The 115,343-nt window shown below is 64.5% G+C and carries 82 protein-coding genes, 1 tRNA gene and 1 pseudogene (1 of these 84 running past the window's edge); 43 read left to right on the plus strand and 41 right to left on the minus strand.

The features are described 5' to 3' along the window. The 3 genes from IWX75_RS17675 to IWX75_RS08455 all read left to right on the plus strand — a co-directional run. Nucleotides 1–1,613 (plus strand): hypothetical protein (locus tag IWX75_RS17675; RefSeq protein ID WP_334684205.1); only part of this gene is annotated, 1,613 nt, incomplete at its 5' end. A gap of 131 nt (nt 1,614–1,744) precedes the next feature. Then, on the plus strand, nt 1,745–3,583 hold the full coding sequence (locus IWX75_RS08450; RefSeq protein ID WP_334684206.1) for a dynamin family protein: 1,839 nt from the start codon (nt 1,745–1,747) through the stop codon (nt 3,581–3,583). Beyond that, nucleotides 3,580–5,148 (plus strand): dynamin family protein, encoded by a 1,569-nt coding sequence (locus IWX75_RS08455; protein WP_196821829.1) that lies wholly within the window; start codon nt 3,580–3,582, stop codon nt 5,146–5,148. Before IWX75_RS08450 ends, IWX75_RS08455 begins: the two co-directional genes overlap by 4 nt. On the opposite strand, the gene IWX75_RS08460 is transcribed toward IWX75_RS08455, so the two are convergent. After that, nucleotides 5,056–5,601 carry a hypothetical protein gene (locus IWX75_RS08460; RefSeq protein WP_196821830.1) on the minus strand — a complete coding sequence of 182 codons (546 nt, stop codon included), beginning with the start codon at nt 5,599–5,601 and terminating at the stop codon, nt 5,056–5,058. The two genes, IWX75_RS08455 and IWX75_RS08460, sit on opposite strands and share 93 nt — an antisense overlap. A 17-nt stretch (nt 5,602–5,618) precedes the next feature. On the opposite strand from IWX75_RS08460, the gene IWX75_RS08465 reads away from it, so the two are divergent. The 6 genes from IWX75_RS08465 (at nt 5,619) to IWX75_RS08490 (ending at nt 14,777) form a co-directional block, all read left to right on the plus strand. Further along, entirely contained in the window at nt 5,619–6,383 is a 765-nt protein-coding gene (locus IWX75_RS08465; RefSeq protein WP_196821831.1) for an SGNH/GDSL hydrolase family protein, read from the plus strand. Between the two features lie 97 nt (nt 6,384–6,480). Next, nucleotides 6,481–6,552, plus strand: a tRNA-Gln gene (locus IWX75_RS08470). Between the two features lie 71 nt (nt 6,553–6,623). Further along, nucleotides 6,624–8,153, plus strand: coding sequence for a bifunctional UDP-N-acetylglucosamine diphosphorylase/glucosamine-1-phosphate N-acetyltransferase GlmU (gene glmU / locus IWX75_RS08475; protein ID WP_334684207.1), 1,530 nt, complete (start codon nt 6,624–6,626; stop codon nt 8,151–8,153). After that, nucleotides 8,150–9,130, plus strand: coding sequence for a ribose-phosphate diphosphokinase (locus tag IWX75_RS08480; protein ID WP_196821832.1), 981 nt, complete (start codon nt 8,150–8,152; stop codon nt 9,128–9,130). Before glmU ends, IWX75_RS08480 begins: the two co-directional genes overlap by 4 nt. Before the next feature lie 308 nt (nt 9,131–9,438). Continuing rightward, on the plus strand, nt 9,439–12,087 hold the full coding sequence (locus IWX75_RS08485) for a helix-turn-helix transcriptional regulator (protein WP_196821833.1): 2,649 nt from the start codon (nt 9,439–9,441) through the stop codon (nt 12,085–12,087). Nucleotides 12,088–12,116: 29 nt separating this feature from the next. Then, on the plus strand, nt 12,117–14,777 hold the full coding sequence (locus IWX75_RS08490; protein ID WP_334684208.1) for a helix-turn-helix transcriptional regulator: 2,661 nt from the start codon (nt 12,117–12,119) through the stop codon (nt 14,775–14,777). Between the two features lie 580 nt (nt 14,778–15,357). Here the strand turns inward: IWX75_RS08490 and IWX75_RS08495 are convergent. Together IWX75_RS08495 and pssD are read right to left on the minus strand one after the other, a co-directional pair. After that, on the minus strand, nt 15,358–15,891 hold the full coding sequence (locus tag IWX75_RS08495) for a hypothetical protein (RefSeq protein ID WP_196821835.1): 534 nt from the start codon (nt 15,889–15,891) through the stop codon (nt 15,358–15,360). Nucleotides 15,892–15,926: 35 nt separating this feature from the next. Then, a complete protein-coding gene (pssD, locus tag IWX75_RS08500; protein ID WP_196821836.1) occupies nt 15,927–16,376 on the minus strand; it encodes a PssD/Cps14F family polysaccharide biosynthesis glycosyltransferase in 450 nt (149 codons plus the stop codon). Nucleotides 16,377–16,887: 511 nt separating this feature from the next. On the opposite strand from pssD, the pseudogene IWX75_RS17865 reads away from it, so the two are divergent. The 8 genes and pseudogenes from IWX75_RS17865 to cysN all read left to right on the plus strand — a co-directional run. Continuing rightward, nucleotides 16,888–17,184: pseudogene (locus IWX75_RS17865) on the plus strand (AAA family ATPase); the annotation flags it as partial. A 264-nt stretch (nt 17,185–17,448) separates the two neighbouring features. Continuing rightward, nucleotides 17,449–19,464: a helix-turn-helix domain-containing protein gene (locus IWX75_RS08510; RefSeq protein WP_196821838.1), complete on the plus strand. Its 2,016-nt coding sequence runs from the start codon at nt 17,449–17,451 to the stop codon at nt 19,462–19,464. Nucleotides 19,465–19,467: 3 nt separating this feature from the next. Continuing rightward, nucleotides 19,468–22,158: a helix-turn-helix transcriptional regulator gene (locus tag IWX75_RS08515; protein ID WP_196821839.1), complete on the plus strand. Its 2,691-nt coding sequence runs from the start codon at nt 19,468–19,470 to the stop codon at nt 22,156–22,158. A gap of 354 nt (nt 22,159–22,512) precedes the next feature. After that, on the plus strand, nt 22,513–23,262 hold the full coding sequence (locus tag IWX75_RS08520; RefSeq protein WP_196821840.1) for a NeuD/PglB/VioB family sugar acetyltransferase: 750 nt from the start codon (nt 22,513–22,515) through the stop codon (nt 23,260–23,262). Nucleotides 23,263–23,818: 556 nt separating this feature from the next. After that, complete coding sequence (locus tag IWX75_RS08525; RefSeq protein WP_334684209.1) at nt 23,819–25,222, plus strand: sugar transferase; 1,404 nt, start codon at nt 23,819–23,821, stop codon at nt 25,220–25,222. Nucleotides 25,223–25,283: 61 nt separating this feature from the next. Beyond that, nucleotides 25,284–26,081 (plus strand): 3'(2'),5'-bisphosphate nucleotidase CysQ, encoded by a 798-nt coding sequence (locus tag IWX75_RS08530; protein WP_196821842.1) that lies wholly within the window; start codon nt 25,284–25,286, stop codon nt 26,079–26,081. Next, on the plus strand, nt 26,078–26,998 hold the full coding sequence (cysD, locus tag IWX75_RS08535; RefSeq protein WP_196821843.1) for a sulfate adenylyltransferase subunit CysD: 921 nt from the start codon (nt 26,078–26,080) through the stop codon (nt 26,996–26,998). The genes IWX75_RS08530 and cysD overlap by 4 nt, the downstream gene beginning before the upstream one ends. Then, nucleotides 26,998–28,248, plus strand: coding sequence for a sulfate adenylyltransferase subunit CysN (gene cysN, locus IWX75_RS08540; protein ID WP_196821844.1), 1,251 nt, complete (start codon nt 26,998–27,000; stop codon nt 28,246–28,248). The genes cysD and cysN overlap by 1 nt, the downstream gene beginning before the upstream one ends. Nucleotides 28,249–28,274: 26 nt before the next feature. Here cysN and cysC read toward each other — a convergent pair whose 3' ends face one another. The 3 genes from cysC to IWX75_RS08555 form a co-directional block, all read right to left on the minus strand. After that, the gene (gene cysC / locus IWX75_RS08545) at nt 28,275–29,570 is read right to left on the minus strand and encodes an adenylyl-sulfate kinase (protein WP_196821845.1); all 1,296 of its coding nucleotides are present in this window, start codon (nt 29,568–29,570) and stop codon (nt 28,275–28,277) included. Between the two features lies 1 nt (nt 29,571). Beyond that, the gene (locus IWX75_RS08550) at nt 29,572–30,561 is read right to left on the minus strand and encodes a sulfite exporter TauE/SafE family protein (RefSeq protein WP_334684210.1); all 990 of its coding nucleotides are present in this window, start codon (nt 30,559–30,561) and stop codon (nt 29,572–29,574) included. Nucleotides 30,562–30,657: 96 nt separating this feature from the next. Then, on the minus strand, nt 30,658–31,518 hold the full coding sequence (locus IWX75_RS08555; RefSeq protein WP_196821847.1) for a sulfotransferase: 861 nt from the start codon (nt 31,516–31,518) through the stop codon (nt 30,658–30,660). A 201-nt stretch (nt 31,519–31,719) separates the two neighbouring features. Here IWX75_RS08555 and IWX75_RS08560 point away from each other — a divergent pair, with 201 nt between their 5' ends. Then, nucleotides 31,720–32,574 (plus strand): sulfotransferase family protein, encoded by an 855-nt coding sequence (locus IWX75_RS08560; protein ID WP_196821848.1) that lies wholly within the window; start codon nt 31,720–31,722, stop codon nt 32,572–32,574. Between the two features lie 5 nt (nt 32,575–32,579). Here IWX75_RS08560 and IWX75_RS08565 read toward each other — a convergent pair whose 3' ends face one another. From IWX75_RS08565 to IWX75_RS08580, 4 genes are all read right to left on the minus strand, one after another. Continuing rightward, the gene (locus IWX75_RS08565; protein WP_196821849.1) at nt 32,580–33,338 is read right to left on the minus strand and encodes a hypothetical protein; all 759 of its coding nucleotides are present in this window, start codon (nt 33,336–33,338) and stop codon (nt 32,580–32,582) included. 125 nt (nt 33,339–33,463) lie between these two features. Beyond that, nucleotides 33,464–35,032, minus strand: a complete 1,569-nt coding sequence (locus tag IWX75_RS08570; RefSeq protein ID WP_196821850.1) for a CBM96 family carbohydrate-binding protein — start codon at nt 35,030–35,032, stop codon at nt 33,464–33,466. 196 nt (nt 35,033–35,228) lie between these two features. Further along, nucleotides 35,229–36,821: a lipopolysaccharide biosynthesis protein gene (locus tag IWX75_RS08575; RefSeq protein ID WP_196821851.1), complete on the minus strand. Its 1,593-nt coding sequence runs from the start codon at nt 36,819–36,821 to the stop codon at nt 35,229–35,231. A 6-nt stretch (nt 36,822–36,827) separates the two neighbouring features. Next, the gene (locus tag IWX75_RS08580) at nt 36,828–38,438 is read right to left on the minus strand and encodes a hypothetical protein (RefSeq protein WP_196821852.1); all 1,611 of its coding nucleotides are present in this window, start codon (nt 38,436–38,438) and stop codon (nt 36,828–36,830) included. A 311-nt stretch (nt 38,439–38,749) separates the two neighbouring features. Here IWX75_RS08580 and IWX75_RS08585 point away from each other — a divergent pair, with 311 nt between their 5' ends. Then, on the plus strand, nt 38,750–39,685 hold the full coding sequence (locus tag IWX75_RS08585; protein WP_334684235.1) for a sulfotransferase: 936 nt from the start codon (nt 38,750–38,752) through the stop codon (nt 39,683–39,685). Here the strand turns inward: IWX75_RS08585 and IWX75_RS08590 are convergent. From IWX75_RS08590 to IWX75_RS08605, 4 genes are read right to left on the minus strand one after another with little or no spacing between them, the layout of a single operon-like run. Continuing rightward, nucleotides 39,659–40,594 carry a glycosyltransferase family 2 protein gene (locus IWX75_RS08590; protein WP_196821854.1) on the minus strand — a complete coding sequence of 312 codons (936 nt, stop codon included), beginning with the start codon at nt 40,592–40,594 and terminating at the stop codon, nt 39,659–39,661. The two genes, IWX75_RS08585 and IWX75_RS08590, sit on opposite strands and share 27 nt — an antisense overlap. A 1-nt stretch (nt 40,595) precedes the next feature. Further along, nucleotides 40,596–41,498: a Wzz/FepE/Etk N-terminal domain-containing protein gene (locus tag IWX75_RS08595; RefSeq protein WP_196821855.1), complete on the minus strand. Its 903-nt coding sequence runs from the start codon at nt 41,496–41,498 to the stop codon at nt 40,596–40,598. Further along, complete coding sequence (locus IWX75_RS08600) at nt 41,495–42,739, minus strand: hypothetical protein (RefSeq protein ID WP_196821856.1); 1,245 nt, start codon at nt 42,737–42,739, stop codon at nt 41,495–41,497. Before IWX75_RS08600 ends, IWX75_RS08595 begins: the two co-directional genes overlap by 4 nt. Then, a complete protein-coding gene (locus IWX75_RS08605) occupies nt 42,736–44,076 on the minus strand; it encodes a hypothetical protein (protein WP_196821857.1) in 1,341 nt (446 codons plus the stop codon). Before IWX75_RS08605 ends, IWX75_RS08600 begins: the two co-directional genes overlap by 4 nt. Nucleotides 44,077–44,558: 482 nt before the next feature. Here IWX75_RS08605 and IWX75_RS08610 point away from each other — a divergent pair, with 482 nt between their 5' ends. The 3 genes from IWX75_RS08610 to pth all read left to right on the plus strand — a co-directional run bounded on the left by IWX75_RS08610 (nt 44,559) and on the right by pth (nt 49,743). After that, the gene (locus IWX75_RS08610; RefSeq protein WP_196821858.1) at nt 44,559–48,218 is read left to right on the plus strand and encodes a PKD domain-containing protein; all 3,660 of its coding nucleotides are present in this window, start codon (nt 44,559–44,561) and stop codon (nt 48,216–48,218) included. A gap of 275 nt (nt 48,219–48,493) precedes the next feature. Continuing rightward, nucleotides 48,494–49,141: a 50S ribosomal protein L25/general stress protein Ctc gene (locus IWX75_RS08615; protein WP_196821859.1), complete on the plus strand. Its 648-nt coding sequence runs from the start codon at nt 48,494–48,496 to the stop codon at nt 49,139–49,141. A gap of 14 nt (nt 49,142–49,155) precedes the next feature. Next, the gene (gene pth / locus IWX75_RS08620) at nt 49,156–49,743 is read left to right on the plus strand and encodes an aminoacyl-tRNA hydrolase (protein ID WP_196821860.1); all 588 of its coding nucleotides are present in this window, start codon (nt 49,156–49,158) and stop codon (nt 49,741–49,743) included. 54 nt (nt 49,744–49,797) lie between these two features. On the opposite strand, the gene IWX75_RS08625 is transcribed toward pth, so the two are convergent. The 4 genes from IWX75_RS08625 to IWX75_RS08640 are packed head-to-tail and all read right to left on the minus strand — an operon-like array spanning nt 49,798 to nt 52,874. Continuing rightward, the gene (locus IWX75_RS08625) at nt 49,798–50,880 is read right to left on the minus strand and encodes a sulfate/molybdate ABC transporter ATP-binding protein (protein WP_196821861.1); all 1,083 of its coding nucleotides are present in this window, start codon (nt 50,878–50,880) and stop codon (nt 49,798–49,800) included. Next, nucleotides 50,877–51,698: an ABC transporter permease gene (locus IWX75_RS08630; RefSeq protein WP_196821862.1), complete on the minus strand. Its 822-nt coding sequence runs from the start codon at nt 51,696–51,698 to the stop codon at nt 50,877–50,879. The genes IWX75_RS08625 and IWX75_RS08630 overlap by 4 nt, the downstream gene beginning before the upstream one ends. Before the next feature lie 4 nt (nt 51,699–51,702). Next, complete coding sequence (modA, locus tag IWX75_RS08635) at nt 51,703–52,455, minus strand: molybdate ABC transporter substrate-binding protein (RefSeq protein WP_196821863.1); 753 nt, start codon at nt 52,453–52,455, stop codon at nt 51,703–51,705. Next, complete coding sequence (locus tag IWX75_RS08640) at nt 52,452–52,874, minus strand: TOBE domain-containing protein (RefSeq protein WP_196821864.1); 423 nt, start codon at nt 52,872–52,874, stop codon at nt 52,452–52,454. The genes modA and IWX75_RS08640 overlap by 4 nt, the downstream gene beginning before the upstream one ends. A 170-nt stretch (nt 52,875–53,044) precedes the next feature. On the opposite strand from IWX75_RS08640, the gene IWX75_RS08645 reads away from it, so the two are divergent. From IWX75_RS08645 to sufU, 4 genes are all read left to right on the plus strand, one after another. Further along, entirely contained in the window at nt 53,045–59,068 is a 6,024-nt protein-coding gene (locus IWX75_RS08645) for an Ig-like domain-containing protein (protein ID WP_196821865.1), read from the plus strand. A 367-nt stretch (nt 59,069–59,435) separates the two neighbouring features. After that, nucleotides 59,436–60,371 (plus strand): AfsR/SARP family transcriptional regulator, encoded by a 936-nt coding sequence (locus IWX75_RS08650; RefSeq protein WP_196821866.1) that lies wholly within the window; start codon nt 59,436–59,438, stop codon nt 60,369–60,371. Between the two features lie 180 nt (nt 60,372–60,551). Continuing rightward, entirely contained in the window at nt 60,552–61,871 is a 1,320-nt protein-coding gene (locus tag IWX75_RS08655; protein ID WP_196821867.1) for an aminotransferase class V-fold PLP-dependent enzyme, read from the plus strand. After that, nucleotides 61,868–62,320 (plus strand): Fe-S cluster assembly sulfur transfer protein SufU, encoded by a 453-nt coding sequence (gene sufU, locus IWX75_RS08660; protein WP_196821868.1) that lies wholly within the window; start codon nt 61,868–61,870, stop codon nt 62,318–62,320. Before IWX75_RS08655 ends, sufU begins: the two co-directional genes overlap by 4 nt. A gap of 40 nt (nt 62,321–62,360) precedes the next feature. Here sufU and IWX75_RS08665 read toward each other — a convergent pair whose 3' ends face one another. The 5 genes from IWX75_RS08665 to IWX75_RS08685 form a co-directional block, all read right to left on the minus strand. Beyond that, nucleotides 62,361–64,064: a sensor histidine kinase gene (locus tag IWX75_RS08665; protein WP_196821869.1), complete on the minus strand. Its 1,704-nt coding sequence runs from the start codon at nt 64,062–64,064 to the stop codon at nt 62,361–62,363. A gap of 8 nt (nt 64,065–64,072) precedes the next feature. Further along, nucleotides 64,073–65,449, minus strand: a complete 1,377-nt coding sequence (gene nhaA, locus IWX75_RS08670) for a Na+/H+ antiporter NhaA (RefSeq protein ID WP_196821870.1) — start codon at nt 65,447–65,449, stop codon at nt 64,073–64,075. A gap of 47 nt (nt 65,450–65,496) precedes the next feature. After that, complete coding sequence (locus tag IWX75_RS08675; RefSeq protein ID WP_196821871.1) at nt 65,497–65,718, minus strand: SCO4848 family membrane protein; 222 nt, start codon at nt 65,716–65,718, stop codon at nt 65,497–65,499. A gap of 43 nt (nt 65,719–65,761) precedes the next feature. After that, nucleotides 65,762–66,259 (minus strand): DUF2505 domain-containing protein, encoded by a 498-nt coding sequence (locus IWX75_RS08680; protein ID WP_196821872.1) that lies wholly within the window; start codon nt 66,257–66,259, stop codon nt 65,762–65,764. 103 nt (nt 66,260–66,362) lie between these two features. After that, entirely contained in the window at nt 66,363–68,243 is a 1,881-nt protein-coding gene (locus IWX75_RS08685) for a hypothetical protein (protein WP_196821873.1), read from the minus strand. A 426-nt stretch (nt 68,244–68,669) separates the two neighbouring features. Here IWX75_RS08685 and mfd point away from each other — a divergent pair, with 426 nt between their 5' ends. After that, nucleotides 68,670–72,269 (plus strand): transcription-repair coupling factor, encoded by a 3,600-nt coding sequence (mfd, locus tag IWX75_RS08690; RefSeq protein WP_196821874.1) that lies wholly within the window; start codon nt 68,670–68,672, stop codon nt 72,267–72,269. Nucleotides 72,270–72,346: 77 nt separating this feature from the next. Here the strand turns inward: mfd and IWX75_RS08695 are convergent, their stop codons facing one another. The 4 genes from IWX75_RS08695 to IWX75_RS08710 form a co-directional block, all read right to left on the minus strand. Continuing rightward, on the minus strand, nt 72,347–72,631 hold the full coding sequence (locus IWX75_RS08695; protein ID WP_196821875.1) for a hypothetical protein: 285 nt from the start codon (nt 72,629–72,631) through the stop codon (nt 72,347–72,349). Between the two features lie 38 nt (nt 72,632–72,669). Continuing rightward, complete coding sequence (deoC, locus tag IWX75_RS08700; RefSeq protein WP_196821876.1) at nt 72,670–73,350, minus strand: deoxyribose-phosphate aldolase; 681 nt, start codon at nt 73,348–73,350, stop codon at nt 72,670–72,672. Between the two features lie 48 nt (nt 73,351–73,398). After that, the gene (locus tag IWX75_RS08705) at nt 73,399–75,135 is read right to left on the minus strand and encodes a phospho-sugar mutase (RefSeq protein ID WP_196821877.1); all 1,737 of its coding nucleotides are present in this window, start codon (nt 75,133–75,135) and stop codon (nt 73,399–73,401) included. A gap of 64 nt (nt 75,136–75,199) precedes the next feature. Continuing rightward, nucleotides 75,200–76,000 carry a purine-nucleoside phosphorylase gene (locus IWX75_RS08710; RefSeq protein ID WP_196821878.1) on the minus strand — a complete coding sequence of 267 codons (801 nt, stop codon included), beginning with the start codon at nt 75,998–76,000 and terminating at the stop codon, nt 75,200–75,202. Between the two features lie 64 nt (nt 76,001–76,064). On the opposite strand from IWX75_RS08710, the gene IWX75_RS08715 reads away from it, so the two are divergent. Then, nucleotides 76,065–77,471: an NAD(P)H-quinone dehydrogenase gene (locus tag IWX75_RS08715; RefSeq protein WP_196821879.1), complete on the plus strand. Its 1,407-nt coding sequence runs from the start codon at nt 76,065–76,067 to the stop codon at nt 77,469–77,471. 29 nt (nt 77,472–77,500) lie between these two features. On the opposite strand, the gene IWX75_RS08720 is transcribed toward IWX75_RS08715, so the two are convergent. Genes IWX75_RS08720 through IWX75_RS08730 form a run of 3 tightly spaced genes read right to left on the minus strand, consistent with a single transcriptional unit; the run spans nt 77,501 to nt 82,796 of the window. Next, a complete protein-coding gene (locus IWX75_RS08720) occupies nt 77,501–79,060 on the minus strand; it encodes an FAD-dependent oxidoreductase (RefSeq protein ID WP_196821880.1) in 1,560 nt (519 codons plus the stop codon). Further along, complete coding sequence (locus tag IWX75_RS08725) at nt 79,057–81,351, minus strand: molybdopterin oxidoreductase family protein (protein WP_196821881.1); 2,295 nt, start codon at nt 81,349–81,351, stop codon at nt 79,057–79,059. The genes IWX75_RS08720 and IWX75_RS08725 overlap by 4 nt, the downstream gene beginning before the upstream one ends. 2 nt (nt 81,352–81,353) lie before the next feature. Next, nucleotides 81,354–82,796, minus strand: coding sequence for an MFS transporter (locus IWX75_RS08730; RefSeq protein WP_196821882.1), 1,443 nt, complete (start codon nt 82,794–82,796; stop codon nt 81,354–81,356). A gap of 284 nt (nt 82,797–83,080) precedes the next feature. Here IWX75_RS08730 and IWX75_RS08735 point away from each other — a divergent pair, with 284 nt between their 5' ends. From IWX75_RS08735 to IWX75_RS08745, 3 genes are all read left to right on the plus strand, one after another. Continuing rightward, nucleotides 83,081–84,493: an MFS transporter gene (locus IWX75_RS08735; RefSeq protein WP_196821883.1), complete on the plus strand. Its 1,413-nt coding sequence runs from the start codon at nt 83,081–83,083 to the stop codon at nt 84,491–84,493. A gap of 217 nt (nt 84,494–84,710) precedes the next feature. Next, on the plus strand, nt 84,711–85,967 hold the full coding sequence (locus tag IWX75_RS08740) for a serine/threonine-protein kinase (RefSeq protein WP_196821884.1): 1,257 nt from the start codon (nt 84,711–84,713) through the stop codon (nt 85,965–85,967). Further along, nucleotides 85,964–86,818 carry a hypothetical protein gene (locus tag IWX75_RS08745; RefSeq protein ID WP_196821885.1) on the plus strand — a complete coding sequence of 285 codons (855 nt, stop codon included), beginning with the start codon at nt 85,964–85,966 and terminating at the stop codon, nt 86,816–86,818. The genes IWX75_RS08740 and IWX75_RS08745 overlap by 4 nt, the downstream gene beginning before the upstream one ends. 94 nt (nt 86,819–86,912) lie before the next feature. Here the strand turns inward: IWX75_RS08745 and IWX75_RS08750 are convergent, their stop codons facing one another. The 3 genes from IWX75_RS08750 to IWX75_RS08760 form a co-directional block, all read right to left on the minus strand. Beyond that, a complete protein-coding gene (locus IWX75_RS08750; RefSeq protein ID WP_196821886.1) occupies nt 86,913–88,748 on the minus strand; it encodes an acetyl/propionyl/methylcrotonyl-CoA carboxylase subunit alpha in 1,836 nt (611 codons plus the stop codon). A 108-nt stretch (nt 88,749–88,856) separates the two neighbouring features. After that, nucleotides 88,857–89,489: a Maf family protein gene (locus tag IWX75_RS08755; protein ID WP_196821887.1), complete on the minus strand. Its 633-nt coding sequence runs from the start codon at nt 89,487–89,489 to the stop codon at nt 88,857–88,859. Nucleotides 89,490–89,498: 9 nt separating this feature from the next. Then, on the minus strand, nt 89,499–91,226 hold the full coding sequence (locus IWX75_RS08760; RefSeq protein WP_442858963.1) for a DUF885 domain-containing protein: 1,728 nt from the start codon (nt 91,224–91,226) through the stop codon (nt 89,499–89,501). Between the two features lie 141 nt (nt 91,227–91,367). Between IWX75_RS08760 and IWX75_RS08765 the strand changes: the two genes are divergently transcribed. Continuing rightward, nucleotides 91,368–92,639, plus strand: coding sequence for a serpin family protein (locus IWX75_RS08765; protein WP_196821888.1), 1,272 nt, complete (start codon nt 91,368–91,370; stop codon nt 92,637–92,639). A 36-nt stretch (nt 92,640–92,675) separates the two neighbouring features. On the opposite strand, the gene IWX75_RS08770 is transcribed toward IWX75_RS08765, so the two are convergent. Together IWX75_RS08770 and IWX75_RS08775 are read right to left on the minus strand one after the other, a co-directional pair. Continuing rightward, a complete protein-coding gene (locus tag IWX75_RS08770) occupies nt 92,676–92,933 on the minus strand; it encodes an acyl-CoA carboxylase subunit epsilon (RefSeq protein ID WP_334684212.1) in 258 nt (85 codons plus the stop codon). After that, nucleotides 92,930–94,543: an acyl-CoA carboxylase subunit beta gene (locus IWX75_RS08775; RefSeq protein ID WP_196821889.1), complete on the minus strand. Its 1,614-nt coding sequence runs from the start codon at nt 94,541–94,543 to the stop codon at nt 92,930–92,932. The genes IWX75_RS08770 and IWX75_RS08775 overlap by 4 nt, the downstream gene beginning before the upstream one ends. Before the next feature lie 142 nt (nt 94,544–94,685). Between IWX75_RS08775 and IWX75_RS08780 the strand changes: the two genes are divergently transcribed. The 6 genes from IWX75_RS08780 to IWX75_RS08805 all read left to right on the plus strand — a co-directional run bounded on the left by IWX75_RS08780 (nt 94,686) and on the right by IWX75_RS08805 (nt 99,863). After that, nucleotides 94,686–95,579 carry an SDR family oxidoreductase gene (locus IWX75_RS08780; protein WP_196821890.1) on the plus strand — a complete coding sequence of 298 codons (894 nt, stop codon included), beginning with the start codon at nt 94,686–94,688 and terminating at the stop codon, nt 95,577–95,579. Nucleotides 95,580–95,616: 37 nt separating this feature from the next. Continuing rightward, nucleotides 95,617–96,498, plus strand: a complete 882-nt coding sequence (locus IWX75_RS08785) for a biotin--[acetyl-CoA-carboxylase] ligase (RefSeq protein ID WP_196821891.1) — start codon at nt 95,617–95,619, stop codon at nt 96,496–96,498. A 6-nt stretch (nt 96,499–96,504) separates the two neighbouring features. Next, a complete protein-coding gene (locus IWX75_RS08790) occupies nt 96,505–97,101 on the plus strand; it encodes a PH domain-containing protein (protein ID WP_196821892.1) in 597 nt (198 codons plus the stop codon). Then, on the plus strand, nt 97,098–98,360 hold the full coding sequence (locus IWX75_RS08795; protein ID WP_334684213.1) for an adenylate/guanylate cyclase domain-containing protein: 1,263 nt from the start codon (nt 97,098–97,100) through the stop codon (nt 98,358–98,360). Before IWX75_RS08790 ends, IWX75_RS08795 begins: the two co-directional genes overlap by 4 nt. 95 nt (nt 98,361–98,455) lie before the next feature. Further along, nucleotides 98,456–99,340, plus strand: coding sequence for a PP2C family protein-serine/threonine phosphatase (locus IWX75_RS08800; protein ID WP_196821893.1), 885 nt, complete (start codon nt 98,456–98,458; stop codon nt 99,338–99,340). A 64-nt stretch (nt 99,341–99,404) separates the two neighbouring features. Then, the gene (locus IWX75_RS08805; protein ID WP_196821894.1) at nt 99,405–99,863 is read left to right on the plus strand and encodes a hypothetical protein; all 459 of its coding nucleotides are present in this window, start codon (nt 99,405–99,407) and stop codon (nt 99,861–99,863) included. Between the two features lie 157 nt (nt 99,864–100,020). Here IWX75_RS08805 and IWX75_RS08810 read toward each other — a convergent pair whose 3' ends face one another. Then, nucleotides 100,021–100,323 (minus strand): hypothetical protein, encoded by a 303-nt coding sequence (locus tag IWX75_RS08810; protein ID WP_196821895.1) that lies wholly within the window; start codon nt 100,321–100,323, stop codon nt 100,021–100,023. Nucleotides 100,324–101,001: 678 nt separating this feature from the next. Here IWX75_RS08810 and IWX75_RS08815 point away from each other — a divergent pair. Further along, the gene (locus IWX75_RS08815; protein ID WP_196821896.1) at nt 101,002–102,075 is read left to right on the plus strand and encodes a glycosyl hydrolase family 28-related protein; all 1,074 of its coding nucleotides are present in this window, start codon (nt 101,002–101,004) and stop codon (nt 102,073–102,075) included. Nucleotides 102,076–102,102: 27 nt separating this feature from the next. On the opposite strand, the gene IWX75_RS08820 is transcribed toward IWX75_RS08815, so the two are convergent. Continuing rightward, nucleotides 102,103–105,186, minus strand: coding sequence for a hypothetical protein (locus tag IWX75_RS08820; RefSeq protein WP_196821897.1), 3,084 nt, complete (start codon nt 105,184–105,186; stop codon nt 102,103–102,105). 240 nt (nt 105,187–105,426) lie between these two features. Between IWX75_RS08820 and IWX75_RS08825 the strand changes: the two genes are divergently transcribed. Both IWX75_RS08825 and IWX75_RS08830 read left to right on the plus strand, forming a co-directional pair. After that, nucleotides 105,427–106,425, plus strand: a complete 999-nt coding sequence (locus tag IWX75_RS08825) for a GNAT family N-acetyltransferase (protein ID WP_196821898.1) — start codon at nt 105,427–105,429, stop codon at nt 106,423–106,425. Nucleotides 106,426–106,506: 81 nt separating this feature from the next. Then, a complete protein-coding gene (locus IWX75_RS08830; RefSeq protein ID WP_196821899.1) occupies nt 106,507–107,667 on the plus strand; it encodes a heparan-alpha-glucosaminide N-acetyltransferase domain-containing protein in 1,161 nt (386 codons plus the stop codon). Nucleotides 107,668–107,752: 85 nt separating this feature from the next. Here IWX75_RS08830 and IWX75_RS08835 read toward each other — a convergent pair whose 3' ends face one another. The 4 genes from IWX75_RS08835 to IWX75_RS08850 are packed head-to-tail and all read right to left on the minus strand — an operon-like array spanning nt 107,753 to nt 111,967. After that, complete coding sequence (locus tag IWX75_RS08835; RefSeq protein WP_196821900.1) at nt 107,753–108,541, minus strand: PIG-L deacetylase family protein; 789 nt, start codon at nt 108,539–108,541, stop codon at nt 107,753–107,755. Continuing rightward, complete coding sequence (locus IWX75_RS08840; RefSeq protein WP_334684214.1) at nt 108,538–109,734, minus strand: glycosyltransferase family 4 protein; 1,197 nt, start codon at nt 109,732–109,734, stop codon at nt 108,538–108,540. Before IWX75_RS08840 ends, IWX75_RS08835 begins: the two co-directional genes overlap by 4 nt. Next, a complete protein-coding gene (locus IWX75_RS08845; protein WP_196821901.1) occupies nt 109,734–111,173 on the minus strand; it encodes a glycosyltransferase family 4 protein in 1,440 nt (479 codons plus the stop codon). Before IWX75_RS08845 ends, IWX75_RS08840 begins: the two co-directional genes overlap by 1 nt. Further along, the gene (locus tag IWX75_RS08850; protein WP_334684215.1) at nt 111,170–111,967 is read right to left on the minus strand and encodes a glycosyltransferase; all 798 of its coding nucleotides are present in this window, start codon (nt 111,965–111,967) and stop codon (nt 111,170–111,172) included. The genes IWX75_RS08845 and IWX75_RS08850 overlap by 4 nt, the downstream gene beginning before the upstream one ends. Nucleotides 111,968–112,831: 864 nt before the next feature. Between IWX75_RS08850 and ligA the strand changes: the two genes are divergently transcribed. Both ligA and IWX75_RS08860 read left to right on the plus strand, forming a co-directional pair. Continuing rightward, entirely contained in the window at nt 112,832–115,036 is a 2,205-nt protein-coding gene (ligA, locus tag IWX75_RS08855; RefSeq protein ID WP_334684236.1) for an NAD-dependent DNA ligase LigA, read from the plus strand. 102 nt (nt 115,037–115,138) lie between these two features. Continuing rightward, nucleotides 115,139–115,343, plus strand: partial view of a hypothetical protein gene (locus IWX75_RS08860; protein ID WP_196821903.1) — the beginning only. 218 nt of this gene lie beyond the right edge of the window; only the first 205 of its 423 coding nucleotides appear in the window; its start codon is at nt 115,139–115,141; its stop codon lies off the right edge, out of view.

Raw genomic sequence — 115,343 nt, forward strand, 5'->3', positions numbered from 1 at the left:
ACAAGGACGAGCACGACAAGGATTACGGCAAGGACAAGGACGACAAGGACGACAAGGACGAGCACGACAAGGATTACGGCAAGGACAAGGACGACAAGGACGACAAGGACGAGCACGACAAGGATTACGGCAAGGACAAGGACGACGACGGCCATTGCAAGGACGACGAGGACGATAAGGGCCACGGCGGGGGCTATGGCAAGGACGAGGACGATAAGGGCCACGGCCACGACCACGGCAAGGATTACGGCAAGGACGACAAGGACGAGGACAAGGATTACGGCAAGGACGAGCACGGCCACGGACACGACAAGGATTACGGCAAGGACGAGGACGAGAAGGACGAGCACGACAAGGATTACGGCAAGGATAAGGACGACAAGGACGACAAGGACGAGCACGACAAGGATTACGGCAAGGACAAGGACGACAAGGACGACAAGGACGAGCACGACAAGGATTACGGCAAGGACAAGGACGACAAGGACGAGCACGACAAGGATTACGGCAAGGACAAGGACGACAAGGATTACGGCAAGGATGACGATGACGAGGACTACGGCCACGGCCATGACCACGGCTCTGACGACCATGGCCACGCCGTGCAGCAGATCATGCACGTCGTCAACAACTACTCCTACACGGTCACGGTGGACGACCGCGATACCAGTGTTGACCAGTCGGTGAACCAGAACATCTGGGCTGAAGGCGACGTAACGCAGATGTTCGACAACGACGCATACATCGCCTCCGGTGACGAGGCAGTCGTCGTGAACTCCAGCACCTCCGGAGACACCACCCTGGACAATTCCGAAGACAACTCCGTGGACAACTCGGAAGACAACTCCACCACGATCACCGCTGAGGGCTCCGCAACCGTGGCGGTCGGAAACACGACCGTCGTGGATTCGTTCAACGACAACTCCGACAACTCTGATCACTCGGTCGAGGATTCGTACAACGACAACTCGGACAACTCCATCGAAGCCGATGTCGACATCGAGGATTCGTTCAACGACAACTCGGACAACTCGGACAATTCCGATAACTCCGATCACTCCATCGATGCCGATGTGGACATCACGGATTCGTTCAACGACAACTCGACCACCACCGACAACTCGATCGACGCCGAGGTGGAGATCGAGGACTCCTTCAACACCGACAACTCGATCGATGCCGAGGTGGAGATCGAGGACTCCTTCAACACCGACAACTCGGACAACTCGGTCAACACCGAAGTCGAACTGAATGACTCGCTCAACGACAACTCGGTCGACAACTCGATCGATGCCGATGGATCCTTCAACACGGACCAGTCGGTCGAGGTCGAGGATTCGTTCAACGACAATTCGGAGACCACGAAGGTGGAGGATTCCTTCAACGACAACTCGACCAACACCGAGGTCGACGTCAAGGTCGAGGACTCCTTCAACGACAACTCGGAGACGACGGAGGTCAAGGTGGAGGACTCCTTCAACGAGGAGACCACGGAAATCGATGTCGAGCTGGAGGACTCCTTCAACGACAACTCGATCGATGATTCCACCATCATCAAGGACAACGAGGTTGAACTCGAAGCAGTCGTCCTGGTCGATGAGGTCGCACTGTAGAAGGTACGCCGCACCGTAGTAGACAAGCAGCAAGCCCGGTCTCACGGAACCGGCCCAACGGGATGCACGACATCCCGTTGGGCCGGTTTTCGGGGTCTGGCCATAATCGTCCTGCACAAAGGAGTGTCACTGTGGTTGAGCTGGTCAAGCTGGTGGAGAGCGGCATCGAGTTGGTGAGCGCAGGGGAGCGCCCGGACCTGCGGCAACGCCTTGAGCAGACACAACGCCGATTGGCTGACCCGGATGTTCGGGTCATCGTGGTGGGGGAGTTCAAACAGGGTAAGAGCCAGCTCATCAACGCCCTCGTCAATGCACCGGTTTGTCCCGTCGATGACGACATCGCCACCTCGGTTCCTACCGTGGTCCGCTACGGCACTCCGGCCACAGCGGTGGTCATAGCGCCGAGCGAGAGCACTGAGCAGAGCGACGGTGAGCCGGCAATGGAGAGACGCCCGGTGTCCCTCGACGCCATCGCGGACTTCGTCTCGGAGCGGGGCAACCCCGCCAACAAGCAGCGGCTTGCTGCCGCGGAGGTCTGCCTGCCCCGCAAGATCCTCGCGAACGGGCTTTCCCTGATCGATTCTCCGGGCGTGGGTGGTTTGGACTCCGCGCACTCACTCGCCACCCTGACTGCCCTGCCCACCGCGGACGCCATGATCCTGGTGTCCGATGCATCCCAGGAATACACAGAGCCCGAACTCCGCTTCCTGCGCCAGGCCATGCGGATCGTGCCGAACGTCGGCTGTGTCCTGTCAAAGACCGATTTCTATCCCCAGTGGCGCCGGGTGGCCGAACTGGACCGCGCACACCTGGCGCGTCTGGGCCCGGAGTATTCGGAGGTGCCGCTCATGCCGGTGTCCTCGGACCTCAGGCTGCACGCCGCGCGCCTCAATGATGCCGAGCTCAACGAGGAATCCGGATTCCCGGCTTTGGTCAGCTACCTGCGGAAGGAGATCGTCGGGAAGGCGGAGCGGCTCCAGCGGCGCTCGGTGGCCCAGGATCTGCTTTCCACTGCCGAACACCTCCGGCTCTCGCTTCAGGCGGAGCTCAATGCCCTCGAGAATCCGGAGGGCGTTCCGCTCATGCTTGCAGAGTTGGAGGAGTCGAAGGCAAAGGCAGACCGCCAGCGTAAACGGTCAGCGCGCTGGCAGACGACCCTGAACGACGGCGTGACCGACCTCATCGCCGATATGGAACACGATCTTCGTGACCGTCTGCGCAAGATCCAGCGGGAGGCCGAAACAGCGATCGACGCGGGGGATCCAGGACCGTCGTGGGACCAGTTCGCCGACTGGCTTGAACAGCGCATCGCCTCAGCGGTATCGGATACCTTCGTCTGGACCAACGAGCGGGCACAGTGGCTCGCGCAGCAGGTGGCAGAGCTGTTCGCACAGGATGAGGTGGCCCTGCCACTCCTGCAGGTTTCCAGCACCGAGCACGTTCTGGACCCCGTGGAAGAGGTGCCGACGCTCGACCCGGGGGTTCTCGGCGCCGGACAGAAAGTCCTGATCGGCATGAGGGGCTCGTATGGCGGCGTGCTGATGTTCGGCCTCCTCACCGGAATCGTCGGCATGGCCCTCATCAACCCGATATCGGTGGGTGCCGGGCTCCTCCTTGGGCGTAAGGCGTACACGGAGGACAAGGAAGCCCGATTGAAGCGCCGCCAGGGCGAGGCCAAGGCGCTTGTCCGCCGCCAGATCGACGACGTCGTCTTCCAGGTCGGCAAGCAACTCAAGGACCGCCTCCGGCTGGTCCAGCGTTCAACGCGTGACCACTTCACGGACCTTGCCGAGGAGCACCACCGGTCGCTGGCGGACTCGGTTTCAGCAGCCCAGCGGACTGCCTCGACGCTGACCCAGGAGACCGGTCAGCGCGTTCGTACCCTCAAGGTCGAACTTGGCCGGGTTGAAGCCCTGCGACGCCAGGCGCGGGCGCTTGAGCCGCAGTTGGCCGTCGCGGCGGCGACATGAACGGCACCGGCGCGGCCGTCGTCGGGCTTGTCTCCGCGGCGATCGACGTCTACGGCGATGACCCGCAGCTGCGGGACGAGCTCGAAGGCTACGCCCGGCGGCTCGACGAACCACTGCGCGTCGCAGTCGCGGGCATGGTGAAGGCAGGGAAGTCCACGCTGCTCAACGCCATCATCGGGGAAGAGGTAGCTCCCACCGATACCGGTGAATGCACACGTGTCGTCACGTGGTACCGCTACGCGGATACCCCCCGCATCACGCTCTATCCCTTCGACGGAAAACCGCGGGCGCTTGCCGTGCGGCGCGTCCAGGGCCGGCTCCAGTTCGAACTCGGACAGACCCGCGCGGCGGACATCGAACGACTCGTGGTCGACTGGCCGGCTGAAAGCCTCCGCCACCTCACCCTGATCGACACCCCCGGGATCGCATCCCTGTCGTCCGACGTCTCGGCACGGACCACTGACTTCCTGACGCCCGAGGACACGCCGTCCGAGGCGGACGCCGTCATCTACCTCATGCGCCACCTGCATGCCTCGGATCTCAAGTTCCTCGAGGCTTTCCGTGATACCAGTGCCGGCCGTTCGGGGACGGTCAACGCATTGGCCGTCCTGTCGCGGGCCGACGAGGTCGGAGCCGGCCGCATCGACTCACTGTTGTCGGCAGGGAAGATCACCGAGCGCTACCGTAACGACCCTGCACTGCGCGCGCTTGCGCTCGGGGTCGTTCCCATAGCCGGCCTGCTCGCACAAAGCGCCCGTACGTTGCGCCAGAGTGAATTCAACGCCCTCCTCAAACTCGCCCGGCTCGAGAAAGCGGAGCGTGAACGCATGCTCATCTCGGCGGACCGCTTCTGCCGTTCGAATCCGGGCCTGGACATCAGCGCCGAGGAGCGCGCATCGCTGCTCGATCGGTATGGCCTTTTCGGCATTCGGCTGGCCTCGGTCCTGCTGCGGAATGACATCACCGAGCCGACGGCACTGGCGCGCGAACTGGCGAAACGCAGCGGGCTCAACGATCTGCTGTTGCTTGTCACACGGCAGTTCGAAGCCCGTGCCGCCCAGCTCCGGGCACGCACTGCACTCAGTGCAGTGCAGACGATATTGAAGGAGCATCCCCGGGAGGAAGCAGCACATCTGGCCGCGATGGTGGAGCGCATCCAGTCAGGAGCCCATGAGTTCGCTGAGCTGCGCCTGCTGGCCAGGCTGCGGGGCAAGGAGGTGCCCCTCGCCCCGCAGCAGGCGGCCGACGCCGAGCGGCTCATCGGCGGTTCCGGGATCGCCGCTGCTGCCCGCCTGGGGCTCGCCGACACCGCAACGCCACAGGAGCTTCGTTCACAGGCGCTGGGGAGCCTGCACCGGTGGCGCCTGGTGTCCGAGAACCCCATGACGGACCGCACGGCACTTGAGGCCTGCCAGGTGGTGGTGCGCAGCTGTGAGGCGCTACTCGCGGAGCAGCACCAGCAGCAGCGGAACTCAGGCGGGCCGGCGCTGGCTGGTCAGCCGGCCGGACCGGAACCACCGGGTGGCTCCGGGGAGCAGGCAGGCGACAAGCGCCGCGCAGGCTAGCACTGCCGAGGCGATCGCGAGGAGGGGGACCGGCTGAAAACCCGTGCCGGATCCCGCGAGGAAGGCGGTCGCCAGGAGCGCGGCACCGATCTGAAGCACGAGCGCGCCGAGCAAGGCCCAGCGCGCCCAGCCGCCGCCCCTCAGCAGCGGCCGCACGAGGATCATTTCGACGAGAATGACGAAGAGGAGCGCACCGAGTGTTCCCCAGAACGCCAGGCCGATGACAATGTCGATCTCGTCGGGCTCCAGTCCGGTGCCGAGGCCGCCTGCAGTCTCCCTCAGGAAGTCCAGGTGGGTCGTGCGGTCCAGGAAGGCGACGACCAGTGCAAGAGCGCCGACGAGGAAGCTCGCCGTCCAGAGCCTGCCCGAAACCCGCACCTCGGTGTTCGGTTCGCGGGGAGCCAGTGCCGGGGGAGGTTTGGGATCGGACATCTCGGGGCGTGGTGGGCGCATGGTCGTAATGTAGCCCCATGAGGCCGATCCATCAATTGCCCGGCACCCGTTCCGACCCCATGGTCGTGGGCGGCCACGCCCGGGGGCTTCCGGCTCGCGGGCTCCGGATGCCGGCCGCTTTCCTCGCAGCCGGCGCCGTGCTGGTTTCGTGTTCCCCGGGTGGGTCCGGACCGTCGGAGACGCAGCTCCCGAGCGGATCCCCTGCCGGTCGGCCACCTGAGGCCGTCCTGCTGTCGGGGGATTCCATCACGGAGGGCTGGCATGCCACCACCGAGGAGTTGAGCTTCCGGGGACTCGTGGAGGAGTGGCTGACCGAGGGTGGAACCGGATCCGTCACCGGGACCTTTCATGCGGGCTTCACGGTGCAGGAGGTGGCCGACGGGTTCGAGGTTCCGCGCGGCGTGGACCTCGCCGTAGTGGAGCTGGGAACCAACGACATCGGGCGGAACAACCCCGTCGGGAACTTCGGCATCCAGTACGCGACGTATCTGGATGACCTCGAAGAAGCTTCTCCCGGCGTACAGCTCGTGTGCCTCGGAGTCTGGTATCCGGCGTCGGACCAAACTACCGGGTTCGACGACGCCATCGAGCGCGAGTGCACCAGCCGCGGTGGCGTGTTTCAACCGCTGTCGGGCCTTTTCGGGGAAACCGGCCTACGCGGTCCGGAGGGAAACCCGACCTGGCTGGGGATCTCGGACGCCTTCCACCCGAACGACGCCGGTCACGAACGGATTGCGGAGCTCGTGAAGGAGCGCATATCAGCGCTGGAAAGTGCGTCCTAGGGCAGCCCGTCGTCCCGGCTCGCGGTCGGGCGCCGGGACGTGGCAAACTAGATAACCGTGCGCAGGTGCCCCGCCGTCCCGGCAGGGCACGGCGCGGTCCGCCCTGGTGTAATGGCAGCACCCCAGCCTTTGGAGCTGTGGAGTATAGGTTCGAATCCTATGGGCGGAACGGCCGAATGTGCCGCGTAGAATTGCGCCGGGTCCGTCCGGCCGATCAGAACCAGGTAGGAGCGCTTCTTCGTGAGCCCCCAGAACGCAGACACTGCCAAGCCGTCCCTTCCGGGCTTCTCCCCTCCGGCCGCAGTGATCGTTCTCGCTGCCGGTGCCGGCACCCGGATGAAGTCGCGTATCCCCAAGATCCTGCACCAGCTCGGCGGCCTTTCGATGGTGGGCCATGCACTCGAGGCTGCGCGCGGGCTCGAACCGGAGGCGCTCGCCGTCGTCGTCCGGCATGAGCGTGACCGCGTGGCCCGGCACATCGCCGAGCTCGACGACGGGGTTCACCTGATCGACCAGGATGACGTCCCGGGCACCGGCCGCGCCGTGCAGGTCGCACTTTACGCGCTGGACGTGGACGCCGGCCGGCCCCTCAGCGGCACCGTTGTGGTGACCTACGGCGATGTGCCGCTGCTCACCTCCGAAACGCTGGTGGCACTGGTGAAGGCACATAACGACGGCGGAAACGCCGTCACGGTCCTGACCGCAGTCCTTGATGACGCAACCGGTTACGGCCGTATCGAGCGTGCTGCCGACGGCACCGTCACGGCGATCGTGGAGCACAAGGACGCTACGGCAGCGCAGTTGGACATCCGTGAAGTGAATTCCGGCATCTATGCCTTCGACGCCGGAATCCTGCGCAGTTCACTGCTACAGGTGGACGCTGACAACTCGCAGGGCGAGATGTATCTGACGGATGTGCTCGGCATTGCCCGGGCCGGCGGCGGGCGCGTGGCTGCGATCGTGGCCACCGACCGCTGGCAGGTGGAAGGCGCGAATGACCGGGTCCAGCTGGCACATCTCGGCGCGGAATTGAACCGCCGCGTCCTTGAGCGGTGGATGCGTGCGGGTGTCAGCATCGTGGACCCGGCGACCACCTGGATCGACGCGACGGTGCTGCTGGCGGAGGACGTGACCATCCTGCCCGGCACCCAGTTGCACGGAACCACGAAGGTGGCGCGCGACGCCGTCGTCGGACCTGACACCACACTCACCGACGTGCAGGTGGGGGAGGGCGCCTCGGTGATCCGCACGCACGGCACAGGCGCCCGCATCGGCGCCGGTGCCTCGGTGGGGCCCTTCACCTACCTCCGCCCCGGCACGGTCCTTGGCGAGGACGGGAAGATCGGGGCTTTCTACGAGACCAAGAACGTGACGGTGGGCCGCGGCTCCAAGCTGTCCCACCTCGGCTACGCCGGCGATGCCGAGATCGGCGAGTACACGAACATCGGCTGCGGCAATATCACAGCCAACTACGACGGCGTCAGCAAACACCGCACGGTGATCGGCTCCCATGTCCGCACCAGCTCCAACACCGTTTTCGTTGCACCGGTGACCGTCGGGAACGGCGCGTACACCGGAGCCGGGGCAGTGATCCGCAAGGACGTACCGCCGGGAGCGCTCGCCGTGAGCTTCGCGCCGCAGCAGACCACCGAGGGCTGGGTGTCCGAAAAACGCCCAGGAACAGCCGCTGCGGAGGCCGCGGAAGCGTCCCGTCCCCTGGCTTCCACCGACACCCCCAGCACCCCCATAGAAGAAGGCGGTCACGCATGAGCGAGATTACGGCACGCGGCGAGAAGAAACTGGTGCTCGCCTCAGGGCGCGCACATCCCGAACTGGCCGAGGAGATCGCGTCCTGGCTCGGGACCGAGCTGCTGCCGGTTTCTGCCTATGATTTCGCGAACGGCGAGATCTACGTACGCTCGGGCGAAAGCGTCCGCGGTACCGACGTGTTCGTCATCCAGGCGCACCCTGCACCGCTGAACAATTGGCTCATGGAACAACTGATCATGATCGATTCACTCAAGCGGGCTTCGGCCAAGCGCATCACGGTCGTCTCGCCGTTCTACCCCTACGCCCGGCAGGACAAGAAGGGCCGTGGCCGCGAACCCATTTCGGCGCGGCTCATCGCCGACCTGTACAAGACGGCGGGCGCCAACCGGCTCATGTCCGTGGACCTGCACACCTCGCAGATCCAGGGTTTTTTCGATGGGCCGGTGGACCATCTCATGGCCATCCCCCTGCTCGCCGACTACATTCGGTCACGAGTCGACGCCGACAACGTCACTGTCGTTTCGCCCGACACCGGACGGGTCCGCGTAGCGGAGCAGTGGGCGGAACGCCTCGGGGGAGCGCCGCTGGCCTTCGTCCACAAGAGCAGGGACCTGACCGTACCGAACCAGGCGGTTTCCAAGCAGGTGGTGGGTCAGGTGAAGGGTCGAACGTGCGTCCTCATCGACGACATGATCGACACCGGTGGAACCATCTCGGGAGCCGTGCAGGTTCTCAAGAATGCAGGCGCAAAGGACGTCATCATCGCCGCAACGCATGCAGTCTTCTCCGATCCCGCGGCACGCCGTCTCGCTGAATCCGGAGCCCGTGAAGTGGTGGTCACCAATACCCTGCCCATTCCCTCCGAGAAGAGATTCCCACAGCTCACAGTGCTCTCCATCGCGCCGCTGATCGCACGGGCTATCCGCGAAGTGTTCGACGACGGCTCGGTGACAAGCCTGTTCGACGGAAACGCGTAGGCCTCTTGCCACTCGGTCATCGCCAGGCACGTGATCCGGCCTTCGGATAGGTAGTACCGGGTGGACGTGGCGCGGGTGGGCGAGTAGAAAGCGGGAACCGATTGTCGAGGCCATTCTCGCGAGTAAGTGGGAAACCGAGTAAGTATCCGGATTCTTCCCGCATGCACCACTCGTGAAATCACAGGTTCCTCTTCCTAGGCTGGGAAAAGCATTTCCACAGACTGGGGAAGGGGAAGCCGTCTCATGGGATCTCATCGATTCTTGTTCTCGCGCATCGGATCTCAGGGAACACTGCCGGGAAACCCGGCATGAATGCCACTCCGCAGTCCTTCATCGGACGTTCGCGGACGCTCGATGAGTTGGGTGCGCTACTCACGGGCGGCCCTGCTGCAGGCGCAGTCCTGGTCGGGCCGGCAGGTGTCGGCAAGACAGCACTGCTCCAACGGGCACTTCAGCTCGCTGCCCCCACCAGTCATGTCGTGCGCGTTCGGGGTTCGGAGCAATCCGCGCTCTCGTCGTACCGGGCTATCGACTTCCTTCTGTCGAATCTGGAGCCGGATCACCTGGGGCACCCAGTCATGGTTCTTCAGGGCCTCAGGGCACTGTTCGATGCCCAGGCAGAAGGCCGGCCCGTAGTGGTCTCGGTGGACAATGCCGAGCACCTGGACGCCGCTTCGTCCATGATCCTCAGCCAGCTGGTGCTCGGCGGAACCGTGCAGGTGATCCTGGCGACGCGCGACTTCTCAAGGGTGGACCCCGCTTTCCTGGCGTTGTGGAGTGAAGGCTCGCTGCATCGGTTCGACCTCGAAGAATTCACCTTCGAGGAAGTAGCGCTCTTCGCCGAAGCCGAGCTCGGGTCGCCTATCTCAGGCGAGGCCGTTCGTGTGGCACGGCAGCGAAGTGCCGGTAACCCCAGGTTCCTCAGGGGAGCCCTCCGCGAACTCCGGTCGCAGGGACAACTCGTGCTGAGCGGGGGTTCCTGGGCAGTGGTCCCCGGGCGGCTCAGCGTCTGCAGTGAGGCGTCAGTGGGTGCGGCAGATCTCCTCAAGGACTGCACACCGACGCAACGCTCCCTCATGGACCTCATTGCCCTGGCCGGGCGCCTCCCGTTGACGAGGCTTCTGGCTGACGGTCACGGTACGGCGATCGATGGGCTCCAGGCGTTGGGGCTCATCCAGGTGGACCACTGCACTCCGGTGCTCGTGCGCTGCGCAACGCCCTTCCTTTCGGATGCCCTCGCGGCGCCCATCCAGCACGGAAAGGCACTTGTCCTCTACAACCAGTTGGTCGGTGGTGCTGACGGTCAGGAGATACTGGGCCTCGACGTCGAAGCGCATGTCGCGTGGCGTCGGAGATGTGCGCTACCCGTGGATCCGGACACCGCGGTCCTGGCGGCCCGGAGCGCAAACCACCGCGGGCGGTACGCCGAGGCCCTCGACCTCAGTACCCTGCATCCCGACGGCGGCCCGCGCGGTGCCGGTGCGGTCGAAATGCTGCGAGCGCTCATCGGCCTCGGGGATTATGAGGGGGCCCAAGCGGCACTGTCCCAGTTTTCGCCCGGCAATGGTAACCCTGACCTCGAGAGCCGTATCCGGCAACAGATAGCCAGGGCGGACATCCTTCGGCATCTGGGAGAGGCTGGCGCGGAACGGCCGCTTGATGAGGCGGAGGAAATCCTCAAGGCGGAGGAAAGCCTCCTCGACGAACAGGGACGGGCGCACCTTTGGGACGAACTGCTGCTGTCCCGCGCCGAACTCAATTCGCACCTGGGCCGTTTCCGGGAGAATGAGGCCCTCCTGCAGCGCATGTGGGTGGAAACCAGTCCTCGCGTTTCGAATATGCTGATCCGTCTCCAGACTCTGCTGTGCGAGGCATGGATCCTGACGAACAAGCAGCTGGAGGCGTTGGAACTCGCAGACGCGGTGGCGGTCGCCCTGTCGGATGATTCACTGAGCTGGTATACGAAAGAACTCGCCTGGGCCCAGGTCCAGGATGCCCACCGCATGGTCGGTGACCGGTCATCCACCGTCCAGGTGCTCAATCAGGCGGCCCTCGAAGTTCCCGGAATCGACATGTCGGGCCAGTCGTGCGGAGTCATGGCGCGGGGGCTTGCCCTGGTGTCGGTCGGACGGCCGGAAGCGGCGTTGTCGTCTCTGATCCCGGTATTCAACCAGCTTCAGATTCGGGATCCGCAGGGTCTTCTTCCAGCTGCAGCCGCGGGCATCGCCTACTGCTACGCGATTGAAGGCGACATCAAGCAGGCCATCCATTACCTCCCGTTCAGTGAGGCCTCATCCAGCAGCCCGTGGAAAATCCAACGGACCGCCCGCTACTTCCAGATCCTGGCATCCGCCCATATGGAATCGAAGGCAGCTGCGGCGAGAGATCTCCATAGCCTTGCTCGGAACGATGCCAACCGTGGAACCAAGGCTTTTCAGCTTTTCGCACTCTGCAGTGCCGTCCGGCTGGGTGATCGCAGTGCCATCGAACCCCTTGCCTCGACGTCGGCTGGTGCCCAGGGAGCGTACGCGCGCCTATGTGAAACCTACGCCAAGGGGCTCGGCAACAGCGATAGTGAACTGCTGGTACAGGCCATGGAAATGGCGGCGGGCATGGGGGACCACAAGTTCGCCCGGGAGGCCGCCCAGACAGCCGTGCAGTTCGCCCAGAATTCCTCGGACAAGCGTGCGATACGCAATATCCAGCAGCGCGTACGCTTCGTGGTTCCTGATGTCGATGCCTTGAACACCACTGGGCAGAAACTGGAGGGCCTGACCAAAAGAGAAAGGGAAGTGGCGTTCGCCGCGGCGGCAGGTGCGTCGAACCGGGACATTGCCCAGCAGATGTGCGTCTCGGTGAGGACTGTCGAGGGCCACCTCTATCAGCTCTACTCAAAACTGAGTGTGAGTTCGCGCGCTGAGCTTGCCGAGCTTTTCCCGGGCACCAGCACACAGTAATGGCAAGCGCACCTCGGGAGCCTGTGCCTGTGGGACGGAACGACCTCGTCGATGAGTTGCTGGGCAGTGTGAAGGAGCGGACGTCCAGCGGAGCCATCGTCTACGGATCCATCGGAATGGGTAAGAGCGCGCTGGCGCGCCATCTGACAGGAACCGTGCAGGATTTTGCAGTACCTTTCCTGCTGCACGCGGGAGCGGGTATGGCCAATGTTCCCTATGGTGCCCTGACGCCTTGGCTGACTGCGGCGTCCGCGGCGGACATGGAAAGTTCCGTTTCAGTGCTCCGCGCGCTCGTTCTGTACTTCCGCACGCGTTCCGCCGGCAGGCCGGTGGTCATCATCGTCGACGACGCCCACGCCCTCGATCCGGACAGCAGCCATCTTCTGGCACAACTCGTCACTGCTGGAACCGTCAAACTCCTGGCGTTCGCGAGGAAGGTTCCTGGCCGTTCCGAGGAGCTTTCCTCACTCAGCGAGGACGGGCTCCTCTCCCGGTTCGAGCTGCAGAGCCTTCTCTTCGAGGACGTGCGGAAAGTGTGCGAGATCGGGTTGGGAGGAAGGATCTCCCAGGGAGCCTGCGCCTATTTCATGGGAGAATCCGAGGGGAATCCGCTGTTCCTCCGCTCGCTACTCGAACATGCCGTTCGAACCGAGGCCCTGGCACTCAGCGACGGGACGTGGGTCCTCATTGCCAAACCTGACGGCCTTGATCCGGGTCTGTCCGACCTGGTCGCGAGCGTGGTGCGTCAGCTCCCGGATGCACAGAGCGACATGCTGGGAGCGGTAGCCCTTGCCGGGAAGCTTCCCATTACGGATCTTTCCGCACTGGGTGGGGACGACGACGTTCGGGCGCTACTCGCGGCAGGGCTTCTCCTGCCGCTTCCCGCCGAGAATTCACTTGTTGCCTGTCATCCGCCCCTTTACGGTCGGATCGTTCGGACGCTCGTTCCAGCCGCGCGGAGCGCCTCCCTGAGGGAGCGCGTCACTCATGTGGGCCGAGGGCTCCCGCCTTTCGGCAAGGGCCGGATCCGGCACCTTCACTGGGCGCTCGACTGCGGCGTGACGGTCGATGATCCAATTCTTCTCGACGCCGCGCATGTGGCAACGAGCCGTTCCGACCCCGAGTCCGGCATGCGTTTCGCCGGCGCTGTCCAGGGAGGCGGGAGTATGCCGGCGGCTGCGGTCGAAATGGCCAGGGCGCAGTTTCTCCTCGGTCAACCGGTTCTGATGGAAGCCTCCGTCTTCTCACTCATGGAGACGGCGAAGGACCCGGAAACGCTGTCCGCAGCCGCGGTTCTCGCAGCGCGGGTGGCCTTCGCGGTGCATGGAACGGCAGAGGACGTACAGGCGGCTGTGCGCCGCTTGAACCAACTGCTCACGACGAGGTTCGATGATCCAGCGGACGCGATGGAATCCGTGGAATATGCGCGGTCCGAAGCGCAACTCCTGGGCTCCTTCGCCCTGAATCTCGAGGGACGGTACGTCGAGGCAGAAGAGATGCTGCGGCGGCTTCTTGAATCCGCCACCCCCGATGCGAAGCTCACGGTGCTGGCCTGCGCATTTCTCGGTGAAGCTCTCGGTGCGACCGGCCGCGGGACAGAGGGACGGAAATTGACAGCCCGCGCGCTCGGGATGATCGGGAGGGCACCGCACGCACTGGCCGAATTCCAGAGCCTCACACTCACTCGCCACCTCAGTCTGCTGATCCATACCGGCGAATTCGCCGAGGCGGAAGCCGTCTTGCGGGGGCATCAGGATGATGAAGGCGACAGCCTCTTCTATTCAGCAGGGACGCTCTCGGCATTCGAGGCGATCCTCGAGGTCCGGAGAGGCCGATTTCATGGCGCGTCCCCGCTGTTGTCAACAGCCATCGCCACCCTGCGGTTGTCGGACCGGGACGTGGTTCTCCCCTATGTTCTCGCGGTTGCGTCCTGGGCTGCCGCAGCAGTGGGTCAGGAGGCACGGTCCCGGAGCCTTGCGGAGGAGTTCGCTGGTCTCTCCCACACCGGTGCGCTGGCGTTCTCTCTCATCGGTAAGGCACATGTTGCCGCTGCCCTCGTGCTGCTTGAACCGACTGTCGAACATCTTGCCCACCTGGCCGACCTCGCCGGCTCCGCCCGAGAAAGAGGCATGTGGGCTTGCGAGAAGGACATCCTCGAGATGTCACTCCTCTGCGGTGACGAACGCCGTGTCGAGCGCCTCGCGCAGCTCACCTCCTCATTCGAGGGCATCGAGGCAAGGATCCTTTCCGAGTATGCGCAGGCGGTCCTGACCAAGAATCCGGCCAGGATGGAGCATGCGGGGGATCTCGCCGAAAACAGCCAGAAGCAGTCACTCTCCGTGGATGCCGCAGCCCGGGCGCTTCGTCTCTATGCAGCAAGTGGTGACCATTCAGCTCAGCGCGGAGTACTGAGAGCGCTCCGCCGTCGCACAGGACTGATGGAGCGGGCCAACGGACTCATCGGGGGGAGTGCTGACCAGGTCCGTGACCTCACGGCACGCGAACGGGAAATTGCGTTGCTTGCGGTCAACGGCGAGTCGAACCGTGCGATCGCTGATCGGCTGACCGTCTCGGCAAGGACGGTGGAAGGTCACCTGTACCGCATCTACAGCAAGCTCGGAATCAGCCGGCGGGAAGAGCTGGCGACCGTCTTCGAAGCCCCTTCCGGCACCCGCTCGAACTCGCAGTAGGCGGATATCCGGCATCCCGCCGCTGATCGGGTAGGAGCGGTCGCGGAGGCACGTAATCAGAACTGCAATGATTAGGTAGTTGGTGCGTCAACTCAGGTTCCTCCTACTCGTGAGAGTTGAAGACTGCTCGATTATCGTTGGACATGCTGGGCCGGTCCGAGGGATCTGGTCCAGCTACCGGTATGACGTGCTCCGATTAATGAAGAGCCCGTAGTGCCAGCCCCACGCGGGCCCCTAAGTCGGGGTCGGCGGCGTAGAAGTCTTCCTGAGACCAAGGCTTCATCCCCAGCCGCCGCCGACCCCTCTTCCCGATCCTCCGGTACCCCACCTTGGCGGCCGCCCGGTGCTGGTCCAGCCCGGTTCCGGGCAAGTTCCCCTTCCAGCGCTGAGTCGACGCCGGGGTAATCAGTAGGACGCCTCCGGCGACGAATCGGCGGCTTCTTTCGTGCAGGAGTCGGCGGCAGCCCGGTAAGCGTCGGGGTGCCGTGCGTCGCCCGCTCCCGGCTGCCCAGGCGTGCTCCTTGGGCGGAGCGCAACGCGAGAAGCACGCCTCCTGGGCGGCCGGCTATGGACGGGTGGGCTACCGGTTGAGCAGGAGTTGACGGATACGCCGCACTGCGATGGGTCCGGTGGGGTCTTTGTCCAGCCGGTCCACAGCCAGGCCGAGCTTGTACGCCGCGGCAGTAGCACCCGAGTTCCTGGGCGGTGTGCGAACTGAACCGGGATTCCTCAGCGCGGCTTCGGTCCTCTCGATGAAGGTTTCGAAGTCCTCCGCCAGGATGGCGTTGCCGTGGGCTGCCATGGTGCGCGAGAAAGCCACCTGATGTCCGTCAACCACTTCGTTGAGCTCAGGCAGGCGCGGGACGGCTATCGGCAGGTGCCCCACCTCGCGGGCGTCAAGAATAGAGCCCGGACCGCCCTGAACGATCACCACCGTGGCCTGCGCGTAGAGGTCCAGTAGCTCCCTCCGCGGCATACGGGTTATGCCACGGGCATGATCAGGCGGGCGGCTGGCTCCATGCTGCACGACGCAGGCAGGTTTTTCATCCTGGGAAGCGAGCCACTCGTCGACCCACCCCACCAGGCGGTCGAACTTGTGATGGTCAGTGCCCAAGGACACAACTACCTGGGGAGACTGGTTACACGCGCTCACAGCACAGGGCCGATGTTGATGGCATCCGGGTAGAAGCGAAGCTGCTCTTCCCATTGGACACAGAATATCTCGGACATCGGGTAACAGAGCCGGCCGCTCAGCGTGGGCATGGTGATGCGGTCGAAGCACTCGATATACACGGTGTGGATCTTGAGCAGTCGCGCCATGAGGAAGAAGGGAACGCTCACCCCGGCCCCGATGGACACCACGACATCAGGCCTGTCCCGACGCAGGGTCGGCCATGCGAGGGCAAGATTCCTGATCGCGTTCGGGACATTCCGGGTGGTCGGGTAGAAGCACCAGGTGACGTCCTCTTCCGAGAGGGCCGACTCCACCTCTGGCCGCCGAAAAGTGACCCAGGACCTTGCGTGATGGCGCCACCAGGATTCCAGTGGAAGTAGTTGCGCGAGATGCCCGCCGGCCGACGTCACAAACATGATTTTCATTCAGGTGCCTTCTATCCCCAGATTTTCGAGCCGTCCCCTGAGCGTAGGTCCGAGGGTTGGCGCCGGCACGAGTATGGACTGCGGGAACAGGCCGCCTCGGCAATCACATGTACTCGCCTGGCTGTTGTGCACGAGCCCTCCCGCCGGCACCCGCAGGCGGACTGTCCGCCGGGGATCGACCGGTACTGGGTTATACGGCCGGGAGGTACTTGAATCGGTCGATCTTCTTGACACGGCGGGCTGTATCGGATAGATCGGGACCTGAGGCAGCCGATTGAGCCACCATGCACTAGATTCTGATACACAGGTTCAGTCGTCGGTTTTCATAGACGGTATTGAGGAAGCGCTCTAGACTAAGACGATCATCCTGAGATAGTCGTCCGCTCCTTGGGAGGAAAGCGAAAATGGTCTCTTTATTTATCGGCAGTTTTTTCTGCGTCTTTTTTCGAATGGCTGATTCGAGGTGACCATTCCTGCGCCAAGGGGGAAAGTAGTTGGGCGCGAGGATCTGGTGAGCAAGACCGCTGCGCAGTTGCTGCCCAGTTGCGGAGGGGCGATCCTGACCGGCGAATCCGGGATCGGTAAGACAACAATTGCCAAGCTTGCTCTCGAGAAAGTATCCGGCAAGTTCCATGTCGAATATATCCGTGGAACTGCCGGCTCCGCCAAGAGGCCATACGGTGCTTTGGAGTTTTTGCTGAATGGTCTGGATGAGGATACTCTCCGCCATCCTGCCCTTTTGCTCGAAGGGCTCGCCCAGGTCCTTCTGGACAAGGCGAGCGGACGCCGAATCCTCATATCGGTCGAGAATGCGGACTGGATCGATCCGCTCGCCGCGTTCACACTCGCCCAACTTGTGCGTGCGAGGCTGGTCACGCTGCTGATAACCTGCCGCGAAGTGGACGCGGGCGGTGGTGAATTCGCCAAGCTTTGCCTCGAGAATCATCTTCGGCGCATTGAGATCGAACCACTCGATTTTCGCAGCAGCGCAGATCTCATCGAGCAGGTCGCGGGCGGGGGAGTATCTTCCCTTGCCATCCAGAGTCTCTGGTCCACGGCCAGGGGAGTACCGATGCATCTTCACATTCTCACGAAGGAGCAACTTCGAGAGGGCTCCTTGCGACTGCACAATGGTGTGTGGGTGCTCGCCAAGCCATTGGTGCTTTCAGGAGAGGTCGCATCAGGGGCCCTTGCCAAACTGGACGCCTTCCCGGACCAGGAGCGATTCGTCGTCGAAATCCTTGCTCTCGCCGGCGAGCTGCCCCTGCGCGTTCTGGAAGGGCTGGTGGACCCTTCCGTCGTCGACAGGCTCGAGGAGCAACTGGTCCTCGAAACGAAGCTGATTCGATCACCCGTAGTGCAGCTCAAGGACCGGTTGTTCGCTGATGCCATCCAGGCCAATCTTCCGCCGGGGCGCTGCCGGAGCTTGTGGGAGGACATGATGCCGGCGGTGCGCCCGTCGGATATGACGAAGCTGAGCCTCCCGCACTATGTGTTGTGGGGACTGGACAGCGGCGCCAGGCCGGACGAAGAACTGCTGCTTGCAGCAGCGTCGACGGCGAACGAGCTACGCGATCCGGCGGCGGCACTTCGGATCGTGCAGGTCATCGAAAACCGCAGGTGCAATCCCAGGGCTGTGGTGGAGGAGGCCAGGGCACTCGCCGCGCTTGGCCGCTGGGACGAAGCCGACTCGACGCTGGCCGGAATGGAGCCGCTCGCTGAAGCCGAGGCGCCTGAGGTGGTGGCTGCGGTGATGATCGAGAACCTGCGGGTATCCCGGTCGGTTTCGCGGGCCTCGGTCGGTCTGGACGAATCCCTTCGGTCCGCTATCAATGCGGCACTGCACCAGCTTCCAAAGGCCGATCAGGCATCGCTTGCGAACCATTTGGTGCTCGCCGAAGCAGAACAGTTCTGTTTCGAGGGCAGATACAGCGAAATCCCCGAAACCGTCCTCGGGATGTACGGGAATCATGACCTGCCCTTCAGCCAGCGGGTGAGGGCCGGCGGCATGACCGCTGAGGCCTTCGCCATGACGGGCAGGCAGCATGAGAGCGTGGAACTCGCCCGAAGCGTCCTCGATGAGCTCTGGCAGGACGACCTTCCGGGAAGCGTCCGCGGTGAGGTGCACTTTCAGGTTTTCACCTCACTGATGGTGTCCGGCATGTTCGCCGAATGTCTGGACATGCTGGAGCGGGGTTCGGAGTTGAAAGCTGCGAGGCTTGGTGAACTGGTTGGCGGCGAGCTCGCACGGGGTTTGGTTCATGCCTACAGCGGTCGGCCCGACCTCGCGCTCCAGTCGCTCCTTCCTGCACTCAGCCAACTGCAGGTGCAGCGACCCAGCGCCCTGCTGCAGTTGGCCCATGCGGCCACTGCCTATGTTCTGAGCCTTCAACAGAAGGTAGTTCAGGCGCAGGAGCACGCCGCACTTGCACGTGCGTCTGGTTCCCGGGGCTCGTGGATTGTTGGACGGGCAACCTCCTACTTTCTTCTTCTCAGTGGGACGAACCATTCGAAGGAAGCGGCGGCGGCAGAGCTTCTCCGGCATGCGGAAGAGGAATTCCTGCTGGGCAACAGCGGCCACGGCCTTTCCTTTCTATCAGCCGCTGTCCGATTATCGGGGGGAGAATCCGGTGCGCGGCTTGCGGAGGCAGCGCAGAAGACGGACGGCCTGCTGGGTGAGATGTCGGAGTACCTGGGCAACGGGCTGTTTCTCGATGATGCTCAATTGCTTCTGAAAGCAGCGAGATTCGCCAGGGATGCAGGGAATACGCTTCTCTACTTCGAAAGTGCCACCGCTGCTCATGCTGCGGCAGTTCGATCCGGGAACAAATCCGACATCAAAGTGGCGCGGACACTCGAGAACGCCAGCTACCGGCAATTGCATTATTCCAACAGTCCGGACAGGGTACTTGCCCTCCTCACCCCGTTCGAGTTGGAGCTTGCGCGCCGCGCCGCTGAAGGCACGACGAGCGCAGAACTCGGAAGGGAGCTCAACCTATCAACCCGTACCGTCGACTGGCACCTTGGAAGGCTGTTCGACAAGCTTCATATCTCCGGGCGGGTCGAGCTTTCCGAAATCGTGGGCTAGCCGTTGAGCGAGCGCGCGCTCCAGAGCTCAGGATCCCATCGCCTCATCGGGCGGAGCAGTGATCTGGCCGCGGTGCTGGATGGCATCCGGGATTACCGGGGAGTTCTGGTGGAAGGTGAATCCGGGTCGGGCAAGAGCGCATTGGCGAACGCGGTCGTCCGGGAAATCGCCCGGAACCAGGAGGTCTTCTACATCACCGCCAGCGCCGCTGTGTCGACCGTGCCGTATGGTGCCCTGGCTCCATTGCTCACACAACTCTCAGCCGGCGAGTCCACTTCACCGCTCGCCGTGATGCGTACCGTCCTCGCCAGGCTGCAAAGCCCGGAGCAAGGCACCGAGCCACCCGGACGGGCTCCGGTAGAGCCGGCCCTGATGGTCCTCGACGACGCGCACGAGTTGGACGACTCGACTGCGGAGTTGGTCGTCCAGTTGGTTTCGTCGATGCAGGTCAAGGTATTGGTGCTTGCCAGGCCCGGGCGGAACAGTGTCTCCGCCATGTTGGCGGCGGCGCTCGATGGTCTTCTGATACGCCACTCGTTACTCCCCCTGACCCAGGAGCAGGTCCACGAGCTGTGTGAGGAGGTACTCGGCGGAAGGTTGTCGGCCGTTTCCTCCTCGCTCATCGCCAGCGTCACCGGGGGAAACCCGCTGCTTGTCCGAGCCCTCATCTCCGGGCCCACACTCCAGGCGCATTTCACCTCCAGTGAGGGTGTGTGGATTCTTAAAAGCCAGTTCAGTTCGAATACGAAACTGGAGGAGCTTCTCAGGCGCCACCTTTCAGGCTTATCCGCGGGTGAGCGCGAGACGATGGAGATCATTGCGTTTGCGGAGCCGATCGCACTGGCGCACCTGTTCAAGGTAGGCCACCATGCCGACGTAGATGTGCTTGCTGAGGCCCGCCTCATCGACATCTCGAAAGCTCCCGGCCGGCTGGTTCGTCCTCGCTACCGACTGTACGGGGAGGTCCTGCGGCACATGGTTCCGGCGGGGCGAAGCCTCAGGCTGCGACGTCGGCTCGCTGAGATGCCACCGGATGAGCCGCTCACCGTTGAAGCGCAGTTGCGGTACCTTCTGTGGTCGCTTGACTGTGGAGAAGCAATCGACCAGGAGCGGTTGCTCTGGGGCGCGGTAGTGGCGAACAACCTTACGCAGGCATCATCGGCGCTGAGATTAGCGGGGGAGATCATCTCGCCCGAGTTGCTGGCCGCCGGGCGGGGCCAGCTGGCACGCGCCTACGCCCGGCTCGGGGAGTACAAGCGCGCCTGCAGTATTCTCGGTGATCTTGCAGACAGTGCCGCCGACTTCCCGACCATCAAGCTCTGTGCGTTCCTCAGCTCGCAACTCGAGCATCGCTCGCACCAAACCTCTGACGGAACCGCAACCCGTCCCGGTATCTGGCTGGCGAAACTCGATACCCTCGCAAAGTCCGGCACTGCAGCAGACGGATCCGCAAGCGGAACCGCCGCAATCGAGCTTTACCGTGAACTGCTGACGATTCAGCGCGACCTTCGATCGACGACACAACGGGGGGTCGCTGAACGGCTTTCCGAAATCCTCAGAATCGCCGAAGTGGCGCTCGACGAGGACGCGATACTGCTGGCCCTGACACTCCTGGGCGAGGCTCTGGCATCCACTGGCAGGCCGGAGACAGCGGTGGAGTTCACCACCAGGGCGGTGCGGAGACTCGAGAAGGTGGACAACCACCACCCTTTGTCCTACGAGCACGTACTGGTCCGGCATCTATACTTCCTCATCCGCGCAGGGCATCAACATGAGGCGGAGGAGGAGCTGGCGTCCTACCGTCGTAAGCTCATGGGGGGCCTGCCCGACGTCGCCGGTGCGCACGATGTGTCGCTGGCCGTCCTTTATCTGGCCAAGGCCCAGAATGCCAATGCGCTCGACGTCCTCGTTTGTGCAATCGAGGAGCTGAAGGTTTTCGACCTCCTGTCCCTGCGCCCTTTCGCACTGGCACTAGGCGCTTTCATCGCAGCCGAGGCGGGTGATGCCGCGCTCGCCGGAACTTTCGTCAGCGAATACAAAAGCCTGGTGCACACCGGTGTCCCGGCGTTCGGACTGATCAGCAGGGGTTATGTCGCCGGAGCACAGGTTGTGCTCACCCAGGATGGGGAGGCAACCGCGCAGTTACAGGCGCTGAAGCAGGAAGCCAAAGCCAAAGGATGGCGGGCCTCCGAACTGGAAGTCACGCTCCTGACTACTCGGCTGGGTATCGCGGAGTCGATTCCCGAGCTACGGTCGCTCGCCGAGGCAACCGAAGGGGCTGAGGCAGCTGCGCTGTTGTCCTTCGCCGATGCAGCGCTGAACCGGACCCCGGAAGGACTCATCCAGGTTGCGGAGCAGGCGACAACCGGCGGATTCGAGGAAATTGGAATCCTTGCCCTGCGGGAGGGGTTGCGCCTCGCCAAGAGCCAGGGGAACCGCCCGGCACAGGCGAGCATTTCCCGTTCGTTGGCGCGATGGAATGAAACCGTTGCAGTTGCACAACCGTCAGCCGGCGTATCGAAACTCACCAGGCGCGAACGGGATATTGCCAGGTTGGTCATCGACGGCAAGAAGAATGCGGAGATAGCCGATCTCCTCACCCTGTCGGTGCGTACCGTCGAAGGGCACGTGTACAGGATCTTCGAGAAACTCGCCATCAATCGGCGCGAGGATCTGACCCAGGAATACCTATAGCAGGGTAGTTCTACTTGCGAGCCGGTCAACCGGTACCTCCATCGAAAGAGTGAGTAGGCGCTCTCGGCCGACCCAGCAGGTCCTTCGAGTACGGAGCGCAGATACTGCTTTTTATCAGCGAATTCTGATTCCTCTCCGCGTAGCTCCGGATTCGAGTCGAGTACCTCCTACGCGTGTGCACCGGGCCTGCTTTTTCTACTGTTAGCAGATCGATTGGTACGGCTGGGTGAACGAATAGATCGAGTGGTCTCAAGCAAAAAATAAACGGGTGAAGTTCCGGCGACGATTAGCGTCGCTGCAATGACCTCACCTGAGCCACATCTCTTTCGCCCTCGACTGAAAAGAAGGCAAACTGTGGCTCCGCTTCTCCTCATCTCAGCCTGTGGCCTGGCCCGGGAAATCATCGCAATTATGCGTGAAACCAATTACCCGAATGAAGTGATCGGGATTCTCGACGACAACCCCGATTTCCAGGGCCGCGAATTGGACGGCGTACCCGTCGTCGGGAAGCTCGAGGCCGCCTCCCGTTACCCCAAGGCGAAGTTCCTTGTCTGCACAGGGGGGAGCGCTGGCCGCGAGAACGCTGTTCGGCGCCTGACCCGGGCAGGGATCACCGGCGACAGATATGTCAGTTTCATCGATCCGAGTGTCACTGTTCCTGCCGGATCCCACATCGGTGACGGAAGCATCGTCCTTGCCAATGTGGTGATGACGACTGCGGTTACGGTCGGCGATCACGCCGTGGTGATGCCCCGTGTGGCGCTGGCATATGACAACGTGATCGGTGATTTCGCTATCCTGGCGGCCGGAGCGGCACTCGGCGGGCAGGTGACAGTGGGCTCCGGGGCATATCTGGGAATGAATTCGAGTATCCGTCGGGGAGTTTCGGTCGGGTCCCGTTCAAGTATCGGGTTGGGAGCTGCGGTACTGGAAGACGTCCCAGCAGGTGAGAAGTGGGGCGGCGTGCCGGCCGCCCCGCTGTCCGTTCGCCCCGTCCGGACGGCGGCGGGGGACTCGAGCCCTGGACACACGGCCAGCGCGCGCACCCCAAGATCGGCATTCGAACGGTTGACGTTGTCCGCCAGCCTCCTGGCTCTGCAGTGAAGACCTACCTCTGGGAGGCGGGGAGCCAGCGCCCGCCCCTCCTGCGTTCGGATACGTCGACGTGTTCCGGGGAACCAGCTGGTCAATGCATCAACCAACAAATACTCTCGGGTGTTTTCCGCACGGATAGCTCGTGTGCGGAGAATGCACCGTTCCTTCGGCCCGTAGGACGCTTTTCCACCGGGGGGGCCAGGGAATTCGGCTTTCCAGTGGTCGATTCTTCTCCACCCGTGATTCACCCGCACATGCCGCGGAAACAATGCTGGAAAGCCATTGCGCAGAGTTGCGGCAGAAGCCGCGGGACGCGGCTGCCGGCGTGGGAAAAGATGCCGGCCGAAGGACCGAATGGAAGGGGACCCGGGCGATGTACTCGATAGGACAACCCGTCCAGCTGAAAGGTTTTCGCCGGTTACTCAATTCGGTGGGTGCCCGTCCAACGGTCGAGCAACGGCGCTACCGGACGAGTTTCGCGCCGACCGTCCGACCAGCGTCGACCACCAGTCCGGCGTCGGATGCCGCTCAGGTCATCACTGCAGCGCCTGGTGCAGGCTCTGCAGTGGAATGGGCGCACGGCTACAGGGTGAAGCTGAGGCTGACCGACACGATCGTCGTGGTCGGCACGGTGGGCATCACCTCCGCCCTGGTCTCCACTGCCATCCAGCTGCCGACGGGCAGGCTAGGGCTGGTCAGTGCGGGAATTGCGGCAGTATGGCTGCTCGCCCTCTGCCTCGGAAAAACGAGGGACCCACGTCTGATGGGTGTGGGTGCCGGCGAGTACAAAAAGGTGGTCAACGCCAGTGCCGGCGCCTTCGGATGGCTCGCGGTGATATTCCTCATCAACCAGGCACAGGGTTTTGCCGTGCTGTTCCTGCTGACCATGCCTGCCGGAACGGTCGCCTTGCTCTCCGGACGATGGGCCTGGAGGTTCTGGTTGACACGTCAGCGGGAACAGGGTCACTACCTCTCAAGAGTGCTCGTCATCGGGCGGTATGAGGACGTCGACTACGTTGTCGACCAGATCGAGAAGAAATCAGGGGCGGTATACGAGGTTGTCGGGGCGGCCCTTGAAGATCCGGAAGTCGCGATCGACCAGTCGATCGGCCGCAGCAGGATTCCCCTTGTCTCCAGCCTCGATGACGTGCCTGAGGCAGTGAAGAATTACGGTGCGGATGCCGTGGTCGTCGCGGGCCAGCTGTCCAGGGGAAGCCAGTACTTGCGGGAACTGGGGTGGCAATTGGAGGAGAGTTCCGTCGAACTGGTCGTCGCACTGGCCCTCACCAACGTTGCCGGTCCCCGTGTCCAGATGCGCCCCGTCGAAGGGCTTCCGCTGATGCATGTCGATCTGCCGCAGTTCGAGGGCTACCGCCATGTACTGAAGCGCGTCGTCGATATCGCTGTCTCCGGCTGCGCGCTGCTGGTCCTGCTCCCGGTCTTCGCTGTCCTCGCTGCAGTCATCCGGCGGGACTCCCCGGGGCCCGCTTTCTTCTGTCAGGAGCGCATCTGCCGGGACGGCCGGACGTTCCGGATGTTCAAACTGCGCTCCATGGTGGAAACCGCAGAGGAAGAGCTGGAGCAACTGCTGACGCTGAATGAGGGCAGCGGCCCGCTGTTCAAAATGCACAACGACCCAAGGATCACCAACGCCGGGGTGTGGCTCCGCAGATACTCCCTTGACGAGTTGCCGCAGTTCATCAATGTCTTCAAGGGGCAGATGTCCCTCGTCGGTCCGCGGCCCCCACTTCCCTCCGAGGTAGCGGGATACGAAGGTGCCACGCGCCGCCGGCTCTACATCAAGCCGGGTCTCACAGGGCTCTGGCAGATCAACGGACGCTCGAACCTCACGTGGGAGGAGAGTGTCCGCCTCGACCTCTACTACGTCGAGAACTGGTCGCTGACCGGCGACGTCATGATCATGTGGCGCACCCTCAAGGTGATGGTGAGACCCTCCGGTGCCTACTGAATCGGGCAGTCACACCGAAAACGTTCGAGCCTTGCCGATCAATTCGAACCTGGAGGATCAGATGAAAATAGGCCAGCAGCGGCTCGGGGATTTCACCGACGACTTGACGGTCGCCGTCCGCACCGCGTCCGAAGCCGGGCGGATGCTGTTGAAGCTCCAATCCCTGTGGCTGAGCCGCGGGCTGCCGGCTGACGTCGTCAAGCAGGAAGGAGACGGGCAGTCCCAGGACCTTATCTCCAGGACCCTCAGCCAGCGCAGGCCCCTGGACTGCGTGCTGTCCGAGGAGGCAACGGACAGCACCGCGCGGCTAGGCGCCGACAGGGTCTGGATTGTCGACCCCCTCGACGGGACCCGGGAATTCTCGGAAGGGCGCACCGATTGGGCAGTCCATGTTGCTTTATGGGAGAGGTCGGAGCTCGTTGCTGCGGCAGTTGCCCTGCCGGGGCTCGGAATGGTTCTCCACAGCGGAGAGGATCCGACGATCCGGACCGGCCCCATCCGGACCATCCGGATTGCTGTCTCGCGGAGCAGGGCGCCTCACCTCGTGACGGAGGTGGCCGAGCACCTGCAGGCAGACCTGCGGCCCATGGGCTCCGCTGGTTACAAGGTAGCGGCAGTGATCAGGGGTGAAGCCGACGCATATATCCACGCCGGAGGCCAGTACGAGTGGGACTCCGCCGCACCGGTCGCCGTCGCGCTCAGCCGGGGCCTGCATGCCAGCCGGATTGACGGCTCCGAGCTGGTGTACAACCAGAAAGACCCGTATCTGCCGGACCTGCTGGTCTGCCGACCAGAACTGGCGGAACAACTACTTACCACCATCGATACCGTGCAGCAGGGAAGGATGTGTCACCAATGAGCCAGAGCAATGGGGGACCGCACTACAACCTCAGTCAGACGAAAATTCTCGAATCCGAGGCGATTTACGTCATCCGAGAGGTCGTTGCCGAGCTGGAACACCCCGCACTGATGTTTTCCGGGGGCAAGGACTCCATCGTCATGCTCCACCTGGCGGTGAAGGCTTTCGCGCCCGCACCGGTTCCCTTTCCCGTGGTTCACATCGACACCGGTCATAACTTCGACGAGGTTCTCGCCTTCCGCGACGTGACCGTGCGGCAGCTCGGCGTGAACCTTGTCGTCGGGTCGGTCCAGGATGCAATCAACCGAGGGACGGTGCAGGAGGAGCCGAACGGATCCCGCAACAGGATCCAGACCCCGGTTCTGTTGGAGACTGCGGAGAAGTACGGATTCAACGCCCTGATGGGCGGTGCCCGCCGGGACGAGGAGAAGGCCCGCGCAAAAGAGCGGGTGTTCTCCTTCCGGGACGAGTTCGGACAGTGGGACCCGAAGAACCAGCGCCCCGAGTTGTGGGGCCTCTACAACACGAAGGTCCACCTGGGGGAAAGTATCCGGGTGTTCCCGATCTCCAACTGGACCGAACTCGACATCTGGAGCTATATCGCCAACGAGGGTATCGAGGTGCCGTCGATCTATTATGCCCACGAGCGTGAGGTCTTCGAGCGGAACGGAATGGTCTTCGGTGTGCACCGTTTCTGCCAGCCCCGCGCCGACGAGCCCACTTCGATCGAAACCGTGCGTTACCGGACGGTGGGAGACGCGAGCCTCACAGCAGCAGTCCGATCCACCGCAGCGACCGCGGAGGACATCATTGCCGAAGTCGGGGCAACCCGCATCACGGAGCGCGGCGCCACAAGGGGCGACGACCAGGTCAGCGAAGCAGCCATGGAAGACCGCAAGAAGGAAGGATACTTTTAATGGATCTCTTACGTTTCGCCACAGCGGGGTCGGTCGACGACGGCAAAAGCACCCTGATCGGTCGTCTCCTCTACGATTCCAAGTCGATATTCTCGGATCAGCTCGAAGCGATCGAGCGCACCAGCAGGGAGCGCGGTGACGAATACACCGACCTGGCTCTCCTGACGGACGGGTTGCGGGCGGAGCGGGAACAGGGCATCACGATCGATGTCGCGTACCGGTATTTCGCCACTCCGAAGCGCAAATTCATCATCGCGGATACGCCCGGGCACATCCAGTACACGCGGAACATGGTGACCGGTGCGTCAACCGCTGACGTGGCAATCGTCCTGGTTGACGCACGCAAGGGACTTGTCGAGCAGAGTAGGCGCCACGCATTCCTGGTGTCGCTCCTACAGGTTCCCCACTTGGTCCTCGCCGTCAACAAAATGGATCTGGTCGACTGGTCCCAGGAGATCTATGAGGAGATCAGGACCGAATTCGTGGAATTCGCGGCCAAGCTCGACATCGCCGACCTCACCATCATTCCTGTGTCGGCGCTGAATGGGGACAATGTCGTTACGAGGTCCGAGAACATGCCCTGGTACGAGGGCCCGTCCCTGATGCACCACCTCGAGAACGTGCACATCGCAAGCGACCGAAACCTGGTGGACGTGCGATTCCCCGTTCAATACGTCATTCGTCCCCATCAGAACCAGCACCATGACTACCGGGGCTACGCCGGCCAGGTGGCCGGGGGAGTGATGCGCCCGGGCGACGACGTCGTCGTGCTTCCCAGCGGGCTGCCGTCCAGGATCCTCTCCATAGACACAGCGGACGGGCCAGTGGACGAAGCGTTCGCGCCGATGTCCGTGACAATCCGACTGGAGGACGAGCTCGATGTGTCGAGGGGCGACATGATCTGTCGTCCCCATAACCAGCCGGCCACCTCACAGGACATCGACGCGATGATCTGCTGGATGAGCGAAAAGCCCCTCGCCGCCGGCCAGAAACTGGCCATCAAACACACGACCCGGAACGCGAAGGCGCTGGTGAAGGAGTTGCAGTACGAGCTCAACATCAACAGCCTTCACAGGAACTCCGAGGCATCGAGTCTCAAGCTCAATGAGATCGGGCGGGTGAGGCTCCGAACCACATCTCCGCTCCTCGTCGACGAATACCGCCGTAACCGACAGACCGGCGGGTTCATTCTCATCGACGAACGGACCAACAGTACCGTTGGTGCGGGCATGATCGTCGGAGCGGATTAGCACGCCGCCGGCGAACCGCCGGCGCATCACACCTGCTGCTCGGGAATCCTCCCGAGCAGCAGGTCGAGAACCTGCTCGACGCCTTCCTCGATTCCGGTATCGGCCGTGTCGATAGTGCAGTCGGCATCCAACGGGATCTCATAGGGCGAATCAATACCGGTGAAATCAGGAATAAGGCCGGCGCGGGCTTTTGCATACAGCCCTTTCCGGTCCCGTGATTCACAAACGCCCAATGGGGTGGAAACATGCACCAGAGTGAATCCCCCGACCCTTGTCGCCATTTCGCGGACCTGCTGCCGCGTTTCCTCGAAAGGGGCAATCGGGGCACACACAGCAATTCCCCCTGTCTTTGATATCAGCGCGGCTATCCAACCGATCCGACGCACATTCATTTCGCGGTCGGCACGCGAGAAGCCCAACCCCGCGGAGATCATCTGACGTACCGCATCGCCGTCGAGCAGCGTGGTTTCGCGCTCATCGAGCATCCGGAGGCGTTGGACGAGTTCGCGTGCGATGGTCGACTTCCCCGATCCGGACAACCCGGTGAAGAACACGACACGTCCCGCTCCTGGCCGGGGCGCACCTGGCGCGTCGCCCAGTCGACCGGCGGAATCTGCACCGAAATCGAGAATGGTCTCGGACCCCAACCTTCGCAGGACGTGCGCGCGCAGCACCGCCGCAGCATTTGCTGTGCCGTCATCAGGCGGAGCGAGCACGAGGACGCGGACGGATGCACCTTTCACTCGCGCAGCGCAGCGCTCCAGGCTGCCCAGCAGGTCCCGGAAGGATGCCGTTTCCGTCTCCGCTCCCGTTACTGCAGCAAGGAGGACAAGCCCGGCGGCCGCAGTTGACGCAGCAGTGACGGCCTCCGCGATGTCCTCCGGCCGGGGGAGCGCATCGAACACGGCAACGACTGTGCTGGTCCCACCCGTCGGTAGGCCCAGACCCGTACGAAGGGCAAATGCCGATGTCAGGCGCAGGTGCCGGGCGGGCGGGTGCTCGGCGGGCTGCATGGCCGTCAGCGAGCCCGCCACCCAGCGTCGTGCGCCGATAGCGGGCCCCAGGTCATCGAGCGCCAGGGCTGCCAGGGGTGTCCCGTCGGAATCGGCGAGGAGGAGCGAGCCCTGATGCGCTGCACGGTCCGCTATACCCTCGGGTACCGAGAGGGAGAACGCGTGGGGCCAGCCCGCTGGTGGCGTCCCGGGAAGGCAGTAGCCGGTGGCCGGTGCATAGAGGCCGCCCAGAAGAAGCTCGAGTTCGTCAAGAGCTCGCGGTGCCAGCTGGAATACCGGAGTATGCAGTGAATCCTGCCAGGTACTCACCTCAGCGGTTTCCGTGCAAGTCGGGGGTGGCACCGGCATCAACGGCGGCCAGCGCGCGCTCCTGCTCCGCGACGCGTTGTTTCTTCTCCGTCCATACCAGGGCAGCAAAGCCGTGACGGCGCCGGATATACATCCACAGCACCGGGGCGGTGAAGAGGGCTGAGGCAAGGACGACGCCGGTCGTCAGGTTGTCAGCGCCCAGCATCTTGAGGGCGGAGGCAAGCAGGACGAACGCGAGCGCACGCCTGACGAAGCCGCCGCTCAGCCGTGAGGACATCTGTGCCCCGAGGTAGACACCAGGGATGCTACCCACGATCAGTGGCAGGGTGATCCCGAGGTCCAGGGATCCGAAAAGCATGTGGCCTATTGCCGCGGCGACGACAAGCGGCACTGCCTGGACGAGGTCGGTGCCCACAAGCTGGCTCGCTTTCAGGCCCGGGTAGATCATCATGAGACCGATGATGATGATGGAGCCGGAACCAACGGAGGTGATTCCCACGATCAGGCCTCCTACAATGCCGAGGAGGAGGGTCGGAAGAATTCTCGTCGTGACGGCGGGGCGGTCCTGGGGCAGTTTTGCTCCTGCACCGCTGCGCGTCCGCGCCCGTTCCACGAGCCGCACGTAAGCCCTGGCCACGAGGAGGACCGCTGTGATCATCAGCGCGACACCCAGCGCGAATTTGATCGTCGACTGCACGTTTGCATCATCACCCAGGCTCTTGAGGATTAAAACTCCGCAGAAGGCAGACGGTACTGAGCCGATTGCAAGCCACTTGACGAGGTGCAGGTTGACCGTCCGGCGTTTCAGGTGGACGGCGGATCCAACCGGTTTCATCACAGCGCTCGCCACAAGGTCGCTCGATACGGCAGTGAGCGGCGGGACATTGAAGAACAACACCAGAATGGGGGTCATGAGCGCCCCTCCGCCCATGCCGGTAAGGCCGACTACAATTCCCACTCCGAATGCCGCTACCGCCATTGTCCAGTCCATAAGGGCAGATTATTCCATAGCAATCCCCAATTGGACAGGATCGGGAATCGAATTATGCTCGGCCCCGGTCGGCATTGAGAAACTTCCCGAACGGCTTCAGCTCATTTCGATTTTTCCGGCTGCTAGTTTCCTGATTGTCGGACCCGCAATTGAATCGATGGCATTGAGGTCGGATGCCGAAATTCGGGTTCGCCACCCTTTCGCGACTTCAGCCGGTTGCCGGTCGAAATCGTGGAGGTCGGTCCGTGCCGGCCGTTCTTCGATCGGGGTCATTGCAGTTTCTGTTTCCGGGACCCGCCGTGTCCGTTTCAGGCCGCACATACCGGCAAGCTTCTGAAGGGCCTGGGGACCGCCGACACTGAGCTCCTCATGGGACACGATCAAGGCACCGGGATGGTCCGCCAGGTCGGCGAGTGCCCGTTCGTAGAGGAACGACCAGAAAACGGCCATTGCCTCGGCGCCGCCCGGGTCAACCGGCGGCGGGCGGAGCGAGGGTGAAATGTTCCTCACCTCTGCGAGGTCGGGGGTCCAGCCCATCCGCCTGTAACTCGTCAGGACGGCTCCCGGATGCCGATAGATGAGGACCGGAAGGGCGCCGGTTGTCGCAATGATCGCCGGGATCGAGAGCATGGCGAAGGGATCCTTCATGATCATCCTGGTCCAGGGCAAGGGAGCAGCCCACTGCCGATGACCGTACCTGCTGTACACGAACAGGTTTCGCCCCTGGTAAGCGGAGCGAAGCAGCCTTTCCTGACGCGGACTGGGACTGTGCAGCGCGGTCCATCCCGTCAGGGTGCCTCCCAGACCATACTGCGAACCCCTCGGGTTCATGGGTTCACGTCCAGCGAGGGCAGTGCCGCCCGAGCGCGCGAGCTCCCGCGCGAGCCAGGTCGTTCCCGACCGGGGCGCGCCGGTGACGAGGATGGCGGGCCGGAAGGCATTCTGGTAGTTCGGCACGGCCTGTGGCCTTTCATTCGGGAGCCCCTGAGACGGGAGGCGCAATCAGGCTGATCGTATGTCGGGACCGGTCGGTGTGCAACGGTTCCCCATGGCCCGGACCGCGATGAGGTGTTGATCCGTGTCCCTTCGCCTGTTGATGTGGTTGGAATGGGTAGCATCGACCCTGTTGGCAGTTTTTGAGGACATCGAGGGGGACCTGTGGACGGCATCGACTTCAAGGCAATCGGGAGGCGCGCCGCCCGGAAGATGTTGACCCGAGTCGGGCAACTAGGCGCCGGTGGACGGATGAGGCCGGGCTTCCTGATCGCCGGGGCGCAACGCTGTGGAACGACCAGTCTCTTCCGCATGCTCGCCGAACACCCCGATGTCCGTCCACCTGCGATCACCAAGGGGGTTCACTACTTCGACACGGCGGACAAATTCCGGCGGGGTCCGGACTTCTACGCGGCCCATTTCCCGCGGAACGAACCCGACCGGGGCCGGAGGATCCTCACCGGTGAGGCAAGTCCCTACTATCTGTTCCACCCCCTTGCTGCTTCGCGGATCGCCGCCGAACTCCCTGACGCCAAGGTCGTCGTCCTCCTGAGGGATCCTGTGGAGCGGGCCTACTCTGCCTTCAAACAGGAGTCCGGGCGGGGGTTCGAGACTCTCTCCTTCGAAGCCGCGCTGGAAGCTGAAGCCGGGCGGCTGGCCGGTGAGCAGGAGCGCATCGTTAATGACCCGCTGTACCAGTCCTTCGCTCACCAGCACCATGCCTATGTCGCCCGGGGGCAGTACGCCGGCCAATTGGAGAGGATGTACGCCGCGATGGGCAGGGACCGGGTATTGGTCCTCGATGCTGACAGGTTCCTTGCCCCGGAGCTGCCCCAGTGGGACGAGCTCACGGACTTCCTCGGGCTGTCCAGCTGGAGGCCGGCTGCGCAGATCCGCGTGAACTCGAGGCCGGGGAATCCGATGCCCGAGGCTGTCCGCAGTCTCCTTGGCGGGCAGTTCGGGGAATCCGACGCCCGGCTGCCTCAGCTCGTCGGATTCACGCCGTCATGGATTGGCTGAAACGCCTACCATTTCCACTCCCAGCCGTACGAACCTTCCGCTCCACCGACGGCGAAGCTTGCCTCGCCGGATCCTTGCGGCACGTCGAGAATCACGAGTCCGTCAACTGAGTCGCCGGGTTCGATCGGACTGGGCAGAAGCTCCGTAGCCGCCACACAACCGGCAGAGTTGCCCACCGGATCCGCTACCGGCGTGCCACTGCCGTCCCACGCCTTGAAATCCCGAGCCGTCATGGCGAAGTAGGGTTGCCCGGACTCGGTCAGTTCGGAGGTGGCCGAGACGCTGAACCGTATTGCGACGAACTGGCCGTTGACGCTGGTACGAGGGACATCACACTCGAATGCTGTCTGGATCTGCTCGGCTTCGAAGTCAGCGAACTCACCGCCGTCGTCAGCGGCGAAGACACTCGCCTCACCGACGACGGCGGGGATGTTTCCCCTGTCATTGAGGGTCAGGGATTCCAGCGGATCCGCAGTGGCCTGTGACGTCGGGTCCACGCTTGGAGATTCGGTCGAGGTCGGACTCCCGGCCTCCGGACCTGGTTCGGTCGGATCCGACGCTCCCGGATCTGCTGCGGCTTCGGACGGTGCAACCGCTTCGGACGGTGCAACCGCCTCGGACGGTGCAACCGCCTCCGGCGTTGCCGATGCAGGGGCCGCGGGTTCGCTGGCGGCCACCGAGGTTCCATTGCCTGCCTCGCCTTCCGTTTGATCGGGCTGGGGCACGCAGGCGGTGAGAACGGCGGCGAAAGCTAGGATGCACATAAGGGGCACGCGTCGGGTCATGGCCGGTCTTTCAGGTATGGACACTCCAGGGCCAGTCCCCTGAGTGGATTGACACATCGTAGCCGAGCCGATTGCCGTGAGATAGACCGTCTCACGCCCCGCCGTCAGCGGTCGAGGTAGTAGGCCCTGGGTGCCGTCAGTTCGTCGATCTGCACGAAGTCCCTGAACGCTTCGAGCGTGCCCGGCGCTGAATCTATTCGCGTCTTTCCGACGAACCTCGGCGACCCGTCAGCAGCGATTCCCGAGGAGTTCCAGTAGACGAGTGCCTTGATCTTGGGGTGGTTCTTCAGCTGCTCTTCGGCCGTCCGGAAGAAATCCGTTTTATGGTTCGGGTACTCCGGCTTCTCATCGACGCCCCATTCGGCGAACATCTGTGGCTTGTTTGGATGGTTCTCCGCTGCCCAGTTGTAGAAGCCGGGCCACGCGCCACCCGTCGTCCTGTTGGCGAGCCCGTCGAAGTCGGTGAGCCATACGGGGGGAGCGCCGAAGGCGTACGGATCCTGTGCGATCCAGTCCACGACGTCGTCACCGGGGTAGAGATCCTCGAACCAGGACGTTTCCCCCCATTTCTGGATGCCGATGTAATTCATCACCACCACGGCGTTCCCCACGCCGTTGCTGCGCAGGACCTGCACTGTGTGCCGGGCGAATTCCCGGTAGTCGTCCGCGGTCTGGCCGGAGCCGGGCTGCGGGTTGACCTCGTCTTCCATCTCGGCATTGAGGGACAGGAAGAACGGTTCGTCGGCCGTTGTCTTCATATGTTCCGCGAGGTCGATGAGGTAGTCATCCGCCGCCCCATCCGCCACCTGGCGCCACGTCAGGCCGGTAGGTTTCCAGTTGTAGAAGAGGATCCGGTTCTTCCCTGGTTCGTCCTGGCGGTTGAGCTCGACCGCGTTCGGAAACATCGCGCTCTGCCCACGCTTGTAATAATGCGCGATGTCCATGGTTCTGCCGGCCTGTGCTTCGAAGTTCCCCAGCGCGGCGTCCCAGCTCTCGCCGGCGAGGGGATTTGCCGAGGCGCCGAACCAAGCCCCGCAGGAGGGCACGAGGATCACTGACACCTCGCACGTGCCGGAGGGGGAAGTCGGAGAAGGGGCCGGTGATGCGGGCGGTGTCGAGACGGGCGGTGTCGAGACGGGAGGTGCGCCACTCCCGCCCAGCGGAGCAAGTTCGGGCCCACTCGTGGCTGAATTCTCCCTCGACGCGATTCGGCTGATCCCTTCGTCGTCCCGTGAGAGGGCGAGCGAGATCGTCCCGTTCTCGGAACGAACGCCGGACAGCGGAATGGTGATGGTCTGTTTTCCTTCCACCACGGCAGCAGTGCCGACGATCCTTCCCGCGGCCGGGGCGTTGCCGGCGGTGATATCCGTCTCCGACCACTCCGGGCCGACCGAGCGCACACTGATCTCACCGCTGGTGCCACCGGTGAACGTGAGCGTCAGCCCTAACGCTGTACTGGCACTGCCGGGCCGCGAATCAGCGAAGGTCAGGTACCCGGTCTTCTCGTCCTTTCCGTCCCTGCCCACAGCGATTTTGGGGGACGTTCCCCTGTTGGCCTCGGGAAGGCTCGACACTGTGTATGAATCAGCAACATTCGTCAGGGACGGTCCTGCCTGTGCGGCTGGCACCGTGGTCAACGCGGCGACCACGGCCACTGCGCCGGCTGCAGCCATGCAAACGTCAGCGCCTCGGCGCCGCGGCTGCCGACTTCTGGTCGATAGGTGCAGTGCAGGCATTGAGGAGGCTCCGTTTCGGCTGCCAACTTGTCACCCCGCAGGCAAGTCGAATTGGCGTTGTGGATGAGACCTGTTGTCAGACTGTAATCGACGGGTTGCGGTCCTGCAATGAAGGGCAGGAGAGCCGTTCCCGTTACCGGGTGGCGGCGCCGGAGCCGGAAGGCAGGATATGTCGACGACACAGCCAGGCGACCGTGCCATAGACAAGAACGGCTCCTAGCAGGACAACAAGCTCGATGACGGCTTGAGCGCCGAAGTTGTGGGCGATGAACGGTGCCACCCCGAAGAGCAGGACCACAAGCCCGGCCAGGAGGGACGAGGGCAGCGTCATGGACGTGATTCCGAGGGACCCGCGGACCTGACAGTAGGCGAGGATATTCCTGGTGACGATGGCACACGCCCAGGCAACCGCTGCGCCCGTGAAGCCGAGGGCTGGAATCAGCAAAAGGCACAGAGCGACGTCGATGACGAGGGCGGCAGTGGTGTTGATAAGGGAAAGGCTGCTGCGGCCGGCCATGAGCAGCAGGACGTCGAGCGGCCCGATTGCTGTAGCGAAAAGCATCGCTGCGGCGAGTATGCGTAGGCTCGTCGCCCCGTCCTCGTAGCCGGCGCCGAACACCAGTTCGAGCAGGACTTCGGCATAGACGAGTATCAGCAGGTAGATGGGCCACGCCAGCAAAATTATCCAGAGTGTCAGCCTCCGGGTCACCATACCGGCATCCGCCCGCTTGCCTTTGGCGAGAAGACGCGCGAGCTGGGGTTCGCTCACCTGCTGGAGGGCACTTGATGCAAGCTGGCCCAGAACCAGGAAACGGGTCACCGCGGTATAGACGGCGCCCGCGGCGGGGCCGGCGAGGATGGTCACGATAGCGATGTCGGCCCGCTGGATCATGACCTGGGCGAGCCGCGAAAATCCGCGCGGAACGGTGAAGCGCCAGAATTCGGCGGTCATCGTTCTGCGCTCCGCTGCCTTCGTCCCGGAAGTGGTGCTGAGGATGCCGGGGTTGGCACGCAGGATGCGCCCCAGTGCGATGACGGCTGCTCCGAGACCCACGGCATAGGGAGCAACCCATGCCGCGGCGAGGAAACCCGGCGCCAGGCCGGCCGCGCCGACTGCCAGGATGCACCCCAGCTGCAGGATGGGCCGGAGGATCCGCTCAAGAAGGATGGTGGGAAGCATCCGGGCCGTTCCCCGGGTGATCGCGAGAACCAGTTCGTACGCCGCGGCAACCGGCAGCGCGCAGGCGAAGACAACAATCATGGACCGGGTGGACGCTGCGGATTCCTCGCCGAGGAGTGTTGCCAGCGGATGCGAAACCAGAACACCGAGGGCAGCGACGACAGAACCCGCAGCGGCGGCGGTCCCGAAGCCGATGACTACGAGGTGGCGGTTCTTCGCCGCATCCCCCCGGGCAGTGTTCCACGCGATGAACCGCACGAGCCCCTGATCGACTCCCAGCTGCGCCAGCGCCAGGCTGATAAGGAATATCGACGAGACAGCGAACAGGGCACCGGCGGTTCCTGGATCCCAGCTCCGGGTCACCACGACGATGAGGAGGAAATTCACCGCGGCCGACAGTGCGGCACCCGCAAGGTTCGCGCTTCCGGCTTTCGCGATGCGCCGTATTGCCCGTCCGCCGTCGCCGTGGTGCTTCCCCGCCGGGCCGGGAAGCGACGACCTTCCGCCCCTTATCGCTGCATCAGTGTCTGGAGGGGATTCAGCCATCGGCGCTCACGCGCGCGACGAATCGGCCAGGCGGGTGTCGTCGACCGGATCGGCCCGGCGGGCCGCGCGGACATCTCCGCGGGTGGCGGTGAATACTGGCGCACCATCCGACCACGCCGGGCTGCTACCCGTTTGGGAGCGCTGCGGGCGGCGCAGGAGGACCGCTCCGGCCAACGTCGCGTGTTCCTGATCGAGGAGGGCCAGGGCCGAGGCGACGATCGTCGATTCGGTGGTGTTCTCTGGGATGACGAGAAGCACTTCACTACTCAGCCTGGCCAGCGCCGCCCCGCCTGCACTGTGCACGTCCGGCCCGGCAACCAGGACCAGCCTGCCCCCCGCTGCAAGCTGTTCCAGGAGGCTCGCGAATGCAGGGGTCTGGGCGAGCGCTGGAAAGCGGGTTGGGCTGGTGCCCAACCCGAGAACGGACAAATGATCCGTGACCGGTCGAAGGAGCTGCCCGGCAGCGGGGAGGGGATGGTCCCCGCGCAGGATGTCGGTGAGGCCGGCAGGTGTCTTTCCTGCCGCGCCGGATGCGTGTTCGGCAGCTATGACGAGAACCGCCGGCATGCCCGCTTCCTCGACCGCCTCGGCCAGCCCGGCCGCAACCTGCCAGGTCGCGGTGCGGGGGGAAACGCCGCCGACCAGCACCACGCCCCCGGGCTGGGTGAGCGAGCGCTGCAGCATGTTCTTCAGCCGGCGGTAATCCTCCCGCGCGGGGTCTTCCGCCATCGGGTGCCACGAAGGGACGCTGCCGAGCGCTGGATGTGCGCCTGCGGCTGCGACATCGGCCGTGTCCCTGATCCGTGCGTCCAGGTGCTCCCGCGTAAGGGCGAGGATCAGTCCGAGGATCAGGAACAGCCCCAGAATCGCCGGTACGACGACAACAGGGCTGACGCCGTTCTGCTCAGTGGGAAATCCTGCCGGGCTGATGATGTCGCCGGGCAGGTTCGAGGTTGCATCGGCGCCGGCCTGGTCCAGTTTCACCTGGGCGAGCTGGTTCGCGTACAGTGCCACGCGCTGTTCGAGGTCCAGCACTTCGGTCGTGGCATCCGGGTTGTCCCGGATAACGGCGAGCCGGGTGTAGGCCTGCTCGATCAGCGTGGTGATCGATTCCTGCTGCTGGCTCCGGAGATCGGTCTGCGCTTCGGTGACCCGGGTGGCCCGGTCGCCGCGGTACTGGAGGTAGGCTTCGGCCAGGTCCTGCGATCCCGCCTGTGCGAGTTCGGGTGTCGGTGCCGTGTAGGTGATGTGGACAACCTGCGAGTTGGAGGGAACCTGGGTGACGATCCCGTTCCTCATGTCCTCACCCTGGGTCCGGTCCTCCGCAGCGGCGAGACCCTGCGCAATATCGATCACTGCCCCTGTGTAGACGAGGCCTGCCTCGGTGGTGAGCGCTGCGAGCTGCTCGGGCCGCGAGGAAGGGGTGGCGGGCGAGTAGGGATTTCCCGCGAGCGGCTCGAGGAAAACGATGCTTGTCGAGGAGTAGGTATCTTCCCTCAGGGCCGTATAAGTGCCGGCGGCCAGCGCTCCGAGAAGAAGTGCGGCGACGAGTATTCGCCAGCGGCGGGTGATCGACCGGGTGAGGAACGCGGACCGGGCACTCGGATCACTCCACATAACACTCCCCCAACAGTGCAGCCCCCAGGCCGCGACATGGCTTCCGTCCGCTCATTCTGGCACAGCGATCGCCTGGTGGATACCAAGCCGGGCCCCGATGACGATGCACCAGGTGCGCCCCCGACCGTCCATCTGGTTGCACCGCCGCATGGACGCCGATCTATTGACAGGGGTGGCACACTCGGAAGGTACATCCACGGCGAGCTGCAGACGGCGCTCAGGGCCATTTACGGTTGGAAGGGGACTCGACGGTGGAACGTGCTGCCAGCGAGACAGATCCGCAGAGCCTTGAATCAAGGCCCCTGGTCCTCATGCTCGGAGGGTTCGGACGAAGCGGGTCGACGCTGCTTGAACGATGCCTTGCAGAGTGTCCTGACGTGACCGGACTCGGCGAAGTGCTTCACCTCTGGGAGCGCGGCCTGCGGGATGATGAGCGGTGCGGCTGTTCCGAGAAGTTCTCCCGTTGTGATTTCTGGTGCGGAATCGGTACTGCCGCTTTCGGGCAGTGGGAAGCTGTGGATGCCGCTGCGGCGATTGCCGAGCGAAGGGCCGTCGTGAGGAACAGGTATCTTCCGCAGCTCATCACAGGTTTCTCCAGCGGTTCCTACAGGCAGCAGCAGCGCCGGTTCCTGGCCCGCCTCGACGCCCTCTACGCAGCAGTACAGGGAACCACCGGGGCGAGCCTCATCGTCGATTCCAGTAAACATCCGGCGTACGCATACCTGCTGCGGAAAGCTGCGATCGACCTGAAGTGCGTACTGGTGGTTCGCGACCCGAGGGGAGTGGCTTACTCGTGGTCGAAAGTGGTGCACCGTCCGGAAGCCGGGAACGCTGAGTTCATGCCCCGCTACTCGACGGTGGCCTCCGTGCTGCGGTGGGGCGCGTACGGGATCCTGTTCCACGGACTGACCCTGTTGGGGGTGCCCGTTAAAACCGTCCACTATGAGGACTTCATGGCGGATCCGGTGGGGGTCGTCCGGGACATCCTCGAGTTCGCCGGACTGTCCCCGGGCGAAGAGGCCACAGCACACCTCTCGGCGGCCGACGTCACGCTGTCTGCCCACCACACGGTTGCCGGCAATCCGATGCGTTTCCGCACCGGAACGCTGACGGTGCGCAGGGATACGGAATGGAAGCAGAAAATGCCGGCGGGGCAGCGGGCCGTCGCTTCGGTGTTGAGTGCGCCCCTCCGGCTCGCCTACGGGATGCGCCGCCGCTCTTCAGATGCCGCGCCCGCGCGCGTTTAGGGCGTCGACGATGACAGCCGGCTTGACGACCCCGAGCGCCACGGCGATCGCCAGGTAGGCGCGAGGCTCCATGAGGGAATGCCGAAGCGAAGCCCGCGCGACCCGGACGGCTTCAGCCGGCTGGCCGCCGAGCGCGGCAAGCGCGAACGCTCGCTGCCCCTGCATCCAGGCCCGCCCGCGCCGGTCCGCGAGCAACACCGGATGCTTCCTCATCAGGTAGTCCAGACCCTCTGCCATCGCTTCCCAGCGTTGGGAGAAATATGAACCACCCGGGTGCCAGAGAACGTCCACGGTGGCCTCGGGGAGAACGGTAACCTTCCCGGCGGCGGCAATTCGGAGAAGGAGATCATAGTCCTCGCCGTATCCGTGAGGAAGCGCTTCGTCCACAAGTCCCACTTCCGCCAGGAGATGCTCCCGATCGAAGAGGAAGGTTGACGGATGCGCACCTGTCAGGCGGCTGCCGGAAAGGCTTCGCAGCGTGACCTGCTGCACTGCCGGGATGCGGATGCGCCTCTTGTCTCCGTAATGGATTTCGATCCCGGAAACGCACGCAGTGGCTTTCTCGTCGATCAGGTGCTTCAGCTGGCGCTCGAGCTTGTCCGGACGCCACTGGTCGTCGTCGTCGCAGAACGCGACAAGGGGCGAGTCGGAGGCAAGCAGGCCGCTGTTGCGGGCACCGGCAAGGCCGGAAGTACGGCGATTGCTCAGAACGCGGATCTCCCTGGTAGGGCTCTTCATCGCGAGATCGAGGCGTGCGCGGGACTTGTCGTACACGACAGTGGCGCGGATCCGGCCCGCGTAGGTCTGGCCCAGGATGCAGTCAAGCGACTTGACGAGAAGATCGTGGCGGTCACGTGTCGCGATGATGACGTCCACCGGGTCACCGCACTGAAGGGGATGGCGGCTCATGCTAATTTCCTCTCGAAGGCGGGGCGTAGGGGGACAGGATCCGCGGCCGCGCCGAGTGTCCCGGGGAGGATCGGATGCGTCGGGTGCTTGGGCCGGCGGGTCGAAGCACCAGAAAGGCGGTGATGGCAGATGCACCGGCAAGTCCGAGGGCCAGGGCGGATCCAAGGTAGATAGCTGTGCCGGTCCGAGCACCTGTTGAGGGAAGCTCTGCGTGACGGGAGATATAGCCGGGTTCTGGCTCGCCGAGCGCCAGGGCGGTCAGTTCCGTGCTGAGGTTGTACCGGGCGGCCTGCAGATCCGTCACATCCTGCGCAGCAACTACTGCCGCCGCGTCGTCGCCGCGTTCACGCAGTGCGAGGTTCGCCTCGACCGCGGCCAACTGGGCGGTCACCGATTCTGTCGTGGTCCGCTGAACCGAGTCCAGTGACTGTTTCCGTGCCGCAAGGAAATTCTGGGAGAGCAGTTGGACCGCATCCCTGGCTTCGAGCGCGCTTGATGCGGAGACGTAGATCCGGAGGATCCGTGAATTGATCAGCGGCGAGACCGTCAGGTCTTCCAGCAGCCCCGCCGAACGGCCCGGGTAGTCCAGCGTGCGCGCTGTTTCGCCGAGGACCTTGTCGGACAGGAGCACCTGGACCGCTGAGTCGATTGACACGTCAGCCGGTCGCCGTACTTCCTCCGCTGCGAGGTCGGACAGTGTCACCACTACGAGTTCGGTCTGCGCTGTGTACTCGGGTTCGGAGGAATAGTAGACACCCGCTCCTGCGGCAAGTGCGACGGCGAGGGCGAGGGCGAAGAGCATCCGGTACCGGCGAAGGAGCTCTGTATAGCCGGCCAGATCGACATCGTCCCGTCCCGGCTCCCTGGAGAGCCGGTCGATGTGATCGGGCGGTCCGAGAATCACGCTGCACTCCACGAGGAGCTGCGTGCCACGGCCGAACCGGACCTCTCCAGCTGATCCGCAAGAAGATCCTGATGCCACCGGGCGAGCCCTCGCACTGCTGTCCCCCCCGGAGTCCTGCTATCCAGCGTGAACCGCGCAGTGATGTCGAAGAGGTAAGCGGTGATGATCGCCACCCGGATCCGCCTGTCAGGAACCTGGCGCCCGACAGTGCGAAGCAGCTCGACCACCGCATCATCGCAGTCGTTCTCCAGGATCCGGCGTGCGCCTTCCAGATCGCCGATCCCTCGGAGGACGCCATGTGCGAGGTAATGGATTGCATCGGTGCCAAGGGGCCTGTCAGGTGAGAAGCGTTCCCAGTCCCAGATCATGGGCCGGTCGCTGGTCAGTGCCATGTTCCATGGTCCGAAGTCCCCGTGCGATGCTGCGAACGGAAGCGGTGTAGTGCCGTATTCAGCGGCGAACCGCTCCATCAACTTCGGCAGCTGCCCGTCCTCTGTCCCGACGAGACCCGCAACCGAACGCCGCAGCGCGGAGAACCAGGTGCTGGTGGCAAGTTCAGTGGTTCTGATCGGCGCCGATCGGGCGATCTCCGCAACGACGCCGACAGGCACCTGTCCGCGACCGCTTCCATCGGGGCGCAGGGCCGTCATGACGAGCACCGGGTGGTCCTGCCACAAGCCGTAGTGCAGGGGAACGGGAACCTGGAAGCTTTCCGGAGGCGTTACCTTGAAGCTCTCGAGGGCTTCGAACTCCCGGCGCACGAGCACGTTCGTCAGCGGGCTCAGGCCCACCTTCGCGAATCCCAGCTCCACCCCGTCGGTCGTGTGCAGATTAAGCACAGGTTTCCTGTTGGCACGAGCGGATCCTGCGGCAAGTGAGATGAGGACATCCCGGCCGAGGACGGATCCGAGGTAGTCGAGGATGGAATCCCGCCCTGGCGAAACGTTCAGGCCGAAGGGCATCAGGAGTGATCCCAACGGCCCCGACAGCGCCGCGGCGAGCAGCCTCCGCGGCGCCGACGTGCGGAACGTATCACCGGCGCTGGGGCGGCTGAGCGCATCGAAAGCTGCGTTCCGGGATGCGGCGGGAACAATCATCCTCGGCCTGCGAGGTCCCGGAACGAGACGGAATGCGGCATGCCCGGCCCTCGCCCGACCCAGTTCGATCGTGGACTGAGGAAAGAGCTGTTCCACTGTCGCTACGAGGTCGCGCAGTTGGGCAGAGCCCCTGAGATGCGTCACGTGCTGATCCTTTCGGTCGACCGATGGGCGCGGAATCCGTCCTGGCGCTCACACCGCCACAGCAGTCCCAGCGTGACCATCAGAATGATCAGTGGGGAGGAGACGAGGTCGTACACGGGAAGTACGCAGGCGAAAAAAACCGCAGGGAACAGCATTGCGGTGGCAACCGGGTCACGAAGGGTGAGAGCAGGTACCAGACGCCGGGAGACGAAGTAGATGAACAGCGCCGCGCCGAGGAAGCCCGTGGTGAAGACCAGCAGCCACAAGGTTCCCTGGGTGCCGAGCTGCGGAGGGGAACACTGGCGGCAGTCCGCCGTCGCTCCCGCAGCCAAGGAGAAGAAATTCGCCTGTCGGGCGCGGGGTGATCCGAATCCGATGATGGGGGAGTGCTCGATCGTGGTTCGGATGGTGAGTTCGACAAGCCGCGACCTGCCTTCATCACTGTGAGGATTGGCGAGCCTGGTTTCAAGGAGTTCGAGGAGGGGAGTGAGCATCAGCAGTACGTAGCTGACCACGCCGAAGGCAGCGAGTGATATGACAGCCGTCCAGTTGCCCCTCACTGCGAGAATCACTGCTGCGGTGGCCATCAGCACGACCAGCCCCAGCCAGAGCCCTCGGTTCAACGAGAAAACCACGGGAGGCAACGCGGCGACCAGGAAGAGCAAAAGCCCGATCCGTCCCGGCCGTGTCCGTGCGTACCTCACCGCCAAAGCGAAAAACGGGAGGAGCATTCCGTAATTCGCACCCCAGGAGTTCGCGTACTGGAAGGGCGCCATGGGGCGCGGAGTCTCGAACCCGATGATGTTCTGAACCTGGGCGAGGCCTGGGTGGATCTGGTTGTTGAGGAACACATTCGAAGCGATCGAGTTCGGAAGGACGACTTCCAACAAGGAAGGGAAGTCGTACTGGTAGAAGAACCGTCCGGCATACCCTCCCACCACAGTGATCGCAAAAAGCCAGGCCATGAGCTGGACGACGACCCGTGTGGGCAGTTGCTTCTCCGTGGTGTTCCCGAGATAGAGCAGGACGACCGTTCCGGCAAGAAACCAGAGAAGGCGGTAGGACCAGGACAACAAGCGGCCGAGGCCGGGTTCCGATACGAGGCCCGGAACGGGAACCCACAAAACCAGTACACCGATCACCAGGATGCAGAGGAACAGGAGCCAGACTCCGAAACCGCGCGGAACCGCGATATTCCGACGCTTCAGCAATTGAAAGCCGAGAGGGATGGCCATCAGCAGGAAACCAATTGTCGAAAAACCCAGCAGCCACCATAAAGGGAATCCTGCAAAGAAAACGACAATGGGCCAGGCAGGTCCACGCAGAGTGGAAAGCATTGAATAGTCCTGCAGGCGCTGCGTCGTTGTTGACAGCTGCAATGTTTGCCCCATGTCCGATGAATAGGGCGCCCCTAGCCGCGCCCGTGAGGGTCAGCATACGTGCGGCCGGGTGATTGGGCGAGGACGGATCGAGGACCCAGGGGCCGGATTTCCGTCCCATGACGAAAGTGGGTACATTCTCCAGTCGCTTCTACGTGCAACTGGAAGGCCACATTGATATTGCCGGTCCCGCCGCAAGGATTTGCTCCAGCAGCCAGCGACGCCGAATTAGGTAGTCCGGACAAAATGACCCGTATCCCGTCCGGACCGCGAGTATACCTTCGGGTAAAACCAGCGCTCCATAATTGGGCATCTGAGCCGGCCGTTCCGGCTCGTTGGCTGCTCGTCGGGGGAGTGCGCCGCAACTGCTTCGGCGAGAGCCGGCACTGGGGAAAGGAACGTCAATGCGTCGCTATCTAGCGATTTTTCTTGGCTTAGTCATGATCGGTGGTCTTGCGTCGCTGCCGCCCGGCACCGCACGGGCGGCGGAACAGAGCCTGTCCACAGTGGTCCGTGGAAGCCCCGCGGCCTACACTCCGCACGTCCTTGACGGGACTGTCTTCTCAATCGCCGAGGCGGGGGACACGATAGTTCTCGGTGGATCGTTCACGCAGGTCCAGGCCAGTTCCGGCGGGCCCGTGCTGGTAAGGAATGGCGTGGTGGCCTTCAACAGGAACACCGGTCAGATCAGCACCACGTTCGCACCGCAGTTCAACAGCACGGTGCGAAGCGTCGTCGCGTCGGCGGACGGCCAGTCCGTCTACATCGGGGGCCAGTTCGGTCTCCTGAACGGGGCCAGCGTGCCGAAGGTGACTCGCCTGGCCCTGAGCAACGGCGCCCGGATCTCCACCTTCAACTCGGGCACCATCAACGCCGTCGTCCACGACATGAAGCTTGTCGGCAGCCGGCTGTTCATCGGCGGCGAGTTCACTACAGTCCGAGGCCAGGCAAGGACGTCGCTCGCCGAACTGGACCCTGGAACCGGCGCGCTCAGGGCGAACACCAATATCCTCTTCGAAGGAACGCACCTGGGCGGAACGACCTTCGTCCACAAGTTCGACGTGACCCCCGACGGCAGGACCATGGTGGTCACCGGTAATTTCCGCACCATGAACGGACAGGACCGGGTCCAGGTGGGAATGGTGGATCTGACGACCAACCCTGTATCGGTCAACGACTGGCAGACCGATCGGTGGAAGCCCAACTGCTACTCCTCGTTCGCCTATTACCTCAACGACCTCGATATCTCTCCCGACGGTTCCTACTTCGTACTCGGCTCGATGGGCGGGTATGGCAGCGGTCCGCCAAGCCTGTGTGACACCGTGTCACGATGGGAAACGGGGCAGCGCGGTGCCGGGATCAATCCGACATGGATCGACTACACCGGCGGGGACAGCATCTATGCACTCGAGGCCACAGGTCAGGCCGTCTATTTCGGCGGGCACAACCGGTGGATGAACAACCCGTTCCGCGCTGACGCGGAGGGCCCGGGTGCGGTCAGCCGTGAAGGAATCGGAGCACTCAGCGCACTGAGCGGTCTGCCGATGGCCTGGAATCCCGGCCGCGACCGTGGCAGGGGTGTCTTCGACCTGTTGGCGACGACGCAGGGCGTCTGGGTGGGGTCCGATACGGATCGTATCGCCCGGTTCCTCTACCGCGCGAAAATCGCACTCTTCCCCCTGGCAGATGGGACAACCATTCCCACGGCTTCAGCACCGACCCTGCCGCTCGATGTGCTGCAGAGCGGTTCGTCGAGCAGCCCCGTTGATGCCAGGTACCTGTACCGGGTCAATGCCGGCGGTGCAACCGTGCCGGCGATCGATGCGGGTCCTGATTGGGTGGGTGACACCACTCCGCCAGGAAGCGGCTACCGGAACACCGGCGGCGCGGCGAGCTACATCACCGTGCCCTCCGTGACCGCCAATGTGCCGTCAAGCACTCCACGGGCGATCTACTCGTCGGAGCGCTGGGACGGCGGTACAGCACCGGAGATGAAATGGACTTTCCCCACCGCCGTGGGCAAGAAGCTGCAGGTTCGCGTCTACCTGGCGAACCGGTGTAGCTGCACCTCCGCCGGCGGTTCCCGGGTGTTCTCCATGACGCTCGACTCCCAGATGGCCTTCCCGAGCTACGACATCAGTGCAGCTGTCGGACATGACGTCGGCACTGTCCTGACCAAGGACATCGTCAGTGACGGCGTCGTGGACCTCGAATTCCTTCACGGAATCGAGAACCCGCTCGTCAACGCCATCGAGATCGTCGACCTCGACGCTGCTGCTCCGGACACTGCCCAGGCCGACAACCTGAACACCGTGTACTTCAACGGAACCTCGGCTGCTGCCGGACCCTCGAAGGTGACGGGAGATGTGCCATGGGGAACCGTTCGCGGCGGCTTCGTCGCCGGCACATCCCTCTACCTGGCGACGTCGTCCGGCGAGCTCCAGCGCCGCTCGTACAACGGCACGCAGATCGGGGCATCGGTTCCCGTCGAACTGAACCGCCTCGCCGATTTTGCCGCTGATATGCAGTCCATGACGGGCCTCTTCTACTCCGAAGGGAGGATCTACTTCACCCTCGCGGGGCAACCGAACCTCTACTCGCGCTATTTCGAACTGGACAGCGGCATCGTGGGGGCGCAGCGCCTCACCGTGACCGGCCCTACGGGTGGCATGGACTGGCGGAACGTGAAGGGGATGTTCCTCGCCGGCAACCAGTTGTACTGGGCATCGGCCGATGGAAACCTCAATGCCCTGTCCTGGCAGCAGACGGGTTCGAGCGGAGCGGTTTCCGGTAATTCCTCAGTGGTAAGCGGGCCTTCGACTTCCGGTGTTAACTGGGCCGGGAAGTCCCTGATCGCGACTCGAGGAACCACACCGCCGCCGCCGCCGCCACCGCCGCCTGCCGCCAACGTCAACCCGACGGCGGCATTCACCGAAACGTGTTCGGAACTCGCCTGCACCTTCGACGGCGCGGGTTCCACCGACTCGGACGGAACCCTTCGCGGACACTCCTGGTCCACCAGTGACGGCGGGTCGGGCACGGGAGCGCGTTTCTCCCGCACCTTCGCCGCCGCAGGCACCTATCCGGTCTCCCTCACAGTGACCGACGACGACGGCGGAACAAACACGGTGACACGGAATATCACCGTCAGCGTTGCGCCACCACCGCCACCACCGCCACCACCGCCACCACCGGCTAATGCAGCACCGTCGGCCGCATTCGCCGATAAGTGTGAATTCCTGTCGTGCGTTTTCGACGGATCCGGGTCAACGGACTCCGACGGAACAGTGGCGAGTTACAAGTGGAGCATCACCGGCGGTCCATCGGCCGAAGGCGAAGTTTTCTCCCACACCTTCGCCGCCGCCGGGACGTACAACGTGACGCTGACGGTCACCGACAACAACGGCGCCACTGGTACCTCGGCCCGCCCGATCACCGTGTCGGCGGATCCGGGACCGGTACCCACCGCTCCAGTGACGTTCGTCGGTTCCGCCGCCAGCAACAACACGGGCTCGACAATGGTGCACAGTGCTGTCCTTCCGGCGCAGGTCCGCGCGGGTGATGTGCTGGTCGGGATGTTCTCGACCAACAGCGGGACCGTGGCACTTACTGCCCCTGCCGGGTGGGACGTCGCAGCGGAAGCAGCTACGGGCTCCATGAGGTCCGTGCTCTACACGCGGGTTGCCACTGCTGCTGACGCGGGAGCGACGGTGACCGTGCGAACGGCTTCCTTCAACCGCGGCAACCTGGCCGTGACCGCATACCGCGGGGCCGAACTGAGTGCAGCGTCCTTCGGATTCGAGGCCGAATCCGTGAGCCGGGCGCAGCACACCACCCCGATACTGGATGCTGTTGCCGGTGCGTGGGTCCTTTCCTACTGGGCCGACAAGACAGCAGCCACCACTGCATGGCGTCCTCCCAGCGGGATGACGGCACGTCAAACCGGCGCGGGAACCGGAGCCGGCCACTTGAGCTGGTTGGCAGCCGACAGCAATGGGCCGGTGAGCGGCCCGTCGGCCGGAGGGCTGACAGCCACTGCTGACAGTGCGACGGTCAACGCGGTCATGGGAACGATCGTGATCACTCCCGCAGGTCCCTAGCGGTCCTGGAACGACGACGGCCCCCACCAGTGATCCATCCACCGGCGGGGGCCGTCGTCTTGTCCTTCGGGCCTACCACGGAACGTGCTGTACGATTGAAGGCGATGCCTAGGCGAGGGAGCAGCCCGGAGAGACTTCGGGGCGAACTCCGTGATCGACGGTGGCTAGCGACAGTATGTTTCTAGACAACTCCTCCACGTGCGTGCTTCCCCGCCCGGCAACGTCCATGCAAAGCCCGCTCTTCGCGGCCATTGCCCAGCGTTCAAGGAGAACCCATGTCAGAGCAGAGAATCGCAGCAGTAGTACGCACCGAATTCGGTAAGGGTGCGGCCCGCCAGGCCCGCCGCGCCAACATGATCCCTGCCGTGATCTATGGTCACGGAGAGGAAGCCCTCCACATCCTGCTGCCGAGCAAGGCGACGACGCTCGCCGTCCGCACCGCCAACGCCCTACTGACGATCGACATCGACGGCGACGAGCACCTGGCCCTTGCCAAGGATGTCCAGCGGAACACGCTCAAGCGGATCGTGGAACACATCGATCTCCTGACCGTGCGAAGGGGCGAGAAGGTCGAGGTCGACGTCGCCATCCACGTCGAAGGCGAGCCGGCCCCTGAGGTTGTGGCCAACCTCGAGCACAACACCGTGCTGGTGGAGGCAGAGGCAACGCACCTGCCCGAGACCCTCACCGTCAACATCGAAGGCCGAGGCGTCGGCGAGCACATCCACGCCTCCGACATCGTTCTGCCCGCGGGCACCACGCTGCTCATCGATCCCGAGACGCTGATCGTCAACCTCGCCGCACCGACCGTCCAGGATCTCGGAGAGTCGGATGCCACCGACGTCGACACCGAAGCGGTCTCCGAGGGTGCCACCGCCGCCGGTGCCTCCGACAAAACCATCTCAGACGCTGACGAAAGCTAGTCCGGGCAGCTTCTGTGCCTAGCGATGCATGGCTCGTAGCCGGGCTCGGGAACCCCGGGCCCGGCTACGCCAACAACCGCCACAACGTCGGCCAGATGGTGCTCGATGTGCTCGCTGCACGCCTCGGTGGTCGCTTCAAGTCCGCCAAGGCACAGGCAGTTGCCTTCGAGGGACGGATGGGTATCGGTGGTCCCCGCCTGGTGCTCACCAAACCTCTGACCTACATGAACCTCACAGGGGGCCCGGTGTCGGCGCTTGCAAGGTTCCACGACATCGCGCCCGACCAGGTCATCGCCGTTCACGACGAGATAGACATTCCCTTCAACACGGTGAAGCTCAAATTCGGTGGTGGCGAGGGCGGCCACAACGGGTTGCGTGACCTCAGCCGGGCGTTGGGCACCAAGGACTACTACCGGGTGCGTGTGGGCGTGGGTCGGCCTCCCGGACGCCAGGATGCCGCCGACTACGTCCTGAAGGATTTCGGCAGCGCGGAAAAGAAGGAGCTCGCCTTCCTCCTGGAGGACGGTGCCGATGCAGTGGAGGCCCTGATCCTCGAAGGGCTGGTTGAAGCGCAGCAGAAGTTCCATTCAGCGCTGAAGTAGGGAACGGTCAGCAGGAGGGCAGAGGCTCGCAGCAACTGCCTGCGGCGTGGGCGGCTAAGGGTGACCCGGCTCGGAACTTGGGGCGGCGCGGCGTGGATAGACGGTGACGTCGGTGGCGTCGAAGGCGAACCATACGGAGTTCCCCGGCGCAAGGTCGAGGTCAGCTGCTGCAGCAGGAGTGATGTCGGCTGCGAAGTCCCCCGCGCGGACCCGGACGAGGCCGCGGTGCGGCTCGACATCCAGGACGACGCCGGGAAGGTTCGTGCCGTCGGTGGCCGCGGGCCGGACAAGGGACACCCGGACCGCGGAGGGACGTACCGCCGCGACAACTGCCGCGTGCAGGGGAATGCCCGGCGTCGAGGTCGCGATGTCCTTCCCGGAATCGGTGCGGACGCCCCGGGCGGTCAGCACGCCGGAGAGGACGTTGAGTCCCGCGAGATCGGCGGTGAAGCGGCTCTGCGGTCTCTCGAGCACTTCCCGCGTAAGCCCCTGCTCGACGATTTTTCCGGCATCGAGAACCATCACGCGATCAGCCAGTGTGAAGGCGTCGAGGATGTCATGGGTGACGATGACCGCCGTCTGCTCCCGAAGTACGCGCTTGAGCATCCTGCGCAGCGCCGGGGCAACCGAGACGTCGAGTGCCGCCATCGGTTCGTCGAGCAGCAGGAGGGTGGGCTTCGACGCCAGCGCGCGGGCCACGGCGACACGCTGCGCCTGGCCGCCTGAGAGCTCCGCGGGCATCCTGTCCATCAGGTCCAGTGCCTCCACCTCCCGCAGCCAGCTCCGTGCGTGAGCCCGGGCCTCGGCCTTGCGGACTCCCGCGCTCCGCGGCCCGAAGGCGACGTTCTCCAGGACGCTCAGATGGGGAAACAGCAGGGGATCCTGGGCGAGCAGTGACACGCCCCGGGCGGCCGGAGGGGTGAAGGTGGACCGCCCCCCGGGGACCACCTCGAACAGCACACTGCCGTCGAGGTCCGATCTGCCGGCGTCGGGTTGCAGCAGGCCCGCGATCACCGAGAGCAGGGTCGATTTCCCGGCGCCGTTCGGCCCGAGGACAGCAAGTGTCTCGCCGGATTCGATCGCCAGCGACACCGCGAAACCGCGGGTCGACACGGTTGCGTCGAACTGGAGTGTCACGAGTCAGCGCTCCGGCGGGCGCCCGCTGTACCGGGCCGGTGGGCGAGGCCGACCACGATGACCGCGACGATGACCAGCACGAGGGACAGCGCGACTGCCGTGTCAGGATCCGTCTCCCGTTGCAGGTAGATCTCCAGGGGCAGAGTGCGGGTGGAACCCTGAAGGCTTCCGGCGAACGTCAGGGTTGCGCCGAACTCCCCGAGGGCCCGGGCGAACGAGAGGATTGCACCCGAAAAAAGCGCGGGAAGCACGAGGGGAACAGTCACTCGGCGCAGCACCGTCGTGGGGCGTGCCCCGAGGGTGGCTGCCACGGCTTCGTACCGCGTGCCCACCGTCCGCAGTGCACCTTCGAGGCTCAGTACCAGGAAGGGCACGGCCACGAAAGTCTGGGCGAGGATCACGGCGGTCGTGGAGAACGCGATGTCGATGCCGAGGAACTCGAGGGTTCCGCCGAGGAGCCCGCGCCTGCCGAAGGTATAGAGCAACGCCAGTCCGCCGACCACAGGTGGCAGGACCAGAGGCAGTAACACGAGCGAGCGAAGCAGTTTCTGGCCCCGGAACGCGGTACGGGCCAGCACCAGCGCCATCGGGACACCGAAGAAAACGCAGAGCAGCGTGGCTGCGGCGGACGTCCGCAGGCTCAACCACAGGGCCGCCAGGGACGACTCGGAAGTGACCAGTGAGAAAAAATCTGCCCAGTCGACTCGGAGAACCATCGCTGCCAGCGGCAGCACCACGATCAGCGCTCCGGCAAGGGCCACCGCCAGGATCCAGCGCGGAAGGCCGATAAGGGGGGAAGGAGGGGCCACAGCAGACATCGGGCTAGGGTGCGCCGAAGCCGGCGGCCTCGAGGACCGTCCGCCCCACATCACCGGTGATGTAGGTGACGAAGGCGCGTGCGGCCTCGTTCTCCTCGGTATCCGCGAGAACAGCGAGCGGGTAGGTGCTGAGGACGCTGGCGGCTTCCGGGACGGTGATGCCCTCGACGGCATCTCCGGCAGCGAGAACGTCAGTGGCGTAGACCAGTCCGGCGTCCGCTTCTCCGGAGGTGACCTTGCCCAGGACATCCGTCACTGAGGATTCCTTGCTGACCGGGGCCAGGGAGACGCCGATCAGTTCTTCGAGGGCCGCGGTCGCCGCGCCGCAGGGAACCCGCTCTGCGCACACGACAGTCTTGACGGCGTCGTCGGCGAGGTCGACGAACGACGTGATGGATGCGGGATTCCCGGGCGGCACGGCGATCTCGAGGTGGTTGGTCGCAAAGACCACCGGCTCGCCCTGAAGCAACGATGCCTCACTCAAGCCGACCATGCTCCTGGTGTCGGCCGACGCGAAGACGTCGGCGGGCGCGCCCTCCAGAAGCTGGGTTGCGAGGTCCGACGAGCCGGCGAAGCTCAGTTCCACGGCGGTGCCGGGGTTCCGGGCTTCATAGGCATCTGCGAGTTCGGTGAACGGTGCACGCAGGGACGCGGCGGCGAACACGGTTACTGAGGTATCCTCCGCGGACTGCCCTGCACAGGCCGAGAGCAGGAGCGGCAGTGCCAGTGAGCCAACGGCCACGGCGTTACGGCTCATTTCTCTGTCTTCCTACTCTGGGCGGCTGGCGGTGTCTCGACCAGAACAGTCGTGGCCTTGACGACCGCCACGGCCACTGATCCGGGTTCGAGCCCCAGATCCCGCACAGCTTCACTACTCATCAGGGACACCACCCGGTACGGTCCGCATTGGATCTCGACCTGCGCCATGACCTTGTCCAGGATGACGCCGGTGACGATGCCCACGAACCGGTTGCGGGCGGACCTTCCGATTCCCGACGGATCCTCCGGGACGATTGCGTTGTCGCGTGCCAGGTGGGCCAGCTCGAGCCCGTCCACCACAGTGCGGCCCGAGGAGTCCTTTTCACTCGGGAGCACGCCGTTGTCGATCCACCGGCGCACGGTGTCGTCAGACACGCTCAGGTATTGCGCGGCATCTCGAATCCGTATTTGAGTCACACGGACCATTTTATACCCTCAAATGCGACATCCGAACCCATCATCGGATGGGTCGAACGCGGTTTCGGCCGGCGGCTGACCCGTCCCAAGTTTTTCCAAAGGCGGCTGCTCCAAGATTGAGCCAGCCGGCGCTTTTCGGGGGTGGCCGGGAAGCCATGAGGAGAGCAGCCATGTTCAAGCAATACCGCACGGATCATGGAAGGGACGGCGATTCGCGCCGTCAGCATCGGAAAAGCATTCCGACACGATTGACGGCAGGGCTCGTCGCAATGGTGCTCGGCGCCGGCGTACTGCCGGCAGTCCTGGCCCCGGCGGTTCTGGCTGCTCCGGTCGGCCAGGGGCTCACCCTGAACGCGGGGGACATGCGCTTCATCCTGAAGCAGATCAAGATCGCCGAGAACAACGCCACCAAGGAAGACGCCCAGGGCAACCCGGTTGCAGGTCAGCCGCTGCTTGGTACAGGAGCCAATCAGGTGGCCAATCCGCTGCTGCCGTACGGCCTTCGCACGGTGGACGGCTCGGGCAACAACCTCATTGCAGGCCAGGAGAAGTTCGGCTCCACCAGCCTCCCTTTCCCCCGGCTGGCAGCACCCCAGTGGCGCAACGCTCCGAACGGGCAGTCCTATAAGTCGGTCAACACCAATATCTCCGATGGCACCGCGCGGTTCATCAGCAACGTGATCGTGGACCAGACCGACACCAATCCCGCAGCCATCGCCGCTGCCAGCCGCGCTCACCGGACGGTGAACGATGAACCTACCGCGATACCCTGCACCAGCCCGGGAGTTCCGGTGAACTGTGTGGCGAAGGGTGAAACGCTGGACATCCCGAATGTCACCACCGATTTCGGCCTGTCCCCGCCCTACAACGGAATGTTCGCCCTGTTCGGCCAGTTCTTCGACCACGGCGTGGATTCCACCAGGAAGTCCAAGAGCATGGTCATGATGCCGCTCGCCCCGGACGATCCGCTTTTTGTGGTTGGTAGCCGAACGAACTTCATGGTGCTGAGCCGCGCTGAGAACCAGCCGGGCCCCGACGGAATCCTGGGGACCGCTGATGACGTGCAGGACGGCACCAATACGAATTCCCCCTGGGTGGACCAGAGCCAGACCTATTCATCGCACCCCGCCCACCAGGTCTTCCTGCGCGAGTATTCACTGGCGGGAGGCAAGCCCGTATCGACCGGTGAACTGCTCGAAGGTGTCGAAGGCGTACCTGCGACCGCCACCGATCCTGGCACTCCCGGGGGCATGGCGACGTGGCAGGATGTCAAGGACCAGGCGGCCACGCTCCTCGGTCTTGAACTCTCGGACGCCGACATCGGGAACATCCCGATGATCGCCACCGACCAGTACGGACGTTTCCTCCGTGGTCCGAGCGGACTTCCGCAGTACGTCAAACAGGACAAGACGCTGGTTGAAGGCAACCTCACAACCCCGGTACCAGTCCCCGCAGATGTGCAGCGCATCAACATCGCCTTTCTCGACGACATCGCCCACACCGCCTCGCCGTTCAATTCCCAGACGGGGGCACTGCTCCTGGCGGATGGTGACACAGCTGTCAACCCGGTGAACGGTCCGCCGGCGACCACCTACGACGACGAGATGCTGGACCAGCACTTCATCGCAGGCGACGGGCGCGTCAATGAGAACGTCGGCCTCACGGCGATCCACCAGGTGTTCCACTCCGAGCACAATCGGCTGGTGACCTACATGGAGGAGCTTCTCACCTCCCTGAACCTCGACCTGAACGAGTGGAAGCTCGGGGACGGAACCTGGAACGGTGAACGACTCTTCCAGGCAGCGCGGTTCGTCACCGAGATGGAATACCAGCACCTCGTCTTCGAGGAGTTCGCGCGGAAGATCCAGCCGGGCATCAACCCGTTCAACGTCTTCACGCAGGCGGACACGGGTATCGACCCCGCCGTCAAGGCGGAGTTCGCGCATGCGACCTACCGGTTCGGCCACTCGATGCTGACCGAGGACATCGACCGGAAGACGAACACCGGCACGGACATCGGCATGCCGCTCCTCGAAGGTTTCCTCAACCCACCCGCCTACTACGCCAACGGCAGCGCGACGATGTCCCCGGCAGCGGCCGCGGGCAGTATCGCCATGGGCATGACCGACCAGGTAGGCGCCGAACTCGATGAATTCGTCACCGACACACTGCGCAACAACGTGCTGGGACTCCCCTTGGACCTCGCGGCCCTGAACCTGGCCCGCGGGCATGAAACCGGAGTTCCTTCGCTCAACAACTTCCGCAGCCAGCTGTACACGAGTACCGGGGATTCGTCCCTGAAGCCCTACACCAGCTGGGTGGATTTCGGCCAGGCGTTGAAGCACCCCGACTCCGTGGTCAACTTCATGGCCGCCTACGGACAGCACCCGAGCATCAAGGGCGCAACGTCCATTGCCGGCAAGCGAGCAGCAGCTCAGCTGCTGTTCGACATGAATCCGGATCCGACCTCAGGAACACCGGCCGATGCATATGACTTCGTCAACAGCACCGGTACCTGGGCCACCACCCAGTCAGGGCTGAATGACGTCGACCTGTGGGTGGGCGGTCTCGCCGAGATGCAGAACCTCTTCGGCGGTCTCCTGGGATCCACGTTCAACTACATCTTCGAGCGCCAGATGACAGACCTCCAGGACGGCGACCGGTTGTACTACCTGTCCCGCACCTCCGGCCTGAACCTGCGCACCGAACTCGAGGGCAACTCCTTCGCCGAACTCATCATGAGGAACACCGACGCATCAGCACTCAAAGCTGAGGTCTTCGGGGTTGCGGACTGTGAGTTCGAGATGGCCAACATCGTCGCCACGTCGGGCAACAGCGTGGCAGACGACCCCGCCTCGGCCTGTAACGAATCCGCGTTGCTACTTCGGATGGCTGACGGGACCATCCGGTACCGCGTCAGCAACTCCATCGACCGCCCGGGCCTCAACGCCCAATCCACCTTCAACGGCACGGCCGGCACCGACCGCATCTGGGGTGGAATCGACAACGATACGTTCTGGGGCAATGACGGGAGCGACATTCTCGAGGGCTCGGACGGCGCTGACACGGTCCTTGGAGGCAAGGGCAATGACCGCATCACCGACTCCCATGGCGATGACGTCCTGAAGGGTGGTCCCGACAACGATGCGATCGACGCCGGACCGGGCCTCGACATCATCATGTCCGGCGACGGCGCTGACTTCTCCAACGGCGGACTCAACGGGAACGAGCACTTCGCCGGTGAAGGCGACGACCTCGTGATCGCTGGCGACGGGCCCGACGCAGTATTCGGAGGCGGCGGGAACGACTGGGTTGAAGGCGGCAACGCCAATGACCTCCTGCAGGGTGACAGCGGCGCACCGTTCTTCGACGACGTCAACAACCCGGGCCACGACGTGCTGATCGGTGACTCCGGGGAAGACGACTACGATTCCGAAGGCGGCGACGACGTCATGGTTGCCGGCCCAGGTATCGAACGCAACCACGGAGTGTACGGCTTCGACTGGGTCACCCACGCCCGGTCGATCGAACGCGGAGACTCCGACATGCGGATGCTGGTGGTGGAGGGCCCCAATGCTCTCCGTGACCGGTTCCTGCTGGTCGAGGGACTGTCCGGCTGGGACCAGAACGACGTGCTTCGCGGCACTGATGTCGCCCCTGCGGACGAGGACATCGAGCTGAACGCTCCGGCGTTGACCAACATCCTCGATGCTGAAGGTATCGGACGTATCGGCGGGCTCAGCGAGCTCCTGCCGACAGCGGCAACCAGCTTCGGAGCCGGCAATATCATCATCGGTGGTTCCGGAAGTGACGAGATCTGGGGCAATGGCGCCGATGACATCATCGACGGCGACAAATGGCTGAACGTACGCCTGAGCGTTCGGGACGACGCCGATGCAGAAACCCGCACCGCCAACTCCCTCACGGAGATCCAGGCTGACATCATGGCCGGCCGCACCGATCCCGGCAAGGTGGAGATCGTTCGCGAAATCCTCTCGAGCCCGGGAACAACCGACGTAGACACCGCGATGTTCTCCGGAGCACGGGCTGAATACACCATCACCAAAGCCGGCGCGATCACTACGGTGACGCACACCGGTGGAACAGCCGAGGATGGCACTGACACCATCACCAATGTGGAGCTGCTCAAGTTCACGGATGCAACAGTCGAGGTTTCGACTCTCGCCTCAGGTGAGCCGACGAACGCAGCGCCGACTGTCACGACGCGGACGCCCGCAGCAGATGCTGTCGGAGTAGCAGGTAACTCAGACATCACTGCAACGTTCAGCGAAACGGTGACGGGGGTCAGCGGTACCACGATGACCCTGACCAATCCTGCCGGGACGGTGGTGCCCGGTGCTGTGACATATGACGCGGTCACGGGAGTTGCGACCTTGAACCCGACTGCTGATCTGGCTGCGAACACCGTCTACACGGTGAACCTGACCGGGGGCATCGTCGACGCCGGAGGTGCGGCCCTGGCTCCGGTGAGCTGGAGCTTCACTACCGCGGCAGCGGTGGTACCGGTGAATCCGGCGCCGACGGTCACGACGCAGGCGCCTGCAGCTAACGCTGTCGGGGTAACTGTCGGAACCAATATCGATGCAACGTTCAGCGAAACGGTGACGGGGGTCAGCGGTACCACGATGACCCTGACCAATCCTGCCGGGACGGTGGTGCCCGGTGCTGTGACGTACAACAGTACGACTCGGGTTGCGACCTTGAACCCGACTGCTGATCTGGCTGCGAACACCGTCTACACGGTGAACCTGACCGGGGGCATCGTCGACGCCGGAGGTGCGGCCCTGGCTCCGGTGAGCTGGAGCTTCACTACCGCGGCAGCGGTGGTACCGGTGAATCCGGCGCCGACGGTCACGACGCAGGCGCCTGCAGCTAACGCTGTCGGGGTAACTGTCGGAACCAATATCGATGCAACGTTCAGCGAAACGGTGACGGGGGTCAGCGGTACCACGATGACCCTGACCAATCCTGCCGGGACGGTGGTGCCCGGTGCTGTGACGTACAACAGTACGACTCGGGTTGCGACCTTGAATCCGACTGCTGATCTGGCTGCGAACACCGTGTACACGGTGAACCTGACCGGGGGCATCGTCGACGCCGGAGGTGCGGCCCTGGCTCCGGTGAGCTGGAGCTTCACCACGGCAGCTGCAGTGACGCCACCGGTGAATGCGGCGCCGACGGTGACATCACAGTCGCCTGCAGCCGGTGCTGTTGGAGTCGGACTCACCTTCAACGTGAGTGCGACGTTCAGTGAGGCAGTGACCGGGGTGAGCACCACCACCATGCGGCTCACCAATCCTGCAGGCGGAACGGTGTCCGCGGCGGTCACGTACAACGCCACGACACGGGTGGCCACTCTGAACCCGGCGTTCGGCCTCGCGTCGAACTCCCGGTACACGGTGACGCTGACCTCGGGAATCCGGGACACCTCCGGCGTGGCACTGGTACCGGTTACCTACACCTTCACCACAGGCTCGACGGCGGCGGGTACGAACGGGGGAGCGGGTACGGTCCCCACGACGGGTACTGACACCACGGCTCCGACGGTAACGACTCGAGCGCCGGCAACCGGTGCTGTCGGGGTGGCTGTCGGAACCAACGTCGACGCGACGTTCAACGAGACGGTGACGGGAGTCAGCGTCACTACGGTGACTCTTCGGGCCGGCGCAAGCGCGTTGGTCCCCGCCGTGGTGACGTACAACGCCACGACGCGGGTAGCGACGTTGAATCCGAGTGCCAACCTCACTGCGAACACCGTGTACACGGTGAACCTGACGGCAGGTATTCGAGACGGTGCAAATAATGCCCTGGCTCCTGTCAGCTGGAGCTTCACCACGGCAGCTGCAGTGACGCCACCGGCGAATGCGGCGCCGACGGTGACGACGCGAACGCCGGCAGCTGGTGCTGTCGGCGTGGCGAACACCACCAATGTCGACGCGACGTTCAGTGAGGCAGTGACCGGGGTGAGCACCACCACCATGCGGCTCACCAATCCTGCAGGCGGAACGGTGTCCGCGGCGGTCACGTACAACGCCACGACACGGGTGGCCACTCTGAACCCGGCGTTCGGCCTCGCGTCGAACTCCCGGTACACGGTGACGCTGACCTCGGGAATCAGGGACACCTCCGGCGTGGCACTGGTACCGGTTACCTGGACCTTCACCACCCGGTAGGTACTGAAGCCGGCGGGTTCCTTCCTCAGGCAGGGAGCTCGCCGGGATAAGGCAGGATGCCCAGCAGAACAGGCCCCTCATAGGGGGGCCTGTTCTGCTGTAGTAAGGAATATGACTATTGCCCGGGCAACAAAATGCTACTCGTCTGGCTACTTGGTTATTACTTGCGGAGCACTCGGTATTACTCCCGAGGAACCCTCGGCGCACCTATATTCGTAACCTCGTAGAAGTCGAGTAGCAGAGTGCATTGTCCGCCCCATTAGTGCGTGCCACAGTAAGCGGAGAAGCAGGGGGAGCGTCCTCGGGCGGTTGATTCTCCACTCTTAAGCGTTCGTTTACGACGCTCGATCTGATACTGGAGCACGTCATGGAGATAACCCCTGAGGTTTCACCCATCGTATCTGTCAAACTGTTCGGCAACTTCGAATTGCGGCGCGACAACATCATCTTGACATCGGCCGAGATGGGCGGGTGCAAGCCCCGGCACATCCTTGAGATACTGCTCCTGAATTTCGGCACTGCAATGTCGAAGGACCGACTGATCGAAGTCCTCTGGGGGAGCCACGCTCCTGACGGCGCAGTAGCTACGCTCGAAAGCTACGTCTGCTGCCTGCGGCGGCTCGTCCAGCCCGGCAGGACGCGAACCGGGCCCCTGCGTACGGCGAACGGCGGCTATGTTCTCGAGACCAGACTGGTCGACTCCGATCTGGACCGGTTTCACCGCCTGGTCCACGAGGCCGAGTCGGCGCTACCGGCGGACGCCTATCCGCTCCTGCGGCGCGCGATCGACATGTCGGCGGTGCCATTGCTCGGCAACGAGGTGGTGCCGGAGTGGGCGAACGAAGCAAGGAGCCGCATTGCCTTACAGCGCCTCGAACTGCAGATCCGGGCGGCAGAGACGGCAAGTGCGCTGAAGCTCCCCCTCGAGGCCATTACGTGGGCGCAGGCAGCGCTCGATGCCGACGGGCTGAACGAAAGGGCGTGGACAGCCCTCGTCAGCGCCTACGAGCTCGCGGGGCTCTACGCTGAGGGGCTGACAGCCTATGACCGGTGCCGGCGGACATTCCACCGGGAGCTGGCCTGTAGTCCTGGTTCAGCCCTGCAGGCCCTGTACGTTCGGCTTCTCCGCCAGACAGCAGAAGCGGAGGGGGACCTGTCGGAGGCGCTTGAGGCGCTCATCTGCCTCGGCCAACGGTTGCGCGGCAATGCACTTCCCTCAGGGAAGGCAGGCGGAGGGCTCAACTTCGAGGGGGCGGAGAAGATTCTCGATTCCTTCCTCCGCCGCGCTCAACGGGCTATCTGATTCGGTTCCTGCCGCTTGGCGTGGCGGGTTGAGGGGGAATCAGCCGCGCGGCGCGCATCGCAGGAAGTGCTCGTGAGATAATTAGGAAACGGCGGCGTGCCGTAATGCCGTATCGAGCGGGAAGCAAATCGTGGCCCGCGCGGGATATCCGGCCCTCCGAGCCGACCAAGGAGTTCTGCAGTGACCCTTACTTTCACCCCCGCCTCCCCGCCGGGCACGGAGGGCGCCCTGACCAATGCCGAGGTGCAGCGCATCCGCAACGACTTCCCCATCCTGCAGACCTCCGTCAACGGGAAACCGTTGGTCTACCTCGATTCCGGCGCCACCTCGCAGAATCCTCTGAGTGTGATGGAAGCCGAGCAGGAGTTCTACGAACAGCGCAATGCGGCCGTGCACCGTGGATCGCACCTCCTCGCCGTCGAAGCGACGGATGCCTACGAGGATGCCCGCGCAGCAGTCGCCCGTTTCATCGGTGCCGCTGCGGGTGAGCTGGTGTGGACCTCCAACGCCACCGAGGCCATTAACCTTCTTGCCTACTCGATGTCGAACGCGTCACTCGGGCGGGGCGGAGCGGCTGCGCGGCGTTTTGCGCTGGCTCCGGGGGACCGCATCGTGGTCACCGAGATGGAGCACCATGCCAACCTGATCCCGTGGCAGGAGTTGGCTGCCCGCACGGGCGCCGAGCTTCGCTTCATCCCGGTGGACGACGACGGCGCCCTGCGGCTCGAAGAAGCCGCGGCGCTGTTGACGCCGTCCACAAAGGTGCTCGCGTTCACGCATGCTTCGAATGTCCTCGGCACGATCAACCCGGTGGACGAACTCGTACGACTCGCCCGGAACGTGGGAGCGCTTACCGTGCTCGATGCGTGTCAGTCGGTGCCGCACCTGCCCGTCGACGTCAAGGCGCTTGATGTCGACTTCCTCGTGTTCTCCGGGCACAAGATGCTGGGTCCCACAGGGATCGGCGCACTGTATGGACGGGCCGGGCTGCTCAATGCCATGCCTCCCTTCCTCACCGGAGGCTCGATGATCACCACCGTATCGATGGAACGGGCGGAATACCTGCCGTCACCGAACCGCTTCGAAGCCGGCACCCAGCGGATCTCGCAGGCCATCGCACTCGGAGCCGCGGCGAACTATCTTACGGAAACAGGGATGCCCCGTATCGAGGCATGGGAAGCGGCGCTCGGCGCGCGACTGGTGGACGGCCTCTCGGGCATCGACGGTATCCGCGTCATGGGGCCTGCTGCGGGCACCGGGCGCATCGGTCTGGCCGCGTTCGACGTCGATGGCGTCCATGCCCACGACGTCGGACAGTTCCTCGACGACCGCGGGATCGCCGTGCGGGTGGGCCACCACTGCGCCCAGCCACTGCACCGCCGGCTCGGTCTCACCGCGACGACGCGCGCGAGCACCTATCTCTACAACACCACTGACGAAGTGGATTTTTTCCTCGAAGCCGTTTCCGGTGTCCGCAGCTTCTTCGGAGCGAAGCCGTGAGCAATGACCTCGAACAGCTCTACCAACAGATTATTCTCGACCACGCCAGGGAACGCCATGGTGCAGGATTGCAGGAGCACCACGGTGACGGCATGGTGGGCGAGTCGCATCAACTGAATCCGGTGTGCGGCGACGAGATCACGCTGCGAGCGGTGGTGAGTAACGGCGGCGTCCGCTCGGTCAGTTGGGAGGGTGCGGGTTGCGCCATCTCGATGGCCTCGGCGTCCGTGCTGACGGACCTCATGGTCGGACTGCCGCGCGACGAGGTCATCAGGCTCGTGGACAACTTCCGGGACGTGATGCGCTCCCGGGGGAAGCTCGAGGCCGACGAGGAAGTGCTGGGAGACGCGGCCGCTTTCTCAGGCGTCTCGCGATATCCGGCGCGCGTCAAGTGCGCCATGCTCGCGTGGGTCGCCCTCGAGGAGTCGCTGCTCGCTGCCAACCACTAGCGGTAGAGGAAGTATCGGCCGGCGGATTCACGGAAAGCTCCTAGGCGTTTGCGGTCTCGCTGCTCTTCCTGCATTCCCCGGCGATAGCGCCGTCCTGCGGCAGCCGTATGGTGAAGGTGCTGCCGACACCGGGTTCGCTGGTCACTGAGATGGTGCCTCCGTGCTCGATCACGATGGTCTTCGTGATCAGGAGCCCCAGTCCGACCCCGGGAACCGTTGAGGTGCGGACGGAGGGGGACCGGAAGAACCGGTCGAAGACCTGGCTGAGATCAGCAGCGTCGATCCCTATTCCGGTGTCGATCACCTCGACGCGCAGGCCATCGTCGTCGGCCACCGCCCGAAGCGTGATGGTTCCACCGCGGCGGTTGTACTTCACTGCATTCGAGATCAGGTTGTCCACTGCCTGCGCGAGCCGACCAGGGTCTGCCACCGCAAGAAGGCCCGGCGGCGCGGAGTTCACGACCTCCACGCCCGCCCGTGCGGCCTTCACCCGCGCCGAACTCGCGGCCTCGGAGAGGATGCGGCCTACATCGCACTGTTCCCGCCGCACCTCGAAGGTCCCGGCATTGATTGCCAACAGGTCCTCGACGAGTTGCTCGAGCCGCAGTGCGTTACGCCGGGCCACTTCCAGGTAACCCTGCACGCCGGCGGGAAGGCTTTCCCCGCTTTCCATCGTCAGCTCGAGGTAACCCAGGATCGAGGTGAGTGGGGTGCGGAACTCGTGGGAGACGTTCGAGAGAAAGTCGTCCTTCGCCTGAAGGGCCAGTGCAAGGTCGGTGACGTCCATGAAAGAAATCACCGTGCCGGCGAACGCACCGTCCTCGTCGATCATGGACCGTGACGAGATGGACATCGACCGCTGGTTCCGGCCTTCACCGAGCCAGATCTGCTCGGCGGTGAGGTCCTCGCCCAGCACGGCCCTCCTCACAGGGCGCTCCTCCGGGGGAAGAAGGCTTTCCCGATCCTGCCCGTACACAAGGAGTTGCGACTCATTCGGGTCGTCATTGCCGGGTGGCGCGGCCGCCGCATGCACGGCCCGCTGCCGGGCGTTCATCAGGATATCGTGGCCGTTCGCGTCCACCGCGAGCACTCCGACGTCGACGGTGTCGAGGACTGTGCCGAGGAGCCGCTCCCGCTTGCGGGCCGCCTCGCTGCTTGCGCGCAGCGCCGCCCGCGAGGCGCGCAGGGCCTCCTGCTGGTTCCGGCGATCCCTGGTCAGGGCGGAAACGAATACCGCCAGACCGGTGAGCATGACCGGTAGGAGGAGCGGCTGGAGGAAATCCCGGAGCACCAGTTCATCGCCGGAGAGGAGCAGCGGGACCCAGACGAGCGACACGGAACCGACGAACGAAGCTCCGACGGCGACGGCGGTGGACACGCGTGAGGCTGCAAGCCAGACCACGGGGAAAGCCGCGAGCAGGCCGACACCGCTCAGGCTCTCGCCTGCCCCGGATCGGATGAAACCGAGCGCAACGAAGTCCATCAGGGGAATGATCAGGGCCGTGCGGATCGGAACGCCGGACCAGGGTATCGCCACGCACGCCGCCAGCACCACGAGGTGCAGAAGCAATCCGGTGAGCATGGACCCGCTCTCAAGGAGCCGCGGATTCTGGATGAGCCCCAGGACCACCGTGAGGAAAAGCGTGACGGTAAGGGCGGATTCGCTGAGCACTATCTTGCGGCGACGGCCTTCATGGCGCCTGGGTCTGGCCGAATTCTTGGGGAGGTGCGCAGGATCGGCCATGAACCCTCTCAGCGGTCCCGGTCTTCGAAAGCGTCGGGCACGCCGTCCGAATCGGTGTCGATGGTGTCGGCGTCGTTGATCCGCGCGTAGTACTTGTTACGGATCCGCAGGATGACGGTGGCCAGCAGTGCCGACGTCACCGATGCAGTGAGGATGGCAACCTTCGCGTTGTCCTGATGCTCGGTGCCGGCGCCGAAGCTGAGATCATTGACCAGCAAGGAGACAGTGAAGCCCACTCCGGCCAGGATGCCCACCCCCAGGATGTCCCACCAACTGAGACCCGGGTCAAGACTTGCCCTTGTGGTCTTGGTGACGGTCCAGGTGGTGAGGAGAATGCCGACGGGCTTACCGAGGACGAGCCCGAGCACGATGCCGACCAGTACCGGGTCTCCGAGCGCCGACACGAAGCCGTCCACCCCGCCGACCGTGACGCCGGCCGAGAAGAAGGCGAACAGCGGCACGGCGATGCCCGTGGACAGGGGCCGGAAGCGGTGCTCGAAAATCTCGGCGAGGCCGGGTTTGTTGGGCCGGGGCAGTGCAACTTTGCCGTGTTTCTTCCGCAGCACCGGAACGAGGAAACCGAGGAGCACGCCCGCGACGGTGGCGTGGACGCCCGAGGCATGCATGAGTGCCCACGTGGCGATTCCCAGCGGGAGGAGGATGAGCCAGGCCGGGCCGGTGCTCGAGCCGAAGAACTTGGCTTTCTTCTGCGCCAGCAGACCGAAAAGGCCCAGCGGGAGCAGCATCCACAGGAGGAAGTTCAGTTGCACATCCTCCGAATAGAAGAAGGCGATGATGGCGATGGCGATGAGGTCGTCCACCACCGCGAGGGTCAACAGGAAGATCCGCAGGGCGCCCGGCAGGTGGGAACTGATCACTGCCAGGACCGCCAGGGCGAACGCGATGTCCGTCGCGGTGGGGATCGCCCAGCCGCGGAGCGTCTCGGGGGAGGAGAGGTTGACCGCAGTGTAGATCAGGGCCGGAACGAGCACTCCACCGGCCGCTGCCGCGACGGGGACGATGGCGCGGCTGACCTTGCGGAGATCGCCCGCGACGAATTCGCGCTTGAGTTCAAGGCCGATGAGGAAGAAGAAGATGGCGAGCAGGCCGTCAGAAGCCCACTTGCCCACGGTCAGGCTGAGATGCCACGGCTCGTAGCCGAACTCGAAATCCCGAATGGCGAAGTAGGAGTCCGAGAACGGCGAGTTGGCCCAGATCAGGGCCAGTACCGCCGCGATCAGGAGCAGGATCCCGCCGACGGTCTCCTTGCGGAGGATCTCGTTGATGCGGAGGTACTCCGGATAGCTGCCGCGCTGGAGAACGACAGCCTTCGCTCCGTGGGGTTTGTTCGGCACGGGAGAATCAGCCGGCGGTCCATCACTCATGGGTAGCTCCTCTTTCTGTGCTGATTGCTCGTTACGTGCCGGTCTGGTCAGCCTGCAAGCGCGCGGATACCGATGATCGCCGTCGCGAGGCCAAGAATCATCGACGTCGAGATGAGCATGAGGTGCACCGTCAGAAAGCGGGTGGGTGCTCCCTTGTCATCGCGGGCACGTGGGTCCTTGAGGATACGACGGAGGAACGGTGGCCACACGATCAGCGTCCAGACTCCGGCAAGGATCAGGACGAGGGCGAGGGGGGTAGGCAGGAACACGGTGGGCTCTCCCGGCAGGGGTGGATTCGGTGGGTGGGCGTCGTCAGCGGCTTTCGAGCCAGCGCTGCGCCTCCACAGCCTGCACGTTGAGGGCCTTGCCGATCATCGGCTCGGCTGCGCCGGCAATCTTGCCGCCCAGGAAGGGGATGGATGAGGTGACCGACCCCTGGAGATCCACCCGCGTGGATGCGCCCTCGGCGATGAGCCTCTGCACGGCGGCCACGTTGAGGGGCACTCCGGCGACCGTCATCTCGACCTGCGCCTCGCGGGAACCATCGGCCTCGGGTGCTGCCCAGTGCTCGGTCTGGGTGACGGTCAAGGTCTCACCGACGAATTTGCGTGCCATGTCCGGAAGTCGGTCGGTAGGCATGGTCCGCACTGCAACGAGCGTGAATGCGCCGGCGGTGTCCCCGTCGAGTGCCGACGACTCCAGGGAACCGCCCACTTTCTGGCTCATGTGCTGGAGGAAGCCTTTATCGGTGAACACGTCGATCACGGCGGCGACGTTGTAGGGCAGGGTGGTCGAGGCGCTCAGGGCCATGGTTCCTCCGGGGAAGTGGTGCGGGCGGTTTCTTCCAGCAATCCTACGGCCTTGCTGTCCCTCGTCGTGGTCCGGGGCGCGGTGGCCCCTGATCCGGGAGGGGCTATTGGTAGGACACGAACCACGGGGTCGGCTCGACGTTCGTGAACGTCTGTTCCGGGGTGAAAGTAGGGGAGTCCTCGTCGTAGAAGTTCTTCCAGCCCATCCAGATCTGCGGTTGCAGGCCCTTGCGGAGGACGTTCCACGTGTCCAGCTTCTCTCCCGGTGTTCCGTGTCCGTCGGCGTGGAGGCTGATTGCCAGTTCGCTGTGGCTGACGTCGATGGCATCCCGGTTGCTGATCATGCCGAGGTTGAACTGGTGCAGGATCAGCAGCTTCTGCGGCAGCGTATTGGTCCGGGTGAGATCCGCCAGCCACTGTGAGGTCTCATTGATCTCCGCCGCAGTTACGGTGCCGATCTGCTCGAGTGGCCGCTGGCCCGGCGCCAGCCGCCACTCGGCGTCAAGGGCGAGCCCCACATGCGGACGTTTCAGCAGGTCCTCGTACAGCTTCGCCTGGTCGAGGAAGCTGCTTCCGCCCGACTGCAGGTCCAGGACGACATAGACGCCGGCCTTTCCGGCGGCGTCGACCCAGGGCTCGAGATCCTCGATCCAGGACTCGGTGGAGTAGTCCCCATCGGCTCCGGCCTCGGCACTCGCGACGGTGGTGATGATCTCGAAGGCGGGAATCACAGGTTCCGTGCTGTAGGGGGCGTAGAGGGCCGCGGTGTCCTGGGCGCGCTGGATGGAAGCGTCGATTCCCTGCTCACCGAGAACGCCGAGGCTTCCCCCGCTCGGGTGGCCGTACAGGGCGATCATCCTCCGGCCGGGAAAGACCGTTTGCCCGCCGCCCGGCAGTTCCGGTGCGTCGAGGGCGACGGCGGAGTGCTCGGCGAAGGTGTCCTGCTCACCGAAGGCGCCTCCCACGCCGAAGAGTGCGCTGTCCCGGTGCTCGCGCAGGAAGGCAATGGTCTCGGCGTCGGCCCGCGGGTCAGGTTCCGCGACAACCCTGACCAGGGCTCCGGCGGCGCGCGCGGTGGCGACGGCTGCGGCGGATGCGGGGTCAGGAGTGGCCAGGACGACGGCATCTGCTGCTACCTCAGCCCTTCGGAAGGCCGGCAGCCCGGCCGGGTCGGTTCCGGAAGAAGTGCCAGGTCCGGAAGTTGATGCTTCTGCGGAGGCGGATGCCGCCGCTGAGGGGTTCGTTGCGGCTGCGGCCGCTGCGGGTTCCGTTGAGGCGGCCGGTTCGGCCGGTTCGGCGGGTGAGGGCGGAGCCGGTGACGGCAGCACCGGCAGCAGGAAGCTTTCTCCTGGTTGCGTCGCAGCGATCGAATCGATCAGCGCGCTCGTCTCGATCCCGGACGGCTCAACCGTCAGCTGGAGGTCCTCGCGGAAGCCCTCGGCATCATCAGGACCCGGAATCTGTTCCAGCCCGCCCACGATCGGCTCCCAACCTGCCGTCGGTGATCCGAAGAGCACGACGGAGGTTGTGCCGAGCCGCTCGAGTTCCGTCGCTACCTCTGCCTCGTTCCCGGTGGATCCAACCACCAGCAACGGAACGCCGAGTCCGGCAGCCGCCGTCGTGGCGGGGCCGATCGCAGGTGGCGGCCAGCCCGGAGATCCGGTATTCCCGGGAGCAGCGAGGACCACAGCCACCGGGCTCGATGCGAAGAATGCCCTGCTCGCGGCGATCGAGGAACTCTCTCCGCCGGCACCAAGGACCGTGGGGGACTCCGGATGCGGGTTCAGGACAACCGTTTCCGGAGCAGTTTCGGACTCAGAGGACAAAGTGGACGAATCGGACGAGTTGGACGACGAACCCGGCGATGAATCATCGGCGGTCGTGCAGCCGGCCAGGAGAAGCGTGAGCACCACGGCCAGGGGCGCGGCCCTGCGGCTCACGGTAATCGGTGGCAGCGGCATCGACGGCATCGGCGGCAAAGACAAGATGGGTCCTACTTTCCGCACAGCCCCAGCCGCACGTTTGGAGGATTTTCGGAAGAACTTCGGAAAGGACATGACGATCCCAGTATGACCCAGGACACCTCCCGGTCCGGCAACAGGGCAGGGTCCGGGGCGCGGCGTCGTCAAAACACCATTCGGCGGGCCCGCTGTCGTGCCACGGTCCCGCTGTCGCGCAATGGTCCTGCTGTCGCGCAATGGTCCTGCTGCCCGCGCCACGGTCCTGTTCCCCACTCCACCATGCGAATTCGGTTCCGCGCCACGGATGCGATCCGGTGCCGGATGCGCCGGGCACCGCACACCCGGCCAAACCGACAGGGGCGCGCGGTAGGCTTGAAGCCTCCCCGGAATTCGCTGAATTCCGGGCTTTCGTGGTGTCGCCACCACGCCCTGAAACGAGGAGCCGGAGACATGAGCCTGAACGGATTGCGCGCAGCGCTGACCGAGGACGCCTCCTTTGCGCGCGTCCGCTCGAACGCCTCGCGGTCCGTCGACCAACGAAGCACGGACCTGCAGATCGGAGCGCCGGCAGGGTTGCGGGCACCGCTCCTTGCGGAGATGGTGGACGGGCTGCGTGACGCCGCCGGCCCAGCCGACCCGGCCGGTGCGCCTCCCGTCGTGGTTGCCGTCACCGCAACCGGCCGCGAGACGGAGGACCTTGTCGGCGCGCTGCGCAGCTACCTGCCGGAATCGGACATCGAGGAGTTCCCCAGCTGGGAAACCCTTCCTCACGAGCGTCTCTCGCCGAGGTCCGACACCGTGGGCCGCCGCCTTTCGGTGCTCCGCCGTCTTGCCCATCCAGGCGCCTCGCCCATTCGCGTCATCATCGCGCCCATCCGTGCTGTCGTCCAGCCGCTCGTCGCGGGCCTCGGCGAACTCGAGCCGGTCTCGCTGAAGGTGGGGGACAGCGTCGAGTTCACCGACGTGGTCAGGGCGCTCGCCGACGCCGCCTACGCACGAGTGGACATGGTGACGCATCGCGGCGAGTTCGCCGTGCGTGGCGGCATCATCGACGTCTTCCCGCCCACCGAGGACCATCCGCTCCGAATCGATTTCTTCGGCGACGAGGTGGACCAGATGCGGTGGTTCGCCGTCGCCGACCAGCGCTCGCTCACCACCGGGGAACCCCCGACAGCGTTGTACGCGCCACCGTGCCGCGAGATCCTGATCACGCCGTCGGTCATGTCACGGGCGGCGAAACTCGGGCCGCAGCTTCCCGCCGCAGCCGCCATGCTCGAAAAAATCGCGGGTGGAATTGCCGTCGAGGGCATGGAGTCCCTCGCGCCGGTCCTGGTCGACTCGATGGTGCCGTTCGTGGCAGAGCTGCCCGCGGGATCCATCGTCGTCGTGATCGAACCCGAAAAGGTGCGCGCGCGTGCCCATGACCTCACGGCCACCAACGAGGAGTTCCTTGCGGCGGCCTGGTCCACGGCATCCGAGGGAGGTGCCGCTCCGCTCGACCTCGCCGGCGAACTGGGTACGGACCTGCAGGCCGCCAGCTTCCGGTCCCTGACGGAGACGCGCACCACGGCGCTGGCCAACGATGTCGCCTGGTGGGCCGTCACGTCCTTCGGCACGGACGAGGAGCTCGCCGACGTCGACACCTTCACACTGCATGCGCGTGAACCGCGCGGGTATCAGGGCGACGTCGCCGAGATGATGGCATTCATCGGCGGACGGGTCCGCGACCAGTGGCGCGTGGTGGTGGCAACCGAAGGTCCGGGGCCCGCGCAGCGCCTCGCGGAACTGTTCCACGACAACGACATCCCGACCAGCCGCGTCGAGTCGCTCGAGGCGACGCCGCAGCCGGGGATCATCGAAATCACGACGGCGTGCGCCGGGCGCGGATTCGTGGTGGACGGACTCAAGATCGGGCTGCTGACCGAGGCGGACCTTCTGGGCCGCACCAGTGCCGCCGGCACGCGGGACATGCGGAAGATGCCCTCGCGGCGTCGCAACGCCGTCGACCCGTTGCAGCTCAAGGAAGGCGACTTCGTGGTGCATGAGCAGCACGGCGTGGCGAGGTTCGTCGAGCTGATGCAGCGTTCCACCGGCGCAGGCCCCACCAGGACCACCCGCGAATACCTTGTCCTCGAGTACGCGCCGTCGAAGCGGGGGGCTCCGGGCGACCGCCTGTTCGTGCCCACCGACCAGCTGGACCAGGTCACGCGGTACGTCGGCGGCGATGCGCCGGCGCTGAGCAAGATGGGCGGCTCCGACTGGAGCAAGACCAAGAACCAGGCACGCAAGGCCGTCAAGGAGATTGCCGGTGAGCTGATCCGGCTGTACTCGGCGCGGATGGCCTCGCGGGGGCATGCCTTCGCTCCGGACACGCCGTGGCAGCGTGAACTCGAGGAAGCTTTCCCCTACGTCGAAACCCCCGATCAGCTGACCACGATCAACGAGGTCAAGGCCGACATGGAGCGGGAGGTGCCCATGGACCGCCTGGTGTCCGGCGACGTCGGGTACGGCAAGACCGAGATCGCGGTCCGCGCGGCGTTCAAGGCTGTGCAGGACGGCAAACAGGTTGCGGTCCTGGTGCCCACCACGCTGCTCGTCCAGCAGCACTTCGAGACGTTCTCCGAGCGCTTCTCCGGCTTCCCCGTGCGGGTTCGGCCGATGTCCCGCTTCCAGAGCACCAAGGAATCACGCGAGACGGCGGAGGGACTGGGGTCGGGCGCGGTCGACGTCGTGATCGGCACCCACCGGCTGCTGTCGAAGGAGATGAAGTTCAAGGACCTGGGGCTCGTGATCGTGGACGAGGAACAGCGGTTCGGCGTGGAGCACAAGGAAGCGCTGAAGAAGATGCGGACGAACGTGGATGTGCTGGCGATGAGTGCCACTCCCATTCCCCGGACGCTCGAGATGTCGCTGACCGGTATCCGCGAAACGTCAACCCTCGCGACGCCGCCCGAAGAAAGGCACCCGGTCCTCACCTACGTGGGCCCGTACACGGACAAGCAGGCGTCAGCGGCGATCCGGCGTGAACTCATGCGGGAGGGGCAGGTCTTCTTCGTCCACAACCGGGTCTCCTCCATCGACCGCACTGCTGCCCACCTCAAGGAGCTGGTGCCCGAGGCGCGCGTAGCCGTTGCCCATGGCCAGATGAGCGAGTCACGACTCGAGCAGATCATCGTCGACTTCTGGGAAAAACGCTTCGACGTGCTGGTGTGCACCACCATCATCGAGACCGGCCTGGACATCTCGAACGCCAACACGCTTATCGTGGACCGTGCCGATTCCTACGGACTTTCCCAGCTGCACCAGTTGCGCGGGCGCGTGGGCCGGGGGCGCGAACGGGCCTACGCGTACTTCCTCTACCCGTCGGAGAAGCCGCTCGGCGAGATCGCGCTCGAGCGGCTCAAGGCCGTCGCCTCGCACAACGAACTCGGTGCGGGCATGCAGCTGGCATTGAAGGACCTCGAGATCCGCGGTGCGGGCAACATGCTGGGAGGGGAGCAGTCAGGCCATATCCAGGGCGTCGGCTTCGACCTCTACATCCGGCTGGTGGGCGAGGCCGTGGCGAGCTTCCGGGGAGAGGCCGAGGAGAAGGCCGCCGAGATGAAGATCGAGCTGCCGGTCAACGCGCACCTGCCGCACGACTATGTGCCGGGTGAGCGGCTGCGCCTCGAGGCATACCGCAAGCTCGCGTCAGCGCTCACGCACGAGGCAATCGACGGCGTCGTCGCCGAACTGGAGGACCGGTACGGCGAGCCGCCCGCCGCCGTCGCGAACCTCATCGCCGTCGCGCGTTTCCGCGTGGCCGCGCGTGCGGTGGGACTCACCGACGTGGCGCTGCAGGGGAACTTCATCAAGTTCGCGCCGGCGGACCTGCCCGAGTCGAAGCAGATGCGCCTGGCCCGGATGTACCCGGGGGCGACGGTCAAGCCCGCGCTCAACGCCGTGCTCGTGCCGAAGCCGAAAACCGCCCGGATCGGCGGCCGGGACCTCGTGGACGCCGAAATCCTGCAGTGGACGCAGAACGTCCTGGAGTCCATCTTCACTCCTTGAGAAGTTACGGGCTCCGCGCGCTTGCGCGGAGCCCGTAACAGCAGTGCCGGTGTCAGCAGTGCCCGTGACAGCAGGAGCTAGGAATCGACCTTCGCGGAAGTTTCCTTCTTGTCGGTGCGGTTGCCTTCGGCGAGGTTGAATCCGGTGTCGGCGCGGCCCAGGATGCCCTGAGGGATGAAGAACGCCAGGAAAGCCAGAACGAGGCACACTCCGAACGGCCAGACGTTCGTGCCGTCGGACCAGGAGAGGACGTACATGCTGAGCAGGAACATTCCGAACAGCAGGGAGAACACCAGGATGTTGCTGAGCAGGTGTCCACGTCCCGCGTCGGTGGGGCTCTGGTTATTCACTTCGTGCGACATGGTCAAAACTCCTAAGAATTGGAAAGACTGCTGTTCCGTCAGTAGCCTGCGGCGCCCTGTTCACCCTTAACGATAGCGACTCCCGAGCTCGCGCCGATCCGGGTTGCTCCGGCGTCGATCAGAACCCGTGCATCCTCGAGCGACCGGACGCCGCCCGATGCCTTCACTCCGAGGCGCGGACCCACGGTTTCCCGCATCAACGCGATGTCGGCGACGGTTGCGCCTCCACCGTTGAAGCCGGTGGACGTCTTCACGAAGTCCGCTCCGGCCCCCACTGCGGCGCGGCAGGCGAGTACTTTCTGCTCGTCGGTGAGCAGCGAGGTCTCGATGATGACCTTGAGGATCGCCCCACCTTCGTGAACGGCCTCGGCGACCGCGCGGATGTCCGAGGTGAGCGCTTCGGCGTCCTGCGCCCGCGCTGCTGCGATGTTGATGACCATGTCGATCTCGTCGGCGCCGTCGGCCACCGCTCCCCGGGCCTCCACCACCTTCACCTCGGTGGGAGTGGCTCCCAGCGGGAACCCGATCACCGAGCAGGTCAGCACGCCGCTGCCTTTGACGGCGGAGTGGACCGTCCCCACCCAGAGCGGGTTCACGCAGACTGATTTGAACCCGTACTCAACGGCCTCCGCACACACGGTGAGGATCTGCTCACGGCTCGCTTCAGGTTTGAGGAGGGTGTGGTCGATGTAGGACGCAAGGGAAATCTCATTAGGCATGGATCCATCTTTCCACGGGATCGAGCGCCCGCCGGGACACGGAAGGCTCTAGAGACCCAGCGCAGCCCCGACGTCGAGCTTCACCGCATCGAGGCGTGCCCGGGCCGCAGCCTTGGCGTCGACGAGTCCGGCGGCCGAACCGACCGGCTCAACCACTTCGAGATAGCACTTGAGCTTCGGTTCGGTGCCGCTGGGCCGGATGATGACCCGGGTGGAATCCCGCGTCAGGTACAGCAGGCCGTCGGTGGGCGGCAGTGTGGCCGAGCCCTGCGCCAGGTCCTGCAGCGTGTCCACAGGCGAACCGGCGAAGGACTGCGGCGGGTTGTGCCGAAGACGTTCCATGAGGACGCCGAGCACCCGGAGGCTTTCCACGCGCACCGACACCTGATCGGCTGCGTGGAGGCCGTGGGCCAGGGAGATGTCGTCGAGCAGGTCGAAGAGGGTCCGGCCCGCGGCCTTCGTTGCCGCGGCGAGTTCCGCGAGGAGCAGGGCGGCGGACAAGCCGTCCTTGTCACGGACGACGCCGGGCGCCACGCAGTACCCGAGCGCCTCCTCGTACCCGTAGCCCAGGTTCCGCACGCGGGCGATCCATTTGAACCCGGTCAGGGTCTGGACGTGCTCGATGCCGGCTGCCGTGGCGATCCTGCCCAGGAGCCGTGATGACACGATCGAGTTGGCGAAGACCTGGTGTTGGCCCGCCGTGACGGGCGCCCGTGCCGTGAGATGGAGGCCGAGGAGTGTGCCGACCTCGTCGCCCCGGAGCATCCTCCAGGATCCGGTGGACGGATCCTTCGCCGCCAGGGCGACGCGGTCGGCATCCGGGTCGTTGGCGATGACGAGGTCCGCGTCGGCCGCGGCCGCCGTCTTGAGGGCGAGGTCGAGGGCGCCGGGCTCCTCGGGATTCGGGAACGCGACGGTGGGGAAGTCGGGGTCGGGCTCGGCCTGCTGTGCCACCATGGTCACGTTCTCGAAGCCGGCAGCCGCAAGCACTGCCCGCGCAGTGCGTCCGCCCACACCGTGCAGTGGGGTCAGGATGATCCGCAGGTCCCGGGCAGGAAACGCGGGATCGGCCAGGGCCGCGACAGCGGCGACGTAATCCTCCTCAAGGGACCCGGGAAGCACCGTCCAGCCATCCGGTGCCAGTTCGACAGCGTCGCTCCCGCCGGCGGCGGCGATGGCGGCGGCGATGTCGGCGTCGTGCGGGGCCACGATCTGCACGCCGCGTGCGTCCTCCTCGACGGCCCGCCCGCCCAGGTACACCTTGTAGCCGTTGTCCTGCGGAGGATTGTGGCTCGCCGTCACCATGATGCCGACCTCGCACTGCAGGGCACGCACCGCATAGGCGAGCACCGGGGTGGGAAGCTCCGACGGCAGGAGGAAGGTCTCCAGCCCGGCCGCCGTGAAGATCGCCGCAGTCTCCTCGGCGAAGATCTTCGAGTTGTACCGTGCGTCGTAGCCGACGACGGCGCGCGGCACGTAGGCGGTACCGGCGTCGTCCGCAAGACGAAGCGCGTGCGCCGCCACACCCGCGGCGGCACGACGCACGACCACGCGGTTCATGCGGTTGGGGCCGGCGCCGAGGGCAGCGCGCAGGCCTGCGGTTCCGAAGACCAGCGGCCCGGAGAAGCGGTCGCGGAGCTCCTGCTCGTCCGCCGAGCCGGGCCCGCCGGCCGACCGGGCGCGGGCTACGAGCGTGCGGAGCTCGCCGGCGGTGGCAGGATCGGGGTCTGCTGCTACCCACGCCTCGGCTGCGGCCAGCAGGGAATCAAGCTCGGGGTGGACCATGGAGGAACCTCACGGAGTGCGGACGTGGTGGACGGGCTGGAAGGCGGCTCTGTCAGAGCCTCGTCTAGAGCTTTGCGACGATGTCCGCCAGCAGCCGGGAGATCCGGGGACCTGCTGCCTGGCCGGCCTCGAGAACCTCCGCATGGCTGAGCGGTACCGGACTGATGCCGGCGGCGAGGTTGGTGACGAGGGAGATGCCGAAGACCTCCATGCCGACGGAGCGCGCCGCAATGGCTTCGAGCGCCGTGGACATCCCCACGAGGTCAGCGCCGATCCGCTTCGCGTACTGCACCTCTGCCGGCGTCTCGTAGTGCGGGCCGGGAAACTGCGCGTAGACGCCCTGCTCCAGGGTGGGGTCCACCTCGAGGGCCAGCCGGCGCAGGCGCTCCGAGTAGAGGTCGGTGAGATCCACGAAGGTCGCACCCTCAAGGGGTGACGTCGCCGTGAGGTTGAGGTGGTCGCTGATCAGCACTGGAGTGCCGGGCTGCCAGTGTTCCTTCAGCCCGCCGCACCCGTTGGTCAGGATCATCGTCTTCGCGCCGGCGGCCGCGGCGGTGCGCACGCCGTGCACCACCGCCCGGACGCCCTTGCCCTCGTAGAAGTGCGTGCGGGCACCGAGAACGAGGGCATGCTTGCCGTTGGCTGTGAGCGCCGACCGGATGGTGCCCACATGGCCGGCGACGGCGGGGGCGGAGAAACCCGGAATGTCGGCGGCGTCGAGGCTGGCGGTCGTTTCACCGATGAGTCCGGCGGCCTCACCCCAGCCGGACCCGAGCACCAGGGCGATGTCGTGGGTGTCCACGCCGGTGGCGCGGGCAATATGGTCAGCGGCGCTGCGGGCCAGGTCGAAAGGATCTTGAGTCACCGGTACAACTTACCCTCCCGCCGGGTTTTGAGCCGCCGCCGCGGATAAGGGAGAATCGATCCTTGTGACCAACCAACTAGATTTCAGCTCCTTGCGCCTGGCGATCCTGGGCGGAGGGCCCGGCGGGTACGAGGCGGCCATGGTGGCCTCCTCGCTCGGTGCGGACGTCACCATCATCGAACGGAAGGGCCTCGGCGGTTCGGCCGTGCTCACCGACGTCGTGCCGTCGAAGACCCTGATCGCGACGGCCGACACCATGACCCGGTTTCTTGACGCCCACGATCTCGGCGTCGAATTCGCCGACGATACAGCGGTGAGCGCCAACCTCCACCGCGTCAACCAGCGCCTGCTGAAGTTGGCCCTCGAGCAGTCCTCGGACATCCGGCAGACCCTCGAGCGCCTCGGCGTCCGCGTGATCATCGGTACCGGCCGCCTCCTCGACAACCACCGCATCGAGGTGGTGCCGGCCGACGGCGGGGAGACGACAGTCGTCGAAGCCGACGCCCTGCTGCTTGCCATGGGCTCCCATCCGCGTGAACTGCCTGACGCGATGCCGGACGGCGAACGCATCTTCAACTGGACGCAGCTCTACAACCTCACCGAGATCCCGCAGCACCTCATCGTGGTGGGATCGGGAGTCACGGGCGCGGAGTTCGCTTCCGCCTACAACGGCCTCGGTTCCAAGGTCACCCTCGTCTCGAGCCGAGACCGCGTGCTCCCCGGCGAGGATACCGACGCCGCCGAGGTACTGGAGGGCGTGTTCCGGGACCGCGGGATGACCGTCCTGTCGGAGGCCCGGGCCAGCGCCGTCGAACGCACCGACGACGGAGTGCTCGTCCGCCTCGCCGACGGGCGCACCATCGAGGGGACACACTGCCTCGTCGCGGTCGGCGCGATCCCGAACACCGAGGGAATCGGTCTCGAGAACGCGGGTGTCGCTGTGAGCAAGTCCGGCCACATCACGGTGGATGGTGTCTCACGGACCACCGCCCCCAATGTCTATGCCGCCGGTGACTGCACCGGCGTCCTCGCCCTCGCCTCGGTGGCGGCGATGCAGGGACGCATCGCCATGGCCCACCTGCTGGGCGACACGGTCACGCCACTCAAGCTCAAGCAGGTGGCCTCGAACATCTTCACCTCGCCCGAGATCGCGACGGTGGGTGTTTCCGAGGCCGACGTCGAATCGGGCCGCTACCAGGGCGACATCGTCAAGCTCTCCCTCCACACCAACGCCCGCGCGAAGATGATGGGCGTCAAGGACGGCTTCGTGAAGGTCATCTCCCGCAAGGGATCCGGAACCGTGATCGGCGGGGTGGTGGTGGGTCCCCGCGCGTCCGAGCTCATCTTCCCGCTCGCGCTCGCGGTCACCAAGAAGCTGCACGTCGACGACGTCGCCAACACCTTCACCGTGTACCCGTCGCTGACCGGTTCCATCTCGGAAGCGGCCCGGCGCCTGCACGTCCACCTCTAGCAACCCTGCCGGAGCCCCGTTGCCGGGCGTCAGGCGGCCGGGGCCGCCGGGGCGAAGTGCTGTTCGATCAGGGCACGGATGTCCGAGTGGCAGCTTCCGCACCCGGTTCCGGCCCGCGTGTCCGCTGAGACCTCGTCGACGGTCGTGCAGCCGCCTTCGAGAGCGGAGGAGACGGTCCCGCGGGCCACTCCGGCGCACCGGCAGAGCGTGGCCGCCGGGTCGGCACGGCGGAGGGCTCCTTCCTCCTCGGCGCCGTCGAGCCGCAGCAGGCTGGAGCGGTCCGCCGGAAGCTCGCTACCGCGCTCGAACAACAGCACCAGCTCCGCCGCAGTCCTCGGCATTCCCACGCAGACCAGGCCGGTCAGGACCCCGAAGCGGGTCACCATCTTCACGTAGCGGCCATGGCCGGGATCAGCCCAGAGGGCCACCTGGGTGTTTCCGTCGGTACTCCAGGGGCTGGCCGATGCATCCCCCGCAGTGACGGCGTCGATGCCCCGCGCCTTCAGCATCACCACGGCGGCCTGCTCCAGGACGGCAAGCGGGCCGGGGTCTTCGTTACCGGAAACGGTGGCTGTGAGCTCGGCGACGAAACGCGCGCCCAGGTTGTCCGCCTGCCTCCAGCCCGGTCCGATCAGGCCCGGCGGTACTGTGGGTCCGGAACACGCACGGCAGGCAGGTACGCCGCAGTCCACCTCGGCACAGTCACCGATGGCCCAGATGTGGGGGTCGTGGCGGACGCGCAGAGTGTGGTCCACGAGGATGCCCGACGCCGTCTCCAGCCCCGCACCCTCGGCGAGGGCAATCCGGGGACGGACCCCGCAGGAAAGGATCAGGGCATCGCCCCGGACCACCGTTCCGTCGTTCAGGCGAAGTCCGGAGAAGCTCCCGGCGTCGAGTTCTATGCCCACCGCCCGGGCGTCGGAGGCCAGGCCGACGCCGGCGCTCCGCAGGGCCGCCGCAAGGACGTGGCCGCCGCCGTCGTCGATCGTGCGGCCGAGGGGGTGTGGGCCATGATGCACCAGGGTTGCGTGCGTGCCCTCCTCGACCAGTGCGACGGCGGCCTCCACACCGAGGATCCCGCCACCCAGGACGACGACGGACGCGCCGCGCCGGACGGCGGCCGCCAGTTGCCCTGCGTCGGCGAGGTCCCGGAGGGCAGTGACCCCGGGCGGAAGGACCGGCACCAGGGGATCGTGATTGAGGCCTCTCAGGGTGGGGACGACCGGCTGTGAGCCGGTCGCGAGGATCAGGCGGTCGTACGGGATCCCGGTGCCGTCGGCGTAGCGGACCACGCGGCGGGCCCGGTCGATGGATCGGGCTTCAGCGCCGAGCCGGACGTCGATGCCCGCCGCGCGAAGGGCATCGGGGTCACTCAGCCGAATGGCATCGGCGCTTGTACGGCCGACGCCGACGTCGGCCACGAGTACCCGGTTGTACGCGGCGTCGGGCTCAGCTCCGGTCACGGTGAGCTGCACCGAGCCCTCGGCGACCAGTGGCTGGAGATGCTCGATCAAGCGCGCCGCCACCGGGCCGAAGCCCAGCACCAGGACGCGTTCGCGGTGCGGGGTGTGGTTCTGGTTCTGGTTCATCGGGTCGCCGCCGTCGGTGTGCTGGGTTCCGCTGCAAGGGGAGCCGCGGCGCGAGCGACCGCCGGATCCACCATCGGAGGCGCTGCCGCCACCGTCACGGGGGTGGTCTTGAACTCCGGCATTCCCGAAATGGGGTCGGTGAGCCCGCGGGTCAGGAGGTTGGCGTTCGAGGTGCCGGAATAGTGGAAGGCCAGAAAGACGGTGTCCTGCCGGATGTCGGGGGTCAGCTCCGCCAGCGCCCGTATTTCGCCGTTGCTGTTGCTGACGGTCACCGGTGATCCGTCGGAGAGTCCGATGCCCCGTGCTGGAACCGGGTGGATTTGGAGACGCTGGTGCGGCTGCGCCGCTGCCAGGCTGGCCACCCGTCGGGTCTGGGTACCTGACTGATAGTGCTCGAGCAGCCTGCCGGTCGCCAGCAGCAGGGAGGCAGAGGCATTGCCGCTGGTGCGTCGCAGGGTGGCGCCGGAGCCGATTCCGGTGGTGTTGGTGGGGGTGGTGTTGGTGGGGGCCTCGGTTCCGACCGGGGCGTTGGCGTGCGCCGTCGGAGCAACGGGCGTCAACCGCGCCCTGCCGCCGGCGTGGAAGAAGGCGTCCAGGAAGAGCCGCGGCGTACTGGTGCCACCCGCCGGGAACGGCCAGTACGCGACCGCGTCGGCGTCGAGGAGTGGGTAGCTGATCCCGGAGTAGTCGGCCGGTCCGCCGCTGCTGGCCAGCGCCAGTTCCGTGAAGACCGTCTCGGGATCGGCACTGAAGGTCGACGGCGCATCCAGCAGCGCCGCCAGCTGCTCCAGGATCCACAGCTCACTGCGCGCGCCGGGCGGCGGCATCGTGGCGGCGCGCCGGCGCAGGATCCGTCCCTCGAGGTTCGTCATGGTTCCCTCCTCCTCCGACCACTGCAGGACCGGCAGCACAAGGTCGGCCTCGGCGGCTGTCTCGGACAGGAAGAAGTCCGAGACCACGAGGAAATCGAGCCGCCGCAGGCCCTCAAGCACGCGTGTGGCATCCGGCGCGGACACCGCGACGTTGGCGCCGTGCACGAAGAGGCACCGGACGCCGCCGGGCCGGCCCAGGGAAGCGAGCAGTTCGATGGCGGGCAGGCCCGGTCCGGGGATCGCGGCCTCGGGAATCCCCCAGACGGACGCGACGTACGCCCGTGCTGCGGGATCCGTGATCTTGCGGTATCCGGGCAGCTGATCAGCCTTCTGCCCGTGCTCCCGGCCGCCCTGGCCGTTGCCCTGGCCGGTCAGCGTCCCGTAGCCGCTGTGCGCGGTGCCGGGCAGGCCCAGCAGCAGTGCCAGGTTGATGGCGGCCGTCGTCGTATCGGTGCCGTCGACGTGCTGCTCGACCCCGCGGCCGGTCAACACATAGGCGCCGGGCCCGCCCTCGCGCCCTGACCGGGCGGCGGCTGCGAGCCGTCGCGCCGCAGACCGGATCAGGGTAGCGGGGACGCCGGTCACCGACTGCACGCGTTCGGGCCACCAGGCGGCAACCGACCGCACCACGTCGTCGAGCCCGTCGGTGCGAGAGTCCAGGAACGCCCGGTCCCAGAGTTTCTCGGTGACCACGACGTGCGCAAGACCGAGGAGGAGCGCCAGGTCGGAGCCGGGCGTGGGCTGCAGGTGGAGGCCCTGGCCCTGTTCGGTGAGTCGTGCCGTTGCCGACCGGCGGGGGTCCACCACGAGGAGGCCCCCGGCGGCACGCGCACCTGCCAGGTGCTGCACGAAAGGCGGCATGGTGTCCGCTGTGTTGGAGCCGAGCATCAGCACCACGCCTGCGCTCCCGAGGTCCTCCAGAGGGAAAGGCAGGCCGCGGTCCACGCCGAAAGCGCGATTGCCCGCGGCTGCCGCCGATGACATGCAAAACCGTCCGTTGTAGTCGATCCGGGACGTGCCGAGCGCTACACGGGCGAACTTGCCCAGTTGGTATGCCTTCTCGTTGGTGAGCCCACCGCCGCCGAAAACGCCGACCGAGTCCTTGCCGTAGCGGGCCTGACTGGATCGGACGCGGTCCGCGATCAAGGCCAGGGCGGCGTCCCAACCGATCGGTCGGTGGACGCCCCCGGCATCCCGCAGCAGCGGTTCCACAAGCCGGTCGGGGTGGGACAGGAGGTCGGCCGCGGTCCAGCCCTTCCGGCACAGCCCCCCGCGGTTGGTCGGGAAGTTCCGTCCGGTGATGGACGGCGTCCCCCCGGTGTGCCCGTTCCCCGTCGTCGTTCCCTGGGGCTCTGACGACACCGTCATTGCGCACTGCAGGGCGCAGTACGGGCAGTGGGTGGCGACGGCTACTCCCATGGCTAGACCTTTCCCATGGTGCTCGAGGGGCGCAGGTAGAAGAACCAGGTGAGGCAGAGCATGCCGGCGTAGGCGGCGACGAAACCGTAGAACGCGGCGTCGTACGCGCCGGTTGCGCCGCGTGAGGCATTCAGCACCTGGGGAACCACGAAACCCCCGTATGCGCCGATGGCAGAGATGAGTCCCAGGGCGGCAGCCGCTTTCCGGGCTGTGCTGACGGTCTCGGTAACAGTCGTCCCGGTACCTTCTCCGGAGGTCCCGCCTCGCGGCCGGCCGCGCAGGGTCTCGAGCAGCCCTCGCCGGGCGAAGATGACCGGAATCATCCGGAACGTCGCGCCGTTGCCGGCACCGGCGGCAGCGAACAGCACTAGGAAGAGCACGAGGAAGAGCCAGAAATTCGACGCAGGAAGGGTCCAGACCACGGCCAGTGCAGCCGTAGCCATGACAGCGAAGGCGCAGACGGTGATGACCGCACCGCCGAAGCGATCGGCCAGGCGTCCTCCATAGGGCCGGGCGAGGGATCCGACGAGCGGACCGAGGAAGGCAAGGGACAGCGTTGCCGGCCCCAGTGCGAAGGTCGAGAAGTCGGGAAAGACGTCCACGATCAGCTTGGGAAACACTCCGGCGAACCCGATGAAGGAGCCGAACGTCCCGATGTAGAGGACCGCCATGATCCACAGGTGCGGTTCACGCAGGGCGGCAAGGGAACCGGCGACGTCGGATTTGGCGCTCGTGAGGTTGTCCATGTACTTCCAAGCGCCGAACGCAGCCAGGAGGATCAGGGGGATCCAGATCACCCCGGCAAGGGGAAGGTTCAGTGTTCCGACGGCACCCAGCGCGATGACCACCGGCACCACGAGCTGAGCCACTGCCGCACCGATGTTCCCGCCGGCGGCGTTGAGCCCCAGCGCCCAGCCCTTCTCCCGCGCCGGGTAGAAGAACGTTATGTTGGCCATCGAGCTGGCGAAGTTCCCGCCGCCGAAACCTGCCAGGGCGGCGACGGCGAGCAGGACGCCGAATGGCGTCTCCGGGTTGGACACGCAGACTGCGAGCCCGACGGAGGGGATGAGGAGCAGCAGTGCGGAGACGACGGTCCAGTTCCGGCCACCGAACCGGGGGACCATGAAGGTGTAGGGAATGCGCAGGGTTGCGCCGACCAGGGACGGCATCGAGATGAGCCAGAAGAGCTGCGAGGTGGTCAAGGTGAAGCCGGCTGCAGGGAGATAGACGACGACGATCGACCAGAGCTGCCAGACCACGAAGCCCAGGAACTCGCACGCAATGGACCATTGGAGGTTTCTCCTGGCGATGGCACTGCCACCGCCGTTCCATTGGTGGGGGTCCTCGGGATTCCAGGAGGTTATCCAGCGGCCCTTCGCCGACTCGAAGGGCTGCCCGGCGGGGGCAGCTTCGCGGATTGGGGCAGTGGTTCTATCGACGCTCATGGGATCCCTTCGGAACGCATATTCAGCAGTGCATTTCTCCGAAACTACGGGCGGCGCATTTCAGGGCAGGGCGGCCTCGGTAAACGGCCTGTGACATTTTCCTCTCCACGATGGAGCGGGGTGGTGAGGCGGTATGATCGATCCGTTCCCCGTGTCCATTATCTGGACATGCTTATCCACCTGATGGACACGAGTGATCGAATACTTGGGTTCAACTGAAGTTTCCGCACGCCGGTCGAGGCAGCTGCATCGGACCGCGTGCCGCGCGCGAGAAAGCCGTAGCCATGTCATCCTCCAAACCCGCTGTATCCAGTGGGACCACGAAGCCTCTGAATTCACGGGGCAAGGTGGTGTTCGCAAGCCTCATCGGCACCACCATCGAGTTCTACGACTTCTATATCTATGCCACCGCGGCAGTGCTCGTGTTCCCCGCCCTGTTCTTCCCGAACCAGACCTCCGCGAACCAGCTGCTGAGCTCGTTCGCAGTGTTCGGCGTCGCTTTCGTCGCGCGGCCGCTCGGCTCGATCGTCTTCGGCCACTTCGGGGACAAGATCGGCCGCAAGGCCACCCTCGTGGCCTCGCTGCTGACCATGGGTATCGCGACCTTCCTGATCGGCCTGCTGCCTGCGGCGACCAACCCGGGCTGGGTCTTTCTCGCGCCGCTGCTGCTCGTTGTGCTGCGCTTCCTCCAGGGCCTCGCTCTGGGAGGCGAGTGGAGCGGTGCGGCCCTGCTGGCCACGGAGAACGCTCCCGAGGGGAAGCGCGCCATCTACGGCACCTTCCCGCAGCTCGGAGCGCCGATCGGCTTCATCCTGGCCAATCTGCTGTTCGTCCTGTTGAGCACCACCCTGAGCCCGGAAGAGTTCCTCGCATGGGGCTGGCGCGTGCCGTTCCTGCTGAGTGCCGTCATGGTCATCATCGGCCTCTACGTGCGGCTCAAGCTCATTGAGAGCGCGTCCTTCCAGAAGGTCCAGACCGAGGGCAAGGTGGTCAAGCTTCCGCTCGGCACCACGTTCCGCCTCCACTGGCGCGCACTGATCCTCGGCACCTTCATCATGTTCGCCACCTACGTGCTGTTCTACTTCATGACAGCCTTCACACTTACCTACGGAACCGCACCGTCGAGCGTGGAGCAGGCGCAGGCCCGGGCGGAGGCGGCAGGCAGGGAGTTCACCGATGCGCAGGTTGCGGCCTTCGTGCCCGGCCTCGGCATGGCACGCACCGATTTCCTGTGGATGCTCATCATCGGCGTGGTGTTCTTCGGAATCTTCACCCTCGTCTCAGGACCGCTTGCCGAGCGCTTCGGCCGGCGCAAGATGCTCCTCGCCACCACCGTGGGCATCGCCGTCTTCGGCCTGCTGTGGGCTCCGCTGTTCGGGGCGGGTACCGTCGGCGCCATGGTGCTGCTGATTGTCGGCTTCACGCTCATGGGGCTCACTTTCGGCCCGATGGCCGCAGTGCTCCCCGAGCTCTTCCCGGCCAATGTCCGCTACACGGGATCCGCCGTCGCGTACAACGTGTCGAGCATGATCGGCGCAGCCCCGGCGTCATTCGTGGCCGTGGCCCTCTGGCAGCTGGCGGACGGCAGCACGGTCCTCGTCGGGTTGTACCTGTCCGTGGCCGCCGCCCTGACCTTCGTGGCGCTATGGTTGTCCCGCGAGACCCGCGATAACGACTACGAGAACAACATCGCCTAGTACAGGCAACCAGCCGGGCTCGCCCGGCACCGATACAGCACCGACAAACGACGGCGCGGCACCTCCGGCCAGAACAGGCCAGGGGCCGCGCCGTCGTTCTTTCGGCGTTGCCCTCGGCCCGTCGGATCCAGTGCGCACAGCCCGAGGATGCCCGTAGACTGGGACAAAGGAAGCGTGCTTATCATTCACGCAGACGGGGGCGGACGGAAAGGGCAGGATGAGCGTGCAGACTCTGGCGGGCGGACGTTATGACCTCCGGGAACGGATCGGTGCCGGGGGAATGGCCGAGGTCTTCGTCGCGAGGGACACCCGGCTGGAACGCAACGTCGCGGTCAAGGTCTTCCGTCCAGGAACGGCCGACGGTCTTGAGCGTGGTTCGGCTGAAGCCCGTCTCCTTGCAGGCCTCGACCATCCGGGCCTGGTTCGTGTCCTCGATATGGACACGGGACATTCCTCGGGAGACGGCGCCTACCTCGTCATGGAGTACGTGCCGGGCCCCGATCTCAGCCACCAGCTGCGGGGTGGCGCGCTGGACCGGGAGGAGATCCGGCGCCTGGCGCTCGACCTGGCGCGGACCCTTGCCTACATCCACGGGCGGGGAGTGATGCACCGGGACCTCAAGCCTTCGAACATCCTGACCCGCGAGGTCGAGCAGGACAGCGGCCTGTTCACCTACCTGCTGACCGATTTCGGCATCGCCCGGTTCTTCGACGGGGGCCGTATGACGGCGACCAACCAGGTGATCGGCAGCGCCGCCTACTTCAGCCCGGAACAGGCGCGGGGCGACGACGTGGGCTTCCCCACCGACATCTACTCCCTGGGACTCGTGCTGATCGAGGCACTCTCGGGGAAGCGGGCCTTTCCCGGAACAGGCGTGGAGAGTGCGCTCGCACGGCTGCACCGGAGTCCGTCGATTCCACGTTCCGCCGGGACCGAGCTCACGCACCTGCTCGCCGCGATGACCCTCGATGACCCCGCTGCCCGGCCAGCCGCCCGCGCAGTGGTCACGGCGTTGAGCGAAAATGCAGGCAACACGGCTTCCGCAGGCACCTCGCCGCCTCGTGCCGCTGATAAAGATCCTGCTGCGGCTGCTGCCGGGCGCACCGCCGTGGACACCGCGGTCACGCAAACCGCCGAGAACGACGCCGCTGGGCCGACAGCGGCGGTGACCGCGAACCCTGCTGCCGAGCGGCGGCCCCCGCGTGCCGAGGCAGCCACGGAAACCTTCCCGTCATCGGCAGATGCGGACCAGCCGGGTGCGGATTCCGCGGCGTCGACACCGCCCCGGAAGCGTCACCGCGGCGTCATGGCGGCCGTCGTCGTGGTGCTGGTCTCCCTCGTGGTCCTCGGAGGCATCCTGCTGGCCGGCCTGATAGGCTCCGGCTCCGGCCCCGACCGGCTGCCGGTGGTTCCTGGACTTACCGGCGAGAGGCTCGAGAAGCTCGAGGAACTCTACGAGAGCGTGCAGCCATGAGCACCTCCGCCGTCGTGGACCGAGGGCCTTCAGTACGGCGGAATCTCTCACGGAAGGTCCTGGCCGCGGGCGCTTTCGCCTGCGTGCTCTTTCTCACCGCGTGCGACGGCGCGTCGATCGACTCCGCCGCAAGCGAGCGTTTCCAATCCGAGGTGCGCGCCATTGCGCAGCTTGCGGGCTCGGGCGACAGCGCTTCCGCCATAGCGCGGGCAGGCGAACTCCGGGCGGATCTGACGTCGGCGGAGGCCGCGGGGGAACTGACGAAAGAACGCCGGGACCTGATCTCGCTGCGGATCGACGCCGTGATCGCGGCCCTCGAGGAAGAATCCGGACAGGTGGCCGAGCCCGGAACCGGACCCGTTCCGACCGAGAAGGTTCCCCCGGACGATCCGGCCGTTTCCCCGGCCGAGCAGGTCCCTGATCCCGATCCCGCACCCGCTCCTGTCCCTGCGCCCGAGCGGGCTCCTGTCCCTGCGCCCGAGCCGGCGCCGGTGCCTGCGCCTGAGCCGGCGCCGGCGCCCGCTTCGGGGCAGCCCGATCAACCGGTTGCGCCCGGGAATGCTCCTGAGGACTTCAGCGAGGAGGCGCAGGATGCTGCGGAGGACGCACAGGATGATGCTGCGGACGACGCGGAGGACGACGCGCGGGAGAACCCGCCGGAGGACAATCAAAGGGGCAACGGCAACGGTGGCAGTAGCAACGGCAACGACGGCAACGGCAGCGGGGACGACGACGGCAACGGCAACGGTGGCAGTAGCAACGGCAACGGCAGCGTTGGTAACGACGGCAACGACGGCAACAGCGGCAGCGGTGGCAATGGCAACGGCAACGGCAACGGCAACGGCAACTAGCGGAGTGCCGCACCTCCGCCGACCCGGCCGGCCGACCGCTGCGGCCGGCCGCAGTCCGGTCAGCCGCCGAATATCGGTTGTCAGCCAGGAGAAGCTAGTCGTGGATCCTGGCGATCACCGATCCGGCCGACACCGTGTCACCCGGCGTCGCGACCAGCCCGGATAGTTTCCCGGACTTGTGTGCGGTGAGCGGCTGTTCCATCTTCATTGCCTCGAGCACTACGATGAGGTCTCCCTCCGTCACTTCGGCGCCGTCGGTCACGGCCACCTTGACGATCGTTCCCTGCATGGGCGAGGTGAGCTCGTCGCCGTTCGATGCCGCCGTGCCCGCGCGCGGGCGCAGGGACTTCTTGGGTTTGCCGGAGGGGGAAGCCTTGGCATTGCCCGCTCCGAGGCCTGCGGGAAGAACCACCTCGAGCCTGCGCCCGCCGACCTCGACGGTCACGCGCTGGCGCTGGTCCTCCTCGGGACCGGTCTCCGCGCTGTCGGGACGCCACGGCTCGATCCGGTTGTCGAACTCGGTTTCGATCCAACGGGTGTGCACGGTGAAGGCTCCCTCCGCCGGAGCGAAGGCAGGGTCCGAGACGACTGCCGCGTGGAAGGGAAGAACAGTCGGCATCCCCTCGACTCGCATTTCAGCAAGGGCCCGCCGGGCGCGCTGCAACGCCTGCGGACGGGATGCACCGGTGACGATCAGCTTCGCAAGCATCGAATCGAAGTTACCGCCGACCACCTCGCCCGCTTCCACTCCCGAATCCACCCGGACGCCCGGACCGGTGGGAAGTTTCAGTGTCTGCACCGATCCGGGGGACGGCAGGAAACCCCGGCCGGCGTCCTCACCGTTGATGCGGAACTCGAACGAATGCCCGCGCACTTCCGGGTCGCCGTAGCCGAGCGCCTCGCCGCGCGCGAGCCGGAACTGCTCGCGGACGAGGTCGAGCCCGGTGACCTCCTCGGACACCGGGTGCTCCACCTGCAGGCGGGTGTTGACTTCGAGGAAGGAGATGGTGCCGTCCTGGCCGACGAGGAACTCGCAGGTGCCGGCTCCCTGGTACCCGGCTTCCTTGAGGATCGCCTTCGATGCCGTATACAGGCGGTCGTTCTGCTCTGCGCTGAGGAACGGTGCGGGTGCCTCCTCCACGAGTTTCTGGTTCCGGCGCTGCAGGGAGCAGTCCCGGGTGGATACCACGACGACGTCGCCGTATGAGTCGGCGAGGCACTGGGTCTCCACGTGCCGGGGGGCATCGAGGAAGCGTTCGACGAAGCACTCGCCGCGGCCGAATGCCGCCGTCGCTTCACGGACCGCCGACTCGTAGGCCTCGGGGATCTCGTCCTTGTCGCGGACGACCTTGATACCCCGCCCGCCGCCGCCGAAGGCGGCCTTGATGGCCAGGGGCAGGCCGAACTCGTCGGCGAATCGGAGCACTTCCGCCACTGATGCCACGGGGTCCTTCGTCCCTGGTACCAGGGGCGCCCCGACCCGCTCGGCAATATGACGTGCCTGCACCTTGTCGCCGAGCTGGGTGATCGAGGAGGGCGAGGGGCCCACCCAGGTGATGCCGGCGTCGATCACGCGCTGTGCGAACTCCGCGTTCTCGGAAAGGAAGCCGTAACCGGGGTGGATGGCGTCGGCTCCGCTGCGCCCGGCCGCCTCGAGGATGCGGTCCATGAGGAGATAGGACTCCGCGGCGGTTTCTCCGCCCAGCGCGAAGGCTTCATCCGCGAGGCGGACGTGGAGGGCGTCGCGGTCCGGGTCGGCGTAGACGGCTACCGAGGCGATTCCCTCGTCCCTCGCCGCACGGATCACCCGAACCGCAATCTCACCACGGTTCGCGATCAGTACCTTCGTGACAGGGCCGGAATGGCCCCGGAGGCCGGCCGGACGGTCGTCTGCAGCAGACTGGGCAGCGCCGGATGTGGGCTCGCTCATAGGGGATGTCGCTCCTTCGTATTTGTTCGGAGCCTAACCGGTATTTGGAGCTATCGCCTATGGATCGTGCCGTTATGGAGTGTTGGAGTCGATTTTTCTGTAGGAATGCTACAAGGCTTCAGTTCCGCCCCAGAATTCGGTGATGCCGACGCCGGCAGAGGCGAGCAATTGGCGCAGCGTCGAAATGCTGATTCCGACAACGGCATGGGGGTCACCTTCCACGCGCTCGATGAAGGCGCCGCCCAGTCCGTCGAGCGTGAACGAGCCGGCGCACTGCAGCGGTTCGCCGCTGGCCACGTAGCGGTCCACCTCGCCGTCGGACATGGCAGTGAAGTGGACCGTTGCCGAGCTGACCGCTCCGATGGTCGCGCCCGAGCCGTCGTTCCGGTTGTCCACCAGCCAATGACCCGTATGAAGGACGCCCGAGGAACCCCGCATGCGCCGGATGCGGTCCCGGGCCGTGTCGGGCTCGTACGGCTTGCCGTGCGCTTCGCCTTCGAACTCGAAGATGGAGTCACAGCCGATCACGAGGGCATCGTAGGCGTCGTCGAGCGAGGAGACTGCCTCGGCCTTCACGCGGGCAAGCAGGAGCGAGGTGTCCCGGGGGTCGAGGTTCCCGTACCGGGCTGCGGCCGCCGCCTCGTCGACGTCGGAGGCAAGGACGTTGTGCCGGATGCCCGCCGCGGTCAGGAGCTTGGTACGGGCAGGGGACGCGGAGGCGAGGACGAGGCGCGGAGTCATGCCCCCAGCCTACGCAGGAAGCAATGCCCGCCGCAGCGTGTCCAGACCAACCGAGCCCAGATTGAGCGCGCGTGTGTGGAAGGCTCGCAGATCGAACCGGTCACCCTCACTGGTCCTCACCTCATCCCGAATCTGCTCCCACAACCGCTGACCGATCTTGTACGACGGCGCCTGCCCCGGCCACCCCAGATAACGGTTGAATTCGAAGTCCAGTTGACCCTCGCTGATCGCGATATTCGCCTTGAGGAAGCCGTAACCCTTCTCCGGGGTCCAGGTGCCCGTCCCCCAGCGCGCAGGCACCTGGAGTTCGAGATGGACCCCGATGTCGAAGACCACACGCGCAGCCCTCATGCGCTGGGCGTCGAGCATGCCGAGGCGGTCCCCGAGATTGCTCAGGAAGCCGAGGTCCTCCATGAGCCGTTCCGCGTACAGCGCCCAGCCCTCTCCCTGGCCGGATACCCAGATGGCGTTGCGCCGCCAGGAATTGAGGAGCTGGCGCTGGTAGATGGCAGTGGCGATCTGGAGATGGTGGCCGGGAACCCCCTCGTGGTAGACGGTGGTGGTCTCCTTCCAGGTGGCGAAGGAATCCTCGCCTTCGGGGACGGACCACCACATGCGGCCCGGACGGGAGAAATCATCACTGGGTTCCGTGTAGTAGATGCCACCCTCGTTGGTGGGAGCGATCCGGCACTCGATGGTGCGCATGATGTCCGGGATGTCGAAGTGGGTTCCGGCGAGGGCCTCCACCGCGCTATCGGACAACTGCTGCATCCAGGCCTGCAGTGCCTCGGTGCCCCGCAGTTGGCGGGCGGGGTCCTCGTCGAGGATGCGCATCGCTTCCTCGATCGTGGCGCCCTCCCGAATCTCGTCCGCCACCGCTTCCTGTTCGGCGATGATGCGGTCCAGCTCCCCGACCCCCCAGGCGTAGGTCTCCTCGAGGTCCACTGCCGCGCCGAGGAAGCGCCGCGACATCAGCGCGTAGTGCTCCCGGCCCACTGCGTCCTTGTCCGGGGCCGAGGGCAGGAGGTCGTCTTGGAGGAAGGCCGCGAAGCTGCTGTAGGCCCGGCGGGCGGCGTCGGCTCCGCTCGCGAGTTCGGTGCGGAGCGACTCGGGCAGGTCGCTGTCGTCGGCTTTCGCGGTGGAGGCGAAGACGTCGAAGAATCCGCCGTCCTCCGCGTACTTCCCGGACTGCTCGATGACGACGCGGAGCTGGCGGCTCGACGCCACGAGGCCGCGCTTCCGGCCCTCCTGCAGCGACGAGGTATACCCCGACAGGGCGTCGGGGATATTGTGCAGGCGCCCCGCGATATGGCCCCACTGCTCGGCCGTGGCGGTCGGCATGAGGTCGAGGATGGCACGGATCTCCTGCGCCGGCGAGGCGATGTTGTTGAGGTCGGACAGGTTGAGGCCGGTGTCGCAGATCTCCAGCTCGAGCCCGAGGCGTTCACGCATCGCGTCGAGCGTAACGGCATCGACGTCGTCGACGGGCTGGAGATCGGACAAACGCTCCAGGGTTTCGCGGGCTGCCTCGGCGAAGGCTTCGAGCCCTGCGGGGGAGTAGTCCTGGTATTCCGTCTCGTGTCCGGGAACGCCGAGGGTCGTGGCGAAACTGGGGTCCAGTTGGATGAGGGTCTGCGTGTAGGAATCGGCAACTGCGTCGATCGCCGTGGCTGCGCGCGCGGGCGCTGCACCGGGGGACTGGTGGGTCGACAGGGCGGAGGTGGGTTCAGAAGTCACACGCAGAGCCTAACCGCACCTGGTTGCTGAAGGCCACGACCCGGGTCCGTAACTTTCGCAACCCAATCGTGCCCGGGCGTGGTGGCCGTAGGTGCGAGCACGCGCCTACGGTGTGATGGGGCAGGTCCAGAAGGAGGAACCATGGCAGCAGGAAAAGGTCAGCACCGTCAGGCACTGGCGGCGGGAACCGCTGCAGCGCTTCTGATCTCGGGGTGCGGCGCGGCCGTTCCCGAGCCGCGGGTCGCCGAGGGCGTGGAACGCGTCGCGGTGGCCCTGGAGACCTTCCCCGACGCCGAGGACGCGTTGGTTCAGGCGTCGTTCCGGCTCGGGGCTGCGATGACGGCAGAGAACCCGGACGGAAACCAGGTGACGAGTCCACTGAGCGCGCTCTATGCGCTCGCTATGCTCCGTGCTGGAGCCGGTACCACGACCGCCGCCGAAATGGACGGCGTTCTCGGGCTGCCGCTACAGCACCGCGACGAGGCGATGAACGCGCTGCTCGCCGAGATGCAGGAGTACGACGGCGATCCCGGCTCGGTCGACGAGGACGAGCCGCCCGCCGAACCGCTGCTCCACCTCGCCAACGGAGTGTTCGTCAACGACGGAACCCCAACGGGCGAGGCGTTCCTCGCAACCCTCGCCCGCCAGTACGGAGCCGGTGTCTATCCCGTGGACTTCCCGAACCCGGACACAGAGGGAATCCTCGACCGCTGGACCAGTGCCAACACCGGCGCCCGGATCGAGAAGGCACCTCTCGAATACGATCCGGACACCACGCTGTCGCTGCTCAGCACCGTGTACTTCGCTGCCGCCTGGGCCTCACCCTTCGACGCGGAAGGCACTGCTCCAGGTTCCTTCACCCTGCCGGGCGGATCCCAGGAGCAGGTAGAGCTGATTTACGGTGCGATGCCCGTCCGGTACGCGCGGGGCGGTGACTGGCAGGGCGTCGACATTCCCTATGGGGAAGGATTCAGCATGCGGCTGGTCCTCGCCGACGATCCCGCGGTCTCTCCGGTCCGCTCCGAGGAGGAGCTGCTGGAAGTCCGGGACGGGATGGCTTCCGCGGAGGACATCCGGGCCGGGCTGGTGCTGCCGAAATGGGACCACGACCACACGCAGGATCTGCTGGGCGCGCTGGAGGCCCTGGGCCTCGAGGAGACCCTCGGCCTCACCCCCGATTTCGACGCCATCCAGAAAGACATCTTCGTTTCCGGCGCCGCGCAGAGTGCGAACATCACTGTGGCGGAAAAAGGGACGGTGGCAGCGGCTGTGACGCAGCTGAACCTCATGGAAACGTCCGCGCCGATGCCTCCTGAGCTCACCCTCGAGTTCACCCGGCCGTTCCTCTACCAGATCATCCACGACGACACCGGGCTGCCGGTCTTCCTCGGAACGGTGCTGGACCCGCGCTGACGAAGCCTGCCGACCATCCGGCCGCCTGCGCAGCTCCTACCGTGCGCTGCGCTTCCACGAGCCCGGGCCGGGGAGCGGCTTCAGCCGCAGCATGGTCCGCCGCAACCAGGACCGGCCGGAGCCCTGGGCCGGGCCGTCCGTCTCTCCCTGCAGGGCGACGACGACGGCGGTTAGGGCTGCCAGCTCCTCATCGGTGGGGTTGCCCGAAATCACCGACAGCACGGACTCGTCCGCCGTTTCGGACATCCCTGCGCGCGTGGGATCGGTGTCGCGCCCCGGCTCGATCCCGGTCACAGCGGAATGTTCCCGTGCTTCTTGGCCGGCATCGAGGCCCGCTTGTCCCGCAGTGCCCGCAGGCCGCGGACAATCTGCACCCGGGTCTCCGATGGTGCGATGACGGCGTCCACGTAGCCGAGTTCGGCCGCCTGGTAGGGGTTCAGCAGCTCCTCCTCGTACTGCGCGACGACGTCGGCGCGGGCCGCCTCGAGGTCCCCACCGGCGTCGGCCACCGCCTTGAGCTGGCTGCGGTACAGGATGTTGACGGCACCCTGCGCTCCCATCACCCCGATCTGTGCGGTGGGCCAGGCGAGGTTGATGTCGGCGCCGAGCTTCTTCGATCCCATGACGATGTAGGCGCCACCGTAGGCCTTGCGTGTGATCACCGTGAGCTTCGGCACCGTGGCCTCGGCGTAGGCGTACAGCAGCTTGGCACCGCGGCGGATGATCCCGTTGAACTCCTGGTCCTTGCCGGGGAGGAAACCCGGAACATCGACGACGGTGAGGATCGGGATGTTGAAGGCATCGCAGTGCCGGACGAACCGCGCGGCCTTCTCGGAAGCGTTGATGTCGAGGGTGCCGGCGAACTGCAGGGGCTGGTTCGCGACGATACCGATGGTGTGGCCCTCCACCCGCGCATAGCCGGTGACCACGTTGGGGGCGTAGAGGGCCTGCATCTCGAGGAAGTGGGCGTCATCCACGATGGCCGAGATGACAGCGTGGATGTCGTATGGCTGGTTTGCCGAATCGGGGATGAGCGTGTCGAGGGCGACGTCCTCGTCCGTCGGTTCGAGCATCTCGGCGAACGGTGCCAGCGGCGCTTCGGCGAGATTGTTCGATGGCAGGAAGTCGAGGAGTTCCCGCACGAATCCGATGGCATCCTGCTCGTCGGTGGCCAGGTAGGTGGACGTTCCGGTGGTCGTGTTGTGCTGGCGTGCGCCGCCGAGCGTCTCCATGTCGACGTCCTCGCCGGTCACGGTCTTGATGACGTCGGGACCGGTGATGAACATGTGCGAGGTCTTGTCCACCATCACCACGAAATCGGTCAGGGCGGGCGAGTATGCCGCGCCGCCGGCGCACGGTCCCATGATGAGCGAGATCTGCGGGACGACTCCGGAGGCGTGGACATTGTTGCGGAAGATGTCCGCGAACATCGCGAGCGATGCCACGCCCTCCTGGATGCGCGCCCCGCCGCCGTCGTTGATGCCCACCACCGGGCAGCCGTTGCGCAGCGCGAACTCCTGCACCTTGACGATCTTCTCCCCGTTGACCTGGCTCAACGACCCGCCGTAGACGCTGAAATCCTGACTGTAGACGGCGATGGGACGCCCGTCCACCGTCGCATAGCCGGAGACGACGCCGTCGCCCAGCGGCTTCTTCTTCGCCATGCCGAACGCCGTGGACCGGTGCACGGCGAGCGCATCGAACTCCACGAAGGAATCCGGATCCACCAGCAGGTCGATCCGCTCACGCGCCGTGTGCTTGCCCCGGGCGTGCTGCTTCACAACAGCCTCGGGCCCCGACGGAACTGCTGCGGATTCCTGCCGTCGCCGGAAGTCGGCGAGCTTCCCGGCAGTCGTCGAAAGATCAGCGGTGGTGGGAAGATCGAGGGTCAGGTCCTCGGGCATGAAATCTCCGATAGGCGAGTGGTGAACGCCTTAAGGAGGAATCCTCCAAAAAGCGGGGCGTTTTTCCCAGTCTAGTGAGCTACGGCACTGCCCGGCTTGTAGGACATCTACAGCTTCCTGCACTGCGGCCTATCCTGAGTGGATGACCGCAAGCAATGCCGTAGGCGACGGAACCGCAGGCAACGAGACGACAGAACAGGCTCCGCAGGGGAAAGCCACCCTTCGGGGGCGCACCATACTGATGTCGGGCGGCAGCCGCGGAATCGGGCTCGCCATCGCACTCCGGGCCGCCAGGGACGGTGCCAACGTGGTGCTGATGGCCAAGACGGGGGAACCGCACCCCAAACTCGACGGCACGGTTCACACCGCAGCGCAGCAGATCGAGGACGCGGGGGGCGCCGCCCTGCCGCTCGTGGGAGACGTGAGGAATGACGACGATGTGGCGGGCGCCGTCGCCGCCGCCGTCGAGCGGTTCGGAGGAATCGACGTCGTGGTGAACAATGCGTCGGCCATCGACCTGTCGAAGACACCGGACATCGACATGAAGCGGTACGACCTCATGGCCGACATCAATGTCCGCGGCACCTTCCTGCTGAGCAAGTTCTCGATCGACGCGCTCCGGCGCTCGGACAACCCTCACATCCTCACGCTCTCGCCGCCGTTGAACCTCGACCCACGGTGGGCCGGAAAGCACCTCGCGTACACCCTGGCGAAGTACGGCATGAGCCTCACGACTCTGGGCCTTGCCGAGGAGTTCCGGGCCGACGGCATCGGAGTCAACTCGCTGTGGCCGGCCACGCTGATCGATACGGCGGCCATCCGCAACATGCCCGGCGGCGGCACGATGGTGCAGGCGGCGCGCAGCCCCGAGATCGTGGCCGATGCGGCACACGCCGTCCTGACGAGGAACTCGAGGGACTGCACGGGAAACTTCTTCACCGACGAGGAGGTTCTTCGGCAGGAAGGGGAAACCGATTTCACCGGCTACAGCCTCGGTGCTCCGGAGGACCGCCTGGTCCCCGACATCTTCCTCTGATCCCGGCCGGGAGGAAACGGCTGGGTAAGATCGGGTCATGACCTCCCGCTATTCCAACCTTGAGCGCCCCGGGCTGGACCAGGGAGCGCTCCGCACCGCTCTCTGCACGCCGGTCGGTCCCTATGCGCGCCTCGAACTGGTGCAGCGGACCGGATCGACGAACGCTGACCTCGTGGAGCAGGCAGGGTCGGCGGGCGGCGAGTGGCCGGACCTCAGCGTCCTGACCGCTGAAGCGCAGAGCGCCGGGCGGGGCCGCCTCGACCGTTCCTGGGTGGCCCCGGAGCGGTCCTCACTCCTCGTGAGCGTGCTGCTGCGGCCGGTCAACGACGCCGGCAGGCCGCTGCCGACGCAGAGCTACCCGTGGTTCTCGCTCCTGGCCGCGCTCGCGCTCGCCGAAAGTGTCGAGGACCGCACCGAGGTCAGCCCGCAGCTCAAGTGGCCCAACGACGTGACCGTGGACGGGCGGAAGCTCGCCGGCATCCTCGCGCAGTTCGTGCCCGACCCGCGAGGCGGTACTCCCGCCGTCGTCGTGGGTATCGGGTTGAATGTCAGCCTCACGGGGGACGAGCTTCCGGTGCCGACGGCCACGAGCCTGCTGCTCGAGTACGCCGGAACCACGGACCGCAATATCCTGCTGAAGTCATTCCTCCGCACGTTCGCGGCGCACTACCGTGCATTCTGCGCAGTGGACGGGAACGCGATGACCGCCTGGTCGGGGGGATTGTCCCTCGCCAACCGGGTCTCGGAGAGGATGGCGACTCTCGGGCAGGACGTGCGGGTGGAACTGCCGGGGAACGGAGCGCTGACCGGACGTGCGCTGGCACTCGATGCCCACGGGGCCCTCGTGGTGCGCGACGACGACGGCGAGCGGCACACCGTGGCAGCGGGCGACGTGGTGCATCTGCGCCCGCAGGGTTAGGGCAGAATGCGCATCCGGCTCTCACCGGGGGAACGCGTCGTGGTTCGCACCCGGGCAGACCCGGCGCGGTTGGCATGGCCCGTCGCGGCATCGGTGGTCCTGCTGGGACTCGGAGGTTTCGCCCTCGGCAGGCTGAGTACCGTGCTCCTTCCGGGTGAACTCCTGGCCTGGCGGCCCGTGCTGGTCCTCCTGGCCGCGGTCCTGCTTCTGGCGTTGCTCGCGCGGCTCTTCGTGCGCCCTTTCGTGCGGTGGCTCAACAATCGCTATGTACTCACCAGCATGCGGCTCATCCACCGGCGGGGCGCGGCACGAAGAAGTGAGCACCAGATCCCGCTCTCGGCGGTCTATCAGCTGGATATCTCCCAGAGCCTTTTCCAGCGGTTCGTGGGCAGCGGAACACTGCTGGTGGATCTGGGGCGCGACCGCATGGTGACCTACCGCAACGTCCCCCGGATCCACGTCTTCAAGGATTATGTGGTTGCTGCGGTGAGCGAGCTCCCACTGACCCTCATGTTCGATGGTGTAGACATGGAGATTGATTCGACTTATGCCCAGCGGGAAGATCCGGGGGCCAACCAGGAGTGGAGGGGCGGCGGGAGATGACGGCGGAGTCCGGTGCGGGACACGATGCGCTGCCCGATTCACACGCGTACCCGGATGTGCCCCGCGCTTCCGGATCGCATCCCGCTGCAAGGGCGGTGTGGCGCCTGCAGGGCGACCCCGAGAGCCGGCCGGCCACCCGCCCCATTCCCGCCGTCCGGCCCGGGGACTCGGCAGTTGCCGCCGAGCGGAATCCCGGCGCCGGGCCGGAACCCGTCGTCCACCTGAACCGGGAGGCCATCCGCAACCTCGAGATCGAACTCCTGGGTGCCGAGCGCACCCTGCGGCGCCGCGACGTCGCGGCAGGGGCCGGTGTCTCGCTTCTCTCGGCGCGGAAGCTGTGGCGCGCGATGGGCTTCCCGAACATCGGCGACGACGACATCGCCTTCACGGAGAAGGACCAGAATGCGCTGACGACGATCATCGAGCTGGTCCGCCAGGAACAGCTGACCGAGGACGCCGCGATCTCCATCACGCGTGCCGTGGGCCAGATGACGGACCGCATGGTGGTCTGGCAGATCGAGGCACTGGTCGAGGAGATGGTGGCGCAGCGCGGCATCTCCGACGCCACGGCCCGGAAAACCCTGGTGGCCGAACTGCCGGAGCTGATCGAACCGCTCGAGAAGACGCTGGTGTATGCGTGGCGACGCCAGATGAACGCCGCGGTGCAGCGGCTCGCCCTGAGGGCGGAGTCCGGTCTGCGGGCAAGTGAGACGGGCCGCGACGGCGATGAGCAGGACGCACCGCTGCCCCTGGCGCGCGCCGTCGGGTTCGCCGACCTCGTGTCCTACACCAGCCTCTCCCGGCAGATGAACGAACGGACGCTCGCGCAGCTGGTGCAGCGCTTCGAGAACAAGTGCGCTGAAATCATCTCGGTGGGCGGCGGGAGGCTCGTCAAGACCATCGGCGATGAGGTGCTGTACATCGCGGAGTCCCCGGAAGCGGGCGCCGAAATCTCCCTTGCACTCGCCAAGGCCTTCACCGAGGACGAGCTCCTGCCGTCGGCCCGGTGCTCCATGGTGTGGGGACGTGTCCTCTCGCGGCTCGGTGACATCTACGGGCCTACTGTGAATCTGGCCTCCCGCCTGACCTCGCTCGCGGAGCCGGGCACGGTGCTCATCGACGCCTCCACCGCTGCAACCCTGAGCAACAACGAGAAGTTCGTGCTGATGCCGCACCAGGCGCGGACGGTGCGTGGGTTCGGCGAGGTCCACCCGGTCACGCTTGCACGGGGAACAGGGACAGGCCTCGTCCTCGACTAGGTGCGCCTGGTGCGACCGACGCGCGCCGGACCTGCACAGGCAGGGCAGAATAGGGGCATGACTGACCAGCTGATCCCCTCCGCGGTGGTGGCGCCGTGACCAATACCCCCGATTCCGGCCGTGCAGTGCCGGGCTCGCTGAGACTGAGCTATGGCTGTGCCACCGACCGCGGCCTGCGCCGTGAACTCAACGAGGATTCACTTCTCGCCTCCGAGCCCATCTTCGCCGTCGCCGACGGGATGGGCGGTCATGAAGCGGGCGAGATCGCCAGCGGGGTCTGTATCCGGACGCTCGAACGCAGTATGCGGGGCACCCGGACGTCCGAATTCTCGGCGGAGGACCTCGAACAGCTGATCCAGGAAGCGGACGCGGAGATCCGCGCCGAAACCGGTGGCAAAGCCGGCACCACACTCTCCGGTGTCGTGGTCGTGCAGGATGCCGGTGGGCCCTCCTGGTTGTTCTTCAATGTGGGAGACTCCCGGACGTACCGCCTGGACGGCAACCGGTTCGGGCAGATCTCGGTCGACCACTCCGAGGTGCAGGAACTCGTGGAGCTCGGCGAGATCACGGCGGCCGAGGCCCAGACCCATCCACGGCGGCACGTGGTGACGCGCGCCCTGGGGACGGGTGACGACGCGGAGGCCGATTACTGGCTCATGCCGGTCCGGACGGGCGACCGCATCCTCATCTGCTCCGACGGCTTGACAGGGGAAGTGAGCGACGACGGCATCTACGACGTGCTCAGCACCGTCCCCGATCCGCAGGCGGCGACCGAGGCCCTCATCGAGGCAACCCTTCGATCGGGTGCACGGGACAACGTCACGGTCATCGTCCTTGATGCTGTCATCGACGAGTCCGCTGACCCTCCCGGCGAGGTCAGCCCTGGTCGCGGTGGTGCTACGGCTGTCGATCCGAGCGTCCTCCCGTTACCCGGAAAACGTCGCCGCATCATGATCGAGGCCGACAGGCCGCCCGCCTGACAGGGGGAGGCCCCGGAATTCCGGTGTTCGCCGTGTAATCCCGACGTGCGGCTTATATTGGGGCATGGCAATGCACCGCCGAGCGGCCCACCCCGGATCCCCAGTGCTGAGCGTGATCGGAGGGATGCTTGCGGTCTCCCTCGCACTTGTCGGCTGTGCCGGGCGCAGCAGCGCGCAGGAGGTGGTGGATGCGCCGTGGTTCGCCGGTTACGTCGACGTCACCGTGCCGTCCACCTACGAGGTGGACAGACCACCCACGCCGGAAGCAGCAAAAGCTGTCCTCTCCTTCATCGTTGCCAGTGAGGAAGCTGCCTGCGAGCCCTCGTGGGGCGGCACGTACAGCTTCGACAGGGCTGGAACCGCTTTCCAGCTGGACGACCGCCTGGCCCGGCTGAGGGATCGCGGGGGAGAGGTGGTCGTCTCCTTCGGCGGACAACGGGGAGACGAACTCGCGACCACCTGCACGGACCCGGAGGAGACGACCTGGACGACTTCTCCGCCGGAGTGCGGCGGGCTGAAGTAATTGCCCGGCTGAAGCGGGAACGTGAAAGAATCGGTTCCGTGTGGGCCCCAGTAACGTTATCATCAGCACCTTGAAGCGTTTTGGGTTTGATGGAGGCACTGATTACACCTAGAAGGACCGTTGGATTTCATCCTGCGGAGTCGAGGGCGTATCCGGGTCAAGCGCGCGGGGACCGACGAGGGTCCGCGGCCGGGAGATGACGAGCACCGATGTGATCGGAACACGAAGTTTCGATGTGCGGTTTGCGCCAGGCCAAGACCATCTTGAAGTAGGCTTCGGCTTTTCCGCGGCGGAGTTCGACCGCCCTGAGCACCTGCTCAAGGCCGGTTTCATGCGCGACAATGGACTGTAGATGGTCATCAACCAACTTGAAGTTGTCGTCGCAGAACACGTTGATTGGTTTGTCCATCACCGGCTTCACGGGGAGATCGACTATCGTCAGCGCATTGTGAACGACCATTTGTACGCCGGTCGGCCGGCATTCGAGTTACAGCAAATTTTCGACTCGAACGCCCTTTGAACCCAGGGCTTGACATTGAAGGCCGACACGCCAAGATCACGTGGGTGTGCTCCGTAAAGCAAGGCGGAAGGTCAGCTTTCCCGAGGTGCGAGGTGCGAGGTGTGAGGTGCGAGGTGTGAGGTGCGAGGTGCGAGGTGCGGTCGCCGCCCGCGCTCAGGAAGCGATCGTCGCGAAGCTCGAACATGCACAGTGGTACCACGTGCGGACCACGAGGCTGGGCTGCAGGACTGGAGCTGAGCAAGGCGGCAGAAGTATTAGTTGAATTCGTCGTCGGCCCACCGGCCCACCGGAAGGCCTGCACGGCTTGTTTCTTGGCGAAAATCCCACCCGGCACGCCGGTTCTGCCCGAATCGTTGTCCTCAAGGAGTTCCCGGACAATGCTGCTGGTGTTCGGTGAGTTGACGGACTACAGAGATTTTGGCTGGGATCACTCAACATCGAAGCGTACTTGATCGTGATCGTTTGTCGCACCGGAGAATGAGGAGGTCTCATCATTAAGATGTGCCCTAGGTCCACTATCCTGAGGATAAGTTCTACCGGGTTCCTTAAGGTGGCTCCCGGTTCGCTAGCAGAAAGAATTCCCTTACATCCGTTGCGGAAGCAAAGGTTTGACTTGCGATGACCTACCAATTCAAGGCGGCGCTGCTGGTAGTCATTGTGGTTGGGGTGGCAGGGACCGCCTACACGTTCAGTGCAGGCGGAAACAGCGGATGCGTCGCGACGGGAAGCAGCGCCACCAATATATGGCGGGTGGATGCGTCCGCGGTCGGGGATTCGGACGCGATTCAGGCGGCGATTGATGCTGCAGCTGGTCAAGGTGGAGGTATTGTTCAGCTGTCGGCCGGGCAGTTCAATATCCACCGCCCACTATGGCTGAAGGATAACGTGGCGCTCAGTGGCTCGGGGCTGGCAACGGTCCTCAAGGCTTCGGCCCGCTTCCTGGACTCTAAGGGGCCACATGGCGGGCATCCAATAGTCACCACAGAGGGAGCCGACGACGTTACGATTGCCGATCTGACGGCCGATCAAAGCGGCGACGTTCTCGACGGGAATGTTGATGGCAGGCTCAATGAATACCTTATTGACGTGCGGCATTCCGTCAACGCTTTGGTGGTAGGGGTGGCAACGAAGAACCCTTTCACCTACTCCATAGCGGTGGTGGGCAGCTCGAATTTCTGTGTGCGGGACAGCTCAACGGTGGCCGATTCATCCGGGAAATATAACCAGCTGGACGGCATCCACGTTACGGACTCCCACTCAGGCGCTGTGGTGGGCAATCGCGTTGACCAACGCCGAGGCGACGACGGCGATGATGGCCTGGTTGCTCAGACGATAGGCGCGGAAGTCTACGACGTTATTTACCGGGACAACGATGTTCGCGGCGGGTCGCACGGTGCGGGCATGCAACTCGCTGTGTCCGGTCATCAGATTCGTAACATCACCATAGAGAACAACCGGTTCTGGGGCTCACCCTCCGGAATCAGAACGGGCTATTACGACGGGGGAACGCAGTCGGTGCACGACATCGCAGTGCTCGGCAACACCTTCTTCCACAATGACGGAGCTTCAGTCACTTTCAAGGGCGATTTGGAAAACATCCGGGTAGTAGGCAACAGCATCTGCCGAAGCGGGGCAATCAAAGTAGGCGAGGGCGCTGGGAATACAGTGGAGGACAATCAGCAACACTGTTGAAGGGATGCTTTCGGAACGGATGGACTCTTAGTGCCCCGTTCCGTAGGTGGTAGGAGTTCCTACTCCCTCGAGCACGGCCCGGTTCAACGCTATGTCATCGATGCGCCACACGGTCGTTGCGCCGTTGGTGAGGCCCTGCAGCTGGAAGACAGGAGTGGCGTTTGCCTCCAACCACTGATGCATGGCCGGCTGCATGTATCCATAGCCTTGGCTGGTAGGAAGGGATTGCGTCAAGATGTAGTCCGCGGAGTTCTCTTGCATCAGGGCTGCCGAAGGCCATATGCCGGAGCGCGAATCGTCCGCGAACGCGAGTTCACCTGTGCTGTTGGTAACGCTTACTCTTGCGTCGGCCGGCAGGTTTTGACTTATCCAGCGTTTCGCTTGCACAAAGCCGTTGTCGGTGGATGTCTCCAGTCTGACGCCAAGGCTCGCGGTGAGCAGCATCATAACGATGCTGGCAGAAATGACTGGTACACGGACTTCAGGTCGCCGTTCCACGATCTCGACGCCGAGCAACGCCGTACTCAGCACTGCTGCAATCATCACTGCGTAGCCGTACTGTTCCTCGAAAGTGCCGAACAGGGCACTGTAAAGGCCATAACTTCCCAGCGTCAAGCTCATCAGGCCAATCAGTCGACGCTCCGGACGAAGACTGAAACACAGGAATGCCGCGGCCGCCGGGCACAATGCTAATAGCAGGTAGCTGGTACCGAAGTGGCCGGCATTATCGAAGAGACGTTCAACCAAGCTGGGCGCTCCCTCGGCCGTGAAGCCTGTGAATACGTCGAGACCGATCAGACGCCGAAGCCCGCCCTCCTTTGCCTGTATCCAATTCGGCAGCATCCCCTGGGCAACTACCACCGTCAAATACGCCAAGTACGGTACGACCATGGCTGACAGGATGATGGCCGCATCGTGCGCTCTGATTGTTCGGCGCCACACCACCGCAGCAATGACCGGCACCGCAGTACACAGCGCAAAAAAATCCTTGGTCAGGATCGCGAACCCCAGCATCAAACCGCCGCAAAGCAGCAGCGGACGGCTTGGGTAGTGTGACTTGAGCTGCACCACCACTATCGCTAGCCCGGCGGTAACGTAGGCCATCGCCAGAGTCTCCAGGAAAAGGTGGCTGTTGCTGCGCAAGACGAACGGTTCAAAAATCAGGAGGCCTGCCGTGACCCAGGCCGCATTTCTGGACCCTGCCGTCCTGATCACGAGAAAAGCCAGCCCTACAGTGAGCGCCCCCAGTACTGCGTTCAGCCAGCGGAGTTGCATCACCATCTCCACTGAGTCGCCTGTTAATCCGAGAAGGTTGATGACACCGGCCTCCACCAGGAAGAAGCCAGGAGGATGAAGAAAGAACGGACCATCCGGAAGCCGGGGGAGCAATTCACCGTCAGTTATCGACTGCCCAAGTTGGACATAAAGCATCTCGTCCACCCATAGCTCAAAGGCTTGCAGGAGCCCTATAGAGCGCACCCCGAAAGCTACAGCAAAACATGTGAGGACCGACCCCAAGGTAATTATGAGACTCCGCCCCACAGGAACCGCGGCGCCCACCTCCTGTCCCCCGTTGACCGCTGTCGAGCCATTTGGTACTCGACCAGGCGGATACGTGAGCTGCCGGGCGAGACGGAGTGTTTCGGCACGTTGCCACAGTCGCAACCGCAGGCCGCGTACCATTTCCACAGTGCTTCCTTTCTTTAGCTGAGCCAGGACAACAAGACCGGTAATAAAGACAGCCAATAGCCATACGAGGGGTTGCCGGTCTGCGAGTGCCAATACCAAGGCAAGGCAAGCCCCTCCGATGAAGCCCTTGGTAGCCATGCGACCAGAATGCGGCGGGAGAAGCGGAAGAGCGATCACCGCCGAGATGCACGCCGCGGCCATCGCACCAACCGCGCAGCCAATCGCGATGCCCGGAACGCCTCCCCAATCCCATCCCAGGAAGAGGCCACTTGAAACCAACACTGATGCTGCAACCAACCCCAGCTGACAGCGTCGGTAGGCACGCAACGCCAGAAGGACCGTGGAGAAAACCGTCAGGGTGGCATAGCCGAATCCTGAGAGTGCGAGCCAGGGTAGCAGGGCGAACGATGAGTGGTACCTTTCTGGCATGACGAGGGCTACCAGCGCGTGCGGAGCTGTGGCAATGACGGCGCACGCAACTAGGGCGAGCCGGCCGAAGGAACGCAGGGCGTCCGTGAGTATGACCCCCACATCAACACCCGGCCGCCGCAGCATCGGAAACACCACAATGACCGTTCCTGCTGCTACATAAACCGGAGCTTTGGCTATGGACGCTAAGGCCTGGAATCCCGCGGCCGCTGTCGAGCCGCCGTCGAGGAAAGCCACCAGGACCACGTCAATGCCTACCAGGACCGACACGACGCAGAGAGTGAACGCTATATCGGCAGTTTCAGCCCATCGCCATTTCTGACGCAGCACTTGCGGACGCCAAGTGAGGTCGCGGAAAAATGACTTGGGTGTAACCAGAAGTGCCAACCCACCCACAGCGAAGCCAAGGACAGCGCCGGGTGCGCCCCATGCGAACGTGACGACGAGGAGAGAGAAGATCAGCCGGATCAGTACCTCGCCGACGGACTTGACCGTGTAGCGCACAAAGCGCAACTCGCCTTGAATCCACCCCGACGGTGCCGCTCCAATGAACAGGACAAAAGCGGAGAGGGCAACCATGGCGGCTATTGAGGGCGATCCTAGACCAGCGGCGATGAACCCTGTTACCAAGGCCGCGCCCAACCCAACCATTACCGAAACCATTGCGGAGAACGACATGGCGTCACGCCGCTGTTCTGAACCCTGCGGATGGGCAGTTACCGCATGAGAAAGCGGTAAAGGAACTAGGGCAGAGGTGACAATTCCTACCATGCCGAGCATCATTTGGGCGGCCGCGAATTGGCTGAAGTCGGCGGGTTTCAAAGCATTGATCATGAGTAGCGTGACAACGTAGCTGAAGACACCGACGAAGCCAGCCCCTATCGACAAGAGCACGCCGTATCGGGCAATGCTGCCGCTCCCAAATGACGCATCCGAATCTTGGGGGCGAGGTCCCAGGCCAGCCTGGAGTTCAGCGATGGGACCGATCGTCACGTAATCTCCCTAGACGGGAATTTCTGATAGGACAGAACGTCAGACTACGGGCAGGCATAGGGGCTGGCACGAGTACTGACTACTCGCTTTAGCCAGCGCAACTACGTGGAGAAGCAGGTCAAAAATAAAGCATGTAGCCCTCGCAGTTCAACCCGGCGGCCCCCATATACTGAGCCCGCGAGTAGGCTCTGAAGCAGCGAACCGTCAATCCCCCGAACCAGGCAAGGATAGGGCAAAATCATGGATTTTTTTTCATCTGACGCCTTCCTGACAGCTCTCGCCAGGGATTACCACGGAGCGAGAACCTTCGATTTCAAGATGTATGAGGTGAAGGGGAGGCAGGTGCGACTCGCGGAAGTCAACGGGAGCAAGATCCTGACAACAGGTCCGTTTTACGATTACGTGAAACCTGTTCCCTCTGACGGCAAATTGAAAGAAACCATAAATTATATTCCGAAACTCCTGACCTCCTCCATCGCCCTTGGGGACGAAGATCCCGCGGCATCAGTGCCCAGGACGAACCAGGAACCAGCACCCCTTATTGAGTGGGAAGGATTTACCACCTGGGACGAGTATCTGGCCCTAATCCGGAAGCGAAGTAAGAGTCTGCTCCACAATCAGCGCCGGAGGCTCAGGAGGATGTCGGAAGAGCTCGGGGAGCCCGTTTTCACCTTTGATAATCCCGACATAGAGGCTTTGCATCTCTGCGTCGAATGGAAGATCCAGCAGTACGAGGGCGGCCACGAGACTCTTGAGGCCCCCGGTGCGCTCGCCATGCTGAAGAGTCTGTTCAAGGATGGACACCTCGTCTTATCAACCTTGCAAGTCGCCGACAAATACGCTGCGGTACAGGCCGGATTCTTGTGGCAGGGAGAATACTTGGCTCTCCTTCCTGCTTACGACCCCGCCTTTGCAAAGTACGGAATCGGTAAGGAACTGTTGCTGCGAATGCTGGACTACAGCTACCACCAAGGACACCAAAGTTTCGATTTGCTACAGGGCGCAGAGCCCTACAAGTGGGATTTCGCCACCCATGTTCAGCTCATCGAGAGCCATGGAAGGCCCCCGCGGGTTCGCCGCACCCGTGATGCGTTGGAGCGAGTCGCGAAACAGCGGCTTCTTGCCCTATCTCCGCACTTGTTCTACCGCGTCAAACGGCTTGTGCTCTTGGGACGCAGGTATCTGACGTATGCCACGAACAAATTCCAGGGAAAGGGAAGGGTTCAGCGGGGTCACTAGAACCAAATGTACAGCGCCGGCGACCCCTCGAGTCTGATGTGCCTATCCCAGTGCCAGCGTGACGAGTGAGGAAAAAAATAGATGCAGTCTCCTGACCCTATAAAAAAGTCGCGATCGATCGGCGTCGATGCAGCGCGCGGTATTGCCCTCGTCGGGTTGATGATTGTTCACGTTCTTCCTCCCACGAACGATGATTTCGAGCCGACCGTCCTATGGACGGTGTTCGCCGGTCATTCCGCCGCCCTGTTTGCACTGCTGGCCGGGGTATCGCTGGCTTTCGGCTCCGGAGCACGCTACCCCGTGAAGGGCACAGCACTCAAAGCTGTCCGTGCCTCCGTGGCGGTCCGTGCCGCACTCATCACTGCCCTAGGGCTTACTATCGCTTATGCTGATACGCCCGTCTCGATCATCCTGGCCTACTACGGGGTGATGTTTTTGCTGGCGATCCCACTGCTCGGACTTTCCGCCCGGGTACTGGCACTTCTTGCCGCTGGGATGGCGGTGATTGGCCCCATCACAGTACAGGTTCTGCGGGACTCGATGCCTGAACACGGTTTCAATCCCACTTTCACCTCCCTCTTCACCGAGCCCGGGGTGCTGGTGACCCAACTGCTGCTGACAGGGGTGTATCCCGCAGTGCCCTACATGGCCTACATCTGCGCCGGACTAGCCATCGGCCGACTCGATCTCGGATCCCGCCTCATACAGTTCCGTTTGATGTTTGCCGGCCTAATATTGGCTGTCAGCACTTGGCTGGTCTCGGCCATCCTTTTAGGTCCACTCGGGGGTATGAACCGGCTGAAAGAATCTTCACCGGACCTTAGCGCAGAGGCGATTGACCGTATGTTGGTGTGGGGGCCGGAGGGCCACCTCCCTGCTACTTCTCTCTGGTGGCACGCTGTCCTCGCGCCGCACTCCACCACGGTATTGGAGAAGCTGAATACTGTCGGCACGTCTATGGCCGCTCTGGGAGCAGTCCTATTCGTCGCCCACGTAGCCGCCTCCGAGTTAGCGCCGTTTGCGGCAATCGGCAGTATGACCTTGACCCTGTACTCGGCCCATTTGCTTGTCCTTGCTACCGGGTTCCTGGCAAACCAATCCAGTGGTTCTTTCATCATTCAAATCACTGTCGCCATCATTTTCGCTTCCCAATGGCGCCGCTCCCACGATCACGGGCCGCTCGAAGGCATCGTCGCAACAGCAACAAAACGTACCCGGAATCACCTGTCAGGCACCACTTAGAACACCTCGAATACGGTCTCAGACCGCGAACCCACCCGCCCTCATCTGCGAAGGGCCAGTGAAGGTCCCTGCCGTCTCCGGGCTCCTAGGAGTAGTAAGTTTCGGGAGCAACTGGAATACGGCCGTCGGGAAATAATGCATCTACTTGTGTCGCATACTGACGCACGCGCTCGTGTTTTGCCTCTATTCCGTCACTCCAATTCCATTCCCTCAGTTCTCGGCTCCTCAAGAAGGCCTCGTCTGGCTGATGATTCTGGTTGTAAGGGAAATCAGAATAGAACACCATGCGTTCCGCTGATTTCTCGCCTACTGACCTCGTAATTAGATGATCAACATGTTTGCCCGTCCCCACCGGGCAGAACACCAACCCCGCCTCGCTCTCCTCGATTTGCTGCCTAACTGTGTCCTGCAGTTCTGCAATCAAGCCGGAATCGCCCCTAGACAGCCGACCCAAGGCGATGTCGAACCTGTAGGTTGGATAGCGGTGCACCAGTTCTGGCACGGCTTTCCCCAGAGTGGAGCTGCCGGCAATGGCCTCCCGGCGCCGTCGGAATAAAGCATCTGTCGCCCCGAGATGCCGGGATTTTACGCCGAGTCCGGCAAGGACAGCGGCGTCTTCCTTCCTGCGCGCCTCGAAAAGAGAACCAGCGTCTTGAGCTGAACACTGCCGTAGGAAGGACCTCGCTGCCCTCGTATGCGGGGTGGGACTGCATTCTGTAAAAATGGTCAGCACAACAATGTTGCGTTTGCTTGCCTCTGACGAGATGAGAGCACCACAGGAAAGGACGGCGTCATCCAGATGGGGCGATAAGAACAGCCACGGCTCGCTGGTATCCAGGGATTGGTAAAGGTGTGACGGCGGCTCAAAAGTCATCTGCCCCTCCTTGTGCTTCGGGTAAGGGTCTCGGAGTCGGGCAACGCTGCGTAATAAGCGTCCACTTGGCTAACGGCACGGCCATCCCAGTCAAAACCCGACGCGAACCTTCGGCCTGCTGCCCCTGCGGCGGCAAGACCTGTGGGGTCGCTGTATTGCCTGCACATTTCGTCCGCCAGTCCGTCGACGTCGAAGGGAGGAACCAACCAGCCACAGCCTGGTGGTACAACTTCCCGCAAGCAAGGTATGTCGAAGGCTATGACCGGCGTACCCGAGGCCAAGGCCTCCACTGCAACTAGGCCAAAAGTTTCAGCCCGTGATGGGATTACGACCAATCGTGCCGCCGCCAACATTTCAGATTTTTCCTGACCGCTTTTCCAGCCAGTTAGGCGGACGCGGCTGCCGAGATTTCCTGCAGCGATTTCGTCACGGATCTGTTGCTCACCAGGACCAGTCCCTGCGATGATGAGGTTGCCCTCCACCTCCTCCGACGCCTGAGCCCAGGCTTTCAGGAGAAGATCGAGGCCTTTGCCTACGAATTCCAGCCGTCCGATGCAAACGATGTCAGTGCCCAGTTGTTGTGGAATTTCCAGGGCACGCATGTCGATTCCATTGCCGATCACGTCGACGGTCACAGCGGGGTTCAGCTTTCTCAACTGGTCACCCGTGCCATTGGATACCGCAATCAAATGCCTGTGACGGCGCACTCCTGCTCGCTCGATCCAGTGGAAGGGGAGTTTGTATTCGCGGGACTTTTCGCGGGCATGGAGCCATTGCACCATGCCGATGGTAGGTTTTCCGGTCCATAGCGGTGCGGCCATCGTTGAAAAGGGAGCAAAAAAATCTTCGACCACCAGGTCTACCGATGGTCGGCGTTTCCATGTTTCCCAAGGCAGCCGAAGGCAGTATCCCAGCAGCCGGCTCAGCCGTGTCCTTCCCTGGCCGAACCCGATGGGAACGTATTGGACGCCGTCCTGATTACGGGCGATCCAATACGGATACCTGGTAGTGAGGACCGTGACAGAATGCCCGCATGCTGCAATACGCTTGTTGATTTCGTGGGTGCGCACCGAGCCTCCGCCGGCCCCGGGCATCATGGGATCTTCAAAGCCGAAATGAAGAATCCGTAAACGCGGTTCGCTTACAACGGAAGAGCTGTCGGTCTGCTTTTTCTCATCCTTCGGCACGTTCATTATGTTCCTTCAGCGACCGTCAACGCTGAGAGCCCTCGAGGTCCCGCAAGTAGATCGCTGCGGGTGGCCGACCACAGTACAGCGTCTTCCACGCCCAAATTCTTCAATGCAACCGATGCCTCAAATTCGTCGCAACCTTTGAGCACTGCGACAGTTGTGCCTCCACTTTCGGCGACCTCGTCCGTGGCATTCAGGATGCTGGAAAGATCCACTCCTGTGGGCGCGTTGAACCGTGCAACGGTTGACATGTCACAACGAACTGTTCTTCGGCTGCGGTCTCGAGGGCGCGGAGTTTCCTTGGTTTCCTCCATTAGTACTCCTGCCAGGAGAGCCGCACTTCGGTCCCAATTGAAGCAGCGCGCCCACTTCTGGCATGCCTGAGAAAGAGCAGTCCTTGTTTCCAGCTCAGAAACGTCGGCAAGGTGTTCGGTCAGGGCAACCCCCAGGTCCTTGACCGAATCGACCAACCATCCGGTTGTCCCGTCGACCACGCTGTCGCGGATGCCTGGTGCCCGCAGGGCCACACACGGCACCCCCCAGGCTGCTGCCTCGATTATGGAACACCCCCACCCTTCAGCGTCAGAAGCGGACAACGTCAACCATGCGCGGTTCAGCAAGGCATCTCTTACAGAGTCAGGCTGATACCCATGAAAGGTGAAGTTGGAATACATCCCAAAGTCCATGACGATCTGCTCCAACCGCGCTCTCTCGGGGCCCTCCCCCACAATCTCCACACGGAGATTGGGAAATTGGGTTGCGGCTGCCGCGATTTGCCCGATGAGGATATCGATCCTCTTATGCGGCACCAGCCTACTGACGATCGTGATTGTCGGGTCCGGGTCCCGCGGTCCGACTATGTTGGGCACCTCACCGGTACCGTTGGGAACTATATGAATTGGCCCTTGATAGCCGAGATTGCGCAGTTCCATCCGGGTGGAGGGCGAGACCGCCGCAATGGACCGCGAACCATAAACAGTCGGAGCGGCGTTCCCCTCTAGATACCTGCCCAAGGCGGCAACGGGCGGGGCGAAGCGGGTGCCGAATTGTTTTTGGTGGACGTGATGCACCACCTGAACCACAGGAGTCTTTTTCGATAGGAACAACGGCGAGAAGAAGGGAATACCGTTCTGACAATCGATTACGGCGTCTATTATCCGCCGTGTGCGGAGAATGCTCAACGCTGTCCGCGGGTATAATGTCAGAGGCCCACCATCGCGAATAATATGGACGCCGTCAATAGTATCCGTAGATGACTGATGTATGTCCCGACTGGTGTACCAGGCGACATTCACGCCGGCTTCTACCCAACGCTTCGAAATTTGGTGCATGTACTGCTCCGCACCACCGGCTTGTGAATGATTTATGTCCCTCCAGTTCAACACCAGCACATGCCTGCCCTCGAGATATTTTATGGGCGAGACTTTCAGTGCCGACGTCATAGCAAGCGCTGCATCTGGGAGAGGGACACAAAACTGGTTACTCCGTCACGAACCAGATGAAATGTCGAATCGGTACCGTCAGTCCACGCTACAGGGATCTCGATAATCCTTCCGCCTTCATATTGAAGATAGCGAAGCAGTTCAACGTCGAAGGCAAATCCGGCTGTTCTGCATTGAACCATTGCCCGGGTGATCGCCCCACGCTCGAAGAATTTGAAGCCGCACTGTGTATCGCAAACACCTCGGACCATCGAACTGGTTATGACGCGGAAAGCAGCGCCACCCAGCCTACGTCTAAATTGCTGCCGCCGGACAAATGTTGAACCGGGCGAATGACGCGATGCTATGACCGCGCTGGCACCAAGTTCGAGGTGCTCCATCGCAGCGGTGAGAGTATCAAGGGGGGTGGCCAGGTCCGCATCGAAAAACCCGGTGTAGGTGGAAGTTCCGCTCAACAGGCCCCTCCTAACCGCGGCACCCTTGCCAGAGCGGGAGCAACCGATAAGGGAAATCGGAACTCTACCGTTCGAGGCGGACATCCTGCGGACCACATATCCCGTGTCATCGGCGCTGCCATTGTCAACGACCACTATGCGCGAATTCCAAGGCTGCGATCCGAGGAAGTCAGCTGTGTTACGGAGGGTGGATGGTAGGCGCCCAGCTTCGTTATACGCAGGGATGATGACTTCCAGGTCCACCGCGCTACGCCGCCGCGACTTCAAGCCGCTCCCTGGGAAGTACGCGGTTTCCTCTGGTGGCATCTCTGCTTGTTCAATACTGTCGAGGGGTTCCATGGCGAATTTCCTCGTTGTTGGCTTCCAGGGACCGAGGTTTGTACCTGACCTGGGTCCACCATAGAAGCCGATTCCGATCCCGAACACGCGTAACCGGTACTCTAAAAAATTTGGTGGGTACTTACGCACTGGCGGCTTGTATCTGGGGGCGCCTTCTCACTAGCGGCGGTGGAAGTCGGATTGCGTTGCCGTAGATGTCACAGGTGAGGATGATATCGCCGTCCTCAAGACACCCGCCGGCGACAGTTCTGGTGGGCTCGGGGTTCGGTTCCTGCATGGCTTCTCCGCCAGGATCGGCCGGAAGCTCTTAGGTGGCGAGTGAAGCTGGCCGGGGTCCGCCCATGTATAGGCCTCGTAACTGCCCGTAAATCTGCACTTGGTTGCACCCCATCTCTGTGCGATTAGTTGTTCCATTTCTCAGCCATGGCTGAGTATGAACGAAATCGGTCCCTTTGACGGACCTCGATACCTCTCGATTAGGGGTGTGAAATTCAATCCTCTGCGCTTCCCCACAACCACCTCGCCCCTGTCGCCGATAGAGTCAGTGACAGGAATAGGTAGTCGGCGCCCTCAAAGCCGTAAGGGAGACAACCAGGTCGTTTCGAGTGACGCTCGTGCGGACGGCAAGGAGCGCATGCGGACCCACCGAAGTGTGCGCGGCCTAGGGATTTCGGTCCTCCTGCCCACGTTGGTACTCGTGGACCACGCAAGGTTCTACTCATCGGGCAACGCGCTTGCGGCGGAACGGCTCCCGGTAAGGCTTCCGCCCGGCGAAGCAGCAGCGGGTCCGCTCGGCAGGGTTCCGGTCGGATTCTGCACATGGGTACGGGTCGGTGGGGCACACTAGATCGGGTGGCCGAGAATATGAAGGAATCGCAGAACCGGAGCGTCGCAGAGGCTCCTCCCGCACTCCCGAGCGACGAGTTGCGCCAGGAGCACGCGGAGCTTGCCGAGCAGGTGCGGTTGCACCGGACGGCGTACTACCAGGATGCTGCCCCCACGGTCTCCGACGCGGAGTTCGACCGGCTGTTCCGGCGGCTCGAAGAGCTCGAGGCGCTGCATCCCGAACTGGTCACCAATGATTCCCCCACCCAGGAGGTCGGCGGTGAGGTGTCCTCGGCCTTCGCTCCGGTCGTGCACCTGCAGCGCATGTACAGCCTCGAGGATGTCTTTTCGCTGGACGAACTGGCGGTCTGGCTGGACCGCGCGCGGGCAGGCGTGGAGCAGCGGAGCCCTGGCAGCACCGTCACCTGGCTCACCGAGCTGAAGATCGACGGCCTGGCCGTCAACCTCCTGTACCGGAACGGTGAGCTGGTGCGCGCTGCAACCCGCGGCGACGGCGTCACCGGCGAGGACATCACCCACAATGTGCTCACCATCGCCGCAGTGCCGCGGCGGCTCGTCGGAGCGAATATCCCGGAGGAGGTGGAGGTGCGGGGGGAGGTCTTCATTCCGTCGAAGGAATTCGCCCAGCTCAACGAGGGCATGGTCACCGCCGGGAAGGCGCCGTTCGCCAACCCGCGCAATGCCGCCGCAGGCTCGCTGCGCCAGAAGGACCCGGCGATGACGGCGGAACGCCCCCTCGACATGTACGTCCACGGAATCGGTGCCCGCACCGGGCTCGACGCCGAGACGCAGTCCGGAACGTACGCCCTGCTCAAGGAGTGGGGTCTGCCGACGTCGCCGTACTTCAAGGTGCTCGAAGACCAGGCCGCCGTCGTCGGGTTCATCGAGCACTACGGCGAGCACCGGCACAGCCTGCTGCATGAGATCGACGGCATCGTGGTGAAGGTGGACAGCTTCGCACTGCAGCGGGCGCTCGGCCACACCTCGCGGGTGCCCCGTTGGTCAGTGGCCTACAAGTACCCGCCCGAAGAAGTCAACACCAGGCTCCTCGACATCCTGGTCAACGTGGGGCGCACCGGCCGCGTCACACCGTTCGGCCTGATGGAACCCGTCAAGGTATCCGGTTCGACGGTCAGCATGGCCACCCTCCATAACCAGGCGGTGGTCAAGGCGAAGGGAGTTCTGATCGGCGACGTCGTGGTGCTGCGCAAGGCCGGGGATGTCATCCCGGAGATCGTCGGCCCCGTGGTGGCCCTGCGGGATCCCGGGAAGGTCCGCGAGTTCGTGATGCCCACGGAGTGCCCGTCCTGCGGTACCCCGCTCCAGCCCGCGAAGGAGGGCGACGTCGACATCCGCTGCCCCAACGCGAAATCGTGCCCCTCGCAGCTCCGGGAGAGGATCTTCCACCTCGCCGGCAGGGGAGCCTTCGATATCGAGGCGCTCGGCTGGGAGGCCGCGATCGCGCTGACCCAGCCCGCGGAGCCCGACGTGCCACCGATCACCACCGAGGCGCAGATCTTCGACCTGACGCCGGAGATGCTGGCCGACGTACGGATCGAACGCGACAAGAAGGTCAAGGGCGTGGTGACCGGCCGCGAACTCGTGCCGTACTTCTACTCGAAAGGGACGGCGAAGAAGCCCTCCGAGCCGAATGCCAACACGCGGAAACTGTTCACGGAGCTCGAGAAGGCCAAATCCCAGCCGTTGTGGCGTGTGCTGGTGGCCCTGTCCATCCGCCACGTCGGCCCGACGGCGTCGCGGGCGCTCGCGACGGCCTTCGGGTCGATGGAGCGCATCCGCGGAGCGAGCGAGGAGGAGCTCGCCGGCGTGGACGGCGTGGGACAGACCATTGCGGCGGCACTCAAGGAATGGTTCGCCGAGGACTGGCACCGCGACATCATCGACGCGTGGTCCGCGGCCGGCGTGCGCATGGAGGACGACGTCGACGAGTCGGTGCCGCGCACGCTCGAGGGGCTCACGGTGGTGGTGACCGGTTCCCTCCAGGCCTACAACCGCGACGAGGCGAAGGAAGCGATCATCTCGCGCGGCGGCAAGGCTGCAGGATCCGTGTCCAAGAAAACCAGCTACGTGGTGGCCGGGGAGAACGCCGGCACCAAGCGGGAGAAAGCGGAGACGCTGGGCATCCCGGTACTCGACGAGGACGGCTTCGTCCGGCTGCTCGAGCAGGGTCCGCAGGAGGAGGGCACTACCCCGGATCCGTGATGGGGCAGCCGATCTGCGGCAATGTTCCCCCCGAATGTCTCGGTTGGATTCCGATGCTTACATCGCTGTCATTCCGGCACCGATCGGGCGTAGTTTGGGCGCATGGAAAGCGGCCCAGCCCGCATCGATTCTCCGGCTACCCTGACTGCTCGGAGAATCGCCCGCGCCCACTGGGCCGGCATCGCTGCGGAGTTCGGGATGTTGACCAGCGACGAAGTGAACCGCCGTGTGGGGGTGAGAAGTCCTCCCGCAGGCTGCCTGGCGGCGAAGCGTCAGATCCTCGGGGTGGTGACGAGGGCAGGCAGGG

The sequence above is a fragment of the Arthrobacter sp. CAN_A6 genome (assembly GCF_015751715.1).
Classification (GTDB): Bacteria; Actinomycetota; Actinomycetes; order Actinomycetales; family Micrococcaceae; genus Arthrobacter_D.

What these genes read in the sequence shown, in the direction of transcription:
- IWX75_RS08455 (WP_196821829.1), top strand. Translation starts at nt 3,580, where the DNA reads ATGAACGGCACCGGCGCGGCCGTCGTCGGGCTTGTCTCCGCGGCGATC.
- IWX75_RS08460 (WP_196821830.1), bottom strand. Translation starts at nt 5,601, where the DNA reads ATGCGCCCACCACGCCCCGAGATGTCCGATCCCAAACCTCCCCCGGCA.
- IWX75_RS08465 (WP_196821831.1), top strand. Translation starts at nt 5,619, where the DNA reads ATGAGGCCGATCCATCAATTGCCCGGCACCCGTTCCGACCCCATGGTC.
- IWX75_RS08480 (WP_196821832.1), top strand. Translation starts at nt 8,150, where the DNA reads ATGAGCGAGATTACGGCACGCGGCGAGAAGAAACTGGTGCTCGCCTCA.
- IWX75_RS08485 (WP_196821833.1), top strand. Translation starts at nt 9,439, where the DNA reads ATGAATGCCACTCCGCAGTCCTTCATCGGACGTTCGCGGACGCTCGAT.
- pssD (WP_196821836.1), bottom strand. Translation starts at nt 16,376, where the DNA reads ATGAAAATCATGTTTGTGACGTCGGCCGGCGGGCATCTCGCGCAACTA.
- IWX75_RS08510 (WP_196821838.1), top strand. Translation starts at nt 17,449, where the DNA reads ATGCATCTTCACATTCTCACGAAGGAGCAACTTCGAGAGGGCTCCTTG.
- IWX75_RS08530 (WP_196821842.1), top strand. Translation starts at nt 25,284, where the DNA reads ATGAAAATAGGCCAGCAGCGGCTCGGGGATTTCACCGACGACTTGACG.
- cysD (WP_196821843.1), top strand. Translation starts at nt 26,078, where the DNA reads ATGAGCCAGAGCAATGGGGGACCGCACTACAACCTCAGTCAGACGAAA.
- cysN (WP_196821844.1), top strand. Translation starts at nt 26,998, where the DNA reads ATGGATCTCTTACGTTTCGCCACAGCGGGGTCGGTCGACGACGGCAAA.
- IWX75_RS08550 (WP_334684210.1), bottom strand. Translation starts at nt 30,561, where the DNA reads ATGGACTGGACAATGGCGGTAGCGGCATTCGGAGTGGGAATTGTAGTC.
- IWX75_RS08565 (WP_196821849.1), bottom strand. Translation starts at nt 33,338, where the DNA reads ATGTGCATCCTAGCTTTCGCCGCCGTTCTCACCGCCTGCGTGCCCCAG.
- IWX75_RS08570 (WP_196821850.1), bottom strand. Translation starts at nt 35,032, where the DNA reads ATGGCTGCAGCCGGCGCAGTGGCCGTGGTCGCCGCGTTGACCACGGTG.
- IWX75_RS08575 (WP_196821851.1), bottom strand. Translation starts at nt 36,821, where the DNA reads ATGGCTGAATCCCCTCCAGACACTGATGCAGCGATAAGGGGCGGAAGG.
- IWX75_RS08580 (WP_196821852.1), bottom strand. Translation starts at nt 38,438, where the DNA reads ATGTGGAGTGATCCGAGTGCCCGGTCCGCGTTCCTCACCCGGTCGATC.
- IWX75_RS08585 (WP_334684235.1), top strand. Translation starts at nt 38,750, where the DNA reads ATGCTCGGAGGGTTCGGACGAAGCGGGTCGACGCTGCTTGAACGATGC.
- IWX75_RS08590 (WP_196821854.1), bottom strand. Translation starts at nt 40,594, where the DNA reads ATGAGCCGCCATCCCCTTCAGTGCGGTGACCCGGTGGACGTCATCATC.
- IWX75_RS08605 (WP_196821857.1), bottom strand. Translation starts at nt 44,076, where the DNA reads ATGCTTTCCACTCTGCGTGGACCTGCCTGGCCCATTGTCGTTTTCTTT.
- IWX75_RS08610 (WP_196821858.1), top strand. Translation starts at nt 44,559, where the DNA reads ATGATCGGTGGTCTTGCGTCGCTGCCGCCCGGCACCGCACGGGCGGCG.
- IWX75_RS08615 (WP_196821859.1), top strand. Translation starts at nt 48,494, where the DNA reads ATGTCAGAGCAGAGAATCGCAGCAGTAGTACGCACCGAATTCGGTAAG.
- IWX75_RS08630 (WP_196821862.1), bottom strand. Translation starts at nt 51,698, where the DNA reads ATGTCTGCTGTGGCCCCTCCTTCCCCCCTTATCGGCCTTCCGCGCTGG.
- modA (WP_196821863.1), bottom strand. Translation starts at nt 52,455, where the DNA reads ATGAGCCGTAACGCCGTGGCCGTTGGCTCACTGGCACTGCCGCTCCTG.
- IWX75_RS08645 (WP_196821865.1), top strand. Translation starts at nt 53,045, where the DNA reads ATGTTCAAGCAATACCGCACGGATCATGGAAGGGACGGCGATTCGCGC.
- IWX75_RS08650 (WP_196821866.1), top strand. Translation starts at nt 59,436, where the DNA reads ATGGAGATAACCCCTGAGGTTTCACCCATCGTATCTGTCAAACTGTTC.
- IWX75_RS08665 (WP_196821869.1), bottom strand. Translation starts at nt 64,064, where the DNA reads ATGGCCGATCCTGCGCACCTCCCCAAGAATTCGGCCAGACCCAGGCGC.
- nhaA (WP_196821870.1), bottom strand. Translation starts at nt 65,449, where the DNA reads ATGAGTGATGGACCGCCGGCTGATTCTCCCGTGCCGAACAAACCCCAC.
- IWX75_RS08680 (WP_196821872.1), bottom strand. Translation starts at nt 66,259, where the DNA reads ATGGCCCTGAGCGCCTCGACCACCCTGCCCTACAACGTCGCCGCCGTG.
- mfd (WP_196821874.1), top strand. Translation starts at nt 68,670, where the DNA reads ATGAGCCTGAACGGATTGCGCGCAGCGCTGACCGAGGACGCCTCCTTT.
- IWX75_RS08695 (WP_196821875.1), bottom strand. Translation starts at nt 72,631, where the DNA reads ATGTCGCACGAAGTGAATAACCAGAGCCCCACCGACGCGGGACGTGGA.
- deoC (WP_196821876.1), bottom strand. Translation starts at nt 73,350, where the DNA reads ATGCCTAATGAGATTTCCCTTGCGTCCTACATCGACCACACCCTCCTC.
- IWX75_RS08705 (WP_196821877.1), bottom strand. Translation starts at nt 75,135, where the DNA reads ATGGTCCACCCCGAGCTTGATTCCCTGCTGGCCGCAGCCGAGGCGTGG.
- IWX75_RS08720 (WP_196821880.1), bottom strand. Translation starts at nt 79,060, where the DNA reads ATGAACCAGAACCAGAACCACACCCCGCACCGCGAACGCGTCCTGGTG.
- IWX75_RS08725 (WP_196821881.1), bottom strand. Translation starts at nt 81,351, where the DNA reads ATGGGAGTAGCCGTCGCCACCCACTGCCCGTACTGCGCCCTGCAGTGC.
- IWX75_RS08730 (WP_196821882.1), bottom strand. Translation starts at nt 82,796, where the DNA reads ATGAGCGTCGATAGAACCACTGCCCCAATCCGCGAAGCTGCCCCCGCC.
- IWX75_RS08735 (WP_196821883.1), top strand. Translation starts at nt 83,081, where the DNA reads ATGTCATCCTCCAAACCCGCTGTATCCAGTGGGACCACGAAGCCTCTG.
- IWX75_RS08740 (WP_196821884.1), top strand. Translation starts at nt 84,711, where the DNA reads ATGAGCGTGCAGACTCTGGCGGGCGGACGTTATGACCTCCGGGAACGG.
- IWX75_RS08745 (WP_196821885.1), top strand. Translation starts at nt 85,964, where the DNA reads ATGAGCACCTCCGCCGTCGTGGACCGAGGGCCTTCAGTACGGCGGAAT.
- IWX75_RS08750 (WP_196821886.1), bottom strand. Translation starts at nt 88,748, where the DNA reads ATGAGCGAGCCCACATCCGGCGCTGCCCAGTCTGCTGCAGACGACCGT.
- IWX75_RS08755 (WP_196821887.1), bottom strand. Translation starts at nt 89,489, where the DNA reads ATGACTCCGCGCCTCGTCCTCGCCTCCGCGTCCCCTGCCCGTACCAAG.
- IWX75_RS08765 (WP_196821888.1), top strand. Translation starts at nt 91,368, where the DNA reads ATGGCAGCAGGAAAAGGTCAGCACCGTCAGGCACTGGCGGCGGGAACC.
- IWX75_RS08775 (WP_196821889.1), bottom strand. Translation starts at nt 94,543, where the DNA reads ATGCCCGAGGACCTGACCCTCGATCTTCCCACCACCGCTGATCTTTCG.
- IWX75_RS08780 (WP_196821890.1), top strand. Translation starts at nt 94,686, where the DNA reads ATGACCGCAAGCAATGCCGTAGGCGACGGAACCGCAGGCAACGAGACG.
- IWX75_RS08785 (WP_196821891.1), top strand. Translation starts at nt 95,617, where the DNA reads ATGACCTCCCGCTATTCCAACCTTGAGCGCCCCGGGCTGGACCAGGGA.
- IWX75_RS08790 (WP_196821892.1), top strand. Translation starts at nt 96,505, where the DNA reads ATGCGCATCCGGCTCTCACCGGGGGAACGCGTCGTGGTTCGCACCCGG.
- IWX75_RS08795 (WP_334684213.1), top strand. Translation starts at nt 97,098, where the DNA reads ATGACGGCGGAGTCCGGTGCGGGACACGATGCGCTGCCCGATTCACAC.
- IWX75_RS08805 (WP_196821894.1), top strand. Translation starts at nt 99,405, where the DNA reads ATGGCAATGCACCGCCGAGCGGCCCACCCCGGATCCCCAGTGCTGAGC.
- IWX75_RS08810 (WP_196821895.1), bottom strand. Translation starts at nt 100,323, where the DNA reads ATGGTCGTTCACAATGCGCTGACGATAGTCGATCTCCCCGTGAAGCCG.
- IWX75_RS08815 (WP_196821896.1), top strand. Translation starts at nt 101,002, where the DNA reads ATGACCTACCAATTCAAGGCGGCGCTGCTGGTAGTCATTGTGGTTGGG.
- IWX75_RS08825 (WP_196821898.1), top strand. Translation starts at nt 105,427, where the DNA reads ATGGATTTTTTTTCATCTGACGCCTTCCTGACAGCTCTCGCCAGGGAT.
- IWX75_RS08830 (WP_196821899.1), top strand. Translation starts at nt 106,507, where the DNA reads ATGCAGTCTCCTGACCCTATAAAAAAGTCGCGATCGATCGGCGTCGAT.
- IWX75_RS08835 (WP_196821900.1), bottom strand. Translation starts at nt 108,541, where the DNA reads ATGACTTTTGAGCCGCCGTCACACCTTTACCAATCCCTGGATACCAGC.
- IWX75_RS08840 (WP_334684214.1), bottom strand. Translation starts at nt 109,734, where the DNA reads ATGAACGTGCCGAAGGATGAGAAAAAGCAGACCGACAGCTCTTCCGTT.
- IWX75_RS08845 (WP_196821901.1), bottom strand. Translation starts at nt 111,173, where the DNA reads ATGACGTCGGCACTGAAAGTCTCGCCCATAAAATATCTCGAGGGCAGG.
- IWX75_RS08850 (WP_334684215.1), bottom strand. Translation starts at nt 111,967, where the DNA reads ATGGAACCCCTCGACAGTATTGAACAAGCAGAGATGCCACCAGAGGAA.
- ligA (WP_334684236.1), top strand. Translation starts at nt 112,832, where the DNA reads ATGAAGGAATCGCAGAACCGGAGCGTCGCAGAGGCTCCTCCCGCACTC.